This is a genomic window from Amycolatopsis sp. NPDC051045 (genome assembly GCF_040682955.1).
Lineage (GTDB): Bacteria > Actinomycetota > Actinomycetes > Mycobacteriales > Pseudonocardiaceae > Amycolatopsis.
The window spans coordinates 1-115,343 of sequence record NZ_JBFBCC010000007.1 but is presented as its reverse complement, the minus strand read 5'-3'; the positions used below and the strand labels follow the sequence as shown (position 1 = coordinate 115,343).

The 115,343-nt window shown below is 72.7% G+C and carries 68 protein-coding genes and 1 pseudogene (1 of these 69 running past the window's edge); 32 read left to right on the top strand and 37 right to left on the bottom strand.

Annotated elements, in window-relative coordinates; genetic code table 11:
* The 4 genes from AB0M80_RS18730 to AB0M80_RS18715 all read right to left on the bottom strand — a co-directional run.
* Positions 1-13,774, bottom strand: the 5' portion of a protein-coding gene (locus AB0M80_RS18730) for a non-ribosomal peptide synthase/polyketide synthase (RefSeq protein ID WP_364565982.1). Its footprint begins 6,101 nt before the window's first position; 13,774 of the gene's 19,875 nt are visible here — the first part of the coding sequence; its start codon is at positions 13,772-13,774; its stop codon lies off the left edge, out of view.
* A gap of 65 nt (positions 13,775-13,839) precedes the next feature.
* Positions 13,840-15,192 (bottom strand): serine hydrolase domain-containing protein, encoded by a 1,353-nt coding sequence (locus AB0M80_RS18725; protein ID WP_364565979.1) that lies wholly within the window; start codon positions 15,190-15,192, stop codon positions 13,840-13,842.
* A 53-nt stretch (positions 15,193-15,245) separates the two neighbouring features.
* Entirely contained in the window at positions 15,246-15,446 is a 201-nt protein-coding gene (locus tag AB0M80_RS18720; protein WP_364565976.1) for an MbtH family NRPS accessory protein, read from the bottom strand.
* A 30-nt stretch (positions 15,447-15,476) separates the two neighbouring features.
* Positions 15,477-33,188 carry a non-ribosomal peptide synthase/polyketide synthase gene (locus AB0M80_RS18715; protein WP_364565973.1) on the bottom strand — a complete coding sequence of 5,904 codons (17,712 nt, stop codon included), beginning with the start codon at positions 33,186-33,188 and terminating at the stop codon, positions 15,477-15,479.
* A 1,690-nt stretch (positions 33,189-34,878) separates the two neighbouring features.
* Here AB0M80_RS18715 and AB0M80_RS18710 point away from each other — a divergent pair.
* From AB0M80_RS18710 to AB0M80_RS18700, 3 genes are all read left to right on the top strand, one after another.
* Positions 34,879-35,268: an Lsr2 family protein gene (locus AB0M80_RS18710; RefSeq protein WP_364565970.1), complete on the top strand. Its 390-nt coding sequence runs from the start codon at positions 34,879-34,881 to the stop codon at positions 35,266-35,268.
* A 148-nt stretch (positions 35,269-35,416) separates the two neighbouring features.
* The gene (locus AB0M80_RS18705) at positions 35,417-37,477 is read left to right on the top strand and encodes an ATP-binding domain-containing protein (RefSeq protein WP_364565969.1); all 2,061 of its coding nucleotides are present in this window, start codon (positions 35,417-35,419) and stop codon (positions 37,475-37,477) included.
* 77 nt (positions 37,478-37,554) lie between these two features.
* Positions 37,555-38,952, top strand: coding sequence for an alpha/beta hydrolase (locus tag AB0M80_RS18700; protein ID WP_364565968.1), 1,398 nt, complete (start codon positions 37,555-37,557; stop codon positions 38,950-38,952).
* A gap of 5 nt (positions 38,953-38,957) precedes the next feature.
* Here AB0M80_RS18700 and AB0M80_RS18695 read toward each other — a convergent pair whose 3' ends face one another.
* From AB0M80_RS18695 to AB0M80_RS18685, 3 genes are all read right to left on the bottom strand, one after another.
* Positions 38,958-40,586 carry an NAD-dependent malic enzyme gene (locus AB0M80_RS18695; RefSeq protein WP_364565966.1) on the bottom strand — a complete coding sequence of 543 codons (1,629 nt, stop codon included), beginning with the start codon at positions 40,584-40,586 and terminating at the stop codon, positions 38,958-38,960.
* A gap of 74 nt (positions 40,587-40,660) precedes the next feature.
* A complete protein-coding gene (locus AB0M80_RS18690; protein WP_364565965.1) occupies positions 40,661-42,685 on the bottom strand; it encodes an AMP-binding protein in 2,025 nt (674 codons plus the stop codon).
* Positions 42,686-43,305: 620 nt separating this feature from the next.
* The gene (locus AB0M80_RS18685) at positions 43,306-44,304 is read right to left on the bottom strand and encodes a hypothetical protein (RefSeq protein WP_364565963.1); all 999 of its coding nucleotides are present in this window, start codon (positions 44,302-44,304) and stop codon (positions 43,306-43,308) included.
* Positions 44,305-45,250: 946 nt separating this feature from the next.
* Here AB0M80_RS18685 and AB0M80_RS18680 point away from each other — a divergent pair.
* From AB0M80_RS18680 to AB0M80_RS18670, 3 genes are all read left to right on the top strand, one after another.
* Entirely contained in the window at positions 45,251-45,484 is a 234-nt protein-coding gene (locus AB0M80_RS18680) for a hypothetical protein (protein WP_364565962.1), read from the top strand.
* Positions 45,481-46,383, top strand: coding sequence for a hypothetical protein (locus AB0M80_RS18675; RefSeq protein ID WP_364565960.1), 903 nt, complete (start codon positions 45,481-45,483; stop codon positions 46,381-46,383). Before AB0M80_RS18680 ends, AB0M80_RS18675 begins: the two co-directional genes overlap by 4 nt.
* Positions 46,384-46,994: 611 nt before the next feature.
* Positions 46,995-47,708: a FadR/GntR family transcriptional regulator gene (locus AB0M80_RS18670; protein ID WP_364565957.1), complete on the top strand. Its 714-nt coding sequence runs from the start codon at positions 46,995-46,997 to the stop codon at positions 47,706-47,708.
* 9 nt (positions 47,709-47,717) lie between these two features.
* Here AB0M80_RS18670 and AB0M80_RS18665 read toward each other — a convergent pair whose 3' ends face one another.
* From AB0M80_RS18665 to AB0M80_RS18645, 5 genes and pseudogenes are all read right to left on the bottom strand, one after another.
* Positions 47,718-48,743, bottom strand: coding sequence for an ABC transporter permease (locus tag AB0M80_RS18665; protein ID WP_364565954.1), 1,026 nt, complete (start codon positions 48,741-48,743; stop codon positions 47,718-47,720).
* Positions 48,736-50,235: a sugar ABC transporter ATP-binding protein gene (locus tag AB0M80_RS18660; RefSeq protein ID WP_364565951.1), complete on the bottom strand. Its 1,500-nt coding sequence runs from the start codon at positions 50,233-50,235 to the stop codon at positions 48,736-48,738. The genes AB0M80_RS18665 and AB0M80_RS18660 overlap by 8 nt, the downstream gene beginning before the upstream one ends.
* A 25-nt stretch (positions 50,236-50,260) precedes the next feature.
* Positions 50,261-51,325, bottom strand: a complete 1,065-nt coding sequence (locus tag AB0M80_RS18655) for a sugar ABC transporter substrate-binding protein (RefSeq protein WP_364565948.1) — start codon at positions 51,323-51,325, stop codon at positions 50,261-50,263.
* Positions 51,322-51,528, bottom strand: a pseudogene (locus tag AB0M80_RS18650) (SDR family oxidoreductase); the annotation flags it as partial. The pseudogene AB0M80_RS18650 and the gene AB0M80_RS18655, both read right to left, overlap by 4 nt.
* A 119-nt stretch (positions 51,529-51,647) precedes the next feature.
* Positions 51,648-52,961, bottom strand: a complete 1,314-nt coding sequence (locus AB0M80_RS18645) for an enolase C-terminal domain-like protein (protein WP_364565946.1) — start codon at positions 52,959-52,961, stop codon at positions 51,648-51,650.
* A 191-nt stretch (positions 52,962-53,152) separates the two neighbouring features.
* Here AB0M80_RS18645 and AB0M80_RS18640 point away from each other — a divergent pair, with 191 nt between their 5' ends.
* Complete coding sequence (locus AB0M80_RS18640) at positions 53,153-54,028, top strand: amidohydrolase family protein (RefSeq protein WP_364565943.1); 876 nt, start codon at positions 53,153-53,155, stop codon at positions 54,026-54,028.
* A gap of 142 nt (positions 54,029-54,170) precedes the next feature.
* On the opposite strand, the gene AB0M80_RS18635 is transcribed toward AB0M80_RS18640, so the two are convergent.
* The gene (locus tag AB0M80_RS18635) at positions 54,171-56,912 is read right to left on the bottom strand and encodes a BTAD domain-containing putative transcriptional regulator (protein ID WP_364565940.1); all 2,742 of its coding nucleotides are present in this window, start codon (positions 56,910-56,912) and stop codon (positions 54,171-54,173) included.
* 265 nt (positions 56,913-57,177) lie between these two features.
* Here AB0M80_RS18635 and AB0M80_RS18630 point away from each other — a divergent pair, with 265 nt between their 5' ends.
* Complete coding sequence (locus AB0M80_RS18630) at positions 57,178-57,753, top strand: hypothetical protein (protein WP_364565937.1); 576 nt, start codon at positions 57,178-57,180, stop codon at positions 57,751-57,753.
* A 97-nt stretch (positions 57,754-57,850) separates the two neighbouring features.
* On the opposite strand, the gene AB0M80_RS18625 is transcribed toward AB0M80_RS18630, so the two are convergent.
* On the bottom strand, positions 57,851-58,903 hold the full coding sequence (locus tag AB0M80_RS18625; protein WP_364565934.1) for a glycoside hydrolase family 43 protein: 1,053 nt from the start codon (positions 58,901-58,903) through the stop codon (positions 57,851-57,853).
* Positions 58,904-59,210: 307 nt separating this feature from the next.
* On the opposite strand from AB0M80_RS18625, the gene AB0M80_RS18620 reads away from it, so the two are divergent.
* Entirely contained in the window at positions 59,211-62,498 is a 3,288-nt protein-coding gene (locus AB0M80_RS18620) for a S8 family serine peptidase (protein ID WP_364565931.1), read from the top strand.
* On the opposite strand, the gene AB0M80_RS18615 is transcribed toward AB0M80_RS18620, so the two are convergent.
* From AB0M80_RS18615 to AB0M80_RS18595, 5 genes are read right to left on the bottom strand one after another with little or no spacing between them, the layout of a single operon-like run.
* A complete protein-coding gene (locus AB0M80_RS18615; RefSeq protein ID WP_364565928.1) occupies positions 62,473-63,036 on the bottom strand; it encodes a hypothetical protein in 564 nt (187 codons plus the stop codon). The two genes, AB0M80_RS18620 and AB0M80_RS18615, sit on opposite strands and share 26 nt — an antisense overlap.
* An 18-nt stretch (positions 63,037-63,054) precedes the next feature.
* Entirely contained in the window at positions 63,055-63,231 is a 177-nt protein-coding gene (locus tag AB0M80_RS18610) for a hypothetical protein (RefSeq protein WP_364565925.1), read from the bottom strand.
* Positions 63,228-63,794 carry a hypothetical protein gene (locus AB0M80_RS18605; protein ID WP_364565923.1) on the bottom strand — a complete coding sequence of 189 codons (567 nt, stop codon included), beginning with the start codon at positions 63,792-63,794 and terminating at the stop codon, positions 63,228-63,230. Before AB0M80_RS18605 ends, AB0M80_RS18610 begins: the two co-directional genes overlap by 4 nt.
* Complete coding sequence (locus AB0M80_RS18600; protein ID WP_364565921.1) at positions 63,760-64,284, bottom strand: hypothetical protein; 525 nt, start codon at positions 64,282-64,284, stop codon at positions 63,760-63,762. Before AB0M80_RS18600 ends, AB0M80_RS18605 begins: the two co-directional genes overlap by 35 nt.
* Entirely contained in the window at positions 64,281-64,973 is a 693-nt protein-coding gene (locus AB0M80_RS18595; RefSeq protein ID WP_364565918.1) for a hypothetical protein, read from the bottom strand. Before AB0M80_RS18595 ends, AB0M80_RS18600 begins: the two co-directional genes overlap by 4 nt.
* Positions 64,974-65,108: 135 nt before the next feature.
* On the opposite strand from AB0M80_RS18595, the gene AB0M80_RS18590 reads away from it, so the two are divergent.
* On the top strand, positions 65,109-65,648 hold the full coding sequence (locus AB0M80_RS18590; protein ID WP_364565916.1) for a MauE/DoxX family redox-associated membrane protein: 540 nt from the start codon (positions 65,109-65,111) through the stop codon (positions 65,646-65,648).
* Positions 65,649-65,709: 61 nt separating this feature from the next.
* On the opposite strand, the gene AB0M80_RS18585 is transcribed toward AB0M80_RS18590, so the two are convergent.
* On the bottom strand, positions 65,710-66,156 hold the full coding sequence (locus AB0M80_RS18585; RefSeq protein WP_364565914.1) for a hypothetical protein: 447 nt from the start codon (positions 66,154-66,156) through the stop codon (positions 65,710-65,712).
* 145 nt (positions 66,157-66,301) lie between these two features.
* On the opposite strand from AB0M80_RS18585, the gene AB0M80_RS18580 reads away from it, so the two are divergent.
* Positions 66,302-67,483: a histidine kinase gene (locus AB0M80_RS18580; RefSeq protein ID WP_364565911.1), complete on the top strand. Its 1,182-nt coding sequence runs from the start codon at positions 66,302-66,304 to the stop codon at positions 67,481-67,483.
* A 17-nt stretch (positions 67,484-67,500) separates the two neighbouring features.
* Complete coding sequence (locus tag AB0M80_RS18575; protein WP_364565908.1) at positions 67,501-68,151, top strand: response regulator transcription factor; 651 nt, start codon at positions 67,501-67,503, stop codon at positions 68,149-68,151.
* On the opposite strand, the gene AB0M80_RS18570 is transcribed toward AB0M80_RS18575, so the two are convergent.
* Entirely contained in the window at positions 68,032-68,619 is a 588-nt protein-coding gene (locus AB0M80_RS18570) for an RDD family protein (protein ID WP_364565905.1), read from the bottom strand. The two genes, AB0M80_RS18575 and AB0M80_RS18570, sit on opposite strands and share 120 nt — an antisense overlap.
* A 155-nt stretch (positions 68,620-68,774) precedes the next feature.
* On the opposite strand from AB0M80_RS18570, the gene AB0M80_RS18565 reads away from it, so the two are divergent.
* The 3 genes from AB0M80_RS18565 (at position 68,775) to AB0M80_RS18555 (ending at position 75,132) form a co-directional block, all read left to right on the top strand.
* Positions 68,775-70,454 carry an alpha/beta fold hydrolase gene (locus AB0M80_RS18565; protein WP_364565903.1) on the top strand — a complete coding sequence of 560 codons (1,680 nt, stop codon included), beginning with the start codon at positions 68,775-68,777 and terminating at the stop codon, positions 70,452-70,454.
* A gap of 408 nt (positions 70,455-70,862) precedes the next feature.
* Positions 70,863-72,239, top strand: a complete 1,377-nt coding sequence (locus AB0M80_RS18560) for an RICIN domain-containing protein (protein WP_364565900.1) — start codon at positions 70,863-70,865, stop codon at positions 72,237-72,239.
* A 28-nt stretch (positions 72,240-72,267) separates the two neighbouring features.
* Positions 72,268-75,132: a glycoside hydrolase N-terminal domain-containing protein gene (locus tag AB0M80_RS18555; protein ID WP_364565897.1), complete on the top strand. Its 2,865-nt coding sequence runs from the start codon at positions 72,268-72,270 to the stop codon at positions 75,130-75,132.
* A gap of 63 nt (positions 75,133-75,195) precedes the next feature.
* Here the strand turns inward: AB0M80_RS18555 and AB0M80_RS18550 are convergent, their stop codons facing one another.
* Positions 75,196-76,128 (bottom strand): BTAD domain-containing putative transcriptional regulator, encoded by a 933-nt coding sequence (locus tag AB0M80_RS18550; protein WP_364565895.1) that lies wholly within the window; start codon positions 76,126-76,128, stop codon positions 75,196-75,198.
* A 255-nt stretch (positions 76,129-76,383) separates the two neighbouring features.
* Between AB0M80_RS18550 and AB0M80_RS18545 the strand changes: the two genes are divergently transcribed.
* From AB0M80_RS18545 to AB0M80_RS18535, 3 genes are read left to right on the top strand one after another with little or no spacing between them, the layout of a single operon-like run.
* A complete protein-coding gene (locus AB0M80_RS18545) occupies positions 76,384-77,337 on the top strand; it encodes a UbiA family prenyltransferase (protein WP_364565892.1) in 954 nt (317 codons plus the stop codon).
* A gap of 13 nt (positions 77,338-77,350) precedes the next feature.
* Complete coding sequence (locus AB0M80_RS18540) at positions 77,351-78,415, top strand: sensor histidine kinase (protein ID WP_364565890.1); 1,065 nt, start codon at positions 77,351-77,353, stop codon at positions 78,413-78,415.
* Positions 78,412-79,071 carry a response regulator transcription factor gene (locus AB0M80_RS18535; RefSeq protein ID WP_364565887.1) on the top strand — a complete coding sequence of 220 codons (660 nt, stop codon included), beginning with the start codon at positions 78,412-78,414 and terminating at the stop codon, positions 79,069-79,071. Before AB0M80_RS18540 ends, AB0M80_RS18535 begins: the two co-directional genes overlap by 4 nt.
* 331 nt (positions 79,072-79,402) lie before the next feature.
* Here AB0M80_RS18535 and AB0M80_RS18530 read toward each other — a convergent pair whose 3' ends face one another.
* Together AB0M80_RS18530 and AB0M80_RS18525 are read right to left on the bottom strand one after the other, a co-directional pair.
* On the bottom strand, positions 79,403-80,878 hold the full coding sequence (locus tag AB0M80_RS18530) for a hypothetical protein (RefSeq protein ID WP_364565884.1): 1,476 nt from the start codon (positions 80,876-80,878) through the stop codon (positions 79,403-79,405).
* 2 nt (positions 80,879-80,880) lie between these two features.
* On the bottom strand, positions 80,881-84,618 hold the full coding sequence (locus AB0M80_RS18525) for an ACP S-malonyltransferase (RefSeq protein WP_364565881.1): 3,738 nt from the start codon (positions 84,616-84,618) through the stop codon (positions 80,881-80,883).
* A gap of 261 nt (positions 84,619-84,879) precedes the next feature.
* Between AB0M80_RS18525 and AB0M80_RS18520 the strand changes: the two genes are divergently transcribed.
* Positions 84,880-86,076 (top strand): MFS transporter, encoded by a 1,197-nt coding sequence (locus AB0M80_RS18520; RefSeq protein WP_364565879.1) that lies wholly within the window; start codon positions 84,880-84,882, stop codon positions 86,074-86,076.
* A 73-nt stretch (positions 86,077-86,149) separates the two neighbouring features.
* Here the strand turns inward: AB0M80_RS18520 and AB0M80_RS18515 are convergent, their stop codons facing one another.
* Positions 86,150-87,037 (bottom strand): AraC family transcriptional regulator, encoded by an 888-nt coding sequence (locus tag AB0M80_RS18515; protein ID WP_364565877.1) that lies wholly within the window; start codon positions 87,035-87,037, stop codon positions 86,150-86,152.
* Between the two features lie 87 nt (positions 87,038-87,124).
* Between AB0M80_RS18515 and AB0M80_RS18510 the strand changes: the two genes are divergently transcribed.
* Positions 87,125-88,030: an MBL fold metallo-hydrolase gene (locus AB0M80_RS18510; RefSeq protein ID WP_364565875.1), complete on the top strand. Its 906-nt coding sequence runs from the start codon at positions 87,125-87,127 to the stop codon at positions 88,028-88,030.
* 69 nt (positions 88,031-88,099) lie between these two features.
* Here AB0M80_RS18510 and AB0M80_RS18505 read toward each other — a convergent pair whose 3' ends face one another.
* Entirely contained in the window at positions 88,100-88,600 is a 501-nt protein-coding gene (locus AB0M80_RS18505; RefSeq protein WP_364565873.1) for a MarR family transcriptional regulator, read from the bottom strand.
* Positions 88,601-88,665: 65 nt separating this feature from the next.
* Here AB0M80_RS18505 and AB0M80_RS18500 point away from each other — a divergent pair, with 65 nt between their 5' ends.
* From AB0M80_RS18500 to AB0M80_RS18475, 6 genes are all read left to right on the top strand, one after another.
* The gene (locus AB0M80_RS18500) at positions 88,666-89,088 is read left to right on the top strand and encodes a hypothetical protein (protein ID WP_364565870.1); all 423 of its coding nucleotides are present in this window, start codon (positions 88,666-88,668) and stop codon (positions 89,086-89,088) included.
* A gap of 59 nt (positions 89,089-89,147) precedes the next feature.
* The gene (locus AB0M80_RS18495; protein WP_364565868.1) at positions 89,148-89,759 is read left to right on the top strand and encodes a hypothetical protein; all 612 of its coding nucleotides are present in this window, start codon (positions 89,148-89,150) and stop codon (positions 89,757-89,759) included.
* A gap of 260 nt (positions 89,760-90,019) precedes the next feature.
* Entirely contained in the window at positions 90,020-91,216 is a 1,197-nt protein-coding gene (locus AB0M80_RS18490; RefSeq protein WP_364565865.1) for an LLM class flavin-dependent oxidoreductase, read from the top strand.
* Between the two features lie 11 nt (positions 91,217-91,227).
* The gene (locus AB0M80_RS18485; protein WP_364565862.1) at positions 91,228-92,562 is read left to right on the top strand and encodes an NtaA/DmoA family FMN-dependent monooxygenase; all 1,335 of its coding nucleotides are present in this window, start codon (positions 91,228-91,230) and stop codon (positions 92,560-92,562) included.
* 777 nt (positions 92,563-93,339) lie between these two features.
* Positions 93,340-93,489, top strand: coding sequence for a hypothetical protein (locus AB0M80_RS18480; RefSeq protein WP_364565860.1), 150 nt, complete (start codon positions 93,340-93,342; stop codon positions 93,487-93,489).
* Positions 93,490-93,584: 95 nt separating this feature from the next.
* A complete protein-coding gene (locus tag AB0M80_RS18475; protein ID WP_364565858.1) occupies positions 93,585-96,596 on the top strand; it encodes a BTAD domain-containing putative transcriptional regulator in 3,012 nt (1,003 codons plus the stop codon).
* 71 nt (positions 96,597-96,667) lie between these two features.
* On the opposite strand, the gene AB0M80_RS18470 is transcribed toward AB0M80_RS18475, so the two are convergent.
* The 7 genes from AB0M80_RS18470 to AB0M80_RS18440 all read right to left on the bottom strand — a co-directional run bounded on the left by AB0M80_RS18470 (position 96,668) and on the right by AB0M80_RS18440 (position 105,866).
* Positions 96,668-96,886 (bottom strand): hypothetical protein, encoded by a 219-nt coding sequence (locus tag AB0M80_RS18470; RefSeq protein WP_364565855.1) that lies wholly within the window; start codon positions 96,884-96,886, stop codon positions 96,668-96,670.
* 93 nt (positions 96,887-96,979) lie between these two features.
* Complete coding sequence (locus AB0M80_RS18465) at positions 96,980-97,828, bottom strand: substrate-binding domain-containing protein (RefSeq protein ID WP_364565852.1); 849 nt, start codon at positions 97,826-97,828, stop codon at positions 96,980-96,982.
* A complete protein-coding gene (locus tag AB0M80_RS18460) occupies positions 97,829-100,276 on the bottom strand; it encodes a glycoside hydrolase family 2 protein (protein WP_364565849.1) in 2,448 nt (815 codons plus the stop codon). It lies immediately after the preceding gene.
* A gap of 117 nt (positions 100,277-100,393) precedes the next feature.
* Positions 100,394-101,356, bottom strand: a complete 963-nt coding sequence (locus tag AB0M80_RS18455; protein ID WP_364565846.1) for an oligopeptide/dipeptide ABC transporter ATP-binding protein — start codon at positions 101,354-101,356, stop codon at positions 100,394-100,396.
* Positions 101,353-103,167, bottom strand: a complete 1,815-nt coding sequence (locus AB0M80_RS18450; protein WP_364565843.1) for a dipeptide/oligopeptide/nickel ABC transporter permease/ATP-binding protein — start codon at positions 103,165-103,167, stop codon at positions 101,353-101,355. The genes AB0M80_RS18455 and AB0M80_RS18450 overlap by 4 nt, the downstream gene beginning before the upstream one ends.
* A gap of 15 nt (positions 103,168-103,182) precedes the next feature.
* Positions 103,183-104,172, bottom strand: coding sequence for an ABC transporter permease (locus AB0M80_RS18445; RefSeq protein ID WP_364566639.1), 990 nt, complete (start codon positions 104,170-104,172; stop codon positions 103,183-103,185).
* An 11-nt stretch (positions 104,173-104,183) separates the two neighbouring features.
* Positions 104,184-105,866, bottom strand: a complete 1,683-nt coding sequence (locus AB0M80_RS18440; protein WP_364565840.1) for an ABC transporter substrate-binding protein — start codon at positions 105,864-105,866, stop codon at positions 104,184-104,186.
* Between the two features lie 199 nt (positions 105,867-106,065).
* On the opposite strand from AB0M80_RS18440, the gene AB0M80_RS18435 reads away from it, so the two are divergent.
* The 4 genes from AB0M80_RS18435 (at position 106,066) to AB0M80_RS18420 (ending at position 111,185) form a co-directional block, all read left to right on the top strand.
* Complete coding sequence (locus AB0M80_RS18435; RefSeq protein ID WP_364565837.1) at positions 106,066-107,343, top strand: ROK family transcriptional regulator; 1,278 nt, start codon at positions 106,066-106,068, stop codon at positions 107,341-107,343.
* Positions 107,344-107,689: 346 nt separating this feature from the next.
* Positions 107,690-108,211 carry a PadR family transcriptional regulator gene (locus AB0M80_RS18430; RefSeq protein WP_364565835.1) on the top strand — a complete coding sequence of 174 codons (522 nt, stop codon included), beginning with the start codon at positions 107,690-107,692 and terminating at the stop codon, positions 108,209-108,211.
* On the top strand, positions 108,211-108,900 hold the full coding sequence (locus tag AB0M80_RS18425; RefSeq protein WP_364565832.1) for an ABC transporter ATP-binding protein: 690 nt from the start codon (positions 108,211-108,213) through the stop codon (positions 108,898-108,900). The genes AB0M80_RS18430 and AB0M80_RS18425 overlap by 1 nt, the downstream gene beginning before the upstream one ends.
* Positions 108,897-111,185 carry an FtsX-like permease family protein gene (locus AB0M80_RS18420; RefSeq protein WP_364565830.1) on the top strand — a complete coding sequence of 763 codons (2,289 nt, stop codon included), beginning with the start codon at positions 108,897-108,899 and terminating at the stop codon, positions 111,183-111,185. Before AB0M80_RS18425 ends, AB0M80_RS18420 begins: the two co-directional genes overlap by 4 nt.
* A 251-nt stretch (positions 111,186-111,436) precedes the next feature.
* Here AB0M80_RS18420 and AB0M80_RS18415 read toward each other — a convergent pair whose 3' ends face one another.
* The 3 genes from AB0M80_RS18415 to AB0M80_RS18405 form a co-directional block, all read right to left on the bottom strand.
* A complete protein-coding gene (locus AB0M80_RS18415; protein WP_364565828.1) occupies positions 111,437-112,327 on the bottom strand; it encodes a hypothetical protein in 891 nt (296 codons plus the stop codon).
* On the bottom strand, positions 112,327-112,821 hold the full coding sequence (locus AB0M80_RS18410; protein ID WP_364565825.1) for a SigE family RNA polymerase sigma factor: 495 nt from the start codon (positions 112,819-112,821) through the stop codon (positions 112,327-112,329). Before AB0M80_RS18410 ends, AB0M80_RS18415 begins: the two co-directional genes overlap by 1 nt.
* 233 nt (positions 112,822-113,054) lie before the next feature.
* The gene (locus AB0M80_RS18405) at positions 113,055-113,648 is read right to left on the bottom strand and encodes a TetR/AcrR family transcriptional regulator (protein WP_364565823.1); all 594 of its coding nucleotides are present in this window, start codon (positions 113,646-113,648) and stop codon (positions 113,055-113,057) included.
* Between the two features lie 91 nt (positions 113,649-113,739).
* Between AB0M80_RS18405 and AB0M80_RS18400 the strand changes: the two genes are divergently transcribed.
* Positions 113,740-114,285, top strand: a complete 546-nt coding sequence (locus AB0M80_RS18400) for a CatB-related O-acetyltransferase (protein ID WP_364565822.1) — start codon at positions 113,740-113,742, stop codon at positions 114,283-114,285.
* 48 nt (positions 114,286-114,333) lie between these two features.
* Positions 114,334-115,110, top strand: coding sequence for a DUF3224 domain-containing protein (locus tag AB0M80_RS18395; RefSeq protein ID WP_364565819.1), 777 nt, complete (start codon positions 114,334-114,336; stop codon positions 115,108-115,110).
* Positions 115,111-115,262: 152 nt separating this feature from the next.
* On the opposite strand, the gene AB0M80_RS18390 is transcribed toward AB0M80_RS18395, so the two are convergent.
* Positions 115,263-115,343: M15 family metallopeptidase (locus AB0M80_RS18390; RefSeq protein ID WP_364566638.1), on the bottom strand; the 81-nt coding region annotated here is incomplete at its 5' end.

The window sequence follows — 115,343 nt, the reverse complement described above, 5'->3', positions numbered from 1 at the left end:
CGCCGAGTCCGGCCAGCCGGCCGGCCAGGTGGTTCGCCCGCTCGTCGAGCTCGGCGTAGGTCAGGGTCCGGTGGCCGGCGAGCACAGCGGGCTCCGACGGACGGCGCTTCGCCTGGGCGGCGAACAGCGCGGGCACCGTCGACGGCGTCCCGGCCGCACCCGGGCCGTGGGCGTCGGCGAGCACCTGGGCGCGTTCGGCGGCGTCGACCCACGGCACCCGGGCCAGTGGCCGGTCCGGGTCGGCCGTGACGGCGTCGAGCAGCAGGACCAGCCGGTCGGTGAGCGCCGCGGTGGTGCCGGGGTCGAACAGCGCCGGGTCGTAGGCCAGGTCCAGCGCGAGGCTTTCGTCCAGGGACGCCCGCAGGCACAGCGGGAAGTTCGTGGCGTCGGCCGAGGAAACCTCGACGACCCGGGGCGCGCCCGCGGTGGCGGGCTCGCTGATCGGGTAGTTCTCGAACACGACCATGCTGTCGAACAGGTTCTGCCCCGCGGGGACGTCGCTGAGCGGGCGCAGCCGGGCCAGCGACACGAAGTCGTGGTCGCGGGCCTCGCTCTGGGCCGCCTGCAGCTGCCCGAGCCACTGCGCGACCGGTTGGGCGCCGTCGACGCGAACGCGGGTGGGGATGGTGTTGATGAACAGCCCGATCATGGTTTCGACGCCGGCCAGGTCGGCCGGGCGGCCGGAGACAGTGGTGCCGAAGAGGACGTCACGGTCGCCCGACAGCATCGCCAGCAGCAGCGCCCAGGCGCCCTGCACGACGGTGTTGACGGTGAGGCCGTGGGTCCTGGCGAACTCGCGCAGCCGCAGCGTCGCGGCCGGCGGCAGCTCGAGCCGGACGGAGTCGGTCGAACGGGACTGGTGGGCCTCGGCCGGCGGGCGGTCGTAGGGCAGCGCGGTCGGGGCGTCGAAGCCGGCCAGTGCGCCCCGCCAGAACTCGTCGGCGGCCCCCTCGTCGCGGTCCGCCAGCCAGCCGAGGTAGTCGCGGTACGGGCGCCGGGTGACCAGGGCCGGCCGGACGCCGGCGCCCGCGGCGGCGTACTGCTCACAGGCTTCGGCGAAGACCTGCGCGGAGCTCCAGCCGTCGAACAGCACGTGGTGGGAGGTCCACACCAGCTCGACCTCGTCGCCGGGCAGCGCGGCGATGGCCAGCCGGGTCAGCGGCGCCCGGGTCAGGTCGAACGGGACGGCGCGGTCGGCCGCCAAGAGCTCCCGCAGAGCGGCTTCCCGCTCCGCCGGGCCGAGGTCGCGCCAGTCGTGCTGGGCGACCGGCAGCGTCGCGGTGCGGTCCACCACCTGCACGGGCTCTTCGACACCCGTCCAGACGAGCCGGGTGCGCAGCACCGGGGTGCGGTCGACGACCCGCTGCCAGGCCGCGGCGAGCCCGGCGGGGTCGGCGACCCCGCCGAGCCGGATGCGGACCTGCTCGAAGTAGGCCGGGGAGCCGTCGTCGACCAGGGTGTGGAACACCATCCCGGCCTGCAGCGGGGTCAGCGGGTAGACGTCCTCGACCGCGCGGCCGTCGCCGGCCACGGTGTCCAGCTCGACCGGGCTCAGCCGGGCGAGCGGGAAGTCCGACGGCGTGCGGCCGCCGGCCCCCGGCGTGCCGCAGTGCTCGACGATCTCCCGCAGCGCCGCGGCGACCTGCTCGGCGAGCCCGCGCACGGTGTCTTCGCGGTGCACCTCGGGCACGTAGGTCCAGGCCAATTCGAGGCCGCCGCCGTCGACGATGCCGACGACGTCGAGCAGGGCGCTGCGCGGCCGACCCGGGTCGACGTCGTCGCCGAGGTCGCCGCCCCAGCCCCGGTACAGCCCCTCGGCGTCGCCGCCGGTGGTCCACTGCCCGTGGTAGTTCAGTGAGATCTGCGGCACCGGGCCGTCGCGCAGGGGCGAGTCCGGCGTCAGCCGCCGCAGCGCGCCGTAGCCGAGGCCCTTGCCGGGCACGGCCCGCAGCTGCTCCTTGACCGCCTTCAGCGTCGGTCCCCAGCCGTCGCCCACCGGAAGAGTGAGCGCGACCGGGAACTCGGCGGTGAACCAGCCGACCGTGCGGGAGAGGTCGAGGTCGTCGAAGATCTCTTCGCGGCCGTGTCCCTCCAGCGCGACCAGGACGCGCTCGCGGCCGGTCCAGCGGGCCAGGACCCGGCCGAGCGCGCTGAGCAGGACGTCGTTGATCTGCGTGCGGTAGACCTCGGGCACCTGGTGCAGCAGGGCGTCGGTGGTGTCCGGATCCAGCCGGACGGTGATCGTGCGGGTGCGGCCGGCGGTGTTCTCCCCCGCCCCGTCCACGGGCAGGTCCGCGACGACGCCGTCGAGCACGCCGGTCCAGTACGGCAGTTCGGTCTCGAAGGTGCGGGCGTTCCCGGCCAGGCGGTCGGCCCAGCGGAGGTAGCTCACCGGAGCCGGACCGAGGTCGACCGGCTGCCCGGAAACCCCTTGGCGGTAGGCGGTTTCCAGGTCGTCGAACAGGATCCGCCACGACACGCCGTCGACCACCAGGTGGTGGACGACCAGCAGCAGGCGCGGCGGCCGCTCCCGGGCGGTGATCAGCACGGCCGCGACGAGCGGGCCGTCACCGACGCGCAGGGTGGCCCGGGCTTCGGCCGCGACCGCACTGATGTCCACATCGGACACATCGGACACGTCAACGTGCCGGAGCGCCGGGATTTCCGCGTCGGGCCGGAACTCCTGACGCCACCCGTCGCCGGTGCGCGTGAACCGGGTGCGCAGGGCGTCGTGGCGGGCCAGCACCGCGGTGAGCGCCGTTTCGAGGGCGGGGACCTGCACGCCGGGATCGAGTTCGGCGAGCGTGGACATCGTGAAGTGGTCGTGGTGGCCGGTCTCGAAGAACCACCGCTGGATCGGGGTGAGGGGCGCCGCGCCGGTGAACCCGGCTTCGGGCTCGGCGGGCGCTTCGGCGGCGGCGACGAGCGCGAGCTCGGCGATGCTCTGGTGGCGGAAGACGTCCCGGGAGGTCAGGCGCAGGCCGTGCCGCCGGGCCCGGGAGACGACCTGGATGCTGAGGATCGAATCCCCGCCCAGTGCGAAGAAGTTGTCGTCCACTCCCGGTTCCGCGACGCCGAGGACGTCGGCCCAGATGTCCGCCAGCAGCCGTTCGGTGTCCGTGCGCGGGGCGGTCCGGCCCTCGGCCGGGGCCGGGTGGACGGCGGGCGCGGGCAGCGCACGGCGGTCGACCTTGCCGCTGGTCGCCAGCGGGAGCCGCTCGAGGGGGACGAACACCGACGGCACCAGGTGGTCGGGCAGGGTCGCCTTCAGCGCCGTCCGCAGCCGTGCCGGGTCCGCGGGGGCCCCTTCGGCAGGGACGACGTAGGCGACCAGCCGCGCGTGGCCGTCGTCGCGGCGGGCGACGACCACCACGTCCGCGACCTCGGGCAGGGCGCGCAACGCCGCCTCGACCTCGCCGGGCTCGATCCGGAAGCCGCGGATCTTCACCTGGTCGTCGACGCGGCCGAGGTACTCCAGGTACCCGCCGGCGGTCCAGCGGACCCGGTCGCCGGTGGCGTACATCCGGCTGCCGGCCGGCCCGAAGGGGTTGGCGCGGAAGCGGTCCGCGGTCAGACCGGGCCGGTTCAGGTAGCCGCGGGCCAGCTGGACGCCGGCCAGGTGCAGTTCGCCGGGCACGCCGATCGGCGCCGGACGCAGCCGGTCGTCGAGGACGTAGGCCCGCACGTTCCCGGCCGGGCGGCCGATCACCTCACGGTCGGTCTCCCCGATCCGGCAGAGGGTCGCGTCGACCGTGCACTCGGTCGGGCCGTAGAGGTTGAACGCGGTGACGCCGTCGAGGTCGCTCAGGGCGCGCCACAGCACTTCGCCGACGGCTTCCCCGCCCAGCAGCAGCACCGGCGGCCGGTGCGGCCCCGCGTCGAGGAGCCCGGTGTCCAGGAGGTGCCGGACGAACGACGGCGTCGAGTTGACCAGGTCGATCCGGTGCTCGGCGACGTAACCGGCGAGCACGGCGGGGTCGAGCCGGGTGTCGCCGTCGATCACGTGCAGCTCGTGCCCGGCCGTGAGCATCAGCAGCACGGTTTCCCAGGACGCGTCGAAGGAGAACGCGGCGGTCAGCGCCACCCGCAGCCGGTCCCGGCCCGCGGCGGCGGTGAACTCCGCCGCATGGTCGGCGGCCAGGTTGGCCAGCGCGCGGTGGCCGACGAGCACGCCCTTGGGCGTTCCGGTGGAGCCGGAGGTGTAGATCGCGTAGGCGGCGTGGTCCGGGGTGAGCGGCGCGAGCCGGTCGGCGTCGGTGAGGTCGGTGTCCGGCACGTCGTCTCCCGCGGCGACCGGTTCGGTGAGCACCAGCACCGGCCGGGCGTCGGCCAGCAGCGCCTCCCGGCGCCGGGAGGGCAGTTCGGGGTCCAGGGGCAGGTGGACGGCGCCGGCCTTGAGCACGGCGAGGATCGTGACGACCAGGTCGGTCGAGCGCGGGAGGGCGACGGCGACGAGCCGCTCGGGCCCGGCGCCGCGGGCGACGAGGACACGCGCGATCCGGTTGGCCCCGGCGTTTAGTTCGGCGAAGGTCAACGCCGTGTCGCCGCAGACCAGCGCGGTCGCGTGCGGAGTCCGGGCGGCCTGGGCGTCGAACAGCTCGACGACGGTGGTGCCGGGCACCGGGCGGTCGGTCGCGTTCCACGCTTCGACCACCAGGTCGTGCTCGGCCGCGGGCAGCAGCGGCAGCGCGTCGACGGGCCGGTCCGGCTCGGCCGCGACGGCGGTGAGCAGGACCGTGAGGTGCTCGGCGAAGCGCCGCATCGTCGCCGCGTCGAACAGGTCGGTGTTGTAGTTGAGCAGGCCCCGCAGGCCGTCCGGGTGCTCCTCGAATTCGACGCTCAGGTCGAACCCGGCGGTGGTCATCGCCCACGTCAGCTCGCCCGCGGTGAGCCCGGCGAGGGCGGGCAGGCGGTTGCCGGCGTTCTGCAGGGTCACCAGCACCTCGAACAGCGGGGTACGGCTGGGGTCGCGGTCGGGGCTCAGCTCGTCGACGATCCGCTCGAACGGCACCTCCTGGTGGGCGAACGCGTCCAGGACGGTCCGCCGGACGGCGCCGAGCAGCTCCCCGAAGCCCTGCCGTCCGTCCACGGAGGACCGCAGCACCACGGTGTTGACGAAGAGCCCGACCAGGTCCTGGACCTCCGGGTGGTCCCGGCCGGAGGTCACCGTGCCGACGGCGACGTCGTCCTGGCCGGACCAGCGCCGCAGCACCAGCTGGCCGGCCGCGACCAGCACCGTGAACAGGGTCGTGTCGTGCTCGCGGCTCAGCCGGCGCAGCCCGGCGAGCGCCTCGGCACCGAGGGTGAACCCGTGCTCGGCGCCGTTCGACGTCCGGGTGGCCGGCCGCGGGCGGTCGGTCGGCAGGTCGAGCGGGCGCAGGCCGTCGAGCTCGTGGCGCCAGAAGCCGAGCTGGTCGTCGAGGAAGTCGCCGGTGAGGCGCTCGCGCTGCCACGCGGCGAAGTCCGCGTACTGGATGGGCAACGCCGGGAGTTCGGCTCGCTCGTCGCCGTAGAGGGTGGCCAGCTCGCCGGCCAGGACGCCCATCGACCAGCCGTCGGTGACGATGTGGTGCAGGGACAGGACGAGCGCGTGGTCGTCGGCGGCCACGCGGACCAGCCGGGCCCGCAGCAGCGGGCCGCGGGCGAGGTCGAACGGCCGGGCGAGGTCCTCGGCCAGCAGCCGCCGCAGGTCCTCCTCCGCCGCCGTCGAGCCGCTCAGGTCGGTGACCGGCAGCGCGAGCTGCCACGGCTCCCCCACGACCTGGCGGGGCCGGCCGTCCACGGCCGGGAAGGTGGTGCGCAGCGACTCGTGCCGGGCGATCAGCGCGGTCAGCGCCCGGGAGAGGGCGTCGGGCCGCAGATCCCCGCGCAGCCGCACGCCGAAGACCGTGACGTGGTCGGTGCTGCCGGGCGCGAAGTCGTCGAGGAACCACAGGCGCTGCTGGGCGAAGGACAGCGGCAGCTCCTCGCCGCGGTCCACCGGGGTGATCGCCGCGGACAGCGGGGTGGCCGACGCGGCGGGCAGCGCGGCCGCCAGGCCCGCCACCGTCGGGTGGTCGAACACCGTCCGCGGGGACACTTCGACGCCGAAGGCCTCGCGCAGCGCGGAGGAGAACCGGATGCTGAGGATGGAATCCCCGCCCAGCTCGAAGAAGTTGTCGCCGGCCCCGACGCGCTCCAGGCCGAGGGAAGCGGCCAGGACCGCCGCGACCGTGCGTTCGGAGTCGGTGCGGGGCTCGACGAACGCCGTCCCCGCCGGGGCGGCCGCGGCGGGCGCCGGCAGCGCGCGCTGGTCGAGTTTCCCGTTGCGGGTCAACGGGAGTTCGTCGAGGGTGACGAACGCCGAGGGCACCATGTAGTCCGGCAGGGACCGGGCCAGGTGCTCGCGCAGCCGCGCCGCGCTCGGCGGGGCGTCCGGCGTCGCCGCGACGACGTAGGCCACCAGCCGCTTGCGGCCCGGTTCGTCCTCGCGGGCCAGCACCGCCGCCGAGCCGATCTCCGGCAGGGCGAGCAGGGTCGCCTCGATCTCGCCCGGTTCGATCCGGAAGCCCCGGATCTTCACCTGCTGGTCGGCGCGGCCGTGGTAGCGCAGGGCGCCGCCGCCGGTGCGGGACACCCGGTCCCCCGACCGGTACATCCGGGACCCGGGCGCGCCGAACGGGTCGGCGACGAATCGGGCGGCGGTCAGCCCCGGCCGGCCGAGGTAGCCGCGGGCCAGGCCGTCGCCGGCCACGTAGAGCTCGCCGGGCACCCCGGCCGGGACCGGGTTCAGGTCGGCGTCGAGGACGTAGCCGCGCAGGTCGGGCAGGACGGTGCCGACGAGCCCTGGAGTGTCCACTGTGTCCCTGTCGGACCCGAGATCGTGGTGGGTGACGTGCACGGTGGTTTCGGTGATGCCGTACATGTTCACCAGCCGCGGCGCGCGGTCGCCGTGGCGGGCGAACCACCCGGCCAGCCGGCGCGTTTCCAGGGCCTCGCCGCCGAAGATCACGTACCGCAGCGCCAGCCGGGCGCCGGCTTCCGGATCGTCCTCGTCGGCCCGGACGAGCTGGTAGAAGGCCGACGGCGTCTGGTTGAGCACGGTGACGCCTTCGTCGGCCAGCAGGCGCAGGAACTCCCGCGGCGAGCGGGACACCGCGTGCGGCACGACGACGAGCCGGCCGCCGTGCAGCAGCGGACCCCAGATCTCCCAGACGGAGAAGTCGAAGGCGTAGGAGTGGAACAGGGTCCAGACGTCGTCGGAGCCGAAGCCGAACCGGGCGTCCGTCGCCGCGAACAGGCGGGTGACGTTGCGGTGCGGGATCACCACGCCCTTCGGCAGCCCGGTCGAGCCGGAGGTGTAGATGACGTAGGCGGGGTGCTCCGGCGTGCAGCGCAGCGGCGGGTCGGTGTCCGGGCCGGTGGCCACCTCGACGTTCTCGGGGGTGAGGACCGCGACGGGGTCGGTGTCGGCGAGCATCCGGTCGACGCGCTCGGCCGGGGTGGCCGGGTCGATCGGCAGGTAGGCGGCCCCGGCCTTGAGCACGGCGAGGATGGCGACGACCTGCTCCGGCGAGCGCGGCAGGCGCAGGGCGACGAACCGTTCGGGTCCGGCGCCGAGCGCGATCAGCCGGTGCGCCAGCCGGTTCGCCCGCGTGTTGAGCTCGGCGTAGGTCAGGCAGCTGCCGTCGCCGGTGAGCGCGATCGCGTCCGGGTGCGCCGCGACCTGCGCGGCGAACAGCTCGGTGATGGTGGGGGCGGGCAAGGACGGCGTCTGGTCCACGACGAGCCGGGCCCGGTCCTCGGCCGACAGCCACGGCAGCCGGGCGATCGGGCGGTCCGGGTTTTCGGCCATCCCGAGCAGCAGCGTCTCCAGCCGGGCCGCCAGCGCTTCGGCGGTTTCGGCGTCGAACAGGTCCGGGTCGGTGCCGAGCTCGAAGCCCAGTCGCCGGTCGACGTACGCGCGCAGGGTCACCGGGAACGTCGTGGCGTCGAGGGCGGTCACCTCCCGCAGGGTGACCCCGGCCTGCGCGGCCGCGTTCTCGTCGAACGGGTAGTTCTCGAACGCGACCATGCTGTCGAACAGGTTCTGCCCCGAAGGAACGTCGCTGAGCGAGCGCAGCCGCCCGAGGGCGAGGAAGTCGTAGCGCCGGGCCTGGTTCTGCTCGTCCTGCAGCCGCTTCAGCCACGCCAGCACCGGCTCGCCGCTGTCGATCCGCGTGCGCGTCGGGACGGTGTTGATGAACATCCCGATCATGCTTTCCACGCCCGGCAGGTCGTCGGGGCGGCCGGAGACGGTGGTGCCGAACACGACGTCGGACTCGCCGCTGGAGTGGGCCAGCAGCAGCGCCCAGGCGCCCTGCACGAGGGTGTTGACGGTCAGGCCGTGGCGCCGGGCGACGTCCCGCAGCCGCGTGGTGTCCTCGGTGGACAAGGCGGCCCGGATCGTCCGCGACGACCGCGTCCGGTGCGCCTGGGCCGGTGGCCGGTCCCACGGCAGCGGGGTGGGGGCGGCGAACCCGGACAACGCCGCGCGCCAGTGGTTCTCGGCCGCCGGCACGTCCTGCGCGGCCAGCCAGCCGAGGTAGTCGCGGAACGGCCGGTGGGCCGGCACGCGCGGCGCCCGGTGCTCGGTGAGGGCGGCGTACTGCTCGCACACCTCGGTGAAGATCTGGGCCAGGCTCCAGCCGTCGAGCACGATGTGGTGCGAGGTCCACATCAGCAGCACCCGGTCGTGGGTCAGCGCGACGATGCCCAACCGCATCAGCGGGGCGGTGGCCAGGTCCAGCCCGGCCGCGGCGTCCTCGGCCGAAAGCCGCTCCAGCTGGGCGGTCTGCTCGGCCTCGGACAGCCCGCGCCAGTCGTGGCGGGTGATCGGCACGACCGCCCGGCGCCGGACCACCTGCAGGGGTTCCTCGACGCCGTCCCAGACCAGCTGGGTCCGCAGCACCGGCGTCCGGTCGGCCACCTGCTGCCAGGCCAGCGCGAACGCGTCCGGGTCGCGGACCCCGTCGAGCAGCATCCGCGCCTGGTCGACGTAGGCGTCGGCGGTGGGATCGAGCAGGCTGTGGAACAACATGCCCGCCTGCAGCGGGGTCATCGGGTACAGGTCGTCCACTTCGCGCCCGTCGCCGACCAATCTGTCCACAGCGGACTGATCCAGGCGGGCCAGCGGGAAGTCCGACGGGGTGCGGCCGCCGCTGCCGGGAAGCGCGCAGTGCGCGACGATCCCCCGCAGGCCGGTCAGCATCGCCTCGGCCAGCGCCCGGACCGTGTCTTCGTCGTTGACCTGGTCGGAGTAGGACCACGTGAGCGACAGCTCGCCGGACTCGACCACCCCGGTCACGTCGAGCTGGTAGGTGCTCGCCTCGTCCGGGGCGATGTCCGGGCCCGGGCTGTCGTGCCGGCCGCGGAACAGGCCGTCGCCGCCGGACCCGCCGTCCCAGCGGCCGTGGTAGTTGAAGCAGATCTGCGGCAACGGGAACGCCTGCAGGGCGTGCCCCGGCGCCCCGGGCTCGCCGAGGTACCGCAGCGCCTCGTAGCTCAAGCCCCGGCGCGGGACGGCCCGCAGCTGCTCCTTGACCGCCTTGAGGGTGGCGCCCCAGTCCCCCGACGGCGGCAGGTCGAGCGCGACCGGGAACTGGGTGGTGAACCAGCCGGCGGTGCGGGAGAGGTCGACGCCGTCGAGGACGTCCTCCCGGCCGTGCCCCTCCAGGGCGATCAGGACGCCGTCGGAGTGCGTGCGGTCCGCCAGTGCCCGCCCGAGCGCGCTCAGCAGCACGTCGTTGACCTGGGTCCGGTACGTCGCGGGGACGCGGTGCAGCAGCGCGTCGGTGTCTTCGGCGCCGAGGGTCACCGTCAGGGTGCGGGTGGAACCGGTGGTGCCGGCCCCCGCGTGGTCGGCCGCCAGCGCCGCCGGGACCCGGCGCGCCACCTGCGTCCAGTGCTCGAGGTCGTCGTCGAACCCGCCGGCGCGGACGTGCCGCTCCAGCAGGTGCGCCCACTGGGTGAACGGGGTGGCCGTGGCCGCGAGCCGGACCGGTGCCCCGGCGGTGACCTGGCGGTAGGCGGTTTCGAGGTCGCCGAGCAGCAGCCGCAGCGACACCCCGTCGGCCACCAGGTGGTGCACGGCCAGGAACAGCAGCGGCGGCCGGGTGCCGCGGACGAGCAGCGCCGCGCCGGCGAGGGTGCCGGTGGCCAGGTCGAGCCCGGCGCGCACCTGCGCGGCCGCGGCCTCGATGCCGGCGCGCTGCCCGGCCTCGCCGAGGGAGGACAGGTCCCGGATCCGCAGGACCCCGGTGGGCGGGGCAGGCGTGACCTCCTGCCGCCACTGCCCGTCGAGGGTGAAGAACCGGGTCCGCAGGGCGTCGTGGTGGGCGACGACCGCGTCGACGGCGGTCCGCAGCGCCTGCTGGTCGACGTCGGCGGGCAGCTCCAGCAGCTGCGACATGGTGAAGTGGTCCAGCGGCCCGTGGGTGTCGAAGAACCAGTGCTGGATCGGGGTGAGCGGCGCCGGGCCGGCGACCGGCGCCACCGCGGCCGGGGCGTGCGCCGCGGTGGTCTGCACCGCGGTCGCGAGGCCGGCGATGGTCTGGTGCAGGAAGATGTCGCGCGAGGTGAGCCGCAGGCCGGCCTGGCGTGCCTGGGCCACCACCTGGATGCTGAGGATCGAGTCGCCGCCGAGGCCGAAGAAGTTGTCCTCGACGCCGATGCGGTCGTTGCCGAGCACCTCGGACCAGATCGCCACCAGCTGGTGCTCGACGGCGGTGCGCGCGGGCACGTAGGCCTGGCCGCCGTCCGCCGGCGCGTCGGGCGCTGGGAGCGCCCGGCGGTCGACTTTTCCTTGCGACGTCAGCGGAATCGCGTCGATCGGGACGAACGCCGATGGCACGAGGTAGTCGGGCAGCGTGGCTCGCAGGGCTTCGCGCAGCTCGGCCGCCGAGGGCGGGACCGCTCCGGCGCCGACGACGTAGGCGACCAGCCGGGCGTGGCCGTCTTCCGGCCGGGTGGCGACGACGACCGCGGCCGTGACCCCGGGCAGGCGCGTCAGCGCGGCTTCGACCTCGCCCGGTTCGACCCGGAAGCCGCGGATCTTCACCTGGTCGTCGAGGCGGCCCAGGTACTCCAGCTGCCCGTCCGCCGTCCAGCGGACGCGGTCGCCGGTGCGGTACATGCGTTCGCCGGGTTCGCCGAACGGGTTGGCGACGAAGCTGCCGGCGGTCCGGCCGGGCCGGCCGAGGTAGCCGCGCGCGAGCTGCGCCCCGGCGAGGCAGAGCTCGCCGGGCACCCCGGCGGGCACCGGCCGCAGGTCCTGGTCGACGACGTAGGCGCGGGTGTTGGCCAGCGGGCGGCCCAGCACCGGACGGGCGGTGGCCCCGACCCGGCACGACACCGCGTCCACTGTGTACTCGGTCGGGCCGTAGAAGTTGTGCGCCACCGTGACTTCGGCGGCGCCGAGCTCCCGCCAGAGCGTGTCGTCCAGCGCTTCGCCGCCGAGCATGAGGATCTGGGGCCGGTGCCGCGGATCGGTCAGCAGCCCGGCGGGCACCAGCCGGCGCAGGTAGGTCGGGGTCAGGTCGAGGAAGTCGATCCGGTGCTCGGCGATGTGGTCGACGAGGGCGTGCGCGTCGAGCCGGACGTCGTCGCCGATCAGGTGCAGCTCGTGGCCGTCGGCCATGAGCAGCGGGCCTTCCAGCGACGTGTCGAACGACAGGGTCGCGGTCAGCGCGACCCGCAGCCGCCGCCCGGGCGCGGCGAAGTCGTTGCGGTGGTTGAACAGCAGGTTCGTCAGGTTGCGGTGCGGGACCGCCACCCCCTTCGGGCGCCCGGTGGATCCGGAGGTGTAGATGACGTAGGCGGTGTTGGCCGCCCGCAGCGGCGCGAGGCGATCGGCGTCGGTGAGGTCGGTGCCGGCGTACTCCTCCAGTGCGGCGGTGGTCTCCGGGGTGCCGAGGACGAGACCGGGCACCGGCGTGGCCGGGCCGCCGTCGCGGGTGACGACCAGGGTGGCGCCGGCGTCCCGCAGCAGCAGCTCGATCCGGTCGGCGGGCAGGGCCGGGTCGATCGGCAGGTACACCGCGCCGGCCTTCAGCACCGCGAGGAAGGCGATGATCGCCTCGGCGGTCCGCGGGAGGGCGAGCGCCACCACCCGCTCGGGGCCCGCACCCAGCGAAACGAGGTGGCGGGCCAGCCGGTTGGCGTGGGCGTTCAGCTCGGCGAAGCCGAGCCCGATGTCGCCGGCGACGAGCGCGGTTTCGTCCGGGCTGCGCTGGGCCTGGGACTCGAACAGCTCGGTGACGGTGGCCGCGGGCACGTCCAGCGCGGTGTCGTTCCACTCGGTGAGCAGCCGGCGCCGCTCGGCGCCGGTCAGCAGCGGCAGTTCGCCGACCGGCCGCCGCGCGTCGGCGGCGATCGCGGTCAGCAGCACGGTCAGGTGCTCGGCCAGCGCGACGGCGGTCCGCTCGTCGAACAGGTCGGTGTTGTACTCGAGTGATCCTTCCAGGGCGGCGGCGGACGGCTGGAACTCGACGGTGAGGTCGAAGTTGGCGGCGCGGCGGGCCACCTCGACCGGCTCGGCCGTTACGCCGGCGAAGTCCGCCGGGCCGCCCGCGCTCCCGTGCAGCAGCACCATCGCGTCGAACAGCGGGTTGCGGCTGGGGTCGCGGTCGACGTGCAGAGCTTCGACGAGCTTTTCGAACGGGGCTTCGGCGTGCTCGAAGGACTCCAGCACCGTCGCGCGGACGGCGTCGAGGAACGTCCCGAACGGCGCGGCGCGGTCCACAGTGGACCGGATGACGACGGTGTCGACGAAGAAGCCGACCGTGCGCTGCAGCTCGGGGGCGTTCCGGCCGGAAACCACCGTGCCCACGGCGATGTCGGTCCGGCCGGTGTAGCGGGCGAAGAGCACCTGGCAGGCCGCGACCAGCACGGTGTACAGCGTGGTGTCGTGGACCCGGGCCAGCTCGGCCAGCCCGGCGGCGACCTCGGCCGGGACGCTGAAGTGGTGCACGGCCCCCGCCGTGGTGCGCACGGCGGGCCGCGGCCGGTCGGCCGGCAGGTCGAGCGGTTCGACGCCGGCCAGCTGCGTGGTCCAGTAGGCGAGGTGCCGGTCGAGGGCGGGCCCGGCGAGGCGGTTGCGCTGCCACACGGCGAAATCGGCGTACTGGACCGCCGGCTCGGGCAGGGTCGCGGGCTCGCCGCGGACGGCGGCGGCGTAGAGCGTGCCGAGCTCGCCCACCAGGATGCCCATCGATTCGCCGTCGGTGACGATGTGGTGGGCGGTGATCAGCAGGACGTGGTGCTCTTCGGCGACCCGCACCAGCAGCAGCCGCAGCAGCGGGCCGCGGCGGAGGTCGAACGACCGGCCGTACTCGGCTTCGAGGACCTCGTCCAGATCGGCCGGCCGCAGCGCGGGATCGGTGGTGAGGTCCACCGTCCGCACTCCGATCTCCGGCGCGGCGTGGACGACCTGCACCGGGGTGCCGCCGGTGTCGTCGATGGTGGTGCGCAAGGATTCGTGGCGGGCCACCAGCTGCGCCAGCGCGCCGGTGAGCGCACCGGTGTCGAGCGGGCCGGTCAGCCGCAGCCCCACGGCGCTGTTGTACTCCGCGTCCCCGGGCCGAAACTCGTCGAGGAACCACAGGCGCTGCTGGGCGAACGACAGCGGCAGGGCGTGCTCGCGCGGCGCCCGGCCGATGACGTCGGACCGCTCCGCCCGGCCGGCCAGCCGGCGCTTGAGCGTCTCCCGCAGTTCCGCGGGCAGCGCGTCGATGCGGCTCTTTCTCGAGGTGGTCATCGCTTTCGTTTCCTCACGACAGGAGTTCGGCTGATCCGGGGACGCTCGGGGTGCGGAGCGGGGAGTCAGGAGGCGTGGCGCCGCCGCCGGGCCACGCGGCCCCCGGCCTGCATGGCGCTGACGGTCCCGGTGGCCGGGTCGGTCAGGAAGCGGCCCCCGATGATCCGGCGGCCGGTGCCGGGTTCGCGGACGGAGAACGCCCCGTCGCGCAGCAGCGCCAGTTCGGGGTAGACCTCGCCGTCGACGACGAGCACGGTGCCGCCGTCCGCGCGGACGTCCACCTGGTACTCCAGGTCGCCGTTGGTGTAGCGGCCCGAGAGGTCGGCGGCCGGGCGGGCGGCGCGGTCGAGGTCGCGGGGGAGCTCGTAGTCGCCGACCGGCAGGCCGTCCGCGCGCAGGGCGGCGACCAGGTCGGTCCACAGGGCCGAGCCGGTGCTCCCGTTGGTGGTGAGCGCGACGACCCGGCCGTGCTCGGGATCCACCCGCAGGTGGCAGGAGGTGCCGTCCGCGGTGCCGTCGTGGCCGGTCCAGTCCGCGTCGGCGCCCCGGTAGCCGGCCAGGCCGAGCCCCCAGGCGTCGGCCAGGCCGAACGGCTCGGCCCCCGGCACCGGACGCCGCATCAGTTCGGCCAGGTGCGCCGGCAGCGGCCCGTCGCCGCCGCAGAACATGAGGCCGAAGGCGGCGAGGTCCCCGGCGCTCAGCGCCAGCGCCCCGGCCGCGGCCTCGGCGGTGGTCAGGGTCTGGGCGACCGGCCGGGCGCGGCCGGTCGCCGCGTGCACGGCGTGCCCGCTGACGTGGGCGCCGGTCCGGCGCCGCGCGCCCGGCTCCACGACGAACGCACCGTCGATCCCGAGTTCGTCGAGCAGCAGGGCGTCCATCGCCTCCCACCAGCTCATCCCGGTGATGGCCTCGACCACGTAGCCGGTGAGCACGTACCCGACGTTGGAGTAGGAGAAGCCCTGTCCGGGCGGCTGGACGAGCCCGGCGTCGCGGCACGCCCGCAGGTACCGGCGGGCCGATCCGGCGCCCTCGGCGGCGGCGCCGAGCCCGGCCGGCAGCCCGCCGGTGTGGCTGAGGACCTGTCTGACCGTGGGTCTGCCGACCTGCGGGCCGAGCCCGTCCAGGTGCTCGGCGAGGGGGTCGTCCGGGTCCAGGTCGCCGTCCGCGACGAGCAGCATCGCCAGCGCCGCGGTGAACGCCTTGGTGATGGAGCCGGCCGGGAACTTCGCCGCGGCGGTGATCTCACCGGCCGTGGCGGAGCCCGTCCGGCCGCCGTCGTGCACGACCAGCTGGGCGGCGGGCACCCCGTGCTTGTGGGCCAGGCCCGTCAGCAGCCGCTGCAGCCGCCCGTCGGCCGGGGGCCGCAGGTCCCGGACCGGCACCCGCAGGGACTGGTAAAACGTCGAAGGAGAGGGCATGAGCGGGAGACCTTCCGCGTCGGTGGGGTGGGGACGGCGGGGCGGGGACGGGCTCAGCCGTCGGCCGCCATCTGCCGCTGCAGGCTCAGCGGCCGCATGTCGGTCCACACCTCGTCGACGTGGTCCATGCACTCCTGGCGGCCGCCGCGGAACCCGTCGGCGCGCCACCCCGCGGGTACCTCGTTCGCCAGCGGCCACAGCGAGTACTGGCCTTCGTCGTTGACCAGCACCTGGAATTCGGTGTCGTCCTGCATGTCAATTCACCTTTCCGGTAAGGGGTTTGCTCAGTGGTCGTGGCCGGCGGCGAGCCGCTCGAGGTCCGCCAGGACCCGTTCTTCGACGAGCTCCGCCAGGGCCAGCACGGTGCCGGCGGTGAGCACGTCCTTGGGGGTGAGCTCGACGTCGAAGGCGGACTTCGTCATCGAGGTGATCCGCAAGCTGCGCAGTGAATCGCCGCCGAGGGCGAAGAAGTTGTCCTCGACGCCGACCCGGTCGAGTTCGAGCGCCTCGGCCCAGATCGCGGCGAGGACCTCTTCGGTCTCGGTTTCCGGGGCCGCGTACCCGGCGCTCTCCACCGGCGCGGCCGGGGCGGGCAGCGCCCGCCGGTCCAGCTTTCCGCTGGCCGTGAGGGGAAGCGCGTCGAGCCGGACGAACGCGGCGGGCACGAAGTGGGCCGGCAGGGCCGCGGCGACGTGCTCCCGCAGCCGGGGCCCACTGCCCGGATCGCCACTGCCCGGCTCGCCCACCACGTAGGCGATCAGCCGCTGGTCGGCCGCGACGACGGCGGCGTCGCGGACGTCCGGGTGCTTGCGCAGGACCGCCTCGATTTCGCCGGGCTCGACGCGGAAGCCGCGGATCTTGACCTGGTCGTCGGCGCGGCCGAGGAACTCCAGCGTGCCGTCGGCCCGCCACCGCACCAGGTCGCCGGTGCGGTACATCCGCTCCCCCGGCGCCCCGAACGGATCGGCGAGGAACCGCGTGGCGGTGAGCCCCGGCCGGTCGAGGTACCCGCGGGCGAGCCCGGCACCGGAGACGTACAGCTCCCCCGCGACGCCGATCGGCACCGGGCGCAGCGCGGCGTCGAGGACGCGGACGCGGGTGTTGCGGATCGGGCGGCCGATCGGCGGGGTGGCGCCGGGTTCGAGCGGGTCGCTCCAGGTCGCCACCACGGTGGTTTCGGTGGGCCCGTAGGCGTTGATCATCCGGCGGCCCGGTGCCCAGCGGGCCACCAGGTCGGCCGGGCAGGCTTCGCCGCCGACCACCAGGGTGCGGAACGCGGGCAGGGCCACGTCGGGCACGCTCGCCATGGCCACCGGCGGGATCAGCGCGTGGGTGACGCCTTCGTCGCGCAGCACGGCGGCGAGGTGGTCGCCGAGCAGCGGCCCGGGCGGCGGCACGACCAGCGCGGCCCCCGCGGGCAGCGCCATGGCCAGCTCCAGCACCGACGCGTCGAAACTCGGCGAGGAGAACTGCAGCACGCGGTCGCCGGGCCGGACGTCGAAGTGGGCGATTTCGGCGCCGGAGAAGCTCGCCAGGCCGGCGTGGGTGACGACGACGCCCTTCGGGGTGCCGGTCGAGCCGGACGTGTAGATGACGTACGCCGGCGCGGACAGCGACACCGACCGGGCGGCAAGTGGGGCGGCCGGGCCCTGGGCCTCCGAGCCGTCGAGGACGAGGACGTCGTCGACCGGCAGCGGCGTCCCCGGCTTGGTCACCACCACGACCGGCTTCGCGTCGGCGAGCATGAACGCGATCCGCTCGGCGGGGTAGTCGGGGTCGACGGGCAGGTAGGCGGCGCCGGTCTTGAGCACGGCCAGCTGCGCGACGACGATCTCCACCGAGCGCCCCAAGGCGAGCGCGACGATCCGCTCCGGACCGGCACCGCGGGCGGCCAGCAGCCGGGCCAGCCGGTCCGCCCGGGCGTCGAGTTCGGCGAAGGTGAGCCGTTCGTCGCGCGAGACCACGGCGACGGCGTCGGGTGTGCGGGCCGCCTGGGCCTCGATCAGGTCGGTGAGGGTGACCGGCGGTACCTCGTGGTGGGTGTCGTTGAACGCCACGAGGAGCTGCTCGCGTTCGGCGGCGCCGAGGGCGTCGAGTTCCCGCAGCGGCCGGGCCGGGTCTTCGGCGATCGCCTCCAGGAGGTGTTCCAGCTGACCGGCGAGCCGCTGGATCGTCGCCTCGTCGAACAGGGCCTGGTCGTAGCCCAGGCCGAGCGACAGGCGCGGGCCGGGCGCGGCCACGACGCTGAGCGGGTAGCTGGTCGTCTCCATCGCCTGCAGCTCGCGCAGCCGCACGCCGTGCGCGGCGACATCGTCCGCGGTGACCGGGTAGTTCTCGAACACCACGATGCTGTCGAACAGGTTCCGGCCGCCCTCGACGCCGCTCCAGGCCTGCACCGCGGTCAGCGGGACGTGCTCGAACCGGCGCGACTCGGCTTGGGCGGCCTGCAGGCCGCGCAGCCACCCGGCGACCGGGGCCGCCGGGTCGGCGGTGACCCGCACGGGCAGGGTGTTGATGAAGATGCCGGTGATGTCGTCGACCCCGGCCAGCCCGGCCGGGCGGCCGGACACGGTGGCGCCGAAGCAGACGTCGTCCTCGCCGCTGTGCCGGGCCAGCAGGAGGGCCCAGGCGCCCTGCACGACGGCGTTGACGGTGAGCCGCTCGCGCCGGGCGAACGCCGCCAGCCGGCCGGTCGCCTCTTCGCCGAGGTCGCGGCCGACCCACGTCGACGAACTCGCTTCGTGGGCGGACGCCGGGATCCGGTCGTAGGGCAGCGGCGTCGGCTCGGTGACGTCGGCGAGCTCGCCGCGCCAGTACTCTTCGGCGCCATCGGAGTTCTGGCCGCTCAGCCAGGTGACGTAGTCGGCGAACGGCCGGCGGTGCGGCAGGGCGGGCGGGGTGCCGTCGCGCAGGGCCGCGTAGGCGGTGCAGACGTCGGAAAGCACCTGGAAGACGCTCCAGCCGTCCAGCAGGACGTGGTGGAACGTCCAGACGAGCTGGACGGCGTCGTCGGCCAGGCGGGCCACGGTGACCCGCAGCAGCGGCGCGGTCGCGAGGTCGAACGGCCGCGCGCGGTCACCGGCGAGCAGTTCGCGCAGGGCCTCTTCGCGGTCGCGGTCCCGCCAGTCGAGCTCGGTGACCGGCACCCGCGCCTCGCGGTGGACCACCAGCAGCGGCTCGGGGACGTCCTCCCAGACCACGCTGCCGCGCAGGACCGGCGTCCGGTCGACCACGTGCTGCCAGGCTTCGCCGAGCACCCGCGCCTCGGTGACCCCGTCGAGGACGGCGGTGACCTGTTCGAAGTAGACGCCTTGGGACTGCTGGGAAAGCCCGTGGAAGACCATCCCGGCCTGCATCGGGGTCAGCGGGTGGACGTCGGCCACGGCGCGGCCGTCACCGGCGATCCGGTCCACCTGCCGCTGGTCCAGCCGGGCCAGCGGGAAGTCGCTCGGCGTGCGCCCGCCCGCGCCGGGCTCGGCGCAGTGCGCCACGGCTTCGCCCAGCGCGGCCACCAGCTCGGCGGCCAGCTTCTCCACCGTGGCGGCGGTGTGCGTGTCGCGCGAGTAGTACCAGGTCAGTTCCAAGGTCTCCCGGTCCACCCGGCCGACGACGTCCAGCAGGTGCGCCCGGCCCGCGCCGTCGCCGACCGCGGAGTCGAGGCTCCCGGCGGCCCCGTCGAGGCGGCCCAGGTAGTTGAAGCTGATCCCGGGTTCGAGCGCGGGCGCGGTCCCGGTCAGGTACCGCAGCGCGCCGAAGCCCACCCCCCGGCGCGGAACGGCGCGCAGCTGTTCCTTCACCGACTTGAGCAGGGCGCCCCAGTCGTCGTCGATGCGCAGCGCGACCGGGTAGAGCGAGGTGAACCAGCCGACCGTGCGGGACAGGTCGACGTCGTCGAACAGGTCCTCGCGGCCGTGGCCCTCCAGGTCGATCAGCACGCGGTCGCGGCCGGTCCAGCGGGCCAGCACCCGGCCGAGCGCGGCCAGCAGCACGTCGTTGACCTGCGTCCGGTAGACGCCCGGGACGTCCTGCAGCAGCGCCCGGGTCAGCTCGGCGTCCAGCCGCGCGGTGACCGTGCCGGTGCCCTCGGCGGCGGCGTAGCCGTCGACCGGCAGGGTGGCGTCGACGGCGAGCGCCTCGCGCCAGTGCGGCAGTTCGTCGTCGAAGCCGCCGGCCTCGGCGTGGGCGGCGAGCCGGTTGGCCCAGTCGCGGTACGACGTCGTCTTGGGCGGCAGCGGGTCGCCGCGGTAGGCGGTTTCCAGGTCCTCCAGCAGGATCCGCCACGAGACGCCGTCGACGACGAGGTGGTCGACGGTCAGCCGCAGGGTCGCCGGGTCGAGCAGTTCGGCGGTGAGCAGCGGTCCGCGGGTCACGTCGATCGTGGCGTCCAGGATCTCGGCGGGCTCGGCCGGGGCGTTGTCCTGGCCGTCACCGGTGAACCGCATCCGCAGCGCGTCGTGGTGCGCGGCCAGGGTGGCCAGCGCCGCCCGCAGGGTCTCGACGTCGTAGGGCCCGGCCCGCTCGATCCGGACCGACTGGGTGAACTCGTCCGGCTCGCCGAAGTCCCCGGCGAAGAACCAGTGCTGGATCGGGGTCAGCGGGGCGGGGCCGCTGACCGGCCCCTGCTCGGCCACGGTCACCGCGGCCGAGCCCGCCGCGACGGCCAGCGCCGCGACGGTCTGGTGGGCGAACAGGTCCCGCGGGGTGAGCGCGAGGCCGTGGCGCCGGGCCCGGGAGACGACCTGGATGCTGAGGATCGAGTCGCCGCCGAGCTCGAAGAAGTTGTCCTCGACGCCGACGCCCGGCACCCCGAGCACGTCGGCCCAGACCTCGGCGAGCACGCGTTCGGCTTCCGTGCGGGGCGGGACGTATCCGGCCGCCGGCTCCGCGGCCGGGGCCGGCAGCGCCCGCCGGTCGACCTTTCCGTTGGCGCTCAGCGGAAGCGCGTCGAGCGTCACGAACGCCGACGGCACCATGTAGTCGGGCAGGTCCCGCTGCAGCCACGCCCGCAGGTCGGCCGTGGCCGCGGTGGTGACGACGTAGGCGACCAGCCGCCGGTCGAGGTGGACGACCACGGCCTCGGCCACGTCCGGGTGAGCGGCCAGCGCCGTCTCGATCTCGCCGAGCTCGATCCGGAAGCCGCGGACCTTCACCTGGTCATCAGCCCGGCCGACGAACTCCAGCACCCCGTCACCGGACCAGCGGACCACGTCACCGGTGCGGTACATCCGCTCCCCCGGCGCCCCGAAGGGATTGGCCACGAACCGTTCCGCGGTGAGGCCGGACCGGCCGAGGTACCCGCGGGATACACCGGTGCCGGCGACGAACAGCTCCCCCGTCACCCCCGGCGGGACCGGCCGCAACCCGGCGTCCAGGACGTAGGCGGCCATGTTGTCCAGCGGCCGCCCGATCGGCATCGCCTCCGGCACGCTGTCTTCCGGCGCGAGCACGAACCGGCTGGCGAAGGTCGTGGTCTCGGTGGGGCCGTAGCCGTCGACGACAGTCAACCCGGGGCAGGCGTCCCGCACCTGGCGGACGGCGGCCGCGGGCACCACGTCACCGCCGGTCCACACCTCCCCGACACCACGCAGGCACGCGGGATCCTCCTGCGCCAGCAAGCGGAACAGCCCGGCGGTCAGCCACAGCGCGGTGACACCCCGCTCGGTGACCATGCGGCGCAGGACGTCGGCGTCCACGTCTCCCGGCGGCGCGACGACCACGCGGCCGCCGTTGAGCAGCGGCACCCACACCTCGTAGGTCGAGGCGTCGAACGCCTGCGGGGAATGCAGCAGCACGGTGCGGTGCGCCTCGCCGGCGAACGAGGAGTCCGAGGCCAGGCCCACGACGTCGCGGTGGGTCACCGCCACGCCCTTGGGCTTGCCGGTCGACCCAGACGTATACATCACGTACGCCAAGTTCCCGGGCTGCACAGGAACATTCGGCGCACCCTCCGGGCCGGTCTCGTCCACCCCGGCCATCGGTCCACTGTGGACATCCCGATAGGACTCTTCCGCGATCACCACGGAGACGCCCGCTTCGGCCAGCACCAGGCGCATCCGGCTCGCCGGGGCGCGCAGGTCGACCGGCACGTACGCGGCACCGGCCTTGAGCACCGCCAGCTCGGCGACGACCACGTCGGCCGACCGCTCCAGCAGCAGCCCCACCCGGTCCTCGACCCGGACACCCAGCTCGATCAGCCGGGACGCGAGCCGGTCAGCGCGAGCATCCAGCTGCGCATACGTCAGGTCATCGACCGCAAGCGCGTCCGGGGTCCGGCGGACCTGGTCGGCGAACCGGCTCACCACCGTGGCGTCGGCCACCGGGTGCGCGGTGGCGTTGAACGTGCGCAGCACGCGCTCGCGGTCGTCGTCGGTGAGCAGGTCGAGCTCGCCGACCCGCAGGCCGGGGTGGGCGGTGATGCGTTCCAGGGCGAGCAGCAGCTGCCCGGCCAGCCGGTCGATCGTGGCCCGGTCGAACAGGTCCGGGTCGTGGTCGAACGACACCGAAAGCCGCTCGCCCGGCGTGACGACCACGCTGAGCGGGTAGTTGGTCGGCTGCAGCTCGCCTTCCTCGTGCAGGCCGATCCCGTGCGCGGCGACGGCCTCGGCGTCGAACGGGTAGTTCTCGAAGACCAGGATGCTGTCGAACAGCGTGGTGCCACCCGCCCAGCCCTGCAGCTGGGCCAGGGACACGAAGTCGAACCGGCGCGAGCGGGCCTGGGCGGCTTGCAGGTCCCGCAGCCACGCCGTCACGGTGAGTCCGTCGTGGACGGTCACCGGGGCGGGCAGGGTGTTGATGAACAGCCCGGCCATCGCCTCGACGCCCGGCAGGTCGGCGGGCCGCCCCGACACGGTGGTGCCGAAGACGACGTCGGATTCCCCGCTGTAGCGGGAAAGCACGAGGCCCCACGCGCCCTGCACGATCGTGTTGAGCGTCAGGCCGGCGCGCCGCGCCAGCTCCCGCAGCCCGTCGGCGGGTGCCGACACCCGGACCGACGCGGCGGACCGCGCGCGGTGGGCCTCGACCGGGCGGCGGTCGTAGGGCAGCGGCGTCGGCGTCCGCAGGCCGGCGAGCTGTTCGCGCCAGTGGTGTTCGGCGGCCGTGGTGTCCTGCCGGCCGAGCCAGCGCAGGTACTCCCGGAACGGCGGGCGGTGCCCCGCCCCGGCGGCGCCGGCGTACCGGGCGCACACCTCGCCGAACACCTGCGCGGCGCTCCAGCCGTCCAGCAGCACGTGGTGGAACGTCCACACCAGCAGCACGTCGCCGCCGGGGAGCCGGGCGAACGCCAGCCGCATCAGCGGAGCGGCCGTCAGGTCGAACCCCTGCGCGCGATCGGCTTGGAGGAACCGCTCCTGCTCGCAGGCGCGCTCGCCGTCGTCCAGCGCCGTCCAGTCGAGGTGGACGACCGGGACTGCGGCGGTCCGCTCGACGACCTGCACGGGCTCGTCGAGGCCGTCCCAGACGACGCGGCTGCGCAGCACCGGCGTGTCCGCCACGACCCGCTGCCACGCCCCGGCCAGGCGCTCCGGGTCATCGATGCCGGACAGCCGCAGCCGCACCTGGTTGAGGTAGGTCCCGGCCTCGCCGTCGACGAGGCTGTGGAAGACCATGCCCGACTGCATCGGGGTGAGCGGGTAGATGTCCTCGACCGTCCGGCCGGTCCCGGCGAGGCGGTCCACCGCCGCCTGGTCGAGGCGGGCCAGGGGGAAGTCCGACGGCGTCCGGCCGCCGGCGTCCGGCCGGGCGCAGTGCCCGACGATCCCGGTGAGCGCGGCCAGGAGCGCGTCGGCCAGCCGCCGCACGGTGGCCTCGGTGTGCACGCCCGCGGAGTAGTGCCAGATCAGTTCCAGCTCGTCGCCGACGACCGCGCCGACGACGTCGAGCTGGTGCGCGCGGGTCTGCTCGGGGTGCGCCGCGCCGCCCAGGCCGCCGCCGTGGTCGAAGCGGCCCAGGTAGTTGAAGCTGATCCTGGGTTCGAGGCGCGGGGCGGTGCCGGTGAGGTGGCGCAGGGCGCCGTACCCGATCCCCCGGCGGGGAATCGCGCGCAGCCGTTCCTTCGTGATCTTCAGGGCTTCGCCCCAGTCCACACTGGACGACGACGTCAGCTCGACCGGGAAGATCGAGGTGAACCAGCCGACGGTGCGGGACAGGTCGATGCCTGCGAACAGGTCTTCCCGGCCGTGGCCTTCGAGGTCGACCAGGACGCGGTCGCGGCCCGTCCAGTCCCGCAGGACGCGGGCGAGCGCGGTCAGCAGGACGTCGTTGACCTGCGTCCGGTACGCCCCCGGCACGTCGTGCAGCACCGCACGGGTCGGTTCCGCGGGCAGCCGCACGACCACCGACCGCGCCGAGCCGTAGGTGTTGTCGCCCGTCGCGTCGACCGGCAGCGCGGGATCGGCGTCGATCGCCGCCCAGTGGGCGAGTTCGTCGTCGAAGAAACCCTCGGTCGCATGGCGCGCCAGGGTGCGCGCCCAGTCCCGGAAGGACGTCGTCCGGGGGGCGAGCTCGCCGCCGGCCAGGAGGGTTTCCAGATCCTCCAGGAGGATCCGCCACGACACGCCGTCGACGACCAGGTGGTGCGCTTCGAGCGTCAGCGTCGAGCCGGCCAGCTCGGCCCGCAGCAGCGGCCCCTTTTCGAGGTCGATGGTGGCGCCGAGGACGTCTTCGGCCTCGGGCGCGTGGTGCTGGCCGTCGGGGGTGAACCGCAGCCGCAGGGCGTCGTGGTGCAGCTGGAGATCGCGCAGCGCGCGGCGCAGCACCGCCGGGTCCGGTGGGGCCGGCAGTTCCACCGACACGGACTGGACGAACTGTCCGGGGTGCACCGGACGCGGGTCGAGGTACCAGTGCTGCACCGGCGTCAGCGGCACCTCGCCGGTCACCGGCTCCACGTCCGCGGCGGCCACGGCGGGGGCGGCCGGGGTGGCGGCGAGTGCGAGCGCGGCGACGGTCGGGTGGTCGAACACCTGGCCCGGCATCAGGTCCAGCCCGGCCCGGCGCGCCCGGGAAACCACCTGGATGCTCAGGATCGAGTCGCCGCCGAGCTCGAAGAAGTTGTCGTCGGCGCCGACCCGGTCCACCCGCAGCACCTCGGCCCAGATGCCGGCGAGCAGCCGCTCGGCGTCCGTGGCGGGCTCGCGGTAGCCGAGCCCGGAAACGAAGTCGGGGGCGGGCAGCGCCCGGCGGTCCACCTTCCCGTTCTCGTTGAGGGGCAGCGCTTCCAGCGGCACGAACACCGCCGGCACGAGGTAGTCCGGCAGGGACCGGAGCAGGAACTCGCGCAGGTCCGGTGTCCCGGTCGCGACGACGTAGGCGACCAGCCGCTTGCTCCCGGCGTGCTCGGCCGCGATGACGACGGCCTCGGCGACGTCCGGGTGGGTGGTCAGCGCCGTCTCGATCTCGCCGAGCTCCACGCGGAAGCCGCGGATCTTCACCTGGTCGTCGGCGCGGCCGACGAACTCCAGCACGCGAGCGCGGGTCCACCGGACGAGGTCGCCGGTGCGGTACATCCGGGCCCCCGGCGCCCCGAAGGGGTCGGCCAGGAACCGTTCGGCCGTCAGCCCCGGCTGCCCGAGGTAGCCCCGGGCCAGCCCGGTGCCGGCCAGGTACAGCTCGCCGACGGCTCCCGGCGGCACCGGGCGCAGCCCGTGGTCGAGGACGTAGGCCGCCGTGTCGTCCAGCGGCCGCCCGATCGGCAGCACGTCCGGCACCGGCTCGCCCGGCGGCAGGGGGAACCGGGTGGCGAAGGTCGTGGTCTCGGTGGGGCCGTAGACGTCCACCACGGTCAGGCCGGGACAGGCCGCCGCCAGCTGGCGCACCGCGGCGGGGGGCACGACTTCGCCGCCGGTCCACACCTCCCGGACGCCCCGCAGGCAGGCGGGATCCTCCTGCGCCAACACCCGGAACAACCCCGACGTCAAGAACACCGCGGTCACCCCGTGCGCGGTGACGACCCGGCGCAGCACGTCGGCGTCCAGGTCGCCCCGCGGCGCGACGACGACCCGGCCGCCGTTCAGCAGCGGCACCCACAGCTCGTACGTCGACGCGTCGAACGCGAGCGCGGAGTGCAGGAGCACGGTCCGGTGGGCGGGGACGGCGAACGACCGCTCGCGGGCCAGCCCGACGATGGCCCGGTGGCTGACCGCCACCCCCTTGGGGGTCCCCGTCGAACCCGAGGTGTACATGACGTACGCCAGGTTTTCCGGCCGGATCGGCACATCCGGCGCCGCGGACGGCTCGTCACCGAGCCGGTCGAGCGACACCGTCGGTCCACTGTGGACGTCCTGGGCCAGCGCCAGCCCGGCGTCGTCGGTGACCAGCACGCGCACGCCGTCGAGCAGCGCCGTCAGCCGGCTCCGCGGCGCGCGGGCGTCCAGCGGCAGGTACGCGCCGCCGGCTTTGAGCACCGCGAGTTCGGCGACGACGACGGCGGCCGAGCGGCCGAGCAGCAGGCCCACCAGGCCGTCCCGCCGGACCCCGAGCCCGAGCAGGTGGCAGGCCAGCCGGTTCGCCCGGGCGTCCAGCTCCGCGTAGGTCAGGGTTTCTTCACCGGTGACGGCGACCGCGTCCGGAGTGCGGCGAACCTGTTCGGCGAACAGGGCCGGCACGGTCGTGTCCGGGTGCTCCTGCGCGGTGTCGTTGCCCCGGTCCACGACGTCGCGGTGCTCGGCGTCGGTGAGCATGCGCAGCCGGGCGAGCGGCTCGTGCGGCCGGGACGTGAGCTCGGAGAGCAGGGTCTCCAGGTGCCCGGCGAACCCGGCGATCGTCTCGGCGTCGAACAGCTCGGGGTCGTAGCCGAAGCCCAGGTCCAGCCGCTCCTGACCGGGGTAGGCGACGACGCTGAGCGGGTAGTTGGTCGTCTCCACGCCCCGCAGGTCCTGCAGCCCCAGTTCCGCGGTGACCGGGTAGTTCTCGAAGACCAGGAGGGTGTCGAACTCCCCGCCCCAGCTCTGCAGGCGCGCCAGGGAGAGGTGGTCGTACCGCCGCGCCTCGGCTTGGGCGTCCTGGAAGGCGCGCAGCCACTCGACGGCACCGGCCTGCTCGTCGACGTCGGCGACGACCGGCAGCGTGGTGATGAACATCCCGGTGATCTCGTCGGCCCCGGGCAGCTCGGCGGGCCGTCCGGCGACGGTGGTGCCGAAGCAGACCTCCGGCCGGCCGGTGTGGCGGGCCAGCAGGACCGCCCAGGCGCCCTGGACGAGGGTGTTGAGGGTCAGCCCGTGGCGTTGCGCGGCGGTGCGCAGCGGCCCGGCGGGCAGCTCGATCCGCAGCGCGGCCGTCGACTCGACCGGGTGCCCGTCGGGGGCGCGGTCGGTGCGCAGCCGGACCGGCTCGGGCCGGCCCGAAAGCTGGGCGCGCCAGAACCGTTCCGCCGCCGGCTGGTCCTGTTCGGACAGCCACCGGACGTGGTCGCGGAACGGGCGGCGCGTCGGCAGCGGACGCCCGGCGTGCGCCGCCGAGACGTCGGAGAGCACCTGGAACAGGCTCCAGCCGTCGAGCAGGAGGTGGTGGAACGTCCAGACCACGCGGACCTCGGTCGCCGAGACCCGGGCGAGCAGCAGCCGCATCAGCGGGATCTCGCCCAGATCCAGGCCGGCGTCCCGGTCGGCCGCCAGCACGGTGTCGAGGTCCTCCGGCTCGGTGGTCCAGTCGCGGTATTCGACGGGGAGGGTGACCTGCCGGTGCACCACCTGCACCGGGGAGTCGAGGCCGTCCCAGACCACCTGGCTGCGCAGGACCGGCGTCCGGTCCACCACCCGCTGCCAGGCCCGGCCCAGTGCGGCCGGGTCGGGGACGTCGCTCAGCACGAACGTCACCTGCTGGAGGTAGGCGTGGCGGCCGCCGCCGGTGAGCCGGTGGAAGAGCATGCCGGACTGGGCGGGGGTGAGCGGGTAGATGTCCTCGACGTCGCGGCCGTCGCCGGCGAGCCGGTCCACCGCGGCCTGGTCGAGGGCGGCCAGGGGGAAGTCCGACGGCGTGCGGCCGCCGGCCCCGGGTTCGGTGCAGTGCGCGACGATCTCGGCCAGCCCGTGCACGAGGTCGTCGGCGACGGTCCGGATCGTGGCTTCCTCGTGGAGCTGCGCCGAGTAGAACCAGGTGATCTCCAACCGGCCTTCGGTGACCCGGGCGACGACGTCGACGGCGTGCGCGCGGACGTCGCCGGAGTGCTGGGAGAGCTCGAGTTCCCGCTCCAGCCCCCGGTAGAGCTCACCCTCGACCTCGAAGCGGCCGAGGTAGTTGAAGCTGAGCCGGGGCGTCACCGCGGGAGCGGTCCCGGCGAGGTGCCGCAGCACGCCGTAGGACAGGCCACGGGCGGGGATCGCCCGCAGCTGCTCCTTGACGGACTTGAGCAGGCTCGCCACGCCGGCGTCGGGGACGTCGAGCGCGACGGGGAACAGGGAGGTGAACCAGCCGACCGTGCGGGACAGGTCGACGTCGTCGAACAGCTCCTCGCGGCCGTGGCCCTCCAGGTCGATCAGCACGCGGTCGGCGCCGCTCCAGCGGCGCAGGGCGCCGCCGAGCGCGGCCAGCAGCACGTCGTTGACCTGGGTCCGGTAGACGCCGGGGACGTCCTGCAGCAGCGCCCGGGTCAGTTCGGCGTCGAGCCGGGTGGTCACCGTGCGCGTGCTCGCCACCGTGTTGGCGCCGTCGGTGTCCAGCGGGATCTGGGTCCCCTCGATCGCCTGCCAGTACGGGAGGTCGCCGTCGAAGGAGTGCCCGGCGAGCCGGTCGGCCCACTCCTGGAAGGACGTCGTCCGGGCGCCCAGTTCCCGTCCGTGGTAGGCGTGGTCGAGGTCGTCGAGGAGGATCCGCCAGGAGACGCCGTCCACCACCAGGTGGTGCACGGCCAGGCGCAGCGTCGTGCCGGTGAGCTCCGCGCTCACCAGCGGGCCGTGTTCGAGGTCGATCGCCGCACCGAAGACGTCCACGTCGGCGGGCTCGGCGTGGAACTGCGTCCAGCCTTCGGGTGTCTCGCGGAAGCGCAGCCGCAGGGCGTCGTGGTGGGCGACGACGGCGTTCACCGCCGTGCGGAGCCGGTCTTCGTCGACGTCGACGGCGAGCCGGACGCTCAGGTGCTGGACGAAGTGGTCCGGGTCGGCCGGGTCGGTGTCGAGGAACCAGTGCTGGATGGGGGTGACGACCACCTCGCCGGTCGCCGCGGGCCGCTCCGCCGCGGCGGGCGCGACGGTGCCGGCCGCCGCGGCGAGCGCGGCGATCGTCTGGTGCCGGAAGACGTCCTTGGTGGTGATCCGCAGGCCGGCCTTCGCCGCCTCGGACACCAGCCGGATGCTGAGGATCGAGTCGCCGCCGAGCTCGAAGAAGTTGTCCTCGACCCCGACCTCGGGCAGCCCGAGTGCTTCGGCCCAGATTGCGGCGAGCAGCCGTTCGGTCTCGGTGCGCGGCGCGACCCGGGTGGTGCCGCCCGCCCAGTCCGGGGCGGGCAGGGCGCGCCGGTCGAGCTTGCCGCTGGGGTTGAGCGGCAGCCGCTCGAGCGGCACGAACGCCGAGGGCACCAGGTGGGCGGGCAGCGAGGCTCCGAGGAACTCCCGCAGGCCGGCGGGGGCTTCGGGCACGACGTAGGCGACCAGCCGCTGGTGCCCGGCGTCGGTGCGCGCGACCACCACGGCCTCGGCGACGTCCGGGTGCTGCCGCAGCGCGGCCGCCACCTCGCCGGGCTCGATCCGGAAGCCGCGGATCTTGACCTGGTCGTCGGCGCGGCCCAGGTACTCCAGTTCGCCCTGGGTGTTCCAGCGCACGACGTCGCCGGTCCGGTACATCCGCGCGCCCGGCTCACCGAAGGGATCGGCCACGAACCGGCCGGCGGTCAGGCCCGGCCGGCCGAGGTAGCCCCGGGCCACCCCGGCGCCGCCGAGGTGCAGTTCGCCGGGCACGCCGACGGGCACCGGCCGCAGGCCGCGGTCGAGGACGTACGCGTGGATGCCGGCGATCGGGCGGCCGATCGGCGGGGTGCGGTCGGTGTCGTGGTACCACGCGGTGGCGTACACAGTGGACTCGGTCGGCCCGTAGATGTTGGCGATCCGGCTGTCGGGCAACGCTTTCCGGATGTCGTGCAGCGCGTGCAGCGTCAGCGCTTCGCCGGCCAGGACCACTGTGGAGGGTCGCACCGACACCGCGCCCTGGGCCAGCAGCTGGGCGAACGCCGAAGGCACGCCGCTGACCAGGCCGACCGGCCGGTCGGCGGCCGGTCCCTCGCCGAGGGCCAGCACGTCCCGGACGATCTCGACGGTGGCGCCGGTCATCAGCGGCGCGAAGATCTCGAACACCGAGACGTCGAAGTTGAGCGACGTCGACGCGACCACGGTGGTCCCGGGGCGCAGGACGTCCGCGAAGTCGGTGGCCGCCCAGGCCATCAGGTTCGCCGCGCTGCGGTGGGCGACCACGACCCCCTTGGGGCGGCCGGTCGAGCCGGACGTGTGGATCACGTAGGCGGGGTGGGCCGGCTCGGTGGCGCGGCCGACCGGTGCGGCGGACCGGCCGTCGAGCAGGCCGGGGTCGTCGAACGCGAGGGCGGGGACGGTGCCGGGCCCCCGGCCGTCCGGGGTGAGCAGCAGGGCCGGGGCGGCGTCGTCGAGGATCAGCCGGATCCGGTCGGCCGGGTAGGCGGGGTCGACCGGGAGGTAGGCGGCGCCGGACTTGAGCACGCCGAGCAGCGCGACGAGGATCCGTTCCGTGCGCGGCAGCGAGACGGCGACGAACCGTTCGGGCGCCGCTCCCCGCTCGAGCAGCACCCGGGCCAGCCGGTTGGCCTGCTCGTCGAGCTCGGAGTAGGTGAGCCGGCGATCCTCGCAGACGACCGCGACCGCGTCCGGTGTCCGGGCCGCCTGGGCCTCGAACAACTGCGGCAGGGTGGCTTCCGGAACTTCGAGCACCGGGCCGCGGGAGAGCTCGTGGAGGCGGGCCAGCTCGGCGCCGGCCATGATCGGCAGCTCGGCCACCGGCCGGTGCGGATCGGCGACCACCGCCTCGGCCAGCACCCGCAGGTGCCCGGCGAAGCGGTCGATCGTGGCGGCGTCGAAGAGCGCGGTGTCGTACTCGATCGCGACGCTCCGGCCCTGCGGCTGGAACTCCAGCACGAGGTCGAACCGGGCCCGGGGGCGGGGCAGATCGTGCTCGCCCAGGCGGAGGGCGCCCGCCTCCCGGGGCCGGACGAGGTCCTGCTGGAGCACCAGCAGGACCTGCACCAGCGGTGTCCGGCTCGGATCACGGGCCGGCCGCAGGTCGTCGACGACCTGGTCGAAGGGCACTTCGCCGGCGGCGAACGCCGCCAGCGTCGTCTCCTTGACCCGGCCGAGGAATTCGTCGAACGGCTGGGCCGGGTCGACCGCGGACCGCAGGACGAGGGTGTTGACGAAGAACCCGGCCAGCCGTTCGAGCTGGTCGTGGTCGCGGCCGGACACCGCGGTGCCGACGGCGACGTCGTCCTGCCCGGTGTAGCGGGCCAGCAGCAGCTGGACCACCGCGGTCAGCGTGGTGAACAGGGTCGCGCCGGTGTCCTGGCCCAGTGCGGCGAGGCCGGCGGGCAGCTCGTACCGGCGGATCGCCCCTCGGGTGCTGCGCACGGGCGGGCGGGGGCGGTCGGTGGGCAGTTCGAGGGGCTCGAGGCCGGCGAGCTGCTCGCGCCAGTACGCCAGCTGCCGATCGCGCAGCGGCCCGGCCAGCCGGTCGCGGTGCCACCGGGAGTAGTCGCGGTAGCCGATCTCCGGCGGGTCGGGCTTCTCGCCCGCGTAGAGCGCGGCCAGCTCGTCGACGAGCAGGCCGACCGACCAGCCGTCGGTGACGATGTGGTGCTGGCACAGCAGGAGCAGGTGCTCGCCGGGACCGCGCCGGATCAGCAGGGCGCGGGTGAGCGGCCCGGTGCTCAGGTCGAAGGGGCGGTCCAGTTCGGCCGCGAGCTGCGCGTCGAGGTCGGCCTCGGCGTCGGCTTCCCGCAGCGGGATGGTCCCGGTGTCCGCGATGACCTGGACGCCCTCGCCGTCGACGGTCCGGAACGTCGTCCGCAGCGGCTCGTGGCGCGCGGCCAGTGCGTCCAGCGCGCTGCGCAGAGCCTCGCGATCCAGCGGGCCGGAGAGGGTGAGGCCGACGCCGGCGTTGTACTCGGTGCTGCCGGGGTCCTGCTGGTCGAGCACCCAGAGGCGGCGCTGGACCGGCGACAACGGCACCGCGGCGGCGTGGGCCGCGGGCTCGATCCGGCCGGCCGGGGCGCCGTCGTCGGGCAGCAGCTCGGCGAGTTTCGCGACGGTGCGGGCGTCGAACACCACCCGCGGGGACAGCTCGGCCCCGAAGCGGGCGCGGATCCGGGCGAGCGCCCGCGCCCCGAGGATCGAGTCCCCGCCGAGTTCGAAGAAGTCCGCGTCGACGCCGATGTCCGGCACGCCCAGCACGTCGGCCCAGATTTCGGCGAGGGCCCGCTCGGCCGGGGTCCGGGGCGCGGTGTGCGCGGCCCGGACCTGGGCCTGCCAGTCCGGGGCCGGCAGCGCGTCGCGATCGAGCTTGCCGTGGTGGGTCCGCGGCATCTCCGCGAGCTTGATGACGGCGGCCGGGACCATGTACGGCGGCAGCCGGTCGGCCGCGGCGGCGCGCAGGGCCGCCGGATCGGCGTCCCCGACGACGTAGGCCACCAGGCGTTTGACGCCGGGTGCGTCCTCGCGGGCGACGACGACCGCCTCCCGGACGCCCGGGCGGCCGAGCAGCAGCGCTTCGATCTCCCCGGGCTCGATCCGGAAGCCGCGGATCTTGACCTGGTGGTCCGCCCGCCCGACGAACTCCAGCTCGCCCGCGCCGGTGCGGCGGACGACGTCGCCGGTCCGGTACATCCGGGCGCCGGGACCGCCGAACGGATCGGCCACGAACCGGCTCGCGGTCAGCCCCGGCCGGTCGAGGTAGCCCCGGGCCAGTGCCGGGCCGGCGAGGTAGAGCTCCCCGGTGGCGGCCGGGCGCAGTGCCTCGTCGAGCACGTACGCGGTGGCGCCCGGCAGCGGGCGGCCGATCGGGGGCGTGCCCCCGGGGACCAGCGGATCGCTCCAGGTCGCCACGACGGTGAACTCGGTGGGGCCGTAGGAGTTGATCATCCGGCGCCCGGGTGCCCAGGTCCGGACCAGTTCCGGCGGGCACGCGTCCCCGCCGACGATCACCGTCCGGAAGTCCGGCAGCGAAGCGGCGTGCTCGGCGGACAGCGTGGCCAGCGCGACCGGCGGGATCAGCGCGTGCGTCACCCGGTGCTCGGCGAGGACCTCGGCGAGCCGGTCGCCCAGCAGCGGTCCGGGCGGGGGCACGACCAGCGCCGCCCCCGCCGGCAGCGCCATGCCCAGTTCGAGGATCGACGCGTCGAAGCTCGGCGACGAGAACTCCAGGACCCGGTCGCCGGGCCGCACGTCGTAGCGGTCCCGCATCGCGGCGAAGAACCCGGCCAGGCCGCGGTGGGTGACGAGCACGCCCTTGGGCACCCCGGTCGACCCGGACGTGTAGATGAGGTACGCCGGGTGGTCGACGTGCAGTGGGCGCGTCCGGTCCGCGTCGACCGGGTCGCCGTCGGGCAGGCCGTCGAGCAACCCGGGTTCGTCGAGGTCCAGGGTGGTGGCCGGGCCGACGCCGGCGGGGTCGGTGGACGAGCGGGTCACGACGAGCACCGGCCGCGCGTCGGACAGCACGAAGGCGATCCGCTCGGCGGGCTGGTCGGGGTCGACGGGCAGGAAGGCCGCGCCGGCCTTGGCCGCCGCCAGCTGCGCGACGACGAGGTCGGCCGACCTCGGCAGGACGAGCGCGACGAGGCGTTCCGGGCCGCACCCGTGCCGGATCAGCAGCCGCGCCAGCCGGTTGGCCCGTGCGTTCACCGTCGCGTAGGTCAACGTGCCGTCGGCCCCGGTCAGCGCCGGTTCCGCGGGGGTGCGAGCGGCCTGCGCCTGGAACAGCTCGGCGAGGGTACGCGCGGGTACCGATCTGTCGTCGTCGGCGTCGGGAACCGAGACGTCGTATTGCGGCATTGCTGGAACCTTTCGAGCACGGGGTGACGTCAGCGCAGGGCCGTCCGGGCGCTGGGAGAGGACGCGCAGGTGGGGCCTGCGACCAGGGAATTCGCGGAATGCGGTGGCGCTTCGGGCCGGATCGGGGCTTTCCTTCCGCCACGGTCACCGGGAAGCACCGGTACTTTTTGCCACTCGTTCAACAGTTCGGCCCGGCGTGCCACACACCGGACGAACCCACGGGAACGAGCGCAAGACAACATTGATCCTTTCCACTGTGCAGCCGCGCGGCGACCCCCGGAAACAGTTCCGATTTCGACGGCACCCCGCGGCGCCGATTAGGCCCCAGCGACCGTCGAACGCTCGCGACAACCGGCGTTCTGGTTGCGTCAGGTCAGTCATCCGGTAGTCAAGTGCCCCCAAGACCAGCCGGATTGGCCTCACGCTACCCAGTGGACGCCCTGCTCGTACCGCCGAACGGAGCATTGGCGAAAATGTCCAAAAAATCGCGCCGGTTTACCCAGACAGCGAGTAGTACAGCGCCGATTATTGTTCACTCTTCTGCCGGAAAATGTTACCTCGATTGGGAGGTTTGAGTTTACGACAGGGCGCTCACCTGCGCAGACCCGTCGCCATCCGCGTGACGATCGGAGCCGGGAGACGGGATACCGCGAAGCGGGCAACTAACGAAAGTTGTGCTTCACCTTACGGGACGTCACCCGATTGGCGGGTAACGGGTAAGGCTCGAGGCCGTCGACGAAATGATCGATTGCGAGGCGGCGCCCGATCCCCCGGCGAAGATCCTTCGCGCGCCGCCGTCAAGCGGACAAATTTCCCACGGGAATGCGACCGCCCACGATTGGCGCGCCCGTCCCCGGGGGGGACGTCACCGATGCGCGGCGGCCACGCACGCGGGCTCCTGACACCGGCGAGCATCCGTGGCCGGACGGAAGTGTCACCGATCGGTCACGCAGAGTGCCGGAAGTGGCGCTGGTGTTCGCGGGCGCCGGGGGTTCGCCCCACAGGTCGAGGGCCCGGCCGAGAGCCGCACCCGTTCGCCGCCGCCGTGCCCGCCCGGCGAAGGGACCGGCGGAGGGCGGACGCTAGGTCGCGGACGCGCCGGCTTTCACGGCACCGGGGCCGCCGGCTCGTCGAGCCCTCCGGCGACCGCAGGCGCACGGGCCTCGCCCGGCGTACCCCCGCGCGGTCGCGGACCCGGCCGATCGCGGCCCGCGGGCGGGCACACCGCCGCACCGGGCGCACGGCTTCGAATTCGTCCGACGCCGATCATCGAGCGAAATCGACGGGCGTTTTCCGTTTTCGCGCGACGGGCCGGGCCCGCGTCGACGTCACCAGCCATTTCACCCGGTCGCCGACGGGCGTCGACGGCCCGCCCCGCCCACCGGGAAAGTCCACTTCGGACCGGTGACCCCGCCGGCACGGGCTTCGAGGAGCACCGAAGACCCCGGAAGAACCGGTCCGAAGTCGTTCTTCACCCGTTGAGGCGATGTCGGCCCATTTCGCGGACCTCGCCGACCTGGACGTCCGGCACCCGCTTCCCGCCGATGCGGGCAATTACGCCGAACGGACCCGCCCACCTTTCCGGGCGGGTGAAATTTCCTTTCCGGCCCGGTTCTGGATACACTTCCCGACGAACGCTGCGCATTGTGGTGTCGCGTTCCTGGACGCACATCCACCAGAGGAGCATGAAGTGGCCCAGAAAGTCTCCGTCGAGATCCTCGACGACATCGACGGCAGCACCGCCGCCCAGACCGTCCAGTTCAGCCTCGACGGCGTCACCTTCGAAATCGACCTTTCCGACCGGAACGCCACCGCCCTGCGCCACGTGCTGAGCCGCTACATCGGCGCCGGCCGCCGCATCGGCGGGCGCAAGGTCCGCGTCGCCACCGGCCAATCGACCAGCACCTCCGACCGCGAGCGCAACCAGCAGATCCGGGCCTGGGCGAACGCGAACGGCTTCGAAGTCTCCGAGCGCGGCCGGCTCTCCTCGGGAGTGGTCGCCGCCTACGAGGAGGCGCACGGCACCGACGTGGAATCGACGGCGCGGTCCCCACGAAAGCGCAAGAAGGTCGCCGCCTGACTCCGATTACGGCAGGCATTGCCGCGCGAAGCGCACGAAGAGCGCCGCGCGCACGGCTGAGGCCGCCGGAAAGAACAAGACTGTTTCTTCGCCGAATCGTCGTGCACCCTCGATGTCACCGATCACCGGATGGCAGGGGAGCTCAGGCGTGCCGACCAGGAACGAAACCGACCGCGAACTCGACGTCGAACAGGAATACGTGACCACCCTGTACGCCGAGGTGGATGCCCTGCGCGCGCAGGCCGCAGCCCGGCTGGCCGCGGCGGACCGGACGACCACGCCGTTCTGGCAGGCGGAACTGCGCCGGCTGGAATCCGTGGAAGACGGGCTGTGCTTCGGCCGGCTCGACCTGCGGGACGGCCGCCGGGTCCACGTCGGCCGGCTGGGCCTGTTCCGGGACGACGAGCCGCTGCTGCTCGACTGGCGCGCGCCGGCGGCCCGGCCGTTCTACACGGCGACCATGGCCGACGCCGACGGCGTGCGGCGGCGACGGCGGATCACCACCCGCGGCCGGGTGGTCCTCGCCCTCGACGACGAGCTGCTGGACCCGGACACCGCGGCCGGCGACGGCGAAGACGTCCTGGTCGGGGAAGCCGCGTTGATGGCGGCGCTGACCGCGCAGCGATCCGGGCGGATGCGCGACATCGTCACCACGCTGCAGGCCGAGCAGGACCGGATCGTCCGCGACGAGCACCGCGGAGTCCTGGTGGTGCAAGGCGGTCCGGGGACGGGCAAGACCGCGGTCGCCCTGCACCGGCTGGCCTACCTGCTCTACACCCGCCCGCACCTGCGCACCCGGGGTGTCCTGGTCGTCGGCCCCAGCCAGGTGTTCCTCGACTACATCGGGCAGGTCCTGCCCGGCCTGGGCGAGCACGCCGTGGTGACGTCGACCATCACCGGCCTGCAACCGGGCCTCCGGGTCGGCCGCACCGACTCACCGGAGGACGCCGTGGCCAAGGGCCGGGCCGACATGGCCGGCCGGATCGCGGCCGCGGTGCGTTCCCGGGTGCGCCCGCCGACCGAGCCGGTCGGGATCGCGTTCGAGCAGCAGGTGCTGCTGCTGGACCCGCGTCAGTGCCGCCGCGCCGTGGCCGCCGCGGCGGGCACCGGATTGCCGTACGAGCAGGCTCGGCTCGTCTTCCGGCAGAAGATCGTCGAGTCGCTCGCGCAAGACCTGATCGACTGCATGGAGAACGTGGTGCTGACCGAAACCGGCGAGGCCCTCGACGGCGGCAGCGCCGACGGCCGGCTGAGCCCGGCCGACCTGCGGGCCCTGGCCGCCGCCGGCGTGGTGGTCGATCCCGGGCAGGACGACGGCCCGCGCCGGATGCTCGACGAGACCGACGCGGCCCGGCTGCGGACCGCACTGCTGGCCGACGCCGGGCTCGGCGTCGTGCTGGACGAACTGTGGCCGCCGTTGACCGCGCAGGAAGTGGTGGCCGACCTGCTCGCCACCCCGGGCGAGGTCTGGAGTGCGGCGGACGTGCCGTTGCTGGACGAAGCCGCCGCGGTGCTCGGACAGCGCGAAGGCATCGGCCGGACGTTCGGGCACGTGGTCGTCGACGAGGCACAGGAGCTGTCCGCGATGGCCTGGCGGATGCTGATGCGCCGGTGCCCCACCCGGTCGATGACCATCGTCGGTGACCTGGCCCAGACCGGCGATCCGGCCGGCGCCGCGTCGTGGGACGAGGTGCTGCGATCGCATGTGGACGATCGCTGGCGGCTGGCCGAGCTCACCGTCAACTACCGCACCCCGGCGGAGATCATGGCCGCCACGGCCGATCTGTTCGCCGCCCACCATCCCGGCCTCCGGCCACCCCGCTCCGTCCGCCACGCGGGCGAACTGCCGTGGCGCGAGCGCACCACGCTCGCGGAACTGCCCGGTGTTCTCGCCGGCCTCGCCGCCCGCCACGGCGACGGCCGGTTGGCGATCATCACCCCGCCGGCGCACCACGCCCGGATCACGGCGACCTTGCCGGTGACCACGCCGCCCGACCTCACCGATCCCGTCGTCGTGCTGACGCCCGGCCAGGCGAAAGGACTGGAATTCGACTCCGTGATCGTCGCCGACCCGGCTGCGATCCTCGCCGGCCCGTTGGGCCACAACGATCTCTACGTCGCCATGACCCGCGCGACCCGGCAGCTGGGGATCGTGCACCCCGGCCCGCCGCCCGCCGAACTGGCCGGCATCCGGGAGCGCTCCCGCTGAGCGATCGGCCCTTGTGGCCCGGACCCGGGGAGCCCTACGGTCGGAGGCTCCGGGGTCGGCACGGGGAGGAGCCTCCGATGTGGGGAACGGTTCTGGCGAGTGCCCTTCTGCTGACCGGGGTCACGCCCGCGGTGGCGGACGCCGGCTGGTCGCCGTCACCGATCGCCTGGACGACCTGCCCCGACGACCCGGACAGCCCCGATCCGCCGGACGGCGAGTGCGGCACGGTGCGGGTGCCACTGGACTGGAACCGACCGGGCGGACCGACGATTTCCCTCGCGGTGGCCCGGCACCGGGCCACCGATCCCGCCCACCGCCTCGGCGTGCTGCTGGCCGATCTCGGCGGGCCCGGCTCGGCGAGCTCGGAATTCGCGCTGACGCCGGGATTTTTCAGCCCGGAGGTCCAGGCCCGGTTCGACGTCGTGGGCTTCGACGTGCGCGGAACCGGCCGCAGCGGATTGATCGACTGCGAGAACTCGGTCGAGCCGCCGAGCGACGAGCCGGCCGGCCGGGCCGAGTTCGACGCGCTGCGGGAGTACAGCGAGAAGACGGTTTCCGACTGCCGCGCGCGCAACCTCCCCGTCTTCGACCACGCCGACACCGGCGTCAACGCCGAGGACATGGACGCGGTCCGCCGCGCACTCGGTGAAGCGCGGATCAGCTTCCTCGGCATCTCTTACGGCACGCTGCTCGGCCAGCAGTACGCCGAAAAGCACGGCGACCGGGTGCGGGCGATGGTGCTCGACAGCTCCATGGACCACAGCGCCGGCGTCGGGCGCTTCCTGGGCGACCGGGCCGCCGCCGCGGACGAGGTGTTCCGCCAGTTCGCCGCGTGGTGCGACCGGACGACGACCTGCGCGCTGCACGGCCAGGACGTCCTCGCCGTCTGGCGAAAAGCCCTGAAGGTGACCGACGGGACGCCGAAAGGGCAAATCGAGGTGCGCGACCGGGTGGTGAAGGACATGTACGGCCCGGACTGGGACGACGTGGCCCAGGTGATCGCCGGCACCGCGGCCGGCCATCCGCCGGTGACCGCTCACTTCACCTACAACTACGCGTCGATCCGGCCGGCCGTCGTCTGCCAGGACTTCGACCTGCGGATCCGGGATTTCGCGCAGTACTCGGCTTTGCGCGCCGAAGAGCTGCACCGCGGCCCGATCGTGCGGGGCAGCACGCTGAGCCACGGGGAAGCGATGGCGTGCCTGGGCGTCCACGGCCCGCCGGCGAACCCGCCGCACCGGCTGAACATCCCGCGCGCGCCGCAGATCCTGCTGCTGAACGCCCGCTACGACCCGGCGACCCCGTACGCCTGGGCCCTCGCCCTCCACCACCAGGCGCCGGCGAACACGACGTTGCTGACGTACGAGGGTTCGGGCCACGGCGTCTACCCGCGGAACCCCTGCACCCGGGCGGCCGCCGACCACTACCTGCTGACGCGGGAAACCCCCCGGCACGACGTCAGCTGCCCGGCCTGACCTCACTAGCGGTACTCGGGTGTCCACCGCGTCCGGCGGACGACCTGCGCGATGTCGTCTTCGCTCTTCCCGGGCGCGACGCCGTCCTCGACGGCTTGGCGGGCGACGGCGGTGGCGATGCGGGTCGCGATTTCGGGGACGTCGTCCCACGCGGGCAGCAGCGGCTCGTCCGGATCGGTCAGCGCGGGGGACGCTTCGCCCAGCGTCTTGGCCGCCACCCGCATCATCTCGTCCGTGACCCGGGTGGCCCGCACCGCCGTGACGGCCAGTCCCACCGCGGGGAAGACGTAGACGTTGTTGCACTGCGCGACCCGGCGTTTCCGGCCGTGCCGCTCGACCGGCGCGAACGGTGAGCCGGTCGCGACGAGCGCCCGCCCACCGGTCCATTCGTCGAGCTCGCGTGGATGCGCTTCGGCGCGGCTGGTGGGGTTGGAGAGCGGGAAGATGATCGGCCGTTCGGTCTTGCCGGCCAGCTCGCGCACGATGTCCTCGGTGAACGCCCCGGCCGCCGTCGACAGCCCGAGGAGCACCCCGGCGTCGACGTGGTGGACCACGTCGGCCAGACCGGTCCCGGCCCAGCCGCCGGCCCGCTTCGCCGGCTGCGCGAACCGGCGCTGCCCGGCCGAAAGCCCCGGCCGGTCGTCGGTGAGCAGCCCGTCGATGTCCACGACCCAGATCCGCTCCGCGGCTTCGGCGTCGGAAAGCCCCTGCGCCACCATCTCCCGGCGGATCATCTCGAGCACGCCGATGCCGGCCGAACCCGCGCCGAGCATGACGACCTGCTGCTGCGACAGCGGGCGCCCCGCGGCCTCGGCCGCGCCGTGCAGTGCGCCGAGCGTGACCGCGGCGGTGCCCTGGATGTCGTCGTTGAAGGTGAGCATCCCGTCGCGGTAGCGCTCGAGGATCGGCAGCGCGTGCGCCGTCGCGAAGTCCTCCCACTGCAGCAGCACGTCCGGCAGCTCCTCGCGCACCGCCGTCACGAACTCGTCGACGAAGGCGTAGTACTCGTCGTCGGAGATCCGGCGGTGGCGCCACCCGAGGTAGTGCGGGTCCTCGAGCCGCTCGACGTTGTCCGTGCCGGTGTCCAGCACCACCGGCAGCGTGCGGGCCGGGTCGATGCCACCGATGAGCGTGTACAGCGACAGCTTGCCGATCGGGATCCCCATCCCGCCGATCCCCTGGTCACCCAGGCCGAGGATGCGCTGCCCGTCGGTGACGACGATGACGTCCACCTCGCGGTTCGGGCGGTTGCGCAGCACCTCCCGCAGCCGTCCCCGGTCGGGGTAGGAGACGAACAGGCCACGCGGGCGGCGGTAGATGTCGCTGAACCGTTCGCACGCCTCGCCGACGGTGGGGGTGTAGACGATCGGCAGCATCTCTTCGACGTGCTCGGCGAGGAGCCGGTAGAACAACGTCTCGTTGCGGTCCTGCAGCGCCCTGAGGTAGATGTGCTTGTCGAGCTCGTCGCGGCGCCGGGAGAACTCCTGGTAGGTGTGCGCCACCTGGTCGTCCAGGGTCTTGACCGCGTGCGGCAGGAGCCCGAGCAGCCCGAGGTCACCGCGTTCTTCGCGGCTGAACGCCGTCCCTTTCGTCGTCAACGCGTCGAACAACCTGCTGTGTCCTTTGTGTACCATCAATGCCTCCGCGGGCCGGCTGCCGTCGTCCACTCACGACACTGCCACAGGAGACGCCGCGGGGCCTGCTCAAGTCACCAGCGGTACGTGCGGCGCAGTTCCCGCTTGACGACCTTCCCGGTGGCGTTGCGCGGCAGCTCTTGGACGAACACGACGTCCCGGGGCACGGCGAAGCGGGCGAGACGCTCGCGCACGTGGGAACGCACCGTGTCGACGTCCAGCTGCGCGCCCGGGACGAGGACCAGATAAGCGGCCAGGCGCTGGCCGTACTTGGCGTCGTGGACCCCGACCACCGCCGCCTCACGGACTTCCGGCAACGTGTGCAGGACTTCCTCCACCGAGGCCGGGGCCACGTTCTCGCCGCCGGACACGATCATTTCGTCCTCGCGGCCCTGGACGAACAGCAGGCCGTTCGCGTCGACGTACCCGCGGTCGCCGGTGTCCATGAGGCCGTCGCGGACGTCCAGCTGCGGCCCGTCGGTGTAGCCGTCGAACAACAGGCGGTTGCCGACGTAGAGCCGGCCGGTCGCGCCGCGCGGGACCGGGGCGCCCGCGCGGTCGAGGACGCGGATCGCCGTGCCGATCGGCGGCCGGCCCGCCGTCCCGCGGGCCGCGCGCAGGTCGGCCGGGCCGGCGATCGCCGCCCACGACACCTCCGTCGAACCGTAGAGGTTGTAGAGGATGTCGCCGAACGCGTCCATGAACTCCTCGGCCAGCCGCCCCGGCAGTCCCGCGCCGGAACTGGCGACCACGCGCAGCGAGGAAAGGTCGTAGCGGGCGCGCGTCTTCTCCGGCAGATCGAGCAGCCGCCGCAGCATCGTCGGCACCGCGAACAACGCCGTGCACCCGCGGCGCTCGATCATCGACAACGTCGCTTCCGCGTCGAAGCGCCGGGGCAGCACCAGACCCGCCCGCAGCGCCATGCCGAGCTGGAGCGCGGCCAGGCCCCAGGTGTGGAACAGCGGGGCGGCCACCAGGATCGGTTCCCCGGCCCGCAACGGGATCTCCGACAGGACCGCGGCGGCGTCCGCGACGCTGTGCGGGGTCGGCCGGCGCGCTCCCTTCGGCGGACCGGACGTGCCCGAAGTGAGCACCACGAGCCGGCCGGGCTTGCCCGGTGGCGCGATCCGGGCCGGCGGCTCCGCGTCGATCAGCTCCTCGATGGTCGCACCGTGCCACCCGCCGCCGGGTGGCCAGGTCCAGAGCTGCGGGATCCCGGCCGGCAGCCGGGCGCGCAGGGCCGCGAACTCGGCGTCGGCGAGCACCAGCCGCGACCGGTGCCGCACGGCGAATTCGGCGGCCTGCCCCAGGGCCAGCCCGGTGTTCATCAGGGCCACGTCCGCACCCAGCTTGCTGCAGGCGATCATCGCCTCGACCATCGCGTTGTGGTTGCGGCACATCAGGAGTACGCGCGACCCCTCGGAAATCTCGTGACGCTGCAACACCGCGGCCAACCGGGTGGTGCGGTCGTCGACCTCCCCGAAGGTCCGCTCGGATCGCTCGTCACACAGGGCGAGTGACCCGGGGGCGCGGCGCGCCACCGCCTCGTAGCCGCCGGCCAGGGTCGAGCCCCACCGGCCCACCGACCTCAGCTGCCGCAGCGTCCCGGTGGGCTGGGCCGGGGTGAGGACCCCGGCCTTGACCAGGATCCGCGCGAACTCGCGCTTCGACGGGCGGGGCGGCAGCGGATCCGCCGCCGGGACCCCACCGAGGTGGTCGCTGATCGCCGCGATCGCCTCGAGGATCCGCTGGCGGATCTTCGGTCCGCCCGGCGAACGGCCGTCGAGCACGGTGAGCAGGATCGTGATCGCCGAGCCCGCCGGCACCGGACGCAGCACCACGGACATCCGGTGCGGCCTGCCCTCGACACCGGACCAGGCGAGGTGCTCGTCCCGGCGGTGGACGAAGATCTCGGCCTCGCCCTCGCCACCGGCCCGGTACCGGTAGCGGGCACCCCGGCCGGCGGTTTCGGAAACCGGCTCACACGAGGTGATCCCGCGGACGAACCGCGGATAGAGGTGCGGGCTGCCCACGATCGTCCACACCGCCGCGGGTGGGTGCGGCACGGTGACGGTGATCTCGACGAGTTCCGGCTCCATCGGCGTCGATCACCGAGCCGCCCGGCTCGGACGCCCGGCCGGCTCGGGGGCGACGCCCCAGGACGCCTCGGGACAAGCCGCCGGCACGGTGGTCATGACTCGGTTCCCCCTCGTCGGCCCGGTGTTCGGCCTTTCGGCCGGTCCGCCGAGCATCCGTTTGCCCCGACGGCGTGTCAACACGCGGCCGGACGATTCGATGGATTCAACCACGAAGCGCGGCGAAAAACCGTTGAACCGCGGAACTCTTCACACGCTCCTCACGGCCCGGCACCCGGCCGGACGGTAGCGGATGCGGCGGTAGCGGATGCGGCGGTAGCGGATGCGGCGGTAGCGGATGCGGCGGTAGCCGGATGCGGTGGTAGGGATGCGGCGGTAGCCGGATGCGGCGGTAGCCGGGCCGGCGACATCAGCTGAATCGTGGACCCCTCGGCCGCTTGCGCGATCGCGTCGAGCGTCCGGCTGGTACCCGAGGTGGCCGGCGTCGAGGTGAGCACCCCGATCGAGCGCCGGGTCCGGCAGCACGACGGCGCACCACCGCGGAGGTCCCCCGCCGTCCGTTGTGGTCACCGGCCGGTCGCCCCCGGACGGGGCGGGTCATCCCTCCGCGGCAAGTAATGCGCTCACTGTGCCGCTGCGGCCGGCCGGGGGCCGGCATCGTCGGCCTGGTCCGGCGCGACCTCCTCCGCGGCGAGCGCGGAGCGGGTGAACTCCCAGTCCGGGCGCGAACCCAGGACAGCCGCCGGTTCCAGCTGCTCCTCGATGATCGTCTCGACGGTCGCGACGGACAGGCCGGGATGCAGCTTCACCAGCAAGTCGACGTGCAGCCGGCGCAGCGCCTGGAACCGGCGGTTGACCAGCCGCAGCTCCTGCCGCTGCTGGTGGAACTCGACGAACTGCTCGCCCTGGGCCGTGACCGAACCTTCCCAGTAGGCCACCTCATTGCGCAGCTTGTCGTGGGCTCGCTGCAGCTGCATGTATTCCCGCAGGACCTGACGCAGAACCATCTCCGTCTTCTCCAGGTCGGCGTGGACGGCGGACAGCCCGCGCTCACTTGCCGCGACGGTTTCCGGCTCCTCCTCGGCGGCGAGCGGGGCCGGCATCGCGGTCACGTCGGCGATGATCGCCTCGGTGGTCGCCCGGGTGTGCCGCGCCCACGACGGCAGGTGCACCGGCCCGCGGAAATCCGGGTCCGGGCGTTCCTTGCCGTCGGCCTTGCAGAACAGCCCGGCGGCGGCCGCGCGGACCACCGGCAGGTATTGCGGCGGCACCTGCAGCTGCAGGAACTCCTCGATCCGCGCCCACGGCGGACGTCGGACGGCCGCTTTGCCCAGCCACTTCGCGGTCGAGTTCGGCAGCTTGTCCGCCGGCCGTCCGGCGGCCCAGTGTTCCGGGTCCCGCGCGGCGGCCACCGCCAGCCGCCGGTGCAGCGTGGCCAGCCTGCCGTGCTCGTCGGCCAGCACGACCAGCAGGAACAGGATGAGCATCCGGTCCGCGACGCTGAGGACGCGGTGGTTGGTGAACGCGTCGGTGTGCGGCAGCCGGCTCAGCGCCGACTGACCTCGCTTGCGGCTCGAGCAGTCCGCTCGCACCAGGGGAAACCCGGCGACCGGGTTCGTCATGACACTTTCCTCGCACTCCAGGGCCATGCTCCCCCCGAGCCGAATCCCCATTCTTCGGCCCTTCGCCCCGACTGCGATCAAGGAGAGATTCAATTGTGGATCTTCGCGCAGCGGCGGAACGGCGCCCGCCCAGGTTGCCGATGACGACCGCCCGGACACGCATTCGCGCTCCACCGGACCCGGACGTGTCCGACCCCTCGAAGAGGCATGACTCCAAGTGGTCGCCCCGCCGGGAGGGTGACCGTATCCGGTGAATTGAGACAAGGTACTCCCCTGAGGTGACTACCGCACGTAGCCCCCTGCGAAAACGCACGGAAATCCATTGCCGATCTTGGGGCGGCCACCTGCCGATCACTTGCCGCACCAGTGCGGCCGGCGCGGCGGGGCGCGGCGGCGAGACGCCCGGCGGCCGGAACCCCGCCGGGCTCAACTGCGAAAACGGCCGGGCGGCTGGAGATCCCTTTGCCCAGGGCGCTCCAGTGCCCGGCCCTCGATTCCCACCCGCTGGACGAGCATCGAGTTGACGTCGGACGACACGGAGATCCACATCTTGCGACGTGGACCCGAATCTAGGGCTCGAGTGTCCGCCTGACCAGACGCCGTCCGGGGCACCGGACAAGCCTCGAACGCCACAGACTGTCACCTTTTTGACATGTGCGAGGCTGACCAGCAGAAACCCCGCACACCGGCGCCCGGCCGGGTAAAACGGCTCGTGATCCACATCACGCCGCACCTGGGCGGGTTTCCGCCGGTTTTCCTGCCGTTACGGCCGGGACAAATCCGGACGCCTTCTCGCTTGTGCGCGACCGGATTCTTCGTGTTCGATCAACAGCAACTCAGAACGCCGCCGTAATGCGCCGAGCCGTCGAACCCGCGTTGCCCCGCGGACGGCCTGCGGCCATTCCGGTGGCCCACACCCGCACGAAACATCGAGATTGGGCCGACCATGACCTCCTGGGTCCCGCTCCACCCGCTCTTCGGCACGCCCCGCCGGCGCTGCCGCACGCTGGGCCTGCAGCAACCACTGCTCACCCTGGCCGCGATGGCGTTCGCGGCGCTGCTCATGGTCCGCGGCCTGGACCCGGGCAGCGCGGTGGCGCTGAGCCTGACCGTGCTCGCCGCCGCACGCGAGCGGAACCACCCGGCTCGGCGCCGCGTCCGCCCGGGGCGGCGCCGATGACGTCGGCCACCGCGCCCGGACCGGCACTGCGGGCCCTGCACGAGGCGATGGCGACGTTTCCGGTCGACCGCAACGTGTTCGCGATCATCTCGACCCTGCCCGAGGTGCAGCCCAGCGTGTTGCAGGCCGCGTGCGACCCCACCTCGCCCCGGTTGCTGGCCTGGCCGGTCTACCGCGGCATCGTGCAGGCCTGTGGCGCCGGCGAAGCCGAAGCCAAGGTCGTGTTCACCCGCTTCCTCGCCGCCAAGGCGGAACAGGACGACGGCAGCGGCGTCCTCGACCCGCCCGCCCGCGGCCGGCTCGACCTCACCCCGGTGGCGCGCGCCACGACCGGCGCACCGCCGGCGAGCCCGGCCGATCCGCCGACGATCCCGCGGTTGCAGCTGCCCGCTCCGCTGACGCGGGGGCCCCGGCCCGCGGCCCCGCCGCCACGGCTGCGGCAGATCACCAGCCGGGCCGACTTCGCCCGCTACCTCAAGGCCCTCGTCGACGAGACCGGGCTGACCTACCGGGCGATCGAGGACAACACCCGCAAGCTGAACCGCAAGGCCGTGTCCTGCCGCAGCACCCTGTCCGAGAACCTGCGCAACAACAAGCCGCCGACCGGCGAAGCAGTCGTCGCCACGCTGCTGGCGGTGCTCTACGCCGAACTGGCCGGCACCACCGCCGTCGACGAACCGGTCCGCCGGCGCACGGCCGAGACCCTGGAGGTGTGGCGCCACGTCATGCGCCCGCCACCCGGCGCGCCGGTCCTGGCCGCCCGCGCCGGCTACGACCCGCTCGTCCACACCGCGCTCGCCAAGCTCGCGCGCGCCGAGCAGACCGCCCGCGACATCGGCAGCCCGGACGCGCCCGGGCTGGCCCACGCGCGTCGCATCCTGCTCGAACTGCTGACCTGAGCCGGCCGCGGGCGGCGTGACGGCCGGCGTCGTGGCGTTTCACCCCGGGGCCGCCGGGGTACCGCCCCAGTGCGGACGTCTTCAGCAGTGAGGACGGGGAGCCCGGGAAGGGTGATGTCGTCATGCCCGACCGGAGGAACGGCCGCGCGTCGCTGGATCTGCGGGGGACGTCGGCCTCGGCGGCGGCGCAGGTCCGCCGCTGGGTTTCCCGCACGCTGACCGGGGTCGGGGAGGCGCACCTGAATGACGTCCTGATGGTCGTCACCGAGCTGGTCACCAACGCCCACGAGCACGGCCGAGGGGCGGTCGAGGTCCGGATGGGCCACGCCCGGGCGCCGTGCCGCGTCCGCATCGAGGTCGAACGACAGCTGCCTCGATCGCCCCGTCGTCGCCGCACCGTCGCAGACCGCTTCCGGCGGCCGGGGCATGCTGATGGTGGAGAAACTCGCCGCGGGCTGGGGTGTGCGGGAGCACCGCGATACCGGCGGCAAGACGGTGTGGGCGGACGTGTCGTGCGACAACGTCGACGCCGAGCCGTGTACCCCGTGACCGCCGAGACATCACATGTCTTCGCGCTAAAGTCCCTCAGGAGAAGCTGCCTGAGGAGTGCCATGGCGAAGTCGTTGACCGACGAAGCGATCGACCGGATCCGGGAGTTCGTCCGGTCCGGCCGGTTCCCGGCCGGCGCCAAGCTGCCTCCCGAACACGAACTGGCCACCGAACTCGGGATTTCCCGCAGCCCCACCCGGGAAGCCGTGAAGGCGCTGGCGCTGGCCAGGGTCCTCGAAGTCCGCCGCGGCGACGGTACGTACGTCACCAGCCTCGCACCGAGCCTGCTCCTGGAAGGCCTCGGCAGCGCGGTCGCGCTCATGCAGGGCGGCAGCGTCCTCGAGCTGACCGAAGTGCGCCGGCTCCTGGAACCCGCGGCGACCGGCCTGGCCGCCACCCGGATCACCGACGCGCAGCTGCGCACCGTGGGCGAGCTGCTCGACGCGATGCACGAAGCGATCGCGGACGTCGAACGCCTCACCGTGCTCGACGCCGCCTTCCACCGGGCGGTCGTCGCCGCGACGGGCAACGAGACGCTCACGGCGGTGCTGGACGGGATCTCCTCGATGACCCTGCGCGCGCGGGTCTGGCGCGGCACGGTCGACCGGGGCGTCACGCACGTGACGCTGTCCCAGCACAAGGCCATCTACGACGCGCTCGCCGCCCGCGATCCCGCGGTGGCCACCGCGGCCGCGCTGATGCACGTCGACACGTCCGAACGCTGGCTGCGCGCGCACCTGGCCGACATCCAGGAGCTCGACGGCCGGCTCGGCTGAGCGCCGCCGTCAGGTCTGCCGCTTCCCGCTGGTGATGCGGGACATCACCAGCGCGATGAGGATGATCGCGCCGTTGAGCGCGCCGATCCACTGCGCGGGCACGCCGGCCAGGGTCAGCACGTTCTGGATCATGTACAGCAGCAGGATCCCGGTGAACGCGCCGAAGAGCGTGCCGCGGCCGCCGTTCAGGCTCACCCCGCCGATCACGGCGGCGGCGAACACCGTGAAGATGTAGCCGTTGCCCTGCGCCGCGGCCACGGAGGCCAGCCGGCCCGAGAGCAGCAGCCCGCCGAGCGCGGCCAGGACGCTGGCCCCGATCAGCACGATCCACACGACGCGATCGGTCCGGATGCCCGCGGCCTTCGCCGCGTCCTCGTTCCCGCCGATCGCGTAGAGGCTGCGGCCGAACCGGGTGTAGCCGAGCAGCACGATGCCGCCGGCGAACAGGAGCACGCAGACCCAGATGGAGGCCGGGATCCCGGCCCACAGCGTGGTGCCGAGGTAGAGCAGCGAATCGGGCAGGCCGAAGAAGGTCTGGCCGCCGGAGATGCCGGTCAGCAGGCCGCGCAGCACGATCAGCATGCCGAGGGTGACGACGAACCCGCTCAGCCCGAACCGGACGATCAGCAGGGCGTTGAGCGCGCCGACCACCACCCCGACGGCCAGCACCACGGGCACGGCGGCCCAGGACGGCAGCAGCCCCAAGGAATGCCCGCCCCCGATCGTCAGCCAGGCCGCCACCCCCGGCGCCAGGCCGAACGTGGATTCCAGCGAAAGGTCCATCTTGCCGACGACGAGGACCATCGTCTGCGCGAGGACCAGCAGGGCGATCTCCGACATGGTCTGCAGGATGTTGAGCACGTTGTCGTACTGGAGGAACACCGGGTTCACCAGCTGGCCGACGACGGCGATCGCGATGATCCCCGGCACCAGCGCGAAGTCGCGCAGGCGAGCGAGGGCGATGCGCCGGGGCGGTCGCGTGGCGCCGGGTTCCGTCCGCGGCGGGACGCCCACCGCTACGGGGCTTTCAGGCATCGAGGTCGACTCCTTCCATGGCCGCCACGACCTCGCGGTCCTGCCGGCCTGCGGGCAGTTCGGTGCTGAGCCGGCCGTGGACCACGACCAGCAGGCGGTCGCACAGGCGCAGGTCGTCCACCTCGTCGGAGGCGATCAGCACCGCGGTGCCCGCCGCGGCCGCCTCCGCGACCTTGCCCAGGAGGAACTCCTTCGACCGCACGTCGACCCCGGCCGTGGGGGTGATCAGGACGAGCAGGCGGGGATCGCCCGCGAGCGCACGGGCCATGACGACCTTCTGCTGGTTGCCGCCGGAGAGCGCGGACACCGGCAGTTCCGGGCCGGGCGTCTTCACCGCCAGCCGCGTGATCAGTTTTCCCGCGAGCCGGTCGCGCAGCCGGGACCGGACGAAGATGCCGGGCCCGAGCCGGTCCATGACGCTCATCGTGGTGTTGTCCGCAATGGACATCTCCGGCACGAAACCCTGGTGGTGCCGGTCTTCCGGGACGAAACCGATGCCGGCGGCGATGGCCGACGGGACGTCGCCCGGCCGCGGCCGGGCGTCCCCGACGAAGACGGTTCCGGAGGTGGGCTTGCGCAACCCGGCCAGTGACTCGGCGAGCTCGGTTTTGCCGCTGCCGCCCGCGCCGGCCAGCCCGACGACTTCCCCGGGCGCGATGTCGAACGAAACGTCCTCGTAGTACGGGGCGAGGCTCAAATCGTTCACCTGCAGCACGGGTTCGACGTCGAACCGCGCCGACGAAGCCCGTTCCTGGGCCGTGACGGCGGTTTCCCCGGTCATCGCGGCCACCAGGCCGGCCTTCGGCAGCTCGGCGACCGGCGCGGTGAGGACGTGCCGGGCGTCCCGGTACACCGTGACCGTGTCACAGATCTCGTACACCTCCTGCAGGTGGTGGCTGATGAACAGGAAGGTGACACCTTGCCGCTGCAGCTCGGCGAGGTGGCCGAACAGCCGGGTGATGGCGGCCCCGTCGAGCTGCGCGGTCGGCTCGTCGAGGATGACGAACCGGGCGCCGAAGGACAGGGCCCGCGCGATCTCGACGAACTGCCGCTGCTCCACGCTCAGCTCCCGGGCCGGGCGGTGCACGTCGACGTCCACCGACCAGCGTTCGAGCAGTCTCGCGGCCGAGCGGCGCAGCGCGGCCCAGCGGACGAAGCCGCCGCGGGTCTCCTGCCGGTTGAGGAACAGGTTCTCCGCCACCGACAGCTCGGGGATGATCGTCGACCGCTGGTACACGCAGGCCACCCGCGACCGCCAGGCGTCCCGGTCGGACCGGGCCGGGGCTGGTTCCCCGTTCAGCCGCACGGTTCCCGAGTCCGGCTCGGTCAGTCCGGTGAGGACGGACACCAGGGTCGACTTGCCGGCCCCGTTGCGGCCGACGAGTGCGTGCGTCTGTCCCGGGAGGACGGTCAGGTCGGCGTGGTCCAGCGCGACCGTGGCGCCGTAGCGCTTGACCACTCCGCGCGCCTCGACGACCGGCACGGTGCTCATGTTCGCCTCCTCTCCGAAAGCCGGATCAGCTCTTGCTGTTGCCCCACAGGGACTGGTCGTCGACCTTGACGCTGCCCACCGGCCCGAAGGTGGCCCCGTCGGCGGTGACCAGCGGGGCGGCCAGCTGGTCCTCCATCAGCCCGTCGCGGACCGCCACGATGGTGCTGTCGTGGTCGGTCTTGCCCGCCGCCGGCGTCTTGCCGGCGATCGCGTCCTTGACGTACTGCAGGGCGTACTTGGCGAACAGGTCCGCCGGCTGGGAAACGGTCGCGTCCATCTCCCCCGCCCGGATCTTGGCGAGCTCCTCGGGGATGCCGTCGTTGGACACGATGAACACGTGCTTCGGGTCGGCCGCCGGGACGAGCAGGCCACGCTGCTTCAGCAGCTGCAGCGTGCCCGACAGGGCGAAGCTGGACTGCATGTAGACGCCCTTGATGTCCGGGTTCGCGGTCAGCCGGGTCTGCAGCTTCTGGGCGGCGGTGCCGGCGTCCCAGTTGGTGGCCTCGCCGAACACCGTGATCCCCGGGAAGTCCTTCTTCATGCAGTCGTTGAAGGCCTCGGTGCGGTCCCGGCCGTTGATCGACGCGAGGTCGCCCTGCAGCATGACGACCTTGCCCTTGCCGCCGAGCTTGGCGCCGAGGAACTGGCAGGCCTTCTCGCCGTAGGCGCGGTTGTCGGCCCGGACGACCATGTAGACGTTGCCCTGGTCGGGCCGGGTGTCGACGGACACGACCGGGATCTTCTTGCCCGCGAGCTGCTGCAGCGTCGGGATGATCGCCGCGGTGTCCTGCGGCGCCATGACCACGCCCTTGACGCCCTGGCTGATCATCGTCTGCACGTTGGCCGTCAGGTTCGCGACGTCGTTCTGCGAGTTCGTGGTCTTGAGGTCGAGGCCGGACTGCCCGGCGAACTGGGGCACGTACTTGATGTAGGCGTTCCAGAAGTCGGTGTCCGAGCGCGGGTAGTCGACCCCCACGACGGTTCCCCCCGAAGCGGCGGTCGAGCCGCCGCCACTGCATCCGGCCAGTGCGGCCGCGGTCAGGACGCCGGCTGTGACGACAGCGGCGGCGCGCAGGTGCTGGAAGTTCATGACCTCTCCTCGTTGCCGGGTTTCGGGCGGAGCCGCAGGCCGGACATACCGCCGTCCACGGCGAGATCGGTGCCGGTGGTGGCGCCGGAGTCCGGGCCGGCCAGGTAGCAGATCGCCGCGGCGACCTCCTCGGCGGTGACGAGCCGCCCGGTGGGCTGACGCGCGGCGAGTGCGGCCAGCTCCGAGTCGTCGTCCGACACGTCGGCCCGCACACCGATCAGCGGCTCCTCGACCTTTTCGTTCAGGTCCAGGCAAACGACCCGCGCGCCCCGCCGGGCCAGCATCCGCGCCGTGGCGAGCCCGATCCCGGACGCCCCGCCGGTCACGCGACCACCACCGCGTCCCGCCGCCACACCGGTCCGTCGGGGAACCGGTGCCGGGCCACGGATTCCGCGTGCAGCCGCGCCCCGAGCCCGGGCTCCGACGGAGCCAGGTAGCGCCCGCGCTCGATCCGCACCGGATCGACGAAGTGCTCGTGCAGGTGGTCGACGTACTCGATGACCCGGTCCTGCCGGGTGCCGCTCACCGCGACGAAGTCGAACATCGACAGGTGCTGCACCATCTCGCACAGCCCGACCCCGCCGGCGTGCGGGCACACCGGGACGCCGAACTTCGCGGCCAGCAACAGGATCGCGATGTTCTCGGTCACCCCCGCGACCCGGCTCGCGTCGAGCTGGAGGACGTCGATCGCCTCCGCCTGCAGCAGCTGCTTGAACATCACCGCGTTGTGGGTGTGCTCGCCGGTGGCCACCTTGATCGGCGCGACCGCCCGGCGGATCGCGGCGTGGCCCAGCACGTCGTCGGGCGAGGTCGGCTCCTCGATCCAGTACGGGTCGAACTCCGCCAGCGGGCGTAGCCATTCAATGGCCTGGGCGACGCCCCACGCCTGGTTGGCGTCGATGGCGATCCGGACGTCCGGCCCGACGACGTCCCGCGCCAGCCGCAGCCGGCGGATGTCCTCGTCGAGGTCGGCGCCGACCTTGAGCTTGATCTGGGTGAACCCGTCCTCGACCGCCTCCTTCGCGAGCGCCGCCAGCTTTTCCGGCGAGTAACCGAGCCAGCCGGGAGTCGTGGTGTAGGCGGGAAAACCGGATTCCAGGAGTTCGGCCAGGCGGCCCGCGCGGCCCGGTTCGGCGCGGCGGAGGATCTCCAGCGCCTCGTCGCGGGTCAGCGCGTCCTGCAGGTACCTGAAGTCGACCAGGTCGACCAGTTCCTCCGGCGGCATCTCGGCCAGCAGCCGCCAGACCGGCTTGCCTTCGCGACGGGCCCGCAGGTCCCACGCCGCGTTCACGATCGCGGCCGCGGCCATGTGGATCGCGCCCTTGTCCGGCCCCAGCCACCGGAGCTGGCTGTCCCCGGTCAACCGGCGGGAAAAGCCCCCGAGGTCGGCGAGCGCGTCGGCCACCGGCATCCCGGCGACCAGGGGCACGAGGGCGCGGACGGCGGCGACCTCGAGGTCGTTGCCGCGGCCGACGGTGAAGGCGAGCCCGTAGCCCGCATCCCCCGCGCTCGTGCGGATGGTCACGTACGCCGCCGAATAGTCGGGTTCCGGGTTCATCGCATCGGACCCGTCCCGGCTCAGCGAAGTCGGGAAGCGAACGTCCACGGCGTCGATGGCGCTGATCACTTCGGCCAACGTGACCACCTCTCGGTCGGCGCAGACAACATATGTATGGCTACGCGGACACCCGGCAATTGTCCAGCTTTGGTCCGTAACACGGCAGTAACGTGGACTTATAGTGACCTGTAACTACTTTTCGTGCTTTTACGTATGATGACTCGCCGACTCTTTGATCGAGACATCATACGTCTGCTACGGTCCCGACGATGCGCTTCCCACCGGATCGGCCGGGCAGGACCGGCGTCGACGCCCACCACCACCTGTGGCGCACCTCCGTCCGGCGCCACGAGTGGCTGGACGGCGACGCCACCGCGGCGATCCGGCGCGACTACACCACCGCCGATCTGCGGGCCGTCGCGGCCGCGTCGGGGATCGGCGCGACCGTGCTCGTCCAGGTCCTGCCCGACCTGCAGGAGTCGGTGGAGTTCCTCGCGATCGCGGCCGGGGAGCCGCTCATCGCCGGCGTGGTCGGCTGGATCGACCTGACCGGATCGCCGGCGCGGGACCTCGAACGGCTGCGTTCGGCGCCGGGTGGCGAACTCCTGGCCGGGATCCGCCACCTGGTCCAGGGCGAGCCCGACCCGCGCTGGCTGGAACGCGAAGACGTCCTGGCGGGGCTCGCGGCGGTGCGCGACGCCGGGCTGGTGTACGACCTGCTCGTGCTGCCCCACCAGCTCCCGGCGGCCATCACGGCGGTCCGGGCCCTGCCGGAGCTCACCTTCGTGCTCGATCACCTCGGAAAACCCCCGGTCGCCACCGGGCAGCTCCAGCCCTGGGCGGCCCGCCTGGCGACCCTGGCCCGCGAACCCAACGTCGTCGCGAAGCTTTCCGGCCTCGTCACGGAAGCCGACCGGCGGCACTGGACGGTCGACGACCTGCGGCCCTGCGTGGAGACCGCGCTCGCCGCGTTCGGCCCCGACCGGCTGATGATCGGCTCCGACTGGCCGGTGTGCCTGCTCGCGGGGACGTATGCGGAGGTGCTGGCCGCCGCGAACACCTTGATCGACGGCTTGACGCCGGCCGAATGCGACGCCGTCCGCGGCGGGACCGCAACCCGCGTGTACGGGCCGGCGACCCGATGACGGCTGCCGCGCCGGGCGTGGCGCGGCAGCCGGGTCCTACATGCGCAGCCCCGTCCGGCACGAGGGTGATGCCCCCGTCGGCCTCGGCCCGCCACGCCACGCACGGCAACGCCGTTCCCGACGGGGCCAGACGGGAAGCCGCTTACGCCGTGGTGCCGCCGTAAGGACGGAACTGGCGGAACGCCTCCTGCCACCCCGCCTGCGCCGCCGGGGCCGTCCGGGCGCGGCCCAGGCGGTCGGCCACGTCCGCTTCCGCCGCGGTCACCCCGTAATCGCGGTACAGCGCCAGCGCCATCCGGAAGCGGCGCACCGCCTGCTTTTCGTGGCCCGTCAGCCGGCTGATCTCGCCCAGGCTGCGCAGCGCGTTCGCCTGCCCGTGGGCGTTGTGGTACTTGCGGTGCACGGAAAGCGCCGCGCCGCAGTGGCGGCGGGCCGCGTCGTAGTCGCCGAGGCGGGCCGCGTGCCAGCCCGCCGCGTTGAGGGCGTCCGCCTCCCACACCGGCAGGCTCGCCGCGCGGCACAGCCGGACCGCGCGGATCGCGTGGTCCAGCGCCGGCCGGTCCGCGCCACGGCGGCCCCAGGCCCACGCCAGCTGGTAGTGGGTGTGGGCCTCGTCGCCGACGTCGTGCTGCCACCGCGCCAGTTCCAGGGCCCGGTGCAGGTGCTCCACGGCCTCTTCGTGCCGGCCCAGTTCGACGCAGGCCGCTCCGAGCCGGCGGTGGGCGACGGTGCGGGCAGCCGGGTCGGGCAGCCCCGGGGCGGCCTCCAGCGCCGCCCGCCACACCTCGGCCTGCTCCCGGTGGTACCCGCGCCGCGTCTGGAAGGTCAGCACCACCCACGCCAGCTGCCACACGACGGCGTTCTTCCCGGCCTCCGCCGCCGCGCGCTGGACCGCGAGGAGGTTCGTGTGCTCGGTTTCCAGCCACGCCAGCGCGGCCGCGGCGTCGCTCAAGGGCTGTGCCGCCGCCACGGCGGGGCCGAGCCGGATCGGCGCTGCGTACGGGTTCAGCAAGCGCTCGGCGGTGTAGGCGGTCCGCAGGTAGAAGTCCGTCAGCCGGTCGAGGGCGGCCGGGTCCGGCCCGCCCCCGGCCACACCGGCGTAGGACCGGATCAGCTCACGCATCCGGAACCGGCCGGGCGGGTGCTGGATCAGCAGGGACGCCTCTTCCAGCGACCGCAGGACCACGCGGACCTGCGCCGGCGGCCGGCCCGTGAGCGCGGCGGCGGCCGGCACGCCGAGGTCGGCACCGGGCGCGGCGCCGAGCAACCGGAACACCTCGCGGCGATCCGCCGGCAGCGCGCGGTAGGACCACGACAGCACCGCGGGCAGGCTGGCGGCCGGGTCGTCGTCGGCCAGCGCGGCCAGGCCGAGGCTGCGCAGGTCGGCGACGAGCTCGGCCAGCGGCACTTCGGGGTGGGTCTGGGCGCGGGTGGCGACGATGCCCAGCGCCATCGGGAAACCGCCGCACGACGCGACCAGCTCGGTCACCGCCGCCGCCTCGGTCGTCACCCGCCCGCCCAGCCGCCGGGCCAGCAGGGCGCGGGATTCGTCGCCGGCCAGGACGTCGAGGGGCAGCTGCCCGGCGCCGTGCGCGGTGGTGAGCCCGGCCAGCCGGCGGCGGCTGGTGACCAGGACGGCGCAGGAGCCGCCGCCGGGCAGCAGCTCCCGCACCTGCTCGGCGTCGGCCGCGTTGTCCAGCACGAGCAGCAGGCGCCGGCCGGTCGTGAGGCTCCGGAACAGCGCCGTCCGGGCGTGCGGTTCGGCGGGCAGCAGGTCCGGGTCCACGCCGAGCGCGGCGAGGAAGCCCCGCACCGCCACCCCGGGCGCCATGGGGCCGTCGCGGTCGGCGCTGAAGCCACGCAGGTCGACGAACAGCTGGCCGTCGGGGAACCGCCCGGCGTTGCGGTGTGCCCATTCCAGTGCCAGCCACGTCTTGCCGATCCCGCCCGGCCCGCTGACGACGGCGATCGGGCTCGCGCCGGGGCCGGCCAGGAAGTCCGTCAACCGCGCCAGCGCGGCGACCCGGCCGGTGAACCAGCCCGGTGGCGCGGGTAGCTGCCGGGGCACGGGCGCGGCCGCCGAAGACGGCCGGGCCGGGCCGTCGAGCTCCGGATCGGCGGCGAGGACGCGCCGGTGCAGATTGCGCAGCGCCGGGCCGGGATCGATGCCCAGCTCGTCGGCCAGCCGGGCGCGCACCCGCCCGTACTCGGCGAGGGCCTCGGCCGGGCTGCCGGCGCGGTACCGGGCCAGCACCAGCTGGGCGGCCACCCGCTCGTCCAGCGGGTGCGCCGCGGCGCGGGCGGTGAGCTCGGGCAGCAGCGCCGCGTGCCGGCCCAGCCGCAGCGCCAGGTCGATGCGGTCGGCGTCGGCGGCGAACCGCTCCATGGCCAGACCTTCGCGCACCGCCTCGATCCACGGGACGTCGAGGTCGGCGAAGGCTTCCGCGGACCACAACGCCGATGCCTCCTCCAGCAGCCGCAGCGCGCGGCGGTCGTCGGTCTCGTCGCGGGCGCGGCGCACGAGACGGCGGAAGCAGTGCAGATCGACGCGGTCGGGTTCGGTCAGCAGCACGTACCCGCCGCCCCGGCGGTGGATTTCCACGCCACCGCCGGCCGCGGCCAGCACCCGCCGCAGCCGGGACACGTAGTTGGTCACGACCTGCCGGGCCCGCAGCGGCGGCCGGTCGCCCCACACCCGGTCCCGCAGCTGCTCGGTCGTCACGACCAGGTTGGCCTCGACCAGCAGGACCGCCAGCACGCACCGCTGCCGGGCGTGCCCGAGGTCGAGCCGGTCGTCGCCGGCCGAGGCCGCGACCTCGCCGAGCACCCGCAGCCGCAGCACGCCGCTCACCGCCGTCCGCGGCGGGTGACCAGGCCATTCCACCGCCGTGGTGTGTTCGTGGTGCCGCCGTCGGTCACCCTCGTCGCAGCACGCAGTCCAGCCGGCATCCGGCACCCCTCCCCCTGGCCGGAACCCCGGCCCGGGTTCCGGGGTAACAGCCCGGACGGCGTGCCGGGGGATCTCCCGGTCGGTTTCATCCGATCGGCGGAGCCCCGTCCACCGCGCGAGCACCCGCTCGCCGGATCGGCTCCGGCCGGGCGCTGGGGGCCCGGCCGGAGCCGGCTACCGCACCACCGAGGGAGAAACGATGAAGAAGATGATCGCGGTCCTGGCCGCGGCGGCGGCTCTCGTCACCGGCGCCGTCGTGGCCGCACCGGCGGCCGGGGCGGCCCCGGGTGGCTCGGCGGACTTCGGGGCGCAGGCCCGCGCCGCCGGTCTGTCGGCCGGCCAGGCGGCCTTCCTCGACCGGGAAAGCGCCTTCTACCTGGCCGGCGTGGGCGGGAAACGGGTGGGGCCCAACGTGATCGACCTCGACGGGACCGGCACCGTCCGGATCGCGCTGCCCGGCGAGGACGCCCCGCGCGACCTGCCCCTGGCGGACGGCACGCGGCTGACGGCCCACTGCGGCACCGGCGGGGCGGCGTACACGTACTTCTGCGCCTACCCCAACGAGTTCTTCCGCGGCACGGCCATCGAGATGTACAGCTGCCGCTACTACGGCATCCCGTGGACCTCGACGGGCTCGTGGGACAACAACCAGACGGCGGGCACGCGGCCGACGCAGTACTACACCGACGGCCGCACCCGCCTGCTGCCGGCCGCGAAGTCGGCCTACACCAGCGGGGTGAACTGGAACATCGTCAGCGGGATCAAGCCCTGCTGAACCCCACCCGGCCGGCCGGGCGCCCCACCGGGCGCCCGGCTCACCGCTGCGTAGGCCGGGCCGGCTGCTCCTTCCGCCGCAAGAGCGCGGCGGCGGATCAGGGCGTACCCGCGGCCGCACCGTACTTCGCGGCCAGCCGGTGGTATTCGGCGCGCGTCACCGGCAGGACCGTGCCGTGCCGGAGGCCGGCGGGCAGTTGCGCGTTCGCCGCCGGGCGCCAGTCACCCGACTCGAGGTCGGTCGTCTCGAACGGCTGGTAGCCCCGGCCGCCGTACTCGTCGATGAACAAGTACCACCGCTTCTCGGTGTTCGACCGGAACACCAGCGGGCCTTCACCGCCGACGATCGCGCCCTCGCCGATGCACTCCTTCACCAGCGCGTAGGTGCGGCTGGTGAGCACGGCGGCCTTCTCCTGGGTGATGTACCGGCCGCACGGCGTGGCGCCGCCACCGCCGGGGCCGCGGTCGTCCTGGGAGAACCGGTGGTACGTGCCGTTGTGCTCGATCACCGTGGAGTCGATCACGGAGTGTCCCGGGTCGAACCAGACCCGGGGCTCGCCGAACGTGCGGAAGTCCTCGGTCGTGGCGTACATGATCCGGTTGTGCGACTCCGTGGTGTGCCCGGGATCGCCGGGCGGGTAGAGCGTGGACGCCCAGAACACCACGTAAGCGCCGCGCACCGGGTCGTAGAAGGCCTCCGGCGCCCACGCGTGCCCCGCGGTGTCCGGCGCCACCGCGACCAGCCTCGGCTCACCCCACCGCACCAGGTCCGTCGATTCCCACACCACGATCGACCGGCTCCCGTGGCGCTGCGCCTGATCCCAGTCGTCCCGGCCGTACATCCGCAGGTCCGTCGCGATCAGGTAGAACCCGTCACCGCGCGGCGAACGGATGACGTACGGGTCCCGGATCCCCCCGGTTCCGAGCGTGGACCGCAACGCCGGACGGCCGGCCGGTTCCCGCCACCGCAGCGGGTCGTTGCCCTGGCTCAACGCGAAGTGGACCTGCTCGCCGTCGGGAGTGCCTTCGCCGGCGAAGTAGACGAACAAGTACCCGGCGTACCGCGAGGATCCGGCGCCGGCGGGTCCCGCCGGCGCCGTCAACCCGCAGACGATCAGCAACACCGCGATGAGGCCACGAAAACGGCGCATACCGGCGTTCCCCTCACTCGGTCGAGACGATTGATCCCCAGCAAGTTATTTGCCCACCGCCGGAAATGTCAACATTCGTCGAATTCGACGGCCGGTTCGACAGGCAGTGGTTCACGAGGTCGACGGATTGCACAATCCGCCACCACGGATTATAACGTTGGTCGACGACTGCACGGGGGCCATACAGTGCGAGAAAACAAGATTCGGGGGTGTGAATTTTTCCGACATTTCCGATCAGCGAAGAGCACAGATTTCGGGAAAACGATCTCGGCCGGAAGGTTTTGACATGCATCGAAGACGGATGGCCATGACCGCCGTGTTGGCGGCGAGTTTGACCCAGCCCGCGACGGCGGCGGCGGAACCGGCCGCCTTGCCCTCCGCGGCAGGCGATCCCGGGCAGACGGTCACGCTGATCACCGGCGACCGGGTACGGGTGCTGCCGCATTCCCGCGGTGCGGGCCAGGTCGTGGTCGAACCGGGGCCGGGCCGCGACGGGATCGGATTCTTCCGCGAAACGGAGACCGGCACGAACACCGGCGACATCACCGTGGTGCCGTCGGATGCGCTGGCCCTGGTGGCATCGGGCAGGCTGGATTCCCGGCTGTTCGACGTTTCCGAACTGCTGAGGCAGCACCTCACCGACGCCGCGCAAACCCTTCCCCTGATCGTCACCTATTCGGCCGCCCGGTCGCCCGCGGCCACGCCGCCCGCCACCACGGCCGTCCGCGAGCTGCCGAGCGTGCGCGGCGCGGCCCTGCGCCAGGACCGGCGCCGCGGAACGGAGTTCTGGACCTGGCTCACCGCCGGGGTGTCCCCCGCGCTGCGGGCCGGGGTCGACAAGGTGTGGCTGGACGGCCTGGCCACCCCGGCCCTCGACGTCAGCGTGCCGCAGATCGGCGGCCCGGCCGCCTGGCAGGCGGGCTACACGGGTCGCGGCGTCACGGTCGGGGTGCTCGACACCGGCGTCCGGGCCGACCACCCGGACCTGGCCGGCAAAGTCGTGGAGGCGCAGGACTTCACCGGGACCGGGCCGGCCGCGGGCGACGACCTCGGGCACGGCACGCACGTCGCCGGCATCATCGCCGGCACCGGAGCCGCCTCCGGTGGCCGGTACCGCGGGGTGGCGCCGGACGCCCGGCTGATCAGCGGCAAGGTCTGCGTCGCCTACGGCTGCCCGGAGTCCGCGGTGATCGCCGGCATGGAGTGGATCGCGCCGAAGGTGCGCGTGGTCAACCTGAGCCTCGGCGGTGACGCGACCGACGGCACGGATCCGGTGTCCCAGGCGGTGAACGCGCTGACCGCCCGGTACGGCACCCTGTTCGTCGCCCCGGCGGGCAACGACCGCTCGCTCGACCTGCCCGAACCGGGACCGGTCGTCGCGCCCGCCGCGGCGGATGCGGCGCTGGCGGTCGGCAGCGTGTCGGCCCAGGACGCCACCAGCCCGTTCTCCAACCGCGGCTCGAGGCTGGGCGACCACGCGGTCAAGCCCGACATCGCCGCGCCCGGCGAGGGCATCGTCTCGGCCAGGGCCGCGGGCACGCGCGACGGCGACACCGCTCCGGTCGACGACGACTACGCCCGGCTTTCCGGGACGTCGATGGCGGCCCCGCACGTCGCCGGTTCGGCGGCGCTCCTGCTGCAGCGGCACCCGGACTGGCTCGCCGGCCGGCTCAAGGTGACCTTGACGAGCACCGCCCGGCCGACGGCCGACGTCGTCGAGCAGGGTGCCGGCCGGGTGGACGTGGGCCGCGCGGTCACCCAGCAGGTCACCGCGACCACCGGCAGCCTCGGCTACGGCTTCGTCGCTTGGCCGCGCACGGGGTCCGTCACGAAGACCGTGACCTACCGGAACGACGGGGACGCGGCCGTCACCCTGGCCCTCGCCACGAGCCCGGCGCCGCTGTTCACGCCGTCGGTGCCGTCCGTGGTGGTTCCCGCGCACGGCGAGGCCGACGTCGGCGTCACCCTCAACGCGGGAGCGGCCGGCGAAGGGCAGTACGGCGGCAGGCTGACCGCGACGGCGCCGGGAATCACCGTGCAGACCGCGCTCGGCGCCTTCTTGGAGGCCGAGAGCTACACCGTGTCCGTGCGGTTGATCGGCCGGGACGGGCGGTTCACCGCGGGCGTCGCCACGCTGGTCGACACCACGACGGGGGCCGCCTTCGGCGTCCGGCCGTTCCGCGCCGACGGCACGGCCGTGGTCCGGGTGCCCAAGGGGCGCTACGACCTCAACGCGTTCGACGTGTCCGGTGATCCCTCGGGGCAGACCCGGCCGGCCGCGGTCACGCTGCTGTCCCGGCCCGGTCAGCCGGTGACCCACGACGTCGCGGTCACGCTCGACGCCCGGACGGGCAAACCCCTGCGCGCGGCGGTCGACCGCCCGGACGCGCGGCTGCAGGGCGGCGAACTGGGCCTGGTTTCCGGCAATCCCGGCGGGACCCGCACCAGCACGCTCGCCTGGATCGTCCAGCCGGGCAACGAGCTGTACGCGGCCGGTTCGGGCCCCGCGGTCACCGACCACACCTACGCGCTGTACTTCCGGGCCACCCTGGCCGCGCAGCCGCCCGGCGTGGATCCGAACGGTTACGTCTACCAGCTGGCGCTGCTCGAACGCGGCCGCGTGCCGGGCGACCCGGTCTTCCGGGTGCGCGACCGGGACCTCGCGGTGGTCGACACCCGGTACCACACCCAGGGGAAACCGGCGGACAGCCTGCGGCTCGACGACGTCACCTTCGGCTTCCCGGGCGCCGACAGCGGGACCTACCAGCTCCTGCCGCAGGCGCTGCCGAGCCGGCGCACCGAGTACTACACGACCGGGGTGAGCTGGCAGCACCTCGTGGCGGTGTACCCGACCCCCCTGACCGACGCGGAGAACAGCTACTCGTACCGGACCTATCGGCCCGGGCCCCAGCGCTCCGGCTGGAACCGCGCCCCGGTCGGGCCCGCCTTCGGGGCACCCCAGGACGGCTGGGGGGTGCTTCGCGCCGGGAACCAGCTGACGTATGCGATCCCGCTGGTCTCGGGCAGCGACCCGGAGCAGTACACCGCGCCGCCGGGCGGTCTCACCGGCACGGCGACGCTGTCGCGCGACGGCGTCGTGCTGGGCACCACCGCGAACCCCGCCTTCGGCGCGTTCACCATCCCGGACGGGGCGGGAACCTACACGCTGCGGTCCGTCGCCACGCGCAGCGTGCCGTGGTCGGTGGTGGGCACCGGCGTCGACGTGGCGTGGACGTTCCACGAGCCCGGCGCGGCGGCTCCGGCGAAACCGTTGCCGCTGATGGTGGTCCGCGCCGAAGGCGCGGTCGACGACCAGAGCCGGGCCCCGGCCGGGAAGCCGTTCGTGCTCGCGCTGACCGCGCAGCGGCAGCCGGGCGCCGGCGAGTTCCGGCTGGCGGAGCTGCGGGTCGAGACGTCCGCCGACGACGGCACGACCTGGCGGTCCGTGCCGGCCGTGCGCCTGGGGAACGGCGGGTTCGCGGTGGTGCCCAACCCGCCGGGCGAAGGATTCGTGTCCCTGCGGATCACCGCCCGTGACACCGAAGGCAACGCGCTCACCCAGACGGTGATCAGGGCGTACCAGACGACACCGTGACGGCGATCGCGGCGAGCGGGACGACGAAGGCGGCCCCGGTCAGGAACCCCAGTTCCCGGCCGTGGGCCCGCCATTCGCCGTCCCAGGCGTTGTCCGCCCCGTAGCGCAGGTTCGCCGTGGTCATCAGCGCCCGGCCGATCCCGAACCCCGCGCCCGCGCACAGCGCCGCGGGTACCGAAGCGGTGAGCGCCACGGCGACCGCGGCGACGTACGGCAGCCCGCTGGGCAGGTAGGTGCGGGCGCCGGTGCCCATCTCGAGCCCGAACTGCAGCGGGCCGAGGTGGCGGCCGAGGCGGAACACGGTGTCCGGCACCAGCCGCCGGTTTTCCGGCAGCCGGAACGACCACACGCCCGCCTCCCGGAGCAGCACGGCACCCAGCGCCGCCGCCACCACGGCCCAGCGGACGAAATCCGGCAGCGGGGCGCGCAGCAGGGATCCGGCCACGACGAGGACCGTCGCGGTCAGCGCGCCCCCGCAGACCAGTCCCGCGCAGAACGCCAGTGTCGGAGTGCCCCGCCAGACCGGCGAGCTCAGCACGAAGGCCGAGTTCCGGCTTCAACTGGAGCCGCTGGTGGCGAACCCCGCGGCCGCGCACAGGACGAGCCACGCGCCCGGCAGCAGCCATCCCGGCCGGGCGAGCAGCAGTGCGCCGGTCATCCCGCCCGCGGCGAGCACGAGCCCGGCGGCGATCGTCAGCGGGTGCCACCGGCGCCGGGAAGTCCCGTGCGTCAAAGGGCGGCCCGGCAGATGGTCAGGTACGTCTGACCGGTGTACCCGCCGCCCCAGAACGTGGAGAAGCCGTCCGAGCAGCGGTAGACCTTCAGGTCCGGCGTCGTCCACCGCCACGCGTTCTTGCCCGCGAACTGGCCGCAGGTGTTGGCCACGGGCTGGTGATCGACCTGGATGCCGCCCTCGTTCCAGGTGCCGTACTTGTGCCAGCCCGCTTCGCAGTAGGTGCTCCCCCGCCAGAAACCGCCGAAGCAGGCGGCGTAGGTGCTGACGTAGGTGCCGCTGGTGTCGGGCAGCTCGCCGTAGCCGGTGGGATAGGCGTCCCGGCAGTCGTTGCGGTCGAAGCCCGGCATGCCGTACGGGCTGAACTCGGCGTTCGCCTTTCTGGTGCGGGACAAGCCGGACCAGTCGAGCGCGGTCGCGCCGAGCGTCAGCGCGCCCAGCGCCACCGCGCGCAGGAACGTCCTCCTCGTGCCGCCGGTCTTCAGTTTTCTTCCGGCCCGGGTGCCCACGGCAGCCGGGCCGGGCCGGTCAAGGCCGGGAATGTGCGCCAACTCCAGCGTCACCGGTGTCACCTCCTGGCTTGAGACCGGCCCAGTCGGCCAGTGTCGTGTCCACTTCGGCGGCCCGGACCGGCAGCAGCATCCGGCGGACGCGGCCGGTCCCGTCGAGCAGCATCAGTGCCGGCGACGAGAGGTGGGAGACCGAACGCCACGCTTCGCCGTCGCTGATCACCGGCAGGCCGTGGGCCAGGTCCGCCCACGTCGTCGGCGGTTCGTGGGTCAGCAGGGTCGCGTCCGCGCCGAGCCCGGCCAGCCGCTCGACCACCGTCAGGCACAGCGGGCAGCCCGAGTCGACCGCCGCCACGATCCGGCCGCCGGCCCCGGCGAACCGCGGCCCGAGGACCAGATCGGGGGGCGCGGCCACGAATCCGTCCGTGGTCCGGGTGACCATCCCGCGCAGCAGCCGGACCTCGCGCAGGACGGCCGCCAGCCCGAAGAACAGCAGGATGATCGCCGCCCAGGTGCTGAGGGCGAACGCGATCGACGGCGTCATCGGCGGTCCCAGGCGATGTCGATCTCGTCGAGCCAGTCGAGCCGTTGCCGCTCGGTCTTCGCCGTGGTGTCCGCGAGGTGGACCTCGGCCACGCCCGCCGGGCACCCCAGGACGAACGAGCGCGCGGAATCCTTCGCATACCCGGACTTCCAGACCTCGCCGTGCTTCGTGCGGGCGCCCGCGTGCCGGGGGATCAGCGCCGCGGCGTGCCTCGGCGCGGGCACGGACAGCGAACCGTGGTCCTTCACGACGATCACGAAGTGCTCGTTCATCGAATCCAGCAGCGTCGCCGCACGCGGGACGACGGTCATGCCGCCGACGTGGTCTTCGATCCGCAGGGAGCCGAACAGGGCCAGCACGCGGTCGCGGCGGGGAGCCGGTCCGGCGTACACCGTCATCAGTTCGTGGTACGCGCCGATCAGGGTGGCGACGGACGACTGCCCGTCGGCGGCCTCGGCGACGACCACTTCCCGGCCGTGCACGACCAGGCGCTCGCGGGTCTCGGCCGGCGCGACGTGCGTGCAGGCGAAGTCGTGGTAGCCACGCGGTCCGATCTGGAACCCGGTGCCGAACGAGCCGCCGACGAAGCGGACCCCGGCCACCACGTGGGAAACGGGCGCCGCCGCGGGCAGGCCCACGGTCACCCGGTCGCCGCCCGGCGCCACCAACCGCAGCCGTTGTGTCGCCATGAGACCTCCGATTCCCCCGAATCCGCCCGGCGAGACACTAGCCGACGGATTCGGCGACGGCCACGATCGTTTCGGAACGGTTTCCGAATTGGTCCGAACGGGGACGGTAGTTTTGTCGGTCAATACAGTGGTTCCATGAACGTTTTCTGGCCTGCCGCAATGACCGTCCTGACGGCGCTCGGGGCGATTCTCCTGGCCGCGGCGGGCGCGGCCCACGCGGCGCGGCCGCGGGAGCACCGGGCGGTGCTGCGGGCCCACCGCCTCCTGCCGACGGCATCGGCGGCATCCGTGGCGGTGGCGGTCACCGCCGCGGAGGTCCTCGTGGGCGTGACCGTGCTGGCGGTCCTGCTCGTGGCGCCGGGCGCCACGGTCCTGCCGTCCGCCACCCAAGCCACGCTGTACTGCGCTTTTGCCGGCTACGCGGCGGTGTTGCGGACCCAGCGGCCCGGTGTGCCGTGCGGGTGTTTCGGCGCGGAACAGGTGTCGTGGGTGGTGGTGTCCCGCGCAGCCGTGCTCGCCGCGGGCAGCGCCGGGTGCGCGACCCTCGGCGCGGTCGAGCCGGTGCCGGACCGGTGGTCGTGCGTGGCGGCCGGCGCGGTCCTCGCGATGGCGAGCCACCTGATTCCTGCTTGGCGCGGAGCCAACAGCCGAAAATCCACTCGCTCGTTCCGATGATTTTTTCTCGTTTCACCGCATTCGACGAGAAAATCGGCGGGTGTCAGCCGGAAAATCACCGTCAGCGGTTCGCGTCCCGGTTCAGCACCCGCAGGACGAGCCATTGGTCGAACCACGCCCCGGCAGTGGTCACGACGAGCATCACCAGCCCGATGATCAGGTGCGGGTAGCTGTGCAGCGGCGCGGCTTCGCCGGTCAGCTTCGCCAGCCCCACCTGCAGCAGCAGCCGGAGCACCACCAGCACGACGACGAGCGCGAGCGCCTGCTTGCTGCGCCACACCGCGCGCAGGTACCGCCGCCGCCGGGACAGCAGGGTGAACCACAGCGTCAGGTGCACCGCCACGAGCACGAGCGGCAGCAGCGCGACCCAGCTGTGGGTGTCGCTGAACTGCCGGGTGAGGTCGTTGCTCGCCACCAGCAGCCCGACGAGCACGAAGTACCAGCCCGGCAAGCCCTCGATCTCGCCTTCGACGGGCCGCGTCCCGGCCGTGAAGTCGGCCTCCCGCATGAGCATCCCTCCGTTCCGGTCGTCCCCCAGTCTGGTGGGGACAGCCGCTCCGGCGATCGGACGGCGGTACGAGATCACCGCCGCCGTCTCGTACCCGGGTACGAGATTCGCGGCGCGCAGGCGCGCGGTGGGGCACCATCGGCAGATGACCTTCGCCGGCCACTCGCGGATCCCGTGGACCGGCCGCCGTGGCCCGCTCGTGGCCGAGGCGGCCGTCCTCGGCGCGCTGGTGGTGCTCGACGCCGTCCTCGCGGCCCAGGCCGGTCCGGGCCGGGGTCGGCTCGCCGGCATCGCCATCGAGTTCGCGCCGGGTGTCGGCCCGGTCGTGGCGGTGCTGGCCGTGCTGCGCCGCCGGTTCCCCGATCACATCGCCGGGCTGGCCACCGCCGTCTCCGGGTTGTCCCTGCTGGGATCGGCGGTCGCCGCGGCGCTCGCCACGACGGGCGCGCGGCTCCCGCCGCAGCCCGGTTCGGCCGAAGCCCTCGCGCTGGCACTCATGGTCGGGGCGTGCTGCCACCGGCTCTCGCCGAAGGCCGCCGCCGTGCAGGCGGTCCTCGGCGGCTGTGCCGCCACCCTCGCCCCGATCCTGCGCTACGGCACCGAAACACCGGCCGCGCTGTACGCCGCCGGGGCCGCGGTGGCCTGGGGCGGCGCCCTGGCCGGCGGTTTGGTCCTGCGCGACGCCGAAGTCCGCCACCGCGTGGACGTCCTCGAACTCCGCAACGCCGAGCGGCTGCGGCTGGCCCGGGAGCTGCACGACCTCGTCGCCCACCAGATCACCGGCATCGTCGTGCGCGTCCAGGCCGCGCACCGCGTCGCCGAGCGCACCGGCGGCGACACCACGACGTTCGCCGAGCTCGAAACCGCGGGCGCGGCGGCCCTGTCCGCGATGCGCCGGCTGGTCGGGGCGCTGCGGACCGGCGACGAAGACCTCTTCGTCCCGCCGGCCGACCTCGCCACCGCCGTGGACCGCGCGGTCCCCGACGACGACCGCATCCACCTCGACGTCAGCCCCGATCTCGCTGAGCTCCCGGTCGCGCCGGAGGTCGTCACCACCGCGCACCGGCTGCTCACCGAGTCGCTCACCAACGTCCGGCGGCACGCGCCCGACGCCGCCGAGGTCCGGGTGCTCGTCCGCCACGAGCCGCCCGGCGAGCTGCGGGTCGAGGTGGTCAACGACGGTGCCGCCCGGACCGCCCGCCGGGGTGGCTACGGCCTGCTGGGGATGGCGGAGCGGGTGGCGGCGGTGGGCGGTACCGTGCAGGCGGGTCCGGTGGGTGGCCGGCGCTGGCGCGTCGTCGCGCGGCTGCCGCTCGAACCGGGCTGAGGCGAGGGGAGACCGGGGTGCCGACGCGAGTGCTGATCGCCGACGACCAGGCGATGGTCCGCGCCGGGTTCCGGCTGATCCTCGAAGGCGAGCCGGACATCGAGGTGGTCGGCGAGGCCGCCGACGGCGATCAGGCGGTGCGCCTGGCCCGGCAGCTGCGCCCGGACGTCACGCTGATGGACATCCGGATGCCCGGCGTGGACGGGCTGCGAGCCACGGAACTGCTCGCGGGCCCGGCGGTTCCGGAGCCGCTGCACGTCGTGATGGTGACGACGTTCGGGCTGGACGAGAACGTGCACGCGGCGCTGCGGGCCGGTGCCTGCGGTTTCCTGCTGAAGGACGCCGGGCCGAACCTGCTCGTCGAGGCCGTGCACGCGGCGGCCCACGGCGAGGCGCTGGTCTCCCCCGCGATCACGACCCGGCTGCTGGCGCACTTCGCCCGCCGCGATCCCCGGCGCGTCACCGCACCGGAAAACCCGCTCACACCCCGGGAACTCGACGTCGTGAAGGCCGTGGCGCGCGGCAGGACGAACGACGAGATCTGCCGCTCACTCGTGGTGTCGATGCCCACGGTCAAGACCCACATCGGCGCGGCCAAGCGCAAGCTGGGGGCCCGCAACCGCACCGAAATCGCCATCTGGGCCTGGGAAAGCGGCCTGGTCCGCTGACTCGCCGAGGCCGTCCCGGCCCCGCGGGACGTGCACGACGACCGTGCGCGCCACGACGTCGCCGAACCGCTGCCGTCGCCGGGTCGCCAGCATCACCCCGATCCCGGTCAGGCCCCACGCGAACCCGTCGACCACCATCAGCAGCTCGCGGACGACGAACGCGGCCAGCGACGGGTGCGTTCCCTCGAGCGTCACGACCCGCAGGCGCAGCCAGCGCATCGCCGGCGTCTGCCCGCCGTGCCGGTAGGGCCACCACGCGTTGACGAACCACTGGCCCACGAGGTCCAGTGCCAGCATCGTGTAGAAGACGATCTTGAGGAACGTCAGCAACGCCACGCCGTGCGGGTGGAACAGCCAGACCACCGCGATCGCGAGCAGCAGCATCGGCACGAAGACGAGCATTTCGTCCAGCAGGAACTGCGCGAGGCGGCGCCCGACGACGCCCAGCCCCGGCCGGGAACCGGTCATGGACCCATGATCTCCGCCGCGGCCGCCGGGCGCGCGCTGGCCGTCTCATACCCCGGGCCGAGACGGGCGCCGCGAGATCGTCCCGCGGGCTGATCACCGGCGGACACCACCGGGCCAGGCTCGGGCGCACCCCACCCGCCGACGGAAGGATCCCGGTGCGTTTCTCCCGGACAGGACTGGCGGCCGCGACGGCCGCCCTCTTCGCGGCGGCGGTGCCCGCCGCGGCCGCCGACCCGCTCACCCCGTACACGACGCAGCAGCTGAGCTGGGGCGACTGCCCGTTCAAGCCGGCGGCGGACGAGAAACCCGCGCAGTGCGCCCGGGTCACGGTTCCGCGGGACTGGGCCGACCCGGGCGCGGGACCGGAACTCGAGGTGTCGATCAGCCGGGTCGCCGCGACCGGCGAGCGGCGCGGCGCGCTCCTGCTGAACCCGGGCGGTCCCGGCGGCCAGGGCACCCCGCTCGCGGGCGAACTCGCCGCGCTGCAGCCGACGGTGAACCAGCTCTACGACTTCGTCGGCATGGACCCGCGCGGCACCGGCCACGCGGGCACCGACGACCACGGCTTCCAGTGCCAGGTGCCGGTCGGGCGGCTGCCGCAGGGACCCCTCGACGCCCGGGACCGCTCCACGGCGAGCGTCGCGGCCCACCAGCAGGTCCCCCGGGCCGTCGCCGAGGCGTGCCAGAGCGACGCGCTCGCGCCGTTCGTCACGACCTGGCAGACCGCCCACGACATGGACCTGATCCGCACCCTGCTCGGCGACGAGAAGCTCAACTACCTCGGCTACTCCTACGGCACCTGGCTCGGCGCCAAGTACGCGTCGCTGTTCCCGGAGCACACCGGCAAGACCGTGCTCGACTCCAGCGTCGACTTCGACGGCCGGCTGCAGGCCGACTTCGAAGCGTTCCCCGTCATCGACCAGCGCCAGTTCGACGACGTCTACCTGCCGTGGCTGGCACGGAACTTCCCCGCGCAGCTGGGCGGAACGGCCGCCGAGGTCAAGGCGAAGTGGGAGCGCGTCCGCGCGTACTACGGCACGCACGGCCTCGCCCCCGACACCTACGACGGCGTCTTCGTCGGCAACGGGAGCCCGCTCCGCTGGGTGCTCGGCGCGCTGATCTTCCTCCTCGGCGCCCAGGCGCTCGACGGCACGGCGCCCCCCGCCCCGGAGGCACTGAGCGGCGACCTCGACGCGGTGTCCCGGGCGACGTTCGGCGTCCCGGCGGCCGAGCTGACGACCGACCGGGTCGTCGCGTCGGCGCCGGCTCCCGACTACACGCAGGCACCCGGCACCCGCTTCGCCGTCGCGTGCGGCGACCAGCCCACCCGCCCCGCCTCCTGGTACCAGCGGCTCAGCGACCGGCAAGGCCCGCGGTACCCGCTGTTCGGCTGGGCCTACGGCCTGGGCGAGACGTGCGGCTTCTGGTCGGACAAGCCGCGGCACGAACTGCCCGACGTGCCGCCCGAAGCGGCGGCGAACATCCTCGTCGTGCAGGGCGAGTTCGACCCGCAGACCGGGTACGAGCAGGCGACGGCGGGGGCCCGCTCGGCCGGGGTGCCCCTGGTGTCGGTGGACGACTCGCCGTTCCACGGCCAGTACGCCTTGGCGGGCAACCCGTGCGTCGACGGTCTCGTGAACGTGTTCCTGGTCAAGAACTCCCGGCCACGCGCGACGACCTGCCCGGGTGTTCCGCTGCCGGGGGAAGACCGGGTGCACCCGGTCGCCGGACCGGTCCGCGGTCCGTCGTCCGTCCAAACGCGACTGGCGGGTGACGCGGCGGCGTTGCGCACGCGGGTCCAGGACGAGATCAGCGCGGTGAACCGGCACTGGTGAACGGGGGCTGGTGAACGGGGGCGTCGGCCGCGACGAAATCCGAGCACGCGGAAAGTTTCACATTCAGAGCTGCCCGCAAATCCGTTCCCGGTTCGCGGATCGAGGTGAAAGTTTCATTTCCGGGCTAACGCGGGAGGCAACGCGCAGGCTCGCCGCGAGCATCCTCTGACCAGCCACCGAGCGCGGTTTCGACCTTTTCCGCGCCACCGGCACCGGTGGCGCGGGCGTGGCCTGCACCTGGACGGGCGTCGAAAGTCTGTGCTACAACGCAAACACCCTGGAGGCGGGCGTCTCGCACCGAAGAAAGGGCCAAAGCGCGACGCGCGGTCACCCGGGTCCGGGCCGGCCGCACGGCCGGGCTTTCGCGAAATCGTCGAAGATTTCCCCGTCGGCCAAAAGGGGTTGCGAATGTCGAAACACCGATCGTTGTTCAGGACGGCCGTGACCGCCGCGCTGCTCGTGCTGGCCGTGGGCGGCACGACCCCGAGCGCCGGTGCGGCCACTTCGCCCCCGGCCGGCGATCGCGTCGCCGCGGCGGGTACGCCCAGTGCCGGCTGCGGCAAGAACCCCACGCTCACCAGCGGAAAACGCACGATCCAGAGCAACGGCAAGAGCCGCAGCTTCATCCTGAAGATCCCGGACACCTACGACAACAGCCTTCCGCACCGGCTGGCGTTCGGGTTCCACTGGCTGGGCGGCACCGCCGAGCAGGTCGCTTCGGGCGGAAGCGACGGCTACGCCTGGGCCTACTACGGCATGCAGTCGCAGTCGGGCAACAGCACGATCTTCGTGGCGCCGCAGGGCATCGGCAACGGCTGGGGCAATTCCGGCGGCGAGGACGTGACCTTCACCGACGACATGATCAGGCTGATCGAGAACGACCTCTGCGTCGACACCACCCAGCTGTTCTCCATCGGGTTCAGCTACGGCGGCGCGATGAGTTACGCGCTCGCGTGCGCGCGGGCCACCGTCTTCCGCGCGGTCGTGGCCATCGCCGCCCCCGGCGCGATCAGCGGCTGCAGCGGTGGCACCCAGCCCATCGCCTACATGGGCATCCACGGGGTGTCGGACAACATCGGGGCCGGGCGGGGACTGCGTGACACGTTCGTCAGGAACAACGGCTGCACGCCGCAGAACGCCCCCGAGCCCGCGGCGGGCAGCAAAACCCACTACCTGACCGTCTACTCGGGCTGCCGGACCGGCTACCCGGTGGTCTGGGCCCCGTTCGACGGCGGCCACCAGCAGGGTCCGGTGGACGGCTGCACCGGCTGCGAGAGCGGCGCGCGGAGCTGGGACAAGGCCGAGATCTGGAAGTTCTTCAGCCAGTTCGGCGGCGACCCGAACCCGCCGACGTCGCCGGTGCAGGTGGGCGTGAACTACCGATTGGTGGCGGCGCACAGCGGAAAGGCCGCGGACATCACCGGCGCGTCGTCCGCGGCGGGGGCGACGCTGGTCCAGTGGCAGCCGAACAGCGGGCTGAACCAGCAGTTCGACTTCCTGGCTTCCGCCGACGGCTACTACCGGATCCGGGCCCGGCACAGCGGGCTGGTGCTGCAGGTGTCCGGCTCGGGCGCGGGCGCGGATGTCACCCAGCAGCCGGACGGTGACGCGGCGGGCCAGCAGTGGAAGGTGGTGGACCAGGGCGGCGGTGCCGTCAGCCTGGTGAACCGCCTGAGCGGCCTGGCGATGGACGTGTGGGGTGCGTCGACCGCCGACGGGGCCCGGATTTCGCAGTACGCCGCCTCCGGCGGCACCAACCAGCGGTTCCAGCTCCAGCGCGCCTGAGCGCGGCCGCTGCGATCGGAGGACGACGATGCCGGATCTGACGCGAAGGCAAGCGATGAAGCTCGGCGCCGCGGGCGTCGGGGCCGCGTTCACACCGATCGGCTGGGCGGCGACCGCCCGGGCCGGATCGGCCGCGCCCGCGGACGTACGAGCGGTCGATGACCTCGCTCTGTGGTACGACAAGCCGGCCGGCACGGAGTGGCTCCGCGCGTTGCCGATCGGCAACGGCCGGCTGGGCGCCATGGTGTTCGGCAACACCGACACCGAACGCCTGCAGCTCAACGAGGACACGGTCTGGGCGGGCGGCCCCCACGACTACAGCAACGCCCAAGGCGCGGGTGCGCTGCCGCAGATCCGGCAGCTGGTGTTCGGGAACCAGTGGACGCAGGCGCAGAGTCTCATCGACCAGCGGATGCTGGGCACCCCGGCCACCCAGCAGCCGTACCAGCCCGTCGGCACCCTCAGCCTCGCTCTTTCCGGCGGGAGCGGGGCGTCCTCCTACCAGCGGTGGCTGGATCTCACCACCGCCACGACGGTCGTGACCTACGTCGCGAACAACGTGCGCTACCGGCGTGAAGTGTTCGCCAGCGCGGCGGACCAGGTGCTCGCCATGCGCTTGACGGCCGAGACGCCCGGCTCGATCTCCTTCTCGGCGTCGCTGGGCACCCCGCAGCGCGCGACGGTGTCCAGCCCCTCCGGCACCACGATCGGCTTGGACGGGATTTCCGCCGACAGCCGCGGGATCGCCGGCTCGGTCCGGTTCCTCGCGCTGGTCAGCGCCGTCGCCGAGGGCGGGAGCACCAGCAGTTCCGGCGGCACGCTGCGGGTGGCCAACGCCGACGCCGTGACCCTGCTGATCTCGATCGGCACCAGTTACGTCGACTACCGGACGGTGAACGGCGACTACCAGGGCATCGCCCGCGCCCGGCTGAACGCCGCCCAGGCCCTCTCCTACGACGCCCTCCGCAGCCGGCACGTGGCCGACTACCAGAAGCTCTTCGGGCGCACCACGCTCGACCTCGGGCGCACCGCGGCGGCCGACCAGCCGACCGACGTCCGGATCGCCCAGCACAACACCGCCACCGATCCGCAGTTCTCCGCCCTGCTCTTCCAGTTCGGCCGCTACCTGCTGATCTCCTCGTCGCGGCCCGGCACCCAGCCGGCCAACCTGCAGGGCATCTGGAACGACCAGATGGACCCGTCGTGGCAGTCGAAGTACACCCTCAACGCCAACCTGCCGATGAACTACTGGCCGGCCGACGTGACCAACCTCGCCGAGTGCCACGAACCGGTGTTCGCCATGATCGGCGACCTCGCGGTCACCGGGGCCCGCACCGCGCAGGTCGAGTACGGCGCCCGGGGCTGGGTCACCCACCACAACACCGACGCCTGGCGCGGCTCCTCCATCGTGGACTTCGCCCAGGCCGGCATGTGGCAGACCGGTGGCGCCTGGCTCGCCACCATGATCTGGGACCACTACCGGTTCACCGGCGACGCCGGATTCCTGCGCAGCCGGTACCCGTTGCTGAAGGGCGCCGCCCAGTTCTTCCTCGACACGCTGGTGACCGAACCGAACCTGGGCTACCTGGTCACCAACCCGGCCAACTCGCCGGAGCTGAACCACCACGCGAACGCGTCCGTGTGCGCGGGCCCGACGATGGACATGCAGATCCTGCGCGACCTGTTCGACGGCTGCGCCGGCGCGTGCCAGGTGCTGGGCGTGGACGCCGCCTTCGCCGACCAGGTCAAGGCGGCCCGGCAGCGGCTGGCGCCGATGAAGGTCGGCTCGCGCGGGAACGTCCAGGAGTGGCTCTACGACTGGGTGGAGACCGAGCCGACCCACCGGCACATCTCGCACCTCTACGGCTTGTACCCCAGCAATCAGATCAGCAAGCGGGGCACGCCCCAGCTGTTCACCGCGGCCCGCCGGACGCTGGAACTGCGCGGCGACGACGGCACCGGCTGGTCCCTCGCCTGGAAGATCAACTACTGGGCGCGCATGGAAGAGGGCGCCAAGGCGCACGCCCTGCTGCGGCTCCTCGTGCGGACGGACCGGCTGGCGCCCAACATGTTCGACCTGCACCCGCCGTTCCAGATCGACGGCAACTTCGGCGCGACGTCCGGCATCGCCGAGATGCTGCTGCACAGCCACAACGGCGAGCTGCACGTGCTGCCCGCGTTGCCCCCGGCCTGGCCGGCCGGCAGCGTCACGGGCCTGCGCGGGCGGGGCGGCTACACGGTCGGCGCGGCCTGGACGGCGGGCTCGGCGACGCAGCTGACCATCACGCCCGACCGCGACGGCGAGGTCAAGGTCCGCAGCCGGATGTTCACCGCGGACTTCGAGGTGCTCGACACCACGAGCGGCGCCGAGGTCCAGGCGGTGGCCCTCGAGTCCGACCTGATCCGCTTCGCCGGGCAAGCGGGCCACACCTACCGCGCCACGTCCCTCGGTGGGCCGCCGCCGGTGGTGCAACCCGGCGTGAACTACCGGCTCGTCGCCCAGCACAGCGGCAAATCGGCCGACATCAGCGGCGGCTCGGCAAGTGCCGGTGCCGCGCTGATCCAGTGGCAGGCCACGAGCGGCCTCAACCAGCAGTTCGACTTCGTCCCCTCCGACGGCGGCTTCCACCGCATCCGGTCCCGGAGCAGCGGCCTGGTCCTCCAGGTCGCCTCCACCGCCACGGGTGCGGACATCACCCAGCAGCCGGACACCGGCGCCACCACCCAGCAGTGGCGGGTGACCGACCAGGGCGGCGGCGTGGTGAGCCTCGTCAACCGGGCCAGCGGCCTCGCCATGGACGTGTGGAGCGCCTCGACCGCCGACGGCGCGCGCGTCTCGCAGTGGACCGTGACCGGTGCCGCCAACCAGCGTTTCCAGCTCCAGCGCGGGTGACGTCGCGAACGGGTCATCGGGGACCTGCCCCTCACTCGAGGTGCCCGGCGTCGCCGGTGTGGTTCATCGGCGGGGCCGCGCGGTCCACGAATCGGGGCGCGTGCCGGGACGGCGCCTCGGCCGTGGTGCCGTGCGGCCGCGCGCACCGTCGGTCCGGCCCGCCGAGGGTGCGGGAGCCCGCAGCTCACCGCGGACCGCCCTGGCGAAGATGCGGCGCGTGGTTTCGGTCGGGGGCACGTCCAGGTCGTGCCGCAGGCGCCGCACGCACATCCGGTGCCAGTTGCGCACCTGGCCGAGCTCGCCGCGCCGGGCGTGCAGGACCATCAGCGTCTGGTACGTCTCCTCGTGGTACGGGTCGACGTCCAGGATCCGGCGGCACAGGTCGACGGCCTCGGTGTGGTCGCCCCGCCGCAGCGCGTCGGCACGCAGGCAGGTCAGCGCGTAGAGCACCCGCGTCCGGTAGTACTCCCGCTGCTGTTCGACCCAGTCCCCGGTCTCCCCGGCCAGGAAGTCGCCGTCGTAGAGCTGCGCGGCCCGCCGGTAGCAAGCCACGGCCTCGGCTCGCGCACCCCGCGACTCGGCCGTGTGCGCTTCACGCATGGCGCGGTCGAACTCGTCGACGTCCAGCCACAGCTCGGTGGCGTTGAGCTGGTAGCCGTGCGCGCGGCAGACGATCTCGACCGGCGGGTGGCCCGGCCGGCCACCGGCCGCCTGGTCGAGCGTCCGGCGGACGGCGTGCACCGCCACCTTCAGCGAACTCGTCGACGGCGACCACACCCCGCCCGGCCACAACGTCTCGAACAGTTTCTCCCGCCGGATGATCCGGCCGCGGTTCAGCAGCAGGTACTGGAAGAGGTTGCGGGCCTTGCCCGCGTGCCAGCACACCACCGGTTCGCCGGCCAGCCGCACCTCGAAAGTCCCGAAGCAGCGAACCGCTACCGCAGGAGCGTGGTCGTGGCCACGCCGAGCCGTCGCCACCGTATCGTCGTATCGCATCGCGTCGCCCCCAGAGACCACCACGAACCAATGAACCACCGCACCTGTGCGCGCCTCGACGTTAGGCGGCCGTAATACGCCGTTCAAGAACCGGCCCGCCAAGGAGGAATCGGGTTGCGCCGATGGTCGAGGGGACGTGTCACGAACGTCGTAGTGCGTTTTCCGCTTCCGGCCATGTCGTCCTGCTCCTCCGGGCCGCAGAATCTCCGCTGGCTCAGGCCATTTCCAGGGGTATCCGGTCGAACGGAGGTGCCGATGACGTCGACGACGATTCCGAGCGGTTCGTTTCGCTTTCCTTCAGCCCGGTCCGCGGCCACGGTGCAGCTGCACCGGCTCCGCCTCGCGTGGCGGGAGGCGCGGCCGGTGGTCCAGGTCATCTTCCTGCTCCGGTTCGCCGCCGGCGCGGCACTGGGGCTGACCGGCAGTGCCGCCGGCGCGGCGGGCAGACCCGCACTGCTGACGGCCGCGCTCGGCTGGCTCGCCACGACCTGGGCCGTCTACCTGCTGAACGGGGTGGCGGACGTCGTCGAAGACCGCGCCAACGGCAAGGCGCGCCCCATCGCGCGGGGCGAGCTGTCCCGGCGTTCGGCGGTCAGGCTCGTCGGGGCGTTGTCCGTGGCGGGGCTCGTGTTCGCGGCGGCCGTGTCGGTGACCCAGGTCCTGCTCACCGCCGTGATGCTCGGGGTCGGGTGGGCCTACTCGCTGGGACCGTGGCCGCTGAAGGCCAACCTGGCCGGGTTCGTCGCGGCGGTGACCGCGTTGGGCCTGCTCACCTACCTGGCCGGCTGGTCGGCGGCCGGCGGCGGGCGGTTGACCGGACCGGTGTTCTTCTTCGGTCTCATGATGTCCTTGTGGATGGGCCTCGGCGGCTCGACCAAGGATCTCGCCGACGCGGAAGGGGACCGGCTGGCCGGCCGGAAGACCCTGCCGGTCCTGCTCGGCGATCGCCGGGCGCGCGTGGTGATGGCGATCGCGGCGAGCTCGGTCGGCTGGACGTTCACCGTTCTTTGCGCGATTCGGGCGATCGGCGTACTACCCGCGGCCGCAGTCGTGCTCGTCGGTTCGGCGGCCCTTTCCGCCACCGTGCTCACGTCGTCGAGCCGCGGTGCCCGAACCGCGCAACGCCGTCCTTATCGCGTGTTCATGGTGACCCAATACTGCGCACACGTCGTGCTGTTCTGCTGCCTTGGGCCGGCTTCGCCGCTGTGAGACAATTCCCGCCGTGGCCGCCGAGGACGTGATGTTTCCCGCCCAGCTCCGGCGCGCGACCGTGGCGTCGTTCCGCGATCAGCTCCAGGCGGCGGGCAATCGCCTGGCCGAGGTCCCGGAGGCCATGGCCCAGGTGCTGCACCAGGCCGAATCCGTTCTCGACGACGTCCAGACCGCGTTGACGGGCGTCCCCGCGGCCCCCGGCGAAGGCGAACGGCTCAGCGTGGAGATCGGCGCCAGCCGCGCCAGCCGGGGCGTGCACCCGATCGAGTCGGCCCACGCCGCGGTGACGATGTTCCGGGTCCTGCTCCCGGTGGTGCTGGAGCGGACCCGGATCCGTGGCGAGCGGGACGCCATGCTGCTCACCGCCGCCGGCGCGCTGCAGGAGTCGATCATGCACCGGGTCGGCATCGGCGCGGTGGCCTACGCCGGCTTCCTGCTCGGCAAGGTGAACCACTCCCACCGCGACGAACGGCGGCGGATCGGCCGGGAACTGCACGACCGCGCCGCCCATTCGGTCGGTGTGGCCCTGCAGGACCTCGAGCTGTACGACGTCTACTCCGGCACGGACCCGCAACGCGCCCGGTCGCGGATCGGCACCGCCCGCACCGCGTTGCGGGAAGCCCTCGACTCGATCCGCGAGCTCGCCAGGGACCTGCGGGAATCCGCGGTCGAAATCGGCGGCCTGGCGAAGGCGCTCGACGACTACGTGGCCACGCGCGTGCCGGATGGCATCCGCACCACGGTGTCGGTGACCGGCGACGAGCACCTGCCGGACGAGGTGTGCGAGGAGCTGTACCTCGTGCTCCGCGAGGCCGTCCGCAACGTGGTGCTGCATTCGGGCGCGCACACGCTGGAGGTGACCGTCGAGGTGGCCGACGCCCAGGTGCGCGCGACCGTGCGGGACGACGGGCGGGGGTTCGACCTCGCCGCCGCGCTGGCCGCGCGGTCGGGCGTCGGGCTGTCGTCCATGCGGGAGCGGCTCGAGCTCCTGGGCGGGACGTTCACGATCACCGCGGTACCGGACGCGGGGACGACGATCTCGATCGTGGTCACCCACCTCGGGGCGCACCGGTGACCGGGGCGCGCGAACCGAAGGTCACCATCGTCGTCGCCGACGACCACACCCTGTTCCGCCAGGGGCTGCGCGAGCTGCTGTCCACGGATCCGGAGTTCGACGTGACCGGCGAGGCCGCCCACGGGGACGAGGCCATCACGCTGGTCCAGCGGCACCGGCCGAACGTCCTGCTGCTCGACGTCGAGATGCCGGGCCCCGGCGCGAAAGCGGTGATCGAGCGGGTCCGGCGAACGTGCCCCGACACCGCCGTGGTCGTCCTGACCATGCACGACGCTCCCGCGCTCGTGCGCGACCTGCTGGACTACGGCGCGGCCGCGTACCTGGTGAAGAGCATCGCCCGCGACGAGCTCATCACCGCGATCCGGTCGGTCAGCCGCACCCGGGACAACGTGCTGCTGTCGATCCCGCGCGCGACGATGGAGTCGCTGGAGCGCCAGCAAGAGCAGCGGACCCTGTTGTCCGAACGGGAGCTGGAAGTGCTGCGGCTGGTCGCCACGGCGATGAGCAACGCCCAGATCGCCTCGCGCCTGTTCATCAGCGAGGGCACCGTGAAGCGCCACCTCACCAACATCTACGGGAAACTGGGTGCGGTGTCCCGGGTCGACGCGATCAAGAAGGCGGTCCAGGCCAGTCTCATCGAAGGCCTCGACCACTGACCGGTGTCCACTGAGGACGAACGCGTAACCGTGGCGTACCCGCCGTCCGCCATCCTCCGGGTAGCGAAAACCCCTCGACACACCGGAGGTTTCCCATGGCAGCGATGTGGATCGACTCGGTACCCCAGCCGTGTCCGCGCTGTTCGCGGTCGACGGTGCTGGCCACCTGGCGGTGGCGGCGGCAATGGGTGCACGTGGGCACCTGGCGGCCCGAGTGCGAGCGAACCCCCGTCCCGGCGGTCTCGGGTGGCACCCTCGTCGGCGCGAACAGGTGACCACCACGGAAAAATCCCCGGCCACCGGGTGGCCGGGGGATTTCTCGTGCGTGCGCTCAGGACGCGAGCCGGAACCGGAAGTTCCGGAACAGCTCCGTCTCGGCGCGGTCACGGCCCCGCAACCGCAGGGCGTAGCCGACCAACGCGTGGTCGAGCATGAAGAGCCGGTTCCCTTCTTCGCGGCCGCCGTCGGAAAGGTGGTCGACGACCCAGGCCACGGCCGAGCGGCCGCCGTAGCGGTCCGAGGGCACGTAGAGACGGTCCACCGCGCCGATCTCGCCCAGCATGTTCAGCGCGTAGCTGAACGGATAGGGGCGGTTGGCCCGGTCCAGGCCGGTCCGGTCCAGATCGGGGTAGGAGTCCGCCAGGCGATCGAGCCCCTTTTCGGTGATCAGGTCCGCCCGCCCGGTCACCATGGCCGTCTCGATCATGTAGGGGTAGGCGATCCCGTTGCGGAAGAAGTTCGCCCCGGGATCGGCCTCCTCCCACTGCCCCAGCACGTCCTCCACGAAGGCGTTCAGGTCCGGCACCTCCGCGGACAGGCGGCCCAGGTTGTGCAGGGCCACCAGGTAGTACAGCGCCATGTGGGTCCGCTCCACCGGATCGATGCGGCCCAGCAGCTCCTTCGCCTCCGCCAGCCGGTCCTTCCCGTAGGTCAGGTGCTCGGCGCGGCCGGCCATCGCGATGGCGTTCAGCATGGTCAGCAGCGGGTAGATCTTCCCGAAGTCCGCCGTCATCGGCTGCGGGAAGGCCGGCGGGAGGTTCAGCTCGTCCGCACGGTCGAGGTGGTCCAACACCTCCTTCAGGTAGTCCCGGGGTCCGTCGAAGATGTACCGTTCGTAGCCCAGCAGCGAGATCACCGAGAGCAGCATGGATCCGCCGCGCCCGCGGAAGAAGGGCGCGGGGATCCGCTCCAGCAGGTCCAGCGACTCGCGGAGGTGGTTGCGCTCGCCGGTGACCAGCCGGTCCGTCAGGCCCAGCTGCCCGAAGGCGAGGAACACCGCGGTGCAGGCGGAAAGCCGCTCGTAGTCGCCGTGCCGGCCGCTGTTCTCGTCCTCGATCCGGTTCGGCCGGATCTGGTCGGTCACGGCGAGGATCTCCGCCGGGAAGTCCATCCACTCGTTGACCAGCAGCTTGCGGTCCAGGCCGAGCTTGGCGAACGCGTCCATCAGGATGCTGCCCGCCGTGACGCGGTAGTAGGGGTTCTCTTCCGCCCGCACCGCGTCCACAATGGACCCGACGGCCGAGCCGACGTCGGTGCGGGAGAAGTCGACGGCCGGGTTCGCCACGTTCAGGACCAGATCCGCCAGCCGCCGGGAGAACAGCGTGTAGGAGTTGGCCGGTGGCACCTTCGCCGCCAGCAGGTCGAACGTGTGCCGGATCCGTTCGGCGGCCACGGGGTCGTAGTCGATCGGGTACTGGCCGAGCCCGATCCCGCGCACCATGCGGCTCCACGGCGTCGCGATCATGCGTGACTCGGTGGTGAGGTCGTCCAGCCCTGCCACAGGCAGCGCCGGCGATGCACTGGCCATGGTCAGCCCTCCTCTTCCTGCCGGGTACGGCGTACCCGGGTGGTGTGCCGTGCGTCCGCGGCCGGCCGCGTGGCCGGCCGCGTGCTCGTTCGCGTGCCCGTTCGCGGCGCGCGAAGAGTGTGGTGGCCGGGAACCGCGCGACGGCGGCCGGCGGGCGCCGTGCGCCGCTGCCGGCGCTCCAGGTGGGCCGGCGGCGGCACCGCCACCCCCAGGAACTCCGTCCGCTCTCCCGTCAGCATCTCCAGCGCCCAGTTCAGCCACTTGATGCCCTCGCAGTAGATGGCCACCGGCCGGCGCTGCGCCTGGTAGGTGTCGGTCAGTGTCCCGTCCAGCTCCGACTGGAAGTGGAACGGGGGCATGGCCGCGAAATGGGTACCCATCAGGAAGACGAACCGGATGATCCAGTAGGGATCCTTGAGCTGGCGGGATTCCGGGTCGTCCCCGTGCACGGCTGCCATCACGGAGGCGAAGTAGTCCTCCATCCCCTGCGGCGCGGCGGGGTCGACCCGCTCCCCCTTGGCCACCGCATCACGGACCCGGTACGACTTCTGGTACGGGTTCCCCGCCACGAAGCCGACGTCGACCCGGGGCGTCCGCCCTTCGCCGGTCCGGACCCGCAGCGTGAACTGCTCGTAGTGGATCTCGTCGTAGTGGCCGATGGAGTTGTGCCAGGGTTTGTTGTCGTACATCGCGTCGTCGCGGGTGTCCCGGCCGTCGCTCTTGAAGCCGATCGCGCGCGGGTCCAGGAACCGGATCCCGACGGACTCGGCCGTGATCGCCGCCAGCGCCGCGTCGATTTCTTCGCGGGGCGCGCCCGTCTCGATCAGCCACTGGGCGTGCAGCAGCGGTGTGGTGTCTTCGATCTTGATGTTCTCGGTGTTCGTGTCCCCCATCACCAGGGAGTGGAACCGCGGCTCCAGGACGCGGAGGTACTCCGGATGTTCCCGGAACCGGGCCAGGAGCGCCCGCGAGTTGAGGTAGCTGACCCCGTCGATGACGATCCGCTCGGTGTCGAGCAGCTCCGGGGTGAAGGTCCGCGGCGCCGTGCGGCGGCAGAGCGCGAGGCGGTCCTCGATCTTCCGGAAGTAGGAGACGTCCAGGGTCTCGCCCGGGGCGGGGACGCGGTTCACGGTGTGCACGTTCCGGTTCAGCACCCGCAGGATCTGCTCGTAGAGCCGGGCGACGACCGCCGGCGGCGGCGAGTTCCGCTCGACGAACCGGCTGACCTCCTCGCCCGGGACGTAGCTCATTTCGTAGATGACTTCCCGGCACCCGGCCGTGCCGTCCGTCCGCAGGTGCGGCGGCGCCGGGATGGTCCGCTCCCGGATGTCGTACACCTCGGGGAAGTACCGGCGCACGGGCGCCGGCAGCGCCTGCAGGTACTCCGCCTGCTTCCGGGCCTTGGCGAACGGCGGCAGCATCACGCCCCGGCCGTCCGGGTTCCAGCCGACCGTGGTCAGCGCCTCGCTCAGGACCTTCCGGACGGTGGTCCGGTCCTCGCCGTCCTTGCGCAGGAAGATCGTCATCGACTCGCTGCCACCGTTGCCGAAGCCCAGCACGCGTTCCCCGATGCCGACGTAGGCGTTGACCGTCCCGCTGAGCACCCGCCGGCTCCGGGCGTAGCGCACCACCTTTTCGTTCTCCACCGTCATGGACAGGACGCACTGGTCCTCGAACTCGTCGAGCGCCGCGTTGACGCCCGGCGTCCGGGCCTCGGCCAAGGAGCACACGGAGATGACGTCGGCGCGGTGCGGCCCCGCATCCACGCCGGTGGCGGCGAGCGCGGACCCGAGCGACAGGATCCGGCAGTTCCCGTTGAGGTGGATCCGCCGCGGGCCGGTGTCGAGAGCGCCGTCGAAGAGGACGGCACGAGTGGCGGCCGCGATGTCCTTCGTGGACCACAGCGGGACGCCCGCCGGCGAGACGATCGGCAGCTCCGGGTGACCGAGGGAGGAGAGCAGGCGGTCCAGCTCGGCCTCCAGGTCGAGGCCCGTGCCGGCCTCCCGGTACAGGTCGTGGAGGGCCACGACGTCGGCCACGGGCGCCGCACCGGCCGCCACCAGGGCCGTCAGCCAGCCCACGGGGTCACTGCCCTCGAGGTAGCAGTCGTTCTGCCGGAACAGCGCCGGCCGGTCGTGCCGGAGGGCCTGGAACAGGGCCTGCTGCCGGGCGATGGCGGCCGGGCTGTGGTCGGCGAGCCGGTCGAAGTGAACGACCACGACCTCGTGCTGCCCGGTCGTGGCCGTGCTCCGGTCGGCGAAGCGGCCCTCCCGGTCGATCACCCTCAGCTCGGTGCGGACCTGGCCCGGCCGGTCCCCGGTGATCCTCTTCGTCAGGCGCGCTCGCAAAACCAGCTCGCCGTGCTCGACGTCGATGTCGCCGCGATGCCGGTAGGTGTGCTGGAAGACCTCGAGGAGCTCGTAGAAGGCCGGTGCGGCGTCCCGCTCGGGGCGGAGCATCTCGTCGGTGATGACGCGCCGCATGGTGTGGTGGAGGTACTTCTCGCCGAAGCTGTTCATCGCCGACGGCCGGAAGAGGTTGCGGAGCACGTCGAAGTGCCGGTCGTGCAGGCGGTCCCCCGAGTCGCGCAGCCCTTCCAGCTCGGCCAGCAGGCCGTCCACCAGCTTCACCGCGCGCAGCAGCGGGTCCGTCGTGTCCGGGAGCCCGGTGTAGGCGGTCACGGGTGCCGCGATGCCGTTGTCGGCCAGCAGCTGCACGGACTTGTCCCCCAGCCCCAGTTCGACCACCAGCTCGGGACGCAGGCCGGCCAGTGTCGCGACCGTCTCCCGGGACGCCATGACTTCATCGGTGATCGCGAGGATGCCGTTGCGGACGTCCTCGGCCGTGGTGAGCAGGCCCGCCCCGTGGTTCGAGACCACCGGGGTGTGGGGCGCGCGGAACACGATGCCGTTGGCGTCCATGAACCGGCCGAGCGCCTCGCGCACGCCGCTCATCCGTTCGGAGTGGGCCAGGAAGTTCGTCGGTTTCTTCAGTTCTTCGGTCCGCACCCCGGGAAACCGCGCCACGAAAGCGTCGAAATCCGCCTTCACCCCGGACCGCACGTATACGTTCGTCTGCCGATCCGAATAGCGCTTGTGGACCTCCACGTCCGCCTTCGGGTACGTCGCCGCGATTTCGCCGAGGGCCACGGCGAGATCTTCGGCGTCACCCCGCAGCGCGATGACGTGGAACGGCTCGGGGACCAGCCGCCGTCCGCGCAGCGCCTCGGGCAGGTGCACGGCGACCTCCCGCGCGATCGGCTCGTCGGGCACCTCGCCGTCGGCCGCCACCAGCATCAGCGGCGTGAAGACCCGCGCGATCTCGACGCCGTCGGCGATGGACAGCGCTCCGCTCGCCACCGCCGCAGCGATGATCCCGAAACTCTCACCGGTGTAGGCCGTGAAGCTGATCGGCACCCCGCTCTTCGCCGCCGCGCTCCGCAGGTGGGCCTCGAGGGCGACGCTGTGCACGAGGAACGCCGCGCCGAGAAAAGCCTGCTGCGCCAGCTTTCCCGGCGGCAGGTTCTCCGGAACCAGCAGGAGCTGGTCCGGCCGGCCGGGGGCACCGAACGCCTGTGCGCCCTGCCGGTAGACCTCGAGCACCTCCGGGCTCCCGGAGTCCAGCAGGTGGCTGCCGAGGTTCCGGTACGCGGCGCGGCTGCCCAGGCCGGGGAAGACGCCGGCGATGCGATGGCGAAACGGGAGTGCCTTCGTCCGTGAACGGGAAGGAACCAATCTCATCGTCTCTCCCTGAGTTTGTCCGGGACGGGAAACGGGAACCTTTGCCCTACCGTCGGTCGATGTCGCGTGAGCTCCTTGAAAATAGGAGCGGCGGACACCCCGGCTCAAGCGAGCCGCTGCTGGTGGAGCCGATGAGACAGGACGCACTGTTACCAAAGTCGTAGCGACGGTTCCACCTTCGACGGCGGTGCCCGTTTCGGTGCCGGACCTACGATGTGGTCATTCACCCACGAGGGCGTGCGCATTGAATGGAGGGTAGACATGCCTATCGGGCTTCTCGCCTTGGCGCTGGGAGGCTTCGGCATCGGGCTCACCGAGTTCGGGATCGTGGGTCTGCTTCCCCAGGTGGCAGCAGACTTCGGCGTCACCGAGCCGGTGGCCGGGTACCTGGTCTCGGGGTACGCGCTCAGCGTCGCGCTCGGCGCCATCGGGCTCACCTTGGCGATCACCAGGTTCGACCGGAAGAAAGTCCTGCTCGGGCTGATGGTCCTGTTCATCGCGGGCAACCTGATCTCGGCGGTCGCGCCGGTCTACTCGGTGATGCTGCTCGGCCGGATCGTCGCGGCCCTGTGCCACGGCGCGTTCTTCAGCGTCGGCGCGGTGGTCGCCGCGGAGATGGTCGCGGAGAACCGGAAGGCCAGCGCCATCGCGTTGATGTTCGGCGGCCTGACCGTGGCCAACGTGCTCGGCGTCCCGCTCGGCACCCTGCTCGGCCAGCAGCTCGGCTGGCGGTCGACGTTCTGGGCGATCACGGTCATCGGCGTCATCACCATGGCCGGCATCTGGCTGCTGGTCCCGCAGCCGGCGCCGGTCGGCCGCACCAGCCTGCGCGGCGAACTCGGCGTGTTCCGCCGGCCCCAGGTCTGGATCTCGGCGGCGATCACGGTGCTGTCCTACGGCGGCATGTTCGGCGCGTTCACCTACATCGCCTTCACGCTCACCGAGGTCAGCGGCTTCGCCACCACCACGGTGCCCTGGCTGCTGGTGCTGTTCGGGGTCGGCATGTTCGCCGGCAACTTCCTCGGCGGCAAGGCGGCCGACCGGGCGCTGGACAAGTCGTTGCTCGTGATCCTCACCCTGCTCACGGCGGTGCTCGCGGTCTTCGCCCTGACCGCCCGCAGCCAGGTCCTGACGATCATCTCGCTGTTCCTGATGGGGACCGTCGGCCTGGCCACCGCGCCCGGCCTGCAGCTGCGGATCATGCGCTACGCCGAGGACGCACCGACGATGGCCTCCGGCACCAACATCGCGGCCTTCAACATCGGCAACGCGCTCGGTGCCTGGCTCGGCGGCCTGGCCCTGGCGGCCGGACTCGGGTTCGTCTCACCGCTGTGGGTCGGCGCCGCGGTCAACGTCGTGGGTCTCGCCGTCCTGGCGGCCGGATCGGCGGCGGCGCGCCGGCACCGCCCGCAGGTCACGACGGCACAGCAGGAGCCTGCGCAGGCTGTCACCACCTGACGCCGCCTTCGCCGGACTGGACGCCCGCTCCCGTATGGGGAGCGGGCGTCCTGGTGTTCGGAGCCTGGTAAGCCTAAGCCGCGTTGCCGTCACCGGCGGTCCGGAAGCCGCCCGGCGCAACGCCGAACTGGCGCTTGAAAGCGTGCGAGAACGCGAACGCCGAGGCGTAACCGACCTTCGCGGCGATCGACGGCAGGGGAAGGTCCGTGTCCTGGAGCAGGCGCGCCGCCGTCGTCAGCCGCCACCAGGTCAGGTACGCCATCGGCGGCCGGCCCGTCAGCGCGGTGAACCGGCGGGCCAGGGTCGCCCGGGACAGGCCCACCCGGGCGGCCAGGTCCTCGATCCGCCACGGCGCTTCGGGGTGCTCGTGCAGGGCTTCCAGCGCCGCGGCGATTTCGGGGTCGCGCAGGGCCTGCGGCCAGCCCGTGCCCGGGTGGCCGTCCAGCCAGGCGCGGATCAGGTAGACCAGCAGCAGGTCCAGCAGGCCGGTGAGGACCGTGGCCGAGCCCGGCCGCCGGTCGGCCACCTCGCCGCCGAGCAGGTCGATGGCCGCGCGCAGCTCGGGGTGGCGGCCGACCTCGGCGGGCAGGTGCACGACTTCCGGCAGGCTCGCGAGCAGGGGGTGCCGCCGCGCGTGGGCCAGCCGGTACTTGCCGCACAGGAACTCGGTCCGGCCGTCCGGCTCGGCCACCGCCGCTTCGAACGGCACCGCGCCGGTCGCGTCCGGCGTCGAAGAGAGGGTGTGCGCGCCGCCGTGCGGGACCAGGACCGCGTCGCCGGGGCCGAGCGGCACCGGCGTCCCGTCGTCCGGGAGCAGCCAGCCGCTGCCGCGCAGCAGCACGTGGAAGCCCGCGCCCTCGTACGGCGCGAAGCGGTAGCACCACGCCGAACCGGCCCGCAGGCGGTTCGACGCCGGCTGCCCGACTCGCACCGCGGCGATCGCATCACTGAGGACGTCCACCCGGTCATCATATCTCTGAGACGATCACGCATCAGAATGAGTCGCCAGCGCATTGGAACGCTCACAGTGGCGTCCTAGCGTGGAGTCATGCACATCGGTGAAGTCGAAGTCGTGAAGGTCGTCGAGTGGCAGGGTGAGATCGCCCCGGCGCGGGTCATCGTCCCCGGCAGCCCGCCCGAGCTCTGGGCCGACAACGCCGCCTGGCTCGCGCCCGACCACTGGAACCCGGAGACCGGCGGGTACCGCGGCGCCGTCCAGACCTGGGTGCTCCGCAGCGAAGGCCGGGTGATCCTGGTGGACACCGGCGTCGGCAACGACCGGGACCGGCCGCAGATCCCCCTGTTCGGCCACCTGGCGACCCCCTTCCTCGACCGGCTGGCCGCGGCCGGCGTCCGGCCGGAGGACGTCGACGTCGTCGTCAACACGCACATCCACTACGACCACGTCGGCTGGAACACCGAGCTCCGCAACGGGGACTGGGTGCCCACCTTCCCCCACGCCACCTACCTGATCCCCCGCGCCGACCAGGTGTACTTCGACCCGCGCAACGCCCACCGCCGCCCCGCTCCCCGCACCGAACACGAGCAGCTTCGCCGTGAAGGCAGCCTGCTCGTCTACGCCGACAGCGTCGCCCCCGTGCTCGGCCGGGCCGTGCGATGGGAGGGCAGCCACCGCATCGACCGGAACCTGACGCTCGAACCCGCACCCGGCCACACCCCGGGCTCGTCGGTCCTGCGCGTGTCGTCCGGCGCGGACCGTGCGGTGTTCGTCGGGGACCTGCTGCACAGCCCGGTGCAGATCCTGGCGCCGGAGCACAGCAGCTGCTTCTGCGAAGACCCGCAGGAAGCCGCCGCCACCCGGCGCGGTGTCCTCGAACGTGCCGCGGACACCGGCGAACTCGTCGTCCCCGCCCACTTCGGCGGACCGGGCGCGGTCGAGGTCCGCCGCGACGGGAGCCGGTTCGCGCTCCGCCGCTGGGGCGCGCGGGGGTGAGTCCTTCGGGATCCTCGAGTGCCCGGAACGCACATCCGGCGTGTCATGCTGCCGATGGCGCGGGGCGCGTCAGCTGCCGGGCATGGATCCCAGGATCTCGGTGGGCAACCCCAGCGTCTTGACGATCCGCTCCACCGCGTCCCCGAACCGGACGAAGTCCTCCCCCAGCGGCTCGACCACCAGGCGCCGCACCGTGGCGAGGTGTCCGGGGGCCGCCGCTCTCAGGTGCGCGCGGCCCGCGTCCGTCAAGGTCGCGATCGTGAAGCGCCGGCCTTGGCCCGTGCAGACCCTGCGGGTCACCCAGCCGCGGTCCTCCAGCCGGGCCACCGCGTGCGAGATCCGCGGCAATGAGCCGTTGGCCATCTCCGCGATCTCGCTCATCCGCAGGCTTTCCGCCGGCACCACCGACAGCCGGGCCAGGATCATGTAGCCCAGCAGCGTCAGGTCCGCGTCGCGCAGCAGCTGGCTCTCCAGGGCGCCGGGCAGCGTGAGCAGCACCTTCACCAGGTTGATCCACGCCCGTTGCCCATCGTCGCCGAGCCCGCGGGCCGGCTCCTCCTGCTCGCTCACGGCCTTGACTTTAACACGCAACCCCACCTACCTTTGGGTTGAACACGCAACCCAAAGGAGCAGCGATGCGCCCCACCGCCACCCCGCCCCCGGTCACCGCGCTGCGCCTCGGCCTCGCCCTGGTGGCGGCCGCCGTCGTGAACACCGGCATCGCGCTCGCGGCGTCCGCCCTCGACGACGGCGGGATGGGGGTGGGCCTGTCCCCCGCCGCCTACCTGCCCGCCACCGTCGTCGGGCTGCTCGTGGGCGCCGTCGGCTGGACGTTGATCGCCCGCCGGTCGCCCAGGGCGCTGCGCGTGGTCGTGCCCGCGGTCCTCGTCCTGACCTGGATCCCGGACCTGCTGCTGCTCACCACGGGCGCCACCGCCGCCAACGTCGGCGGCCTGATGCTCATGCACCTGGTCGTCACCACGGCGGTCGTCACCGCGCTCGGCACGAGCCGGCCGGCCCCGGCCCACCCGGCCGTCCCGGCCCGCGGCGACGCCTGAACGGAGCACACTGTGGCTCAGGGCCCGGGATCCCCCCGGGCGTCACCCGAGGAGCCCGGATGTCCGAAGGGGATTCGACGCCGACGAGGCGTTCGCTGCACGGCGTCGCGGAGCTGCTCCTGGCGGGCCCGGAGCACCGGGCGACCGGGCGCATCGACCTGCGCGTGACCGACGGCGGTTTCGCGACCACCGCCGGGCCCGCGCTGCGGGTCGAAGGGGACGAACTCGTCACCGGCTCGGCCCGGGTCCGGCTGGCCGGGCGGACCTACGCCGACGTCGCGGCCGAGGCCGGGATCGAGGCGGGCGAACCCGCGGGGGTGTACACCGGCGGACCCGGCATCGCCCCGGCCGAACGGATCACCTGGGAAAGCAAGGCACTCGCGCTCCTGCTCCAAGCCTTCGCCGACGGCGACCGCGCGCTGCGGGAGTTCGCCCCGGACGCGGTCCCGGTGTTGTGGCCCGAGCACTTCGACGTCGCGATCACGGTCGACGAGGTGAACTACGGCGTGTCCCCGGGCGACGGCTACCTCGGCGAGCCGTACGCCTACGTCGGCCCGCACGAGCCGCGGCGGGGCGAGTTCTGGAACGCCCCGTTCGGCGCCGCCCGCCCGCTGCGCGACCTCGGCGGCGCGGTGACGGCGTTCTTCCGCACCGGCCGCGAACACCTCTGACCGCGGCCCACCGGTGAGCCGGGGAACGTGCCACCGCCGGCTCGTTCCGCAATCCGCAGTCCACTGTGTACTGCTCGACGGGCCCACCAGGCCGTGCGGGGCTTCGTCTTCGACGTCGCCACCGGAAAGCCGAACGAAGCGGGGTGACCCGCGGTTTATTCCCGGCGGCCCCCGCTCGTCCCAGCAGTTGGCCGGTCCCGCTCGGTGCGCGGCATCCGGGGCACACTGCGAGCACGGGCCGAGGAGAAGGGAACGCCGGGATGACAGGACCACGGATCGCCGTCGCGCTGGACGGGGCGGGGTGGCACCCCGCCGCCTGGCGGGAACCCGGCGCACGGCCACGCGAGCTGCTCACCGCCGGCTACTGGACCGACCTGGTCCGCGAGGCCGAGGCCGGCAAGCTGGACTTCGTCACCATCGAAGACTCCCTGGCCCTGCAGACCGTGAACTACCTCGACCGGCCGGGCGAGCGGACCGACATCGTCCAGGGCCGGCTCGACGCGGTGCTGATCGCGGCCCGCGTCGCCCCGCTGACCTCCCACATCGGGCTCGTGCCGACCGCGGTCGTCACGCACACCGAGCCGTTCCACCTGTCCAAGGCGATCGCCACCCTCGACTACGTCAGCACCGGCCGCGCCGGGGTCCGCGTGCAGGTCGCCGGGCGCGCGGACGACAACCGGCACTTCGGCCGCCGCGAGTTCGGCGAGTTCCGGCTCGAGGACTCCGCCGAACCGGACAAGCCGAGCGCACTGGCCGACCTGTTCGACGAGGCCGCGGACTACGTCGAGGTGCTGCGCCGGCTGTGGGACTCCTGGGAGGACGACGCCGAGATCCGCGACGTCGCCACCGGCCGGTTCGTCGACCGCGACAAGCTGCACTACATCGACTTCAGCGGGCGCTGGTTCTCCGTCAAGGGCCCGTCGATCACGCCGCGGCCGCCGCAGGGCCAGCCGCCGGTCACCGCGCTGGCCCACGCGGCGATCCCCTACCGGCTCGCTGCCCGCTCGGCGGACGTCGTCTACGTGACCCCCTTCGACCGCGAGCAAGCCACGACGATCGTCGGCGCGGTGCGCGAGGAGCAGGACCGTGCCGGGCGCGGCGACGAGACGCTGCACGTCTTCGCCGACGTCGGCGTGTTCCTCGGCGACACGGACCAGGCCGCGGCGGACCGCAAGGCCCGGCTCGACGACCTGTCAGGCGCGGAATACTCCTCCGACGCCTACACCTTCACCGGAACCCCGGCCGGGCTCGCCGACCTGCTGCTCGACTGGCAGCGCGCCGGGCTCTCCGGCTTCCGGCTACGGCCGGGTGCCGTGCCGCACGACCTGACCGCGATCACCCGCGGCCTGGTGCCCGAACTGCGGTCCCGCGGAGCCTTCCGCACCGAGTACGAGGCGAGCACCCTGCGCGGATTGCTCGGTCTCGCCCGCCCCGCCAACCGCTACGCCGCCGTCTGAGGAGGATCGAGATGACCCGCAAGCAGATCCACCTCGCGGCGCACTTCCCCGGCGTCAACAACACGACCGTCTGGAGCGACCCCGAAGCCGGCAGCCACATCGAGTTCAGCTCCTTCGTCAAGCTCGCGCAGACCGCCGAGCGCGCGAAGTTCGATTTCTTCTTCCTGGCCGAGGGCCTGCGGCTGCGTGAGCAGAACGGGCAGATCTACGACCTCGACGTCGTCGGCCGGCCCGATACTTTCACCGTCCTGTCCGCGCTGGCCGCCGTCACCGAGCGGCTCGGCCTGGCCGGCACGATCAACTCGACGTTCAACGAGCCGTTCGAGGTGGCCCGCCAGTTCGCCTCGCTCGACCACCTTTCCGCGGGGCGCGCCGCGTGGAACGTCGTCACCTCGTGGGACGCCTTCACCGGCGAGAACTTCCGCCGCGGCGGATTCCTCCCGCAGGACCAGCGCTACGAGCGCGCCGAGACGTTCCTCCGCACCGCGTGGGAGCTGTTCGACTCCTGGCGCGGTGACGAGCTCACCGCCGATGCCGAGACCGGCGTGTTCCTGCGCGACCCGGCCGCGGGCGCCTTCGCCCACCACGACGCGCACTTCGACATCGAAGGCCGGTTCCCGGTGCCGCGCAGCCCCCAGGGCCGTCCGGTGATCATCCAGGCCGGCGACTCCGAAGAGGGACGCGAGTTCGCCGCGGCGACCGCCGACGCGATCTTCAGCCGCTACGGCACGCTCGAAGCGGGGCAGGCGTTCTACTCCGACGTGAAGGGCCGCCTGGCCAAGTACGGCCGGACACCGGAGCAGCTGGTGATCCTCCCCGCGGCGACGTTCGTCCTCGGCGACACCGACGCCGACGCGCACGAACGCGCCCACGTCGTGCGGCGGCAGCAGGTCAGCGGACAGACCGCGATCAAGTTCCTCGAGCAGGTCTGGAACACCGACCTGTCCGGCCACGACCCCGAGGGCCCGCTGCCCGAAACCGATCCCGTGGTCGGCGAATCCACGATCGCGCCCGGCCGGGCCAGCGTCCGGATGTACCGCGACCCGCTGGCCACCGCCCGCGAGTGGCGGCAGCTGGCCGAGGCGAAGAACCTGTCCACCCGCGACCTGATCATCGAGGTCACCGGCCGCCAGACGTTCATCGGCTCCCCGGCCACGGTGGCCACGGCGATCGACGACCTGGTCCAGGCCGACGCGAGCGACGGCTTCATCCTCGTCCCGCACGTCACACCGGGCGGCCTCGACGAATTCGCCGACACGGTCGTCCCACTGCTGCAGGAGCGCGGCTCCTTCCGCACGGAGTACACCGGGACGACCCTGCGCGAACACCTCGGCCTGGACACGTGAAGCCGGACCCGGGTCGGGACCTGCCGATCACCCTCGGCAAACTCCTCACCTGAGCAGTGGCCCCGCGGGCCGGTCCAGCACGGGGTGGGCTGCACTCCGCACTCGAGCGAACACTGACGAGCCGGGCGTCATCTGTGCCGTGACGGAACCGGAACGACCCGCAGAGGGACATAGACGACGGTGGCGCCGAAGATTTCCCGGACCACACGGCATCCCGGCACCCGGCGCTCGAGACCGGGCGACCGATCGACGGGTGCGCAGCGGACCCGTGTCCGCGTTGTGGCTACGTGCACCACCCCGATCGCTCCCGCGTCCACGGTCAGCACGACAGCGGCGCGCGGGGCCGCTGCCGCGGCCCGCCCGTGAGCGGGGGCGTGAAGGAGAGTCACCGCCACTGCTACCGCGCACAGCCGCGCAGCCCCGCCGGGCGGGCTCACGGGGCACCCGCCGGCTTCGGCGCAACGACATCCGCGGAGAGCACCGGCCTCCTCCAGCGGGATGCTCCCTTCGAGAGCGCGCGCCGAGCCGCCACGGGCGAGGTGAGAACACCGGGCAGGAGCCCCGCAGTGCGGTCTGGCATGCCGGGCACGGTAGGAAGCCGGGCTATTCACCTCCCATCCCGGTCACCCGGCGGCCGGCCGTGCCCGCCGGTGCCGGTCCGCCCACCCGACCACCGGATCACACTGTTTCCGCAGGTCAGCCCCGCTAATCGGGTGCGGATAGCGTTTGGATAGCTGTCTTCGCCAAGCTTTTCCCACGTCAAGGGGAGGGATCGTCATGAGGAAGAAAGCTGCTGCACTGGTGATCGCGTTGGCGGCCGCGGTGCTGGTCATCACGCCGGTCACGGCGCAGGCCTCACCGGCCGGTGCGTCGATCGTGTCGACGAATCCGGCGTCGGGGTGCGTCGGGTCCAGGACGGGTTGCTGACCCCCCGGACCGAACCGGGCACGTCATGGCCGGCCGGGTTTCCGGGCCGGCCATGACGCTGTACTCCCGGTCCGCCGCCGGTGATACTGGCTGACGTGGGAGCGGAGGGGACACGCCTCGGCGCGTTGCGGGTGGGGATCCTGGGACCATTGGAAGTGTGGTCGGGGGACCGCAGGCTGAGCGCGGGCGGCAGACGCCAGCAACGGCTGCTGGCGTTGCTGGCGCTCAACGCGAATCGCGCCCTCTACCCCGCTCAGGTGATCGACGCCCTTTGGGACGAGGCACCTCCCTCGACGGCGCGCAACCAGGTGTACAACACCGTCGCCAAGTTGCGGGGCGCGCTGGGCGATGCCCGCACGGCGATCGCCACGGACGGGGGGAGCTACCGCCTGGTCGTGGCGGAGGCCGACGTCGACTTCCTGCGTTTCCGACGGCTCGTCACGCAGGCGCAGGCGCAGTACGCGGCCGACCCGCGAGCAGCGAAGCACCTGCTCGAGTCGGCGCTCGGCCTGTGGCGAGGCGACGCGTTGCCGAGCCTCGACGGCCGGGTGTTCGCCGACGCCGCAGTGGCCCTCGAAGAGGGGTACCTCGCGGCCCGCGAGCTGCTGGTCCAGCTTCGCCTGGAGCTGGGCGACACCGGTGGCCTGGCCGCGGAGGTGGCCGGTCTTGCCGCGCGGCACCCCCTCCGGGAGTCGCTGGTGGCCAAGCAAATGGCCGTCTTGCACCGCGAAGGCCGGGCGGCCGAAGCGCTGCAAGCGTACGCGCGGACCAGGACTCTGCTGGCGGAAGAACTGGGTGTCGCACCCGGCCAGGAGCTGAAGGCGCAGTACGAACGGGTCCTCGGCAGCGCGCCGGCAGCGGAGCCCGCGACCCACCCGGAGCGCCGGTACCTGCCGCGGGTCGTCGCCGACTTCACGGGCCGGACCAGGGAAATCGACCGGCTGATCGAGCTGACCGGCGCCGCCGACGGCAGCGCGGTCGTCATCACCGCCCTGGACGGGATGCCCGGTATCGGCAAGACCACACTGGCGATCCGGGTCGGTCACCTGCTGTCCGAGCGGCATCCGGACGGCCAGCTCTTCCTCGACCTCCACGGTCACACGCCGGGTCAGACGCCGGTTCCGGCCACCGCCGCCCTGGATGTCCTGCTGCGCGGCGCCGGCGTACCGCCGGAACGCATCCCGGACGGCCTCGACCGCCGCGCCGAGCTGTGGCGGGACTCGGTGGCCGGCCGCCGGATGCTGGTGGTGCTCGACAACGCCGCCGACGCCGCCCAGGTCCGGCCGCTGCTGCCGGGCACCCCGGGCGTCCAGGTCCTCGTGACGAGCCGGCGACGGCTGGCCATGCTGGAAGGGGCGACGGCGCTCTCCCTCGACCTGTTGAGCGCCGTCGAAGCCGCGGAACTGTTCCGCCGGATCGCCGAACCGGGGCATCCGCCGTTCGACGCGGACCTCGTGCGGGAGATCACCGGTCTCTGCGGCCACCTCCCGCTGGCGATCCGGATCGCGGCGTCGCGCTTGCGGGCGCGGCCGTCATGGTCCCTCGGCTTCCTCGCGGAGCTGCTGCGAGACGAGGACCGCCGGCTCGGCGAGCTGGCCGCGGGAGATCGTAGTGTCGCCGCCGCGTTCGCCGTGTCCTACCAGCACCTCGGCGAGGCCGAGCGAGCCGGCTTCAGGCTGCTCGGGCTGCTGCCGGGCGGGGACTTCGACGTCCACGCCGCGGCGGCGGTCCTCGGCGTGCCGGCCATCGAGGCGGCTCCCCTGCTCGAGGAGCTCGTCGACGCGAACCTGCTGGCCCAGCACGCCGCGACGCGCTACCACTTCCACGACTTGCTCCGCCAGTACGCACAGACGACGACGGTCCGGGAGTGCACGGCAGACGAGCGGCACACGGCGATCCGGCGGCTGCTGGGGCACTACCTCGCACTCGGCCGGGCCGCCGAGCGGATGCTGGACCCGGGAAGGTCCGGCGGCGCGCCCGGTGGCGACGAGGAGCCGATCCTCGAGTCCGCCGAAGAAGCACGGGCCGTGGTAGCGGCGGAGCACCGCAACCTGATCGCCGCTTTGCGGGTCGCGACCAGGCACGCCGTACCGGACATCGCGTCGGACGTCGCGGTCACCTTCGGCCCGTTGCTGGTCCGGCGCGGGTACCTCGACGACGCACTCGACGTCTACGAACGCGGGCTCGAGATGGCCCGGGCCCACGGCGACCGCCGGACCGAGGCGGTGCTGCACCGCAGCAAGGGCCTCGCGCTCATCAACGTCCGAAGGCTGGATGCGGCGCTGGACAGCCTGCGGACCGCGCTCGCGATCGAGGAGGAACGGGGCGACGAGCTCGGAGCCGGCCGGGTGTACACCAACATCGGGATCGTCCACATCCGCAAGGGCCACTTCCGTGAAGCGATTCCGACCCTGCTCCGCGCCGGAAAGCTGGTCGCCACCGCCGGGACGGCACGCGATCGGGCGGCGCCGCTGCTCAACCTGGCCGTCGCCCACACGGGTGTCGGGCACTACGACGCGGCGATCGACTGCAGCCGGGAAGTGCTGGCGCTGACCGGCCTGGACAACCCCTACCTCGAGGCCACCGGCCTGCTGAACCTCGGCTACGCCCTCGCCGAGCGCGGTGACACGGGTGCGAGCCGTCCGTTTCTGGAACAGGCCTGCTCGCTGGCCCGTCGGATCGGCGCCACGGAGGTCGAAGCGCGCGCCCTGGTGTTCTTGGCCGCGGGTTTCAGCGCGCAGGGCCGCCACGACGACGCGCTCCAGCGCTGCCGGACCGCGCTGACCCTCGCCCGGGGCATCGGGCACAAGGACGTCGAGAACCGGGCGCTGACGGAGCTCGGGAGGATCCACGCCACCGCCGGCGCACCGGCGGACGCCCGCAGCTGCTTCACCGAAGCACTGCGCGTGTCCACGGAGGACAGAAGCAGTCAAACCGACGTGCTGGCCCATGACGGCCTGGCCAGAGTGGCCTTGTCCGTCGGCGATCGGCCGTCGGCGGTGGAGCACTGGACGACGGCCCTGTCGTTGGCCCGAGCGACCGGATTGCCGATCGCGGAAGGAATCGGGACCGAACTCGATCGGCTCACCGCGGAAGAACAGACCTGATCGTCGCATCCGGCCGCGGCCCGGCCCCGCCGCCCGCCGCGTCACCGGGTGGACGGGCAACGGCCGGTTCTTCAGAAGCCGAACAGGCGCGCGACCCGATCGGCCAGCTCGTCTTCGGTCGTGCCGGTGTCAAGCTCGATCGCGTGCAGGCCGAGGGCCTCGGTCTCGGCGCGGAGGCGGTCGGTGAACATCCGGTCCCGCTCCAGGAGGTTGTGCAGGGCGCGCTGTTCCGGCTGCAATGCGGGTGCCGGGAACCCGGCCGTTCCCGGCGCGGCGCCCGACAACGTCAACGGCGGTCCGACAGCGCTGGGAGCGCTTCTAGTCCAACAACCACTTCGGTCGCCCGACGGAAACCACGGCGCTCCCCGAAAGGAGCGGACGGCTCAGGCGAGCGGCGCGGTGCTGGCGCGCAGCACGCACTTCGCGGCGGGCGACCAGCGTTCGGTGACCGGGCCGCCGTCGACCAGTTCCAGCACCGATTCGGCCACCGAGACGCCGTACTGGTGCACGTCGATGCTCATCGTGGTCAGCGAGGGCGTGGCCAGGCGGCACAGGGTCGAGTCGTCCCAGGCGATGATGCCGAGCTGGTCCGGCACGCGGACCCCGAGCTCCTTGGCGGCGCCGAGCCCCGCCAGGGCCATCACGTCGTTGTCGTAGAGGATCGCGGTCGGCGGCGCACCGCCGGAAAGCAGCTCGGTGGTGCGTTTCGCCCCGGACTCCTCGGAGTAGTCGCCCTCGGCGAGCAACGGCTCGATGCCCGCCTCGTGGCAGCCGGCGACGAGCGCGTCGGTGCGGGCCCGGGTGTGCAGCAGCTGCGCGGGCCCGGTCACCCGGGCGATGCGCCGGTGACCGAGGTCGAGGAGGACCTGCAGGGCCTCACGGACCGGCCCGGCGTTGTCGGTGCGCACGGCCGGGAAGCCGTGGTCCGCCTCGGGCTCCCCCACCAGGACCGCCGGCATGTCCAGCGACCGCAACAAGGCCGGCCGGGGGTCGTCGTGGACCAGGTTGACCACCACGGTCGCCTCGACCATCCGCTGCGCGGCCCACCGCCGGTACGCCGCGAGCTCGCCGTCCTGAGTGCTGACGACGTGCAGCAGCAGCGACAGGTCCCAGTCCGCGAGGTGCTGCTCGATGCCCGCGATGAACTCCATGAAGAACGGCTCGGTGCCGAGCAGCCGGGGTGGGCGGGCCAGCACCAGGCCGATCGCGCCGGGGGGATGGTGCGTACTCATCTAGAACCTCATCGCCGGAGAGCGAAGCGCGTTCGCCGAGCGCAGCACCAGCGGGTCGGCGAAAGCAGCCGGGTCGACCGCGTTCGCGGTGCGGACCAGGAACGACCGGGTTTCGCCCGGCAGCAAGGTGACCAGCATGTCGTCGACGACGGCGTCGGGCGCCACGCGGTCCACCAGGAGGGCGACGTCCCGGGCCAGTGCGGAAGCGGTGACGTCGACGCGGTAGCCGCCGGGCACCGCCGTGGCCTCGGCGGCCAGCGGACCGGGCAGGTAGTCGTGCTCGAGGTCTTCGCCGAAGACGTGCACGAGCCTGGTCTCCTCGGTGGTCGCCACGAGCACCTCCTTCCCGGTTCCGGCCGGTGCCAGCTCGGCGGTGGAGCGGGCCGGCACGGTGAACCGCAGTGTACGGAGCCCGGTGACCTGCCCGGCGACCGTGCGCGTTTCCAGCTCGAGATCACCCGACCACGGCGTGGCGGTGTCGTTGACCGCGATGACGACGTCTTCGCCGTCGCGCGGCTGGACCGTCAGCAGCCGCGGCGCGAAAGCGTGCTTGAGGGCGTACCACAACGGCTTGAGCCGTTCGTCCGAGTCGATCGCGGCCCACGAGGTGACCGGCCAGCAGTCGTTGAGCTGCCAGACGAGCGCCCCGGCGGTGCGCGGCCACCACGACCGGAAGTGTTCGATCCCGAAGGCGACCGCGCGGGTCTGGTTGAGCTGGGTCGCCCAGTGCCAGTCGGGGAACGCCTCCGGCCGCGGCAGGTGGGCCGCGAGGCCGCGGTCGAGCTTGCCGTTGCCGTCCTCGGCCTTCTGGTGCACCAGAAACGCCGGCGAGGTCGGGGTGAGCGGGTCGTCGTGGATCCACCGGGTCAGGGTGGCCCACGTGGGCGGCCCCTGGAAGCCGAACTCCGAGCAGAACCGCGGGATGTGGTCGCGGTAGCAGGTGTAGTCGATCCGGTTCCACACATCCCACTCGTGCCGGGTGCCGTGGTCGGGGTCGTTGGGGTGGACTTCGCCCGGGCTGTACGGGCTTCCCGGTGCGTAGTGGCGGGTCGGGTCCAGCTCGGCGACGATGGCGGGCAGCAGCTCGGTGTAGTACTTCAGGCCCCACGTGCGGCCGTCGAGCTGTTCGGGCCAGCCCCAGTCGGCGAACCCCCACAGGTTCTCGTTGTTGCCGTTCCACAGGGCGAGGGAGGCGTGCGGCGTCAGCCGGGCGACGTTCTCCCGCGCCTCCGCCTCGACCTCCGTCCACAGTGGCTCCTCCTCGGGGTAGGAGGCGCAGGCGAACGGGAAGTCCTGCCACACCAGGACCCCGCGTTCGTCGCAGACGTCGTAGAAGTCCTCGGTCTCGTAGATCCCGCCACCCCAGATGCGCAGCAGGTTGAGGTTCGCCCCGAGGGCCTGGTCGACCCGGCGGACGAGCCGCTCGCGGGTGATCCGGGTGAGGAAGTGGTCGTCGGGAATCCAGTTGGCGCCCTTGGCGAACACCGGCGTGCCGTTGACCACGAACGTGAACGGGGTGCCGATCCCGTCCGGCTCGGTGTCGACGGTGATGGTCCGGAACCCGATGCGGCGCCGGTAGGCGTCGAGCACCGTGCCGGACCCGACGAGGTCGACTTCGAGGTCGTAGAGCGGGTGTTCGCCGTATCCGGCGGGCCACCACAGCCGGGCGTCCGGCACCGTCAGCGTCACGGTCCCCCGGGTGCCGCCCGGTTCGACGGTGGCGCGGGCCGTCCGGTTTCCGGCCGGGATCGACGCCACCAGCTCGAGCCGCTCGCCGGGCACCGGGCCGGCGTGCTCGACGTCCGCGTGCACCGTGACGCGGCCGGTGCCGTCCTCGTCGACCGTCACCAGCGGCCGCACGGCCGCGAGCCGGGCGGTGGTCCACCGTTCGAGCCGGACCGGCTTCCAGATACCCGCGGTCTGCAGGTCCGGTCCCCAGTCCCAGCCGAACGAGCAGGCCATCTTGCGGACCATGTTGAACGGGCTCAGGTAGGCGTGGGCGCGCCGGCCCAGCTCCGCCTCGACCTTCTCGGCGTGGGTCAGCGCACTCTCGATCTCGACGAGCAGGGTGTTCGTGCCGTCCCGCAGTACCCCGCGGACGTCGAAGCGGTACGTGCGGTGCATGTTGGCGGTCCGCCCGAGCTCCCGGCCGTTGAGGGTCACGGTCGCCACGGTGTCGAGGCCGTCGAAGACGAGATCCGTGCGTTCCGCCGAAGCCGGTGCCGAGGACTCGAACTCGAGCGTGTAGCGCCACCCGGCCCGGTGCGTCCAGGCCACGTCGGCCTCGGCGGTGTCGAGGTACGGATCCTCGATCAGGCCGGCGGCCAGCAGGTCCAGGTGGACGGAGCCCGGCACGGTGGCGGGCAGCGCGCGGCCCTGGACCGGGTCCGGAACCGGGCCGGCCACGGCCTCGATCCGCCAGCCGTCGTGCAGTTCCTGACGGTTCATCTCGAGCGCTCCTAACGCGGCCGGCGGCTCGCTCCCGGAGCCGCCCAGTCTCTGACGCGATTGTTACTCAAGTAATTTAAGTAAGTCAACGCGGTTGAGGTTCAGACCATGTCTTGATCATGCCCGTGGTCCGTAGCACCAGCAACGCGCGAAGTGCGCGTCACCCACCTTCTCCTCCACCGGTGTCGTGGCGCAGACGTCCATCGCCAAGCCGCAGCGGTCGCGGAACGGGCAACCGCTGTGCCCGCCGGGATCGAGTCCGCCGCCCACCGGCTCGGCCGGCTCCGCCACTACCGTCCCCCGCTTGTCGGGATCGGGAGCGGCCGCCGCGAGCAGCTGGGTGTAGGGGTGCTTCGGCCGCAGGATCACCTCCGAGGCCGGGCCGCGTTCGACGATCCGGCCGCGGTAGAGCACCGCGATGTCGTCGGCGAAGTGGCGGGCCGTGGCCAGGTCGTGCGTGATGTACAGGACGGCCAGCCGGTCCTCGCGCTGCAGCCGCCCCAGGAGGTTGAGCACCCCGAGGCGGATGGAGACGTCGAGCATCGACACCGGCTCGTCCGCGATCACCACCTTCGCGCCGGGCGCGAGCGCCCGGGCGATCGCCACGCGCTGGCGCTGCCCGCCGGACAGTTCGTGCGGCCGCCGCCGCGCGATTTCGTCGGCCGGGGTCAGGTTGACCCGCTCCAGCAGGTGCAGGACCTGCCGCCAGGTGTCTTCGCGGCCCCGGGCGCGCCCGTGCAGCAGCAACGGCCGGGCCAGGTGGTGTTCGACGGTGTGGAAGGGGTTCAGCGACGCGAACGGGTCCTGGAAGACCATCTGCACGTGATCGCGATACTTCCGGCCGGAGACCTCGGTGCCGTCGTCGGCGCTGACCACGATCCGGCCGGACGTCGGCGGCTCGAGGCGCGCGACCATCCGGGCGATCGTCGACTTCCCCGACCCCGACTCGCCCACCAGCGCCGTCGTCCGGCCGGGCGCCAGGGTGAACGACACGTCGTCGACCGCGCGCAGCCGGGACCGGCGCACGCCGTCGCGGACCCGGAAGTCCTTGACCAGGCCGCGGACCACCAGCTCGGTCATCGGACGCCTCCGTCGGCGAGGGCCTGGTCGCGCAGGAACGCCCCGCGCTCCCCGGTCAGGCTCGGGAACGACGCGAGCAGCGTCCGGGTGTAGGGGTGCGACGGCGACCGGTACACCCGCTCGGCCGCGGCGAATTCGACGATCTCCCCGTCCTTCATCACCGCGATCCGGTCGGCGATCTCCAGCAGCAGCGGCAGGTCGTGGGTGATGAGGACGACGGCGATGCCGAACTCGTCCCGCAGCCGCAGGATCTGCTTCAGGATCCCTCGCTGCACCACGACGTCCAGCGCGGTCGTGGGCTCGTCCATGATCATCACCTGCGGGTCGAGCAGCAGGGCCATCGCGATCATCACGCGCTGCCGCATCCCGCCCGACAGCTCGTGCGGGTACGAACCCAGCCGGGCGGGGTCGACGCCGACCAGCCGCAGGACCTCTTCGCACTTCGCTTTCCGTTGCGCCTTCGGCAGGTCCGGGCGGTGGGTGGTCAGGACGTCGTCCAGCTGTGAACGCACGGTGGTCACCGGGTTCAGCGCGTTCATCGCGCCTTGGAAGACCATCGAGAGGCGGTCCCAGCGGAACGCGCGCAGCTCCTCGCGTTCCAGGGCCGGCACGTCGATGTCCGAGCCGTCGCGGTCGTGCAGGACGACCGCGCCCGCGGTGACCTCCGCGGGCGGCCGGTGCAGCCGGTTGATCGCGTAGGCCAGGGTCGTCTTCCCGCACCCGGATTCCCCGGCCAGGCCGAGGATCTCGCCGCGCCGGAGCGTGAAGGACACGTCTTTGACCGCGTGGACCGGGGTCGCGGTGCGGTAGACGACGTCGAGGTGGTCGACGCTCAGCACGACGTCGTCCTCGACCTCGGCCACCTCCCGGGTTTCCGGCCGTTCGGCCCGGCGCCGCCGGCCCGCCACCCTCAGCTTCGGGTTGATGATCTCGTCGATGCTGAAGTTGATCAGCGAGAGCCCGCAGCCGAACAGGGCGATGATCAGCCCGGGCGGGACGAACCACCACCAGGCGTCCCGCTGGAGTGCGAACCCGTTCTGGGCGAAGTAGAGCATCGTCCCCAGCGTCGAGGAGTTCGACGCGCCGAGCCCGAGGAACGACAGCCCGGCCTCGGACAGGATCGCCGCGATCACCGCGAACACGAACTGCGACGCCAGCAGCGGCAGCAGGTTGGGCAGGATTTCGACGGTGATGACGCGCCAGCGCTTCTCCCCCGCGACCCGTGCCGCTGCGACGTAGTCGCGATTGCGCAGCGACAGCGTCTGGGCGCGCAGGACACGGGCCGAAGCCGCCCACCCGGTGCTGGCCAGGACGAGCGCGACCGTCCACGCACCGCGGGACTCGGGCGGCACGAACCCGGCGATGACGATCACCAGCGGCAGCCCGGGAATGACCAGCATGATGTTGGAGAACAACGAAAACACCTCGTCGACCGCGCCGCCCGCGTAGGCGCCGATGACGCCGAAGAACGCGGAGAGCACCGTCGCGAGCACCCCGACGATCAGGCCGATCTGGAGGGAGCCGCGGGTGGCGTACGCCAGCTGGGCGAAGACGTCCTGCCCGGTCTGGGTGAGACCGAGGAGGTGGCCGTGGCCCGGTGGGGCGAGGCCGGCGTCACGGATGGCGTCGGGGTCACCGACGAACAACGGTCCGAAGATCCCGAACAGGGCGATCACGGCGACCAGGCCGAGCCCGACGCCGAGGCGGGGCGACCACGTCGGCAGGACCGCGCGCAGCCCGCTGATGCGGCCCCGGCGGACGGGCGTCAGGATCGGCGCGCCGGTGGTGGTTTCGGGGCTGAGGTTCGTCACGTGTCGTTCCCCTTCTCAGGCCCGGGCGCGGGTGCGCGCGTCGATCAGCCCGTACAGCAGGTCGATCACGAGGTTGGCGCCGAGCACGGCCACCGTGATGATCAGGAAGATCCCCTGCATCAGCGCGTAGTCGTTGTTCTGCACCGCCTGCAGCAGCTTCGAGCCGATCCCGGGGTAGGCGAACACCTGCTCGGTGACGATCGACCCGGACACCACGAAGCCGAGCGAAATCGCGAACCCGGCGACCGACGGCAGGACCGCGTTCCGGGCGGCGTAGCGCAGCATCACGCGCCCGTCGCGCAATCCTTTGGCCTGCGCGGTCAGCACGTAGTCCTCCGACCCGGTGGACACCATCATGTTGCGCATGCCCAGCAACCACCCACCGACCGAAGAGACGACGATGGTCAGGGCGGGCAGCGTGCCGTGGTACACGGCCGAGCCGATGAAGTCGGCGTTCCACCCCGGGTCGAGGGCGACGTCGTAGCCGCCGAGCAGCGGGAACCACCCGAGTGCGCCGGCGAGCAGCGCCGCCAGCAGCAGCGCCAGCCAGAAGTACGGGACCGCGGCCAGAACCGTGGTCCCCGGCACGAGGGCGTCGAGCCACGTGCCGCGCTTCCAGCCGACGATCACGCCCAGCCCGACCCCGAGCACGAACGACAGCAGCGTCGCGATGCCCACCAGGACCAGCGTCCAGGGCAGGGCTTGGGCGATGACGTCGGAGACCTTGGCCGGGAAGACACTGACCGACACGCCGAGGTCGCCGTGCCGCAGCCGGTCCAGGTAGCTGACGTACTGGGACCACAGCGGCTCGTCGCTGTGGGTGCCGAGCAGCAGCTCGTAGGCGCGGCGCACCGACGGATCGGGCGCCCCGCCGCGCTGGGCCAGCTTCGCGAGCAGGACGTCCACCGGGTTGCCGGGGAGCAGGCGCAGGATGAAGAAGTCGAGCGTCAGCGCCGCCCACAGGGCCACCAGGTAGAACGCCAGTTTCCGGAGGTAGTAGCTCATCGTCTCGCCGGTCACCGACCCACGGGCTTGAGCGTCTTGTAGATCTGGGCCTGATCCGGCCGGCTCCACACCGCCGGGAAGGCGTACAGGTTGTCCTTGGCCGGCCAGCCGGTGAACTTGTCCGAGTGGTACTCGCTGGTCGTGCCGCCGGTCAGGATCGGGATGTAGGGCATGTCCTGCTCGACCCGGGTCTGGACGACGTCGAAGTAGGGCTGGCGCTTCGCCGCTTCGGTCGAATCGATGCCCTTGACGGCGTTGAGCGCCGCGTCGACTTCGGGGTTGGAGTAGCGGCTGTAGTTCGGGTAGGCCGATTCGCCGACCTTGGCCGTGGTCTCGGTCGAGAAGTAGTAGTTGTAGTCGTAGAACGGATCCGCCGACGGGCCCTGGTTCATCGCGTCGATCAGCAGCTGGAAGCGGCCGCGGACGCGCGCGTCGGCCCATTCGTTGTAGGACACCTGCTGGGCGAGCAGCTTGATGCCGGCCGGCTGCAGCTGCTGGGTCATGGTGGTGATCGCGGTGATGTAGTCGGTCCAGCCCGAGGGCACCTGGACCGTCAGCTCCAGCGGCTTGCCGTCCTTGGCGAAGAGACCGTCCGGGCCCTTCGCGTAGCCCGCGCCCAGCAGCAGCCCGGCCGAGCGGGCCAGGTCGGGCGCCTTCGGGGCGAGCTTCTCCTGCAGCTTCGGGGAAACGTACTTGGCGTCGCGGCCGAGCAACGTGAACCCGGGCGAGATGTCGGAGGCGGTGTCCTCGAAGGCCAGCGAGTTGAGCTGGGTGCGGTTGATCGCGTAGTGGATCGCCTTGCGGACGGCCGGGTCGGTCTGCGGGCCGGCGCAGCCGAGGGCGGCGTTCGAACAGGCCGTGAGGTTCATCTGGTTCATCGGGATCGTGATGGCCTGGTAGCCCGGGTAGTTCTTCGCGACGTCCTTGATGTCGGGCACCGGCCCGGTCTGCCAGTCGATCTGCTTGCCCGCCAGCGCGTCCGCGCCGGACTGGTTGCCGGCCAGCGCGAGGTAGCGGATCCGCTTCACCGCGGGCTCGCCGCCCCAGTAACCCGGGTTGGCCTTGAACGTGAACGCCTGCGGCTTGAACTCCTCCAGCACGAACGGGCCGGTGCCGACCGGCTGCGCGATCACGTCGTTGGCCGGATCGGGGATCTTCGACCACAGGTGCCGGGGAACGATGAAGGTCTTGCCGAGGACCTGCGGGCCCTGCATGAACGCCGGCTTCGGGAAGGTGATCCGGACGTGGGTGTCGTCGGTGGCGACGGCCTCGCCGTCGTAGCCGGTGGTGTTGATGGTCTTGTTCTTCGCGACCATGTCGAGCGTGAACGCGACGTCCTGGGCCGTGAAGGGGGTGCCGTCGGAGAACTTCACGTTCGGCCGCAGGGTGACCAGCAACCGGGTGCCGTCGGCGTTCCAGGCGAAGTCGGTGCCCAGCAGCGGGACGGGCTTCGCGTCCTGCGTGATGTTGTAGAAGAACAGCGGTTCGAAGATCGTCCCCGGGCCCTCCATCGTGCTGGAGGAGAACGGGTTGAAGTTGATCTGGTAGTCGCCCGACTGACCGGTGTAGGAGACGAGCGTGCGGTCCGCGGCGGAGCCGCTTTCCGAGGACCCGCACCCGGTGACGAGCGTGGTGGCCGCGACCGCGGTGAGCACGGCGCCGCACACCCGGCGACGCGACGACTGAACCGACATCAAGTCCTCCTGGCTGGGCTGCGTTGACCTCCGCCGTTCACGGCAGGCACAAGACTGGAGGCATTGTTAAGTCACCGAAGAAATTAAGTCAAGACTTTCTCGTCATCTACCGACCTTGGACGCGTCATCTACGCCCAGCTGGCCCCCGGCGCCTTGCTACCCTTCGCGAACCGACCTAAGTAAGTTGTCAGGAGTTCGGATGAGTGGGCCCACCAGGACGACCCCGCACACCAGCAGCCGGGCCGCGGTCCTCGACGTCATCCGGGCCGCCGGCACCATCAGCCGGGTCAGCCTGGTTTACGCCACCGGCCTGACCGGTGCCACGATTTCCACCGTCGTCCGCGGCCTCATCGACGACGGCCTGGTCCGGGAATCCGGCCGCGCCGAATCCACCGGCGGCAAGCGCCGGGTCCTGCTGCAGCTGAACCCGTCCGCCCGGTACGCCGTGGGCATCCACCTCGACCACGCCGACATCACGTACGTGGTCACCGACCTGGCGGGCGCCGTAGTCGCGCGCATCTCCCGGCCCGGTGCGGGGGACGCCGCTCCGGAAGCGGTGGTGAAGCGGATGACCGACGAGGCCACGGCGCTCGTCGCGAGCGCCGCCGTCGACCGCGACCGCCTGCTGGGGTTCGGCCTGGTCTTCCCCGGCCCGCTCAGCGCCAACGAAGGAATGGCGATCACCCCGCCGGCCATGCGGCAGTGGGCGGACTTCCCGCTGGGCGGGGAGATGCGCCGCGCCACCGGCCTGCCGGTCGTGCTCGACAACGACGCGACCGCCGCGGCGCTCGGCGAGCACTGGTCCGGCGGCGTCGGCATGCCGGCCACCTTCGCCGCGCTGTACATGGGCAGCGGTATCGGCGCGGGCCTGATCGTCAACGGGATCAGCTACCGGGGCGCGAGCGGCAACACCGGCGAAGTGGGCCACGTCTGCCTCGACCTGGACGGTCCCGAGTGCTGGTGCGGTGCGCGCGGCTGTCTCGAGGTCCTCGCCGGACCGGCCGCGGTCGTGGCCGCCGCGCGCGCCGACCGGCGGCTCGCCCGCGCGGCCGGGCTGTCCCGGCGGGACCACACCCCGGATCAATCGGTGATCCCGGACTTCGCCGCGGTCAGCCGGGCGGCGCGACGCGGCGACGAGGGCGCGGTCGCCCTGCTGGAAAGCTCGGCCCGCTACGTCGCTGTCGCCGTACGGAACCTCGCGAACATCATGGACCTCGAGGCCGTGGTGCTCACCGGCCCCAGCTTCGCCATCGCCGGGCCGAGTTACCTGCCGGCGGTCGAGCGGGAACTGGACCAGACGTTCTTCGCCCGCGCCAACCACACCGTCGAAATGCGGCTGTCCCGGGCGGCGGCAACGGCGCCGGCGATCGGCGCCGCCGCGATGGTGCTGCAGTCCGAGCTCGTGCCGCTGCACAGCGGCCTGCGGCTGCCGGAGAACCTCCGGCCGTCCGAACCCCCGCTGTCGCCCGCCTCCTGAGCCCGCTCAAGCGCGACCGGTCACCACGCCGCCGGCGAACGACGCGCACGGGGGCAGCCGGGTGATCAGCGCGGCCTGGTAGGCGTGGCTCGGCGAGCAACCAGGCCGACACCACCTCGGCGGCGAGCAGACGGCTCTCGGACACCCGACCTCCTCGGTCCGCACGACCAGAGTCCCGCCCATCTTACTTCATTAATCTACTTAAGTACGGTAGGTCGGTGCTGGCCCGGCACGCCAGCCGACGTGCACCGGTGAACTACACCCTGAGGGTATACACGCCACGTATACACCTCGGGTATAGTGATCATCGCTCCCGGGAGTCCGGGGTGAAGGAGGGACCAGGGGAATGTCGGTTTCGCATACCTTGCTCGCGTTGCTCGAACCGGGCCCGCGGCATGGCTACGACCTGAAGCGGGCGTACGACGAGCAGTTCGGGCAGGACCGCCCGCTGGCCTACGGCCAGGTCTATTCGACGTTGTCGCGACTGCTGCGCAACGGCATGGTCGAAGTGGCGGGCATCGAGAGCGGCGACGGGCCGGAGCGGAAGCGCTACACGATCACCGACGCCGGGGTCACCGACGTCGAGACGTGGCTGCGCACTCCGGAGAACCCGCAGCCGTACCTGCAGAACACGCTCTACACCAAGGTGGTCCTCGCGCTGCTGTCCGGGCGGAGCGCTTCCGAGGTGCTCGACGTCCAGCGCGGCGAACACCTGAAGGTGATGCGTTCGCTCACCAAACGCAAGAACGGGGGCGAACTCGCCGATCAGCTGATCTGCGACCACGCGCTCTTCCACCTCGAGGCGGACCTGCGGTGGCTGGAGCTCACCGCCGCACGCCTCGGCGAGCTCGAGAAGGCGGTGCGCTGATGACCACGCCGGGAACGCCGTTGCTCATCGGCAGCGGACTGCACAAGTCGTTCGGCCCGACACGGGCGCTCGACGGGGCGGCGCTGTCCGTCTCGGCGGGGGAGGTGCTCGCGATCATGGGCTCGTCCGGTTCGGGCAAGTCGACGCTGCTGCACTGTCTCGCCGGCATCGTCCGGCCGGACTCGGGGACCATCAGCTACCGCGGCGCCGACCTGGTCGGCATGGACGACAAGGGACGGAGTGCGTTGCGGCGCACCGAGTTCGGCTTCGTGTTCCAGTTCGGCCAGCTGGTGCCCGAGCTGTCCTGCCTGGAGAACGTCGCGCTTCCGCTGCGGCTCACCGGGGCCAAACGCAAGCAGGCCGAGGCCACGGCGACCGAATGGCTCGCCCGGCTGGAGGTCGACGGGCTGGCGAAGCGGCGTCCGGGCGACGTGTCCGGCGGGCAGGCGCAGCGGGTCGCGGTGGCGCGGGCGCTGGTGACCGGGCCGAAGGTGGTCTTCGCGGACGAGCCGACCGGCGCGCTCGACTCGCTCAACGGCGAGAAGGTCATGCAGATGCTCACCCAGGCGGCGCGGGAAACGCACGCCGCGGTGGTGCTGGTGACCCACGAACCGCGCGTCGCGGCCTATTCGGACCGAGAGATCGTGGTGCGGGACGGGCACACGGTCGACCGGGAGCTGGTCGCATGATGCGGGATCTCGCACTGGGCCTCCGGCTGGCCGTCGGGGGCGGCCGGATGTCCGGCGCGGCGCTGCTGCGCCTCGCGATGACCGCGTTCGGGATCGCCCTCGCGGTCGCCGTGCTGCTGCCCGCGGCGGCGGTCCACCACCTGGCCGGCGCGCAGGCGGAGCGCAGGGCGGCGATCGCGCAGGTCACCGAGCCGCGCGCGGGCGTCGCCCCGCTGCTGGCCTACAACTGGTACGCGTCGGTCGGCGACGACTTCGTGAAGGTCACCGCGGTCGCGGCGACCGGCGCGAACTCGCCGGTGCCGCCGGGGCTCAACCGGCTGCCCGCGCCGGGCGAGCTCGCCGTGTCGCCGGAGCTCGCCGCGAAGCTGGCCGCCCCGGACGGCGGTTCGCTGAAGGCGCGACTGCCGGGGCAGGTGGTCGGCCGGATCTCGCGGGAAGGCGTCCCCGGCGCAGACGATCTGTCCGCTTTCTACGGGGTGCCGGCCGCACAGATCGAGGCCGAGGGCACCGAGGGCACCAAGGTCTACGCGTTCGGCCGGCCCTACACCGGGCTCGGGCTGTCGGCGATCTTGCTGGGCGTCATCCTGCCGATCGCGGCGGTGCTGCTGCTGCCGCTGCTGATCTTCGTGACCACCGCGTCGCGGATGGGCGCGGCGCAACGGGAACGCCGGCTCGCCGCGCTGCGGCTGATCGGCCTGGACTCCCGGCAGGTCAAACGGGTCGCGGCGGCCGAATCGCTGGTCGGGGCCGGGATCGGGCTCGTGGCCGGGATCGGGTTCTTCGCCGTGCTGCGCACGTTCGTCGCCGACATCCTGCCGTTCGGCCTGCGGATCTTCCCGGAGGACTTCGTCCCGTCCTGGCCGCTCGTCGTGGTGATCGTGCTGCTGGTGCCCGGGCTCGCGGTCGGCTCGGCGCTGTTCGGGCTGCGCCGCACGATCGTGGAGCCGCTCGGAGTGGTCCGCCAGGGCAAGCCGGTGCGCCGGCGGATGTGGTGGCGCTGGGCGCTCACCGCGACCGGCGTGCTGTTCCTGGCCGCCACCCTGGCTTTCGACCGCGGGGACGGCGACACCGCCGGCGCGCTGGCCCTCGCGGTGGGCAGCGTGTTCCTGCTGCTGGGGGTCACGGCCCTGCTGCCGTGGCTGGTCGAGCGGCTCGTCGAGCGGCTGCACGGCGGTTCGCCGTCGTGGCAGCTCGCGATCCGGCGGCTGCAGCTGGACAGCGGCACCGCCAGCCGCGTGGTTTCCGGTCTGGTCGTCGTGCTGGCCGGCACGATCCTGATCCAGGGTGTGATCACCTCGCTCGGCAGCGGCATCGACCGGCACGAGTCGCCGGCCGGGGTGGCCGCCGTCCCGGTGCGGGTGCAGACCACCGCCGCGCACGAGGCCGAGGTCGGCAGGCTGGCGACGTCGGCGGCCGGGGTGACCGGTGCGCACCCGGCCAGGAACATCACGTTCCTGGCCGGGCAGGAGCGGTACTACGGCCTGGTCGGCGATTGCGTGGCGCTCCAGGCGCGGGCGGACATCGGCGGCTGCTCCGACGGCGATGCGTTCTACGTGGTGCCGGCCGAGGGCGGCGCGGCGCCGACCGGCCGGCTGCAGCTGCAGGGCTATTCCCGCGGCGGGGAAGTGCCCGGTCCGGAGTGGACGGTCCCGGGCGACCTCCGGGTCGTGCGGGCGGGCGACACGCTGGCGGGCGACAGCCTGCTGGTCACGCCCGGCGCGCTCGGCGGGCTCGCACTCCCGGACTCGTCGGTCGCGGTCTACGTGTCGGGCACCGGCGACCCGAAGGTGCTGGCCGACAACGTCGGGAGGGCGGTCAGCCCGCTCGCGTGGAACGCCGCGGTCAGCAACAGCGACTACCTGAGCGATTACGTCGAGCGGGACAAGCGGATGGTGGCGAGCTTCCGCGCGGTGCTGCTCACCGCGTCGCTGTTCGTGCTCGCGGTGGCCGCGATGAGCCTGCTCATGCTGTCGATCGAGCAGATCAGCGAACGACGGCGGCCGCTCGCGGCGCTGTCCGCGGCCGGGGTGCCGATCGGGGTGCTGGCCCGCGGATCGCTGTGGCAGACCGCGATTCCGGTGGTGGTCGGCGTGGTGCTGGCGGTCGCGGCGGGGCTCGGGCTGACCGCCCCGATCCTGCGGCTGGCGGACCGCCCGATGATCATCGACGTCCCGGCGCTGCTCGCACTGGCGGGCGCCACGGTGACGGCGGTCCTGCTGGTGACCGTGTTGACGATGCCGTTGCTGCGGCAAGTGACCCGATTGGACACCCTGCGCTCGGAATGAGCCGGCCGAGGACACCAGGGGACGCGGTGCGCCGGGCTCGCGAAGGGGGCGAGCCCGGCGTCACCTGTTCCCCGAACCCGACGCGAGACTCGCGTCGGTAGCGGACATCGTGGTCTTGGACCACCAATCCGCGTGAAACTCCTTCGGCAGGGGAACAGCACTCACCTACAACACCGGCCTTTCGCCTGGCCGGAGGCGTGGTGACAATGGTTCAAACGGCAAGTACCGGGTGTGTCGCGAAAACGAGGTGCTTACCGGTTGAGCTGAACGGAATTCAGCAAGGTCCGCGCGGCCTGCGCATTGGCGTGCGAGCTGTTGATTTCGAGGGTGTAGGCGCCGAGTGTCCGGCGTTGGCGCGCGGGTAGCGGGTCTTGCGGAGAGGGGCTGTCCGAGGCAGTGCCGGCACGGCTGGTCAGCGACACGAACAGCGAGAAACATCCGCTGTCGAGCGGGACCTTCCCCAAAACGGGTGCGGGGCAGAGCGCCAGGGTGTTGGTGTCGGGCTCGCTGGTGAACGTGCGGACCTTCTGCCCGTCGGGGAGCTGCACCGACTTGAGCGGCGATTCGATCACCGGAGGCTTGGTGCCGATCTTCGCCAGCAGCGTCACCATGTCCGCGGCCGTCACCGGCTTCGTGGTCCGCACCCAGATCCATCGATCCGGCCCGTCCTGCCACCTGACCGACTGCGGATCCGGGATCTGACCGGCGTTCGAGGGCTTCGCGGCCAGTGCACTGCGCGGTGCGGTGCCGTCACGGACGTCGATCTCGAACGCGTACTGATGCCCCTGCCCGTAGTGCAGGGCAGCGAAGTGCGGCTGGACGGCCCACATCAGCAGATCCCAGGAACCGTCCTCGAGGCTCACCGCCGGCGCGGCCGGAGGCACCTTCTCGGTGGCCGACGGCCCGTCCGGCGCGGCGGACGAGGAACTCCCGAGCGTGGCCGGTGGTACCAGCGCGCTGTCCCGGCCCAGCACCCCGACGGCCCCCACACCGAGGGCGGCCACGGTGAGCGTCACCGCCGCGACGCCGGCCGTGCGGCGACGCCGGATCCGGCGGGTCGCGCCGGTGAGCACGTCGCCGGGATCGGGGGCCAGGGACTCCTGAGCGCGCAGCGCGCGGCGCAACTGCTCGAGGTCGGTCATCACACACTCTCCTTGCCTTCTTTGAGCTGGACACGCAGCGCGCTCAAGCCGCGTGAGATGTGGCTGCGCACCGTCCCGGACGCACAGCCGAGCACCGCGGCGATCTCGTCGTCGTCGCGGTCCTCGTAGAACCGCAGCACGATGGACGCTCGCTGGGCGCGGCTCAGCCGTGCGAGCAGGCCGGCGAGCTGGTCGGCGTCGGCGATCCGCCACGCGGGATCGGGCGCGGTCGGCTCGCGGAACCGGGTGACATCGGCGGTGGCGTACACCGACCGCTGGTACCAGCGGCGGCGCCAGGACAGGTAGCCGTTGACAATGATCTTCCGCATGTACAGCTCGGGCCGGTCCGCCGCCGCCACCCGCCGCCAGCGTTGGTGCGCCCGCACCAGGGCGTCCTGCACCACGTCCTGGGCCAGCTCACGGTCACCGGTCAGCACGGCGGCGAACCGCACCAGGCTGGGCAGGTGCTCACGTGCGAACTCTTCGAACTGCACACCTCTTAAGATGCCGCTGCCCCGGCGATCTGTTGCAGGTGCGTTAGCTCGCCGTCGCGATCGCGGAGCGGGAAGCACATGAATGGAGATCGTCACCCTCAGCACGATCCCGGCGGCTGCCGCACCGCAGCTTCCGGGTCACCTGTGCAGCAGGGACAAGATCACCCGGACATGCTCTCGACACGGTGACACCCCCGGCGCTACCGGTGACGGACCTTGGCCGGTCCTGGCGATCATCGCTTTGCAGGCGCCGGGCCGAACGCACGGAGGGCGTGGGCCACCAGCGTGTGGAGCTGCTCGGGGCCGGGCATGCCGAGGTGGAAGACGAGCCGGTGGTAGAGGGGGCCGTAGACCAGGTCGAGGGCCACGTCCAGGTCGGCGTCGGCGGGGAGCTGCCCGTCGAGCTGGGCTTGGTGCATGCGCCTCTTGAATTCGTCGATGCGTGGCCGGATGAGCCGCTCCCGCAATTCGTGGGCCAGCTCGGCGTCGTGGAGGGCTTCGGCGATGAGCCCGACGACGGCGGAGGCGTTCGGCGACGTGAGGAGGTCGATGACGGCAGTGAGCTGCGCGTGCAGGTCGGCGCCAAGGTCGCCGGTGTCTCGATGGTGGACGACCGTGGTGGCCACGTCGTCGACGGCGTCCAAGACGACGGCACCTTTGGAGGGCCACCACCGATAGATCGTCTTCTTGCTGACGCCGGCGCGGGCCGCGATGGCCTCGATCGTGAGCCGTCCGTAGCCAAGCTCGGTGCACAGTCGCAGCGCCGCGTCCAGGATGGCCCGGCGGCTGGCCTCGTTGCGGCGCAGAGGGTTCGGCGAGGCGGGCATGGCTCGCATCCTACGAGAAACGACACGTGCCGTGTTGACAGCTTGGCTACACGACACGTAGCGTGTCGCCAGCAAACGGCAACACGATACGTTGCGTGTCGCGACTGGCACGTCGAGCGACGGCGCGACCGAGTTCGAGCACCGCAACGTGCTCTACGCCTACGGCCCCGAGCGGCTGGTCATCGGCAAGTACTGCGCCATCGCCGCCGGCACCCGGTTCCTCATGGCCGGTGCCGGACACCCCACGATGGGCGTGTCCACCTACCCGTTCACCATGTTCGGCGGCGAGTGGGCCGAGCGGACCCTCGACCTCGTCACCGGCATGCCCAGCCGGGGCGACACCGTCGTCGGCAACGACGTCTGGTTCGGCTACCAGGCCACCGTCATGCCCGGCGTGACCATCGGCGACGGCGCCATCATCGCCACCGGCGCGGTCGTCACCACCGACGTGCCGCCCTACACGATCGTCGGCGGCAACCCGGCCCGCCCGATCCGCCAACGCTTCCCCGACGCCGACATCGACCGGCTGCGGCAAGCCGCCTGGTGGGACTGGCCGCCGGAACTGGTCACCGAGCACGCCCGCACCATCATGGCCGGCACCTCGGCCGACATCGCCCGTATCGCCGCCGAGCGCTGACACCCCGCGCACTGGCCTGATCCCCTACCGCACGCGAAGGCAAGAACGATGAACATCACCAGGACCACGATCTCGCTCACCGTCGACGACCCGGCCGCCTCCCGCGACTTCCTCACCACCCACTTCGGCTACCGGGAAGCGCACGCCGCCGACGGCTTCGTCTCCCTGACCCGGGACGACGCCGCGGCCGCGATCGTCCTGCTGCGACGCGGTCTCGACGTCCTGCCGGAGGAGCAGCGCCACCAGCACGCGACCGGCGTCATCCTCGCCTTCACCGTGACCGGGCTCGAAGCGGAGCAGGAACGCCTCCGCGCCGCCGGCGCGGAGATCACCCTGCCGTTGCGCGAGGAACCGTGGGGCGAGCGGCTCTTCCAGGTCACCGACCCCAACGGCATCGTGGTGCAACTCGTCGAATGGCGCACCGGAACCACCACGCCGCGGACGATCCAGGCCGAGTTCGAGATCGACAGCTGGGACGAAGTCGCGTACCACGAGCCGGCGAACGGCCCGAAGCAGACCAAGATCGTGATCCGCAAGACCTACCGGGGCGCACTCGAGGGCACCGGAGTCGCCGAGGTGCTCACCGCACAGGGCGCCACCGGTGCCGGCTACGTCGCTTCCGAACACATCGATGCGACCCTGGACGGCCGGAAAGGCACGTTCGTCATCCAGCACGGCGGCCTGGCCGACGGTGACGACCAGAGCACCTTCGGCACCGTGGTCCCGCACTCCGGCACGGCGGACCTCACCGGATTGTCCGGTCGAGCAACCGAGGCCAGCCACGGCGTCCTGACCCTCGTCTACACCTTCGACGAACCGTCCTGACCACGTCCGTCCGCCGGCGGCAAGCGTGAGGGTCATCCCCACGACGACGCAGACTCGCCCAGGAGCGCCGCCAACCTATCGAGCGACGATCCTGGGCGTGTTACCGCTCATACCCGGCGCGGCGCACCGCGCCGGCGGTTTTCGGGCTGGTGTCAGGGCTTCTCGAAGTGCTGGTAGTCGATCGGGGTGTCCCAGGAGCCGCCCCAGGTCCAGCTGCGGGTGGTGAACGCCTG

What these genes read in the sequence shown, in the direction of transcription:
- AB0M80_RS18680 (WP_364565962.1), top strand. Translation starts at nt 45,251, where the DNA reads ATGACCTCCTGGGTCCCGCTCCACCCGCTCTTCGGCACGCCCCGCCGG.
- AB0M80_RS18590 (WP_364565916.1), top strand. Translation starts at nt 65,109, where the DNA reads ATGAACGTTTTCTGGCCTGCCGCAATGACCGTCCTGACGGCGCTCGGG.
- AB0M80_RS18580 (WP_364565911.1), top strand. Translation starts at nt 66,302, where the DNA reads ATGACCTTCGCCGGCCACTCGCGGATCCCGTGGACCGGCCGCCGTGGC.
- AB0M80_RS18485 (WP_364565862.1), top strand. Translation starts at nt 91,228, where the DNA reads ATGACCCGCAAGCAGATCCACCTCGCGGCGCACTTCCCCGGCGTCAAC.
- AB0M80_RS18440 (WP_364565840.1), bottom strand. Translation starts at nt 105,866, where the DNA reads ATGTCGGTTCAGTCGTCGCGTCGCCGGGTGTGCGGCGCCGTGCTCACC.
- AB0M80_RS18430 (WP_364565835.1), top strand. Translation starts at nt 107,690, where the DNA reads ATGTCGGTTTCGCATACCTTGCTCGCGTTGCTCGAACCGGGCCCGCGG.
- AB0M80_RS18700 (WP_364565968.1), top strand. Translation starts at nt 37,555, where the DNA reads ATGTGGGGAACGGTTCTGGCGAGTGCCCTTCTGCTGACCGGGGTCACG.
- AB0M80_RS18555 (WP_364565897.1), top strand. Translation starts at nt 72,268, where the DNA reads ATGCCGGATCTGACGCGAAGGCAAGCGATGAAGCTCGGCGCCGCGGGC.
- AB0M80_RS18625 (WP_364565934.1), bottom strand. Translation starts at nt 58,903, where the DNA reads ATGCGCCGTTTTCGTGGCCTCATCGCGGTGTTGCTGATCGTCTGCGGG.
- AB0M80_RS18570 (WP_364565905.1), bottom strand. Translation starts at nt 68,619, where the DNA reads ATGACCGGTTCCCGGCCGGGGCTGGGCGTCGTCGGGCGCCGCCTCGCG.
- AB0M80_RS18500 (WP_364565870.1), top strand. Translation starts at nt 88,666, where the DNA reads ATGCGCCCCACCGCCACCCCGCCCCCGGTCACCGCGCTGCGCCTCGGC.
- AB0M80_RS18530 (WP_364565884.1), bottom strand. Translation starts at nt 80,878, where the DNA reads ATGGCCAGTGCATCGCCGGCGCTGCCTGTGGCAGGGCTGGACGACCTC.
- AB0M80_RS18690 (WP_364565965.1), bottom strand. Translation starts at nt 42,685, where the DNA reads ATGGAGCCGGAACTCGTCGAGATCACCGTCACCGTGCCGCACCCACCC.
- AB0M80_RS18550 (WP_364565895.1), bottom strand. Translation starts at nt 76,128, where the DNA reads ATGCGATACGACGATACGGTGGCGACGGCTCGGCGTGGCCACGACCAC.
- AB0M80_RS18525 (WP_364565881.1), bottom strand. Translation starts at nt 84,618, where the DNA reads ATGAGATTGGTTCCTTCCCGTTCACGGACGAAGGCACTCCCGTTTCGC.
- AB0M80_RS18630 (WP_364565937.1), top strand. Translation starts at nt 57,178, where the DNA reads ATGAAGAAGATGATCGCGGTCCTGGCCGCGGCGGCGGCTCTCGTCACC.
- AB0M80_RS18685 (WP_364565963.1), bottom strand. Translation starts at nt 44,304, where the DNA reads ATGACGAACCCGGTCGCCGGGTTTCCCCTGGTGCGAGCGGACTGCTCG.
- AB0M80_RS18395 (WP_364565819.1), top strand. Translation starts at nt 114,334, where the DNA reads ATGAACATCACCAGGACCACGATCTCGCTCACCGTCGACGACCCGGCC.
- AB0M80_RS18545 (WP_364565892.1), top strand. Translation starts at nt 76,384, where the DNA reads ATGACGTCGACGACGATTCCGAGCGGTTCGTTTCGCTTTCCTTCAGCC.
- AB0M80_RS18465 (WP_364565852.1), bottom strand. Translation starts at nt 97,828, where the DNA reads ATGAGTACGCACCATCCCCCCGGCGCGATCGGCCTGGTGCTGGCCCGC.
- AB0M80_RS18425 (WP_364565832.1), top strand. Translation starts at nt 108,211, where the DNA reads ATGACCACGCCGGGAACGCCGTTGCTCATCGGCAGCGGACTGCACAAG.
- AB0M80_RS18415 (WP_364565828.1), bottom strand. Translation starts at nt 112,327, where the DNA reads ATGACCGACCTCGAGCAGTTGCGCCGCGCGCTGCGCGCTCAGGAGTCC.
- AB0M80_RS18675 (WP_364565960.1), top strand. Translation starts at nt 45,481, where the DNA reads ATGACGTCGGCCACCGCGCCCGGACCGGCACTGCGGGCCCTGCACGAG.
- AB0M80_RS18695 (WP_364565966.1), bottom strand. Translation starts at nt 40,586, where the DNA reads ATGGTACACAAAGGACACAGCAGGTTGTTCGACGCGTTGACGACGAAA.
- AB0M80_RS18620 (WP_364565931.1), top strand. Translation starts at nt 59,211, where the DNA reads ATGACCGCCGTGTTGGCGGCGAGTTTGACCCAGCCCGCGACGGCGGCG.
- AB0M80_RS18455 (WP_364565846.1), bottom strand. Translation starts at nt 101,356, where the DNA reads ATGACCGAGCTGGTGGTCCGCGGCCTGGTCAAGGACTTCCGGGTCCGC.
- AB0M80_RS18490 (WP_364565865.1), top strand. Translation starts at nt 90,020, where the DNA reads ATGACAGGACCACGGATCGCCGTCGCGCTGGACGGGGCGGGGTGGCAC.
- AB0M80_RS18560 (WP_364565900.1), top strand. Translation starts at nt 70,863, where the DNA reads ATGTCGAAACACCGATCGTTGTTCAGGACGGCCGTGACCGCCGCGCTG.
- AB0M80_RS18460 (WP_364565849.1), bottom strand. Translation starts at nt 100,276, where the DNA reads ATGAACCGTCAGGAACTGCACGACGGCTGGCGGATCGAGGCCGTGGCC.
- AB0M80_RS18405 (WP_364565823.1), bottom strand. Translation starts at nt 113,648, where the DNA reads ATGCCCGCCTCGCCGAACCCTCTGCGCCGCAACGAGGCCAGCCGCCGG.
- AB0M80_RS18715 (WP_364565973.1), bottom strand. Translation starts at nt 33,188, where the DNA reads ATGCCGCAATACGACGTCTCGGTTCCCGACGCCGACGACGACAGATCG.
- AB0M80_RS18435 (WP_364565837.1), top strand. Translation starts at nt 106,066, where the DNA reads ATGAGTGGGCCCACCAGGACGACCCCGCACACCAGCAGCCGGGCCGCG.
- AB0M80_RS18595 (WP_364565918.1), bottom strand. Translation starts at nt 64,973, where the DNA reads ATGGCGACACAACGGCTGCGGTTGGTGGCGCCGGGCGGCGACCGGGTG.
- AB0M80_RS18445 (WP_364566639.1), bottom strand. Translation starts at nt 104,172, where the DNA reads ATGAGCTACTACCTCCGGAAACTGGCGTTCTACCTGGTGGCCCTGTGG.
- AB0M80_RS18640 (WP_364565943.1), top strand. Translation starts at nt 53,153, where the DNA reads ATGCGCTTCCCACCGGATCGGCCGGGCAGGACCGGCGTCGACGCCCAC.
- AB0M80_RS18720 (WP_364565976.1), bottom strand. Translation starts at nt 15,446, where the DNA reads ATGCAGGACGACACCGAATTCCAGGTGCTGGTCAACGACGAAGGCCAG.
- AB0M80_RS18725 (WP_364565979.1), bottom strand. Translation starts at nt 15,192, where the DNA reads ATGCCCTCTCCTTCGACGTTTTACCAGTCCCTGCGGGTGCCGGTCCGG.
- AB0M80_RS18670 (WP_364565957.1), top strand. Translation starts at nt 46,995, where the DNA reads ATGGCGAAGTCGTTGACCGACGAAGCGATCGACCGGATCCGGGAGTTC.
- AB0M80_RS18480 (WP_364565860.1), top strand. Translation starts at nt 93,340, where the DNA reads ATGAGGAAGAAAGCTGCTGCACTGGTGATCGCGTTGGCGGCCGCGGTG.
- AB0M80_RS18520 (WP_364565879.1), top strand. Translation starts at nt 84,880, where the DNA reads ATGCCTATCGGGCTTCTCGCCTTGGCGCTGGGAGGCTTCGGCATCGGG.
- AB0M80_RS18510 (WP_364565875.1), top strand. Translation starts at nt 87,125, where the DNA reads ATGCACATCGGTGAAGTCGAAGTCGTGAAGGTCGTCGAGTGGCAGGGT.
- AB0M80_RS18665 (WP_364565954.1), bottom strand. Translation starts at nt 48,743, where the DNA reads ATGCCTGAAAGCCCCGTAGCGGTGGGCGTCCCGCCGCGGACGGAACCC.
- AB0M80_RS18585 (WP_364565914.1), bottom strand. Translation starts at nt 66,156, where the DNA reads ATGCGGGAGGCCGACTTCACGGCCGGGACGCGGCCCGTCGAAGGCGAG.
- AB0M80_RS18420 (WP_364565830.1), top strand. Translation starts at nt 108,897, where the DNA reads ATGATGCGGGATCTCGCACTGGGCCTCCGGCTGGCCGTCGGGGGCGGC.
- AB0M80_RS18655 (WP_364565948.1), bottom strand. Translation starts at nt 51,325, where the DNA reads ATGAACTTCCAGCACCTGCGCGCCGCCGCTGTCGTCACAGCCGGCGTC.
- AB0M80_RS18660 (WP_364565951.1), bottom strand. Translation starts at nt 50,235, where the DNA reads ATGAGCACCGTGCCGGTCGTCGAGGCGCGCGGAGTGGTCAAGCGCTAC.
- AB0M80_RS18600 (WP_364565921.1), bottom strand. Translation starts at nt 64,284, where the DNA reads ATGACGCCGTCGATCGCGTTCGCCCTCAGCACCTGGGCGGCGATCATC.
- AB0M80_RS18495 (WP_364565868.1), top strand. Translation starts at nt 89,148, where the DNA reads ATGTCCGAAGGGGATTCGACGCCGACGAGGCGTTCGCTGCACGGCGTC.